General features: G+C 57.8%; 83 protein-coding genes and 1 tRNA gene (1 of these 84 running past the window's edge). 57 read left to right on the plus strand and 27 right to left on the minus strand.

Features of this window, described 5'->3' with window-relative positions:
- A partial coding sequence (locus VFQ24_17345; protein HET9180123.1) for a hypothetical protein occupies window positions 1–335 on the plus strand: 335 nt, incomplete at its 5' end.
- 312 nt (window positions 336–647) lie between these two features.
- Window positions 648–2219, plus strand: a complete 1572-nt coding sequence (locus VFQ24_17350; GenBank protein HET9180124.1) for an amidase — start codon at window positions 648–650, stop codon at window positions 2217–2219.
- A 44-nt stretch (window positions 2220–2263) separates the two neighbouring features.
- On the opposite strand, the gene VFQ24_17355 is transcribed toward VFQ24_17350, so the two are convergent.
- A complete protein-coding gene (locus VFQ24_17355; GenBank protein ID HET9180125.1) occupies window positions 2264–3667 on the minus strand; it encodes a M56 family metallopeptidase in 1404 nt (467 codons plus the stop codon).
- Window positions 3664–4041 (minus strand): BlaI/MecI/CopY family transcriptional regulator, encoded by a 378-nt coding sequence (locus VFQ24_17360; protein HET9180126.1) that lies wholly within the window; start codon window positions 4039–4041, stop codon window positions 3664–3666. The genes VFQ24_17355 and VFQ24_17360 overlap by 4 nt, the downstream gene beginning before the upstream one ends.
- A 118-nt stretch (window positions 4042–4159) precedes the next feature.
- On the opposite strand from VFQ24_17360, the gene VFQ24_17365 reads away from it, so the two are divergent.
- From VFQ24_17365 to mazF, 4 genes are read left to right on the plus strand one after another with little or no spacing between them, the layout of a single operon-like run.
- A complete protein-coding gene (locus tag VFQ24_17365) occupies window positions 4160–4396 on the plus strand; it encodes a DUF3311 domain-containing protein (GenBank protein HET9180127.1) in 237 nt (78 codons plus the stop codon).
- A complete protein-coding gene (locus tag VFQ24_17370) occupies window positions 4393–5859 on the plus strand; it encodes a sodium:solute symporter family protein (GenBank protein ID HET9180128.1) in 1467 nt (488 codons plus the stop codon). The genes VFQ24_17365 and VFQ24_17370 overlap by 4 nt, the downstream gene beginning before the upstream one ends.
- A gap of 40 nt (window positions 5860–5899) precedes the next feature.
- Window positions 5900–6154: an AbrB/MazE/SpoVT family DNA-binding domain-containing protein gene (locus VFQ24_17375; protein HET9180129.1), complete on the plus strand. Its 255-nt coding sequence runs from the start codon at window positions 5900–5902 to the stop codon at window positions 6152–6154.
- Window positions 6148–6492: an endoribonuclease MazF gene (mazF, locus tag VFQ24_17380; GenBank protein ID HET9180130.1), complete on the plus strand. Its 345-nt coding sequence runs from the start codon at window positions 6148–6150 to the stop codon at window positions 6490–6492. Before VFQ24_17375 ends, mazF begins: the two co-directional genes overlap by 7 nt.
- Window positions 6493–6675: 183 nt before the next feature.
- Here the strand turns inward: mazF and VFQ24_17385 are convergent, their stop codons facing one another.
- From VFQ24_17385 to VFQ24_17425, 9 genes are all read right to left on the minus strand, one after another.
- Window positions 6676–7518, minus strand: a complete 843-nt coding sequence (locus VFQ24_17385; GenBank protein ID HET9180131.1) for a methylated-DNA--[protein]-cysteine S-methyltransferase — start codon at window positions 7516–7518, stop codon at window positions 6676–6678.
- A gap of 145 nt (window positions 7519–7663) precedes the next feature.
- The gene (locus VFQ24_17390; GenBank protein HET9180132.1) at window positions 7664–8686 is read right to left on the minus strand and encodes a Gfo/Idh/MocA family oxidoreductase; all 1023 of its coding nucleotides are present in this window, start codon (window positions 8684–8686) and stop codon (window positions 7664–7666) included.
- Window positions 8687–9022: 336 nt separating this feature from the next.
- Window positions 9023–9436 carry a response regulator transcription factor gene (locus tag VFQ24_17395; protein HET9180133.1) on the minus strand — a complete coding sequence of 138 codons (414 nt, stop codon included), beginning with the start codon at window positions 9434–9436 and terminating at the stop codon, window positions 9023–9025.
- A 336-nt stretch (window positions 9437–9772) separates the two neighbouring features.
- Window positions 9773–10405 carry a response regulator transcription factor gene (locus VFQ24_17400; GenBank protein ID HET9180134.1) on the minus strand — a complete coding sequence of 211 codons (633 nt, stop codon included), beginning with the start codon at window positions 10403–10405 and terminating at the stop codon, window positions 9773–9775.
- Window positions 10377–11708, minus strand: a complete 1332-nt coding sequence (locus VFQ24_17405) for a PAS domain S-box protein (GenBank protein HET9180135.1) — start codon at window positions 11706–11708, stop codon at window positions 10377–10379. The genes VFQ24_17400 and VFQ24_17405 overlap by 29 nt, the downstream gene beginning before the upstream one ends.
- Complete coding sequence (locus tag VFQ24_17410) at window positions 11705–12322, minus strand: SpoIIE family protein phosphatase (protein ID HET9180136.1); 618 nt, start codon at window positions 12320–12322, stop codon at window positions 11705–11707. The genes VFQ24_17405 and VFQ24_17410 overlap by 4 nt, the downstream gene beginning before the upstream one ends.
- Complete coding sequence (locus VFQ24_17415; GenBank protein HET9180137.1) at window positions 12310–12720, minus strand: anti-sigma regulatory factor; 411 nt, start codon at window positions 12718–12720, stop codon at window positions 12310–12312. The genes VFQ24_17410 and VFQ24_17415 overlap by 13 nt, the downstream gene beginning before the upstream one ends.
- Window positions 12701–13081 (minus strand): STAS domain-containing protein, encoded by a 381-nt coding sequence (locus VFQ24_17420; protein ID HET9180138.1) that lies wholly within the window; start codon window positions 13079–13081, stop codon window positions 12701–12703. The genes VFQ24_17415 and VFQ24_17420 overlap by 20 nt, the downstream gene beginning before the upstream one ends.
- 3 nt (window positions 13082–13084) lie before the next feature.
- Complete coding sequence (locus VFQ24_17425) at window positions 13085–13996, minus strand: STAS domain-containing protein (GenBank protein ID HET9180139.1); 912 nt, start codon at window positions 13994–13996, stop codon at window positions 13085–13087.
- A gap of 674 nt (window positions 13997–14670) precedes the next feature.
- Here VFQ24_17425 and VFQ24_17430 point away from each other — a divergent pair.
- From VFQ24_17430 to VFQ24_17590, 33 genes are all read left to right on the plus strand, one after another.
- Window positions 14671–15726, plus strand: a complete 1056-nt coding sequence (locus VFQ24_17430) for a sigma 54-interacting transcriptional regulator (protein HET9180140.1) — start codon at window positions 14671–14673, stop codon at window positions 15724–15726.
- On the plus strand, window positions 15710–16111 hold the full coding sequence (locus VFQ24_17435) for a hypothetical protein (GenBank protein HET9180141.1): 402 nt from the start codon (window positions 15710–15712) through the stop codon (window positions 16109–16111). The genes VFQ24_17430 and VFQ24_17435 overlap by 17 nt, the downstream gene beginning before the upstream one ends.
- 666 nt (window positions 16112–16777) lie before the next feature.
- The gene (locus VFQ24_17440) at window positions 16778–17845 is read left to right on the plus strand and encodes a sigma 54-interacting transcriptional regulator (protein HET9180142.1); all 1068 of its coding nucleotides are present in this window, start codon (window positions 16778–16780) and stop codon (window positions 17843–17845) included.
- Window positions 17846–17859: 14 nt separating this feature from the next.
- Entirely contained in the window at window positions 17860–18501 is a 642-nt protein-coding gene (locus VFQ24_17445; protein HET9180143.1) for a UpxY family transcription antiterminator, read from the plus strand.
- A gap of 68 nt (window positions 18502–18569) precedes the next feature.
- Window positions 18570–19691 carry a polysaccharide biosynthesis/export family protein gene (locus VFQ24_17450; protein ID HET9180144.1) on the plus strand — a complete coding sequence of 374 codons (1122 nt, stop codon included), beginning with the start codon at window positions 18570–18572 and terminating at the stop codon, window positions 19689–19691.
- 40 nt (window positions 19692–19731) lie between these two features.
- Complete coding sequence (locus tag VFQ24_17455; GenBank protein ID HET9180145.1) at window positions 19732–22173, plus strand: polysaccharide biosynthesis tyrosine autokinase; 2442 nt, start codon at window positions 19732–19734, stop codon at window positions 22171–22173.
- Between the two features lie 260 nt (window positions 22174–22433).
- Window positions 22434–23576, plus strand: coding sequence for a sugar transferase (locus VFQ24_17460; protein HET9180146.1), 1143 nt, complete (start codon window positions 22434–22436; stop codon window positions 23574–23576).
- A gap of 189 nt (window positions 23577–23765) precedes the next feature.
- Window positions 23766–24767 carry a Gfo/Idh/MocA family oxidoreductase gene (locus VFQ24_17465; protein ID HET9180147.1) on the plus strand — a complete coding sequence of 334 codons (1002 nt, stop codon included), beginning with the start codon at window positions 23766–23768 and terminating at the stop codon, window positions 24765–24767.
- Window positions 24764–25267: an acyltransferase gene (locus VFQ24_17470; protein HET9180148.1), complete on the plus strand. Its 504-nt coding sequence runs from the start codon at window positions 24764–24766 to the stop codon at window positions 25265–25267. The genes VFQ24_17465 and VFQ24_17470 overlap by 4 nt, the downstream gene beginning before the upstream one ends.
- A complete protein-coding gene (locus VFQ24_17475) occupies window positions 25251–26477 on the plus strand; it encodes a DegT/DnrJ/EryC1/StrS family aminotransferase (GenBank protein HET9180149.1) in 1227 nt (408 codons plus the stop codon). Before VFQ24_17470 ends, VFQ24_17475 begins: the two co-directional genes overlap by 17 nt.
- Window positions 26478–26711: 234 nt before the next feature.
- Window positions 26712–27554, plus strand: coding sequence for a ChbG/HpnK family deacetylase (locus VFQ24_17480; GenBank protein HET9180150.1), 843 nt, complete (start codon window positions 26712–26714; stop codon window positions 27552–27554).
- A gap of 296 nt (window positions 27555–27850) precedes the next feature.
- The gene (locus VFQ24_17485; protein HET9180151.1) at window positions 27851–28744 is read left to right on the plus strand and encodes a hypothetical protein; all 894 of its coding nucleotides are present in this window, start codon (window positions 27851–27853) and stop codon (window positions 28742–28744) included.
- Window positions 28745–28818: 74 nt separating this feature from the next.
- Window positions 28819–30642 (plus strand): asparagine synthase-related protein, encoded by a 1824-nt coding sequence (locus VFQ24_17490; protein ID HET9180152.1) that lies wholly within the window; start codon window positions 28819–28821, stop codon window positions 30640–30642.
- Between the two features lie 132 nt (window positions 30643–30774).
- Window positions 30775–32172, plus strand: coding sequence for an O-antigen ligase family protein (locus VFQ24_17495; GenBank protein HET9180153.1), 1398 nt, complete (start codon window positions 30775–30777; stop codon window positions 32170–32172).
- Window positions 32169–33791, plus strand: a complete 1623-nt coding sequence (locus VFQ24_17500; protein HET9180154.1) for a lipopolysaccharide biosynthesis protein — start codon at window positions 32169–32171, stop codon at window positions 33789–33791. Before VFQ24_17495 ends, VFQ24_17500 begins: the two co-directional genes overlap by 4 nt.
- An 11-nt stretch (window positions 33792–33802) precedes the next feature.
- Window positions 33803–35059, plus strand: coding sequence for a glycosyltransferase family 4 protein (locus VFQ24_17505; GenBank protein ID HET9180155.1), 1257 nt, complete (start codon window positions 33803–33805; stop codon window positions 35057–35059).
- A 237-nt stretch (window positions 35060–35296) separates the two neighbouring features.
- The gene (locus VFQ24_17510; protein HET9180156.1) at window positions 35297–37138 is read left to right on the plus strand and encodes a hypothetical protein; all 1842 of its coding nucleotides are present in this window, start codon (window positions 35297–35299) and stop codon (window positions 37136–37138) included.
- Between the two features lie 84 nt (window positions 37139–37222).
- Window positions 37223–38260 carry a GNAT family N-acetyltransferase gene (locus VFQ24_17515; protein ID HET9180157.1) on the plus strand — a complete coding sequence of 346 codons (1038 nt, stop codon included), beginning with the start codon at window positions 37223–37225 and terminating at the stop codon, window positions 38258–38260.
- Window positions 38261–38417: 157 nt separating this feature from the next.
- Window positions 38418–40106 (plus strand): hypothetical protein, encoded by a 1689-nt coding sequence (locus VFQ24_17520; protein HET9180158.1) that lies wholly within the window; start codon window positions 38418–38420, stop codon window positions 40104–40106.
- Window positions 40039–41043, plus strand: a complete 1005-nt coding sequence (gene hemB / locus VFQ24_17525) for a porphobilinogen synthase (protein HET9180159.1) — start codon at window positions 40039–40041, stop codon at window positions 41041–41043. Before VFQ24_17520 ends, hemB begins: the two co-directional genes overlap by 68 nt.
- Window positions 41044–41272: 229 nt before the next feature.
- Window positions 41273–42553: a glutamyl-tRNA reductase gene (gene hemA, locus VFQ24_17530; GenBank protein HET9180160.1), complete on the plus strand. Its 1281-nt coding sequence runs from the start codon at window positions 41273–41275 to the stop codon at window positions 42551–42553.
- Window positions 42550–43749 (plus strand): UbiD family decarboxylase, encoded by a 1200-nt coding sequence (locus VFQ24_17535; GenBank protein ID HET9180161.1) that lies wholly within the window; start codon window positions 42550–42552, stop codon window positions 43747–43749. The genes hemA and VFQ24_17535 overlap by 4 nt, the downstream gene beginning before the upstream one ends.
- Window positions 43750–43906: 157 nt before the next feature.
- Window positions 43907–44707, plus strand: coding sequence for a phosphosulfolactate synthase (locus VFQ24_17540; GenBank protein HET9180162.1), 801 nt, complete (start codon window positions 43907–43909; stop codon window positions 44705–44707).
- Window positions 44708–44711: 4 nt separating this feature from the next.
- Window positions 44712–45428 (plus strand): 2-phosphosulfolactate phosphatase, encoded by a 717-nt coding sequence (locus VFQ24_17545; protein ID HET9180163.1) that lies wholly within the window; start codon window positions 44712–44714, stop codon window positions 45426–45428.
- Window positions 45425–46699 (plus strand): hypothetical protein, encoded by a 1275-nt coding sequence (locus tag VFQ24_17550; protein HET9180164.1) that lies wholly within the window; start codon window positions 45425–45427, stop codon window positions 46697–46699. Before VFQ24_17545 ends, VFQ24_17550 begins: the two co-directional genes overlap by 4 nt.
- A gap of 118 nt (window positions 46700–46817) precedes the next feature.
- On the plus strand, window positions 46818–47708 hold the full coding sequence (locus VFQ24_17555; GenBank protein ID HET9180165.1) for a methyltransferase domain-containing protein: 891 nt from the start codon (window positions 46818–46820) through the stop codon (window positions 47706–47708).
- A gap of 33 nt (window positions 47709–47741) precedes the next feature.
- The gene (locus tag VFQ24_17560) at window positions 47742–49148 is read left to right on the plus strand and encodes a lactate racemase domain-containing protein (GenBank protein HET9180166.1); all 1407 of its coding nucleotides are present in this window, start codon (window positions 47742–47744) and stop codon (window positions 49146–49148) included.
- 268 nt (window positions 49149–49416) lie between these two features.
- The gene (locus VFQ24_17565; protein ID HET9180167.1) at window positions 49417–50238 is read left to right on the plus strand and encodes a hypothetical protein; all 822 of its coding nucleotides are present in this window, start codon (window positions 49417–49419) and stop codon (window positions 50236–50238) included.
- A complete protein-coding gene (locus tag VFQ24_17570; GenBank protein HET9180168.1) occupies window positions 50235–51638 on the plus strand; it encodes a glycosyltransferase family 4 protein in 1404 nt (467 codons plus the stop codon). The genes VFQ24_17565 and VFQ24_17570 overlap by 4 nt, the downstream gene beginning before the upstream one ends.
- 103 nt (window positions 51639–51741) lie before the next feature.
- Window positions 51742–53337 carry a hypothetical protein gene (locus tag VFQ24_17575; protein ID HET9180169.1) on the plus strand — a complete coding sequence of 532 codons (1596 nt, stop codon included), beginning with the start codon at window positions 51742–51744 and terminating at the stop codon, window positions 53335–53337.
- Window positions 53338–53486: 149 nt separating this feature from the next.
- Window positions 53487–54368 (plus strand): glycosyltransferase family A protein, encoded by an 882-nt coding sequence (locus tag VFQ24_17580; GenBank protein HET9180170.1) that lies wholly within the window; start codon window positions 53487–53489, stop codon window positions 54366–54368.
- Between the two features lie 279 nt (window positions 54369–54647).
- Entirely contained in the window at window positions 54648–55976 is a 1329-nt protein-coding gene (locus tag VFQ24_17585) for a hypothetical protein (protein ID HET9180171.1), read from the plus strand.
- Window positions 55977–56183: 207 nt separating this feature from the next.
- Window positions 56184–57602: a nucleotide sugar dehydrogenase gene (locus tag VFQ24_17590; GenBank protein ID HET9180172.1), complete on the plus strand. Its 1419-nt coding sequence runs from the start codon at window positions 56184–56186 to the stop codon at window positions 57600–57602.
- 139 nt (window positions 57603–57741) lie between these two features.
- Here the strand turns inward: VFQ24_17590 and VFQ24_17595 are convergent, their stop codons facing one another.
- Window positions 57742–59172: an IPT/TIG domain-containing protein gene (locus VFQ24_17595; GenBank protein HET9180173.1), complete on the minus strand. Its 1431-nt coding sequence runs from the start codon at window positions 59170–59172 to the stop codon at window positions 57742–57744.
- A gap of 183 nt (window positions 59173–59355) precedes the next feature.
- The gene (locus VFQ24_17600; protein HET9180174.1) at window positions 59356–60579 is read right to left on the minus strand and encodes an IPT/TIG domain-containing protein; all 1224 of its coding nucleotides are present in this window, start codon (window positions 60577–60579) and stop codon (window positions 59356–59358) included.
- A 1004-nt stretch (window positions 60580–61583) separates the two neighbouring features.
- Here VFQ24_17600 and VFQ24_17605 point away from each other — a divergent pair.
- Together VFQ24_17605 and VFQ24_17610 are read left to right on the plus strand one after the other, a co-directional pair.
- Complete coding sequence (locus tag VFQ24_17605) at window positions 61584–63776, plus strand: SUMF1/EgtB/PvdO family nonheme iron enzyme (GenBank protein HET9180175.1); 2193 nt, start codon at window positions 61584–61586, stop codon at window positions 63774–63776.
- Between the two features lie 27 nt (window positions 63777–63803).
- Complete coding sequence (locus tag VFQ24_17610) at window positions 63804–64796, plus strand: GRP family sugar transporter (protein ID HET9180176.1); 993 nt, start codon at window positions 63804–63806, stop codon at window positions 64794–64796.
- 294 nt (window positions 64797–65090) lie between these two features.
- On the opposite strand, the gene VFQ24_17615 is transcribed toward VFQ24_17610, so the two are convergent.
- The gene (locus tag VFQ24_17615) at window positions 65091–66317 is read right to left on the minus strand and encodes a D-galactonate dehydratase family protein (protein ID HET9180177.1); all 1227 of its coding nucleotides are present in this window, start codon (window positions 66315–66317) and stop codon (window positions 65091–65093) included.
- Window positions 66318–66628: 311 nt separating this feature from the next.
- Window positions 66629–67366, minus strand: coding sequence for a hypothetical protein (locus VFQ24_17620; protein ID HET9180178.1), 738 nt, complete (start codon window positions 67364–67366; stop codon window positions 66629–66631).
- A gap of 420 nt (window positions 67367–67786) precedes the next feature.
- On the opposite strand from VFQ24_17620, the gene VFQ24_17625 reads away from it, so the two are divergent.
- From VFQ24_17625 to VFQ24_17635, 3 genes are all read left to right on the plus strand, one after another.
- Window positions 67787–71287, plus strand: coding sequence for a carboxypeptidase regulatory-like domain-containing protein (locus VFQ24_17625; GenBank protein HET9180179.1), 3501 nt, complete (start codon window positions 67787–67789; stop codon window positions 71285–71287).
- Between the two features lie 128 nt (window positions 71288–71415).
- Window positions 71416–73728: a VWA domain-containing protein gene (locus tag VFQ24_17630; GenBank protein ID HET9180180.1), complete on the plus strand. Its 2313-nt coding sequence runs from the start codon at window positions 71416–71418 to the stop codon at window positions 73726–73728.
- A gap of 421 nt (window positions 73729–74149) precedes the next feature.
- Window positions 74150–74449 carry an HU family DNA-binding protein gene (locus VFQ24_17635; GenBank protein ID HET9180181.1) on the plus strand — a complete coding sequence of 100 codons (300 nt, stop codon included), beginning with the start codon at window positions 74150–74152 and terminating at the stop codon, window positions 74447–74449.
- 181 nt (window positions 74450–74630) lie between these two features.
- On the opposite strand, the gene VFQ24_17640 is transcribed toward VFQ24_17635, so the two are convergent.
- A complete protein-coding gene (locus VFQ24_17640; GenBank protein HET9180182.1) occupies window positions 74631–76499 on the minus strand; it encodes a glycoside hydrolase family 15 protein in 1869 nt (622 codons plus the stop codon).
- Window positions 76500–76938: 439 nt separating this feature from the next.
- Here VFQ24_17640 and VFQ24_17645 point away from each other — a divergent pair, with 439 nt between their 5' ends.
- From VFQ24_17645 to VFQ24_17655, 3 genes are all read left to right on the plus strand, one after another.
- Entirely contained in the window at window positions 76939–78642 is a 1704-nt protein-coding gene (locus VFQ24_17645) for a ribulokinase (GenBank protein HET9180183.1), read from the plus strand.
- A gap of 57 nt (window positions 78643–78699) precedes the next feature.
- Complete coding sequence (locus tag VFQ24_17650; protein HET9180184.1) at window positions 78700–79362, plus strand: L-ribulose-5-phosphate 4-epimerase; 663 nt, start codon at window positions 78700–78702, stop codon at window positions 79360–79362.
- A gap of 79 nt (window positions 79363–79441) precedes the next feature.
- Complete coding sequence (locus tag VFQ24_17655; protein HET9180185.1) at window positions 79442–80860, plus strand: L-fucose/L-arabinose isomerase family protein; 1419 nt, start codon at window positions 79442–79444, stop codon at window positions 80858–80860.
- Between the two features lie 49 nt (window positions 80861–80909).
- On the opposite strand, the gene VFQ24_17660 is transcribed toward VFQ24_17655, so the two are convergent.
- Complete coding sequence (locus VFQ24_17660) at window positions 80910–81992, minus strand: polysaccharide deacetylase family protein (protein HET9180186.1); 1083 nt, start codon at window positions 81990–81992, stop codon at window positions 80910–80912.
- Between the two features lie 317 nt (window positions 81993–82309).
- Here VFQ24_17660 and bioD point away from each other — a divergent pair, with 317 nt between their 5' ends.
- Together bioD and bioA are read left to right on the plus strand one after the other, a co-directional pair.
- Window positions 82310–82942, plus strand: coding sequence for a dethiobiotin synthase (gene bioD / locus VFQ24_17665; protein ID HET9180187.1), 633 nt, complete (start codon window positions 82310–82312; stop codon window positions 82940–82942).
- On the plus strand, window positions 82943–84250 hold the full coding sequence (bioA, locus tag VFQ24_17670; protein ID HET9180188.1) for an adenosylmethionine--8-amino-7-oxononanoate transaminase: 1308 nt from the start codon (window positions 82943–82945) through the stop codon (window positions 84248–84250).
- Between the two features lie 62 nt (window positions 84251–84312).
- On the opposite strand, the gene VFQ24_17675 is transcribed toward bioA, so the two are convergent.
- Together VFQ24_17675 and cax are read right to left on the minus strand one after the other, a co-directional pair.
- Window positions 84313–84582 carry a hypothetical protein gene (locus VFQ24_17675; protein ID HET9180189.1) on the minus strand — a complete coding sequence of 90 codons (270 nt, stop codon included), beginning with the start codon at window positions 84580–84582 and terminating at the stop codon, window positions 84313–84315.
- A 406-nt stretch (window positions 84583–84988) separates the two neighbouring features.
- A complete protein-coding gene (gene cax, locus VFQ24_17680; GenBank protein ID HET9180190.1) occupies window positions 84989–86092 on the minus strand; it encodes a calcium/proton exchanger in 1104 nt (367 codons plus the stop codon).
- A 422-nt stretch (window positions 86093–86514) separates the two neighbouring features.
- Between cax and VFQ24_17685 the strand changes: the two genes are divergently transcribed.
- From VFQ24_17685 to VFQ24_17700, 4 genes are all read left to right on the plus strand, one after another.
- Window positions 86515–88104, plus strand: coding sequence for a tetratricopeptide repeat protein (locus VFQ24_17685; protein HET9180191.1), 1590 nt, complete (start codon window positions 86515–86517; stop codon window positions 88102–88104).
- A 733-nt stretch (window positions 88105–88837) separates the two neighbouring features.
- Entirely contained in the window at window positions 88838–92233 is a 3396-nt protein-coding gene (locus tag VFQ24_17690; protein ID HET9180192.1) for a TonB-dependent receptor, read from the plus strand.
- A 210-nt stretch (window positions 92234–92443) separates the two neighbouring features.
- The gene (locus tag VFQ24_17695) at window positions 92444–94780 is read left to right on the plus strand and encodes a beta-N-acetylhexosaminidase (protein ID HET9180193.1); all 2337 of its coding nucleotides are present in this window, start codon (window positions 92444–92446) and stop codon (window positions 94778–94780) included.
- Between the two features lie 69 nt (window positions 94781–94849).
- Window positions 94850–97186 carry a beta-N-acetylhexosaminidase gene (locus tag VFQ24_17700; GenBank protein ID HET9180194.1) on the plus strand — a complete coding sequence of 779 codons (2337 nt, stop codon included), beginning with the start codon at window positions 94850–94852 and terminating at the stop codon, window positions 97184–97186.
- Window positions 97187–97330: 144 nt separating this feature from the next.
- Here VFQ24_17700 and VFQ24_17705 read toward each other — a convergent pair whose 3' ends face one another.
- Window positions 97331–100981: an acetylxylan esterase gene (locus VFQ24_17705; protein HET9180195.1), complete on the minus strand. Its 3651-nt coding sequence runs from the start codon at window positions 100979–100981 to the stop codon at window positions 97331–97333.
- A gap of 411 nt (window positions 100982–101392) precedes the next feature.
- On the opposite strand from VFQ24_17705, the gene VFQ24_17710 reads away from it, so the two are divergent.
- Complete coding sequence (locus VFQ24_17710) at window positions 101393–101665, plus strand: hypothetical protein (GenBank protein ID HET9180196.1); 273 nt, start codon at window positions 101393–101395, stop codon at window positions 101663–101665.
- A 147-nt stretch (window positions 101666–101812) separates the two neighbouring features.
- Here the strand turns inward: VFQ24_17710 and VFQ24_17715 are convergent, their stop codons facing one another.
- The 3 genes from VFQ24_17715 to VFQ24_17725 all read right to left on the minus strand — a co-directional run bounded on the left by VFQ24_17715 (window position 101813) and on the right by VFQ24_17725 (window position 107563).
- The gene (locus VFQ24_17715; GenBank protein HET9180197.1) at window positions 101813–102133 is read right to left on the minus strand and encodes a hypothetical protein; all 321 of its coding nucleotides are present in this window, start codon (window positions 102131–102133) and stop codon (window positions 101813–101815) included.
- Between the two features lie 276 nt (window positions 102134–102409).
- Window positions 102410–105481: a TonB-dependent receptor gene (locus tag VFQ24_17720; protein HET9180198.1), complete on the minus strand. Its 3072-nt coding sequence runs from the start codon at window positions 105479–105481 to the stop codon at window positions 102410–102412.
- A gap of 156 nt (window positions 105482–105637) precedes the next feature.
- Entirely contained in the window at window positions 105638–107563 is a 1926-nt protein-coding gene (locus VFQ24_17725) for a winged helix-turn-helix domain-containing protein (protein ID HET9180199.1), read from the minus strand.
- 235 nt (window positions 107564–107798) lie between these two features.
- On the opposite strand from VFQ24_17725, the gene VFQ24_17730 reads away from it, so the two are divergent.
- Complete coding sequence (locus tag VFQ24_17730) at window positions 107799–109523, plus strand: kelch repeat-containing protein (protein HET9180200.1); 1725 nt, start codon at window positions 107799–107801, stop codon at window positions 109521–109523.
- A 475-nt stretch (window positions 109524–109998) separates the two neighbouring features.
- Window positions 109999–110490, plus strand: coding sequence for a hypothetical protein (locus VFQ24_17735; protein HET9180201.1), 492 nt, complete (start codon window positions 109999–110001; stop codon window positions 110488–110490).
- Window positions 110491–110717: 227 nt separating this feature from the next.
- On the opposite strand, the gene VFQ24_17740 is transcribed toward VFQ24_17735, so the two are convergent.
- The 3 genes from VFQ24_17740 to recG all read right to left on the minus strand — a co-directional run bounded on the left by VFQ24_17740 (window position 110718) and on the right by recG (window position 113690).
- A tRNA-Met gene (locus VFQ24_17740) sits at window positions 110718–110792 on the minus strand.
- Between the two features lie 101 nt (window positions 110793–110893).
- The gene (gene rsmD / locus VFQ24_17745) at window positions 110894–111484 is read right to left on the minus strand and encodes a 16S rRNA (guanine(966)-N(2))-methyltransferase RsmD (GenBank protein ID HET9180202.1); all 591 of its coding nucleotides are present in this window, start codon (window positions 111482–111484) and stop codon (window positions 110894–110896) included.
- Window positions 111485–111551: 67 nt separating this feature from the next.
- Window positions 111552–113690 (minus strand): ATP-dependent DNA helicase RecG, encoded by a 2139-nt coding sequence (gene recG, locus VFQ24_17750; protein HET9180203.1) that lies wholly within the window; start codon window positions 113688–113690, stop codon window positions 111552–111554.
- Between the two features lie 395 nt (window positions 113691–114085).
- Here recG and VFQ24_17755 point away from each other — a divergent pair, with 395 nt between their 5' ends.
- Window positions 114086–114307, plus strand: coding sequence for a hypothetical protein (locus VFQ24_17755; protein ID HET9180204.1), 222 nt, complete (start codon window positions 114086–114088; stop codon window positions 114305–114307).
- A 216-nt stretch (window positions 114308–114523) separates the two neighbouring features.
- On the opposite strand, the gene VFQ24_17760 is transcribed toward VFQ24_17755, so the two are convergent.
- On the minus strand, window positions 114524–115343 hold the 3' portion of the coding sequence (locus tag VFQ24_17760) for a cellulose synthase family protein (GenBank protein HET9180205.1). It continues 818 nt past the right edge of the window; the window shows 820 of its 1638 coding nt (coding positions 819–1638); its start codon lies off the right edge, out of view; its stop codon occupies window positions 114524–114526.

Here is a 115343-nt window from a genome sequence, read left to right on the forward strand (position 1 = left end):
TTTGCAGTCCTCAAAAAGCCATTTTTCGCGCTGGTTTTGAGGCAAATGGGACAAAAAACACGTTTTTTGAAAAACGAACCGGAGAGGTTGTTGAAAACAAAGGGAAATTGCCAAAAAACGAACCGGAAACGAACCTAAAACAAAGCGGAGAAGTTGTTGAAAACACGTGCCTGTGGAAAAAACGAACCGGAACGAAGCTAAAAACGAACCGGGCTATCTTGTTGAAAATAGGGAAGAGCTTGAAAAAACGAACCGGACACGCACCCCGAGATTCTTGCCGGCCTGTGGCGCACTCTTGCTGGCCTACATCCTTGCTCGGCAGACGGCTTCAATGACGTATGAAGTGCGAAGCATGAAGGATGAAAGCGACGGATCAACTGAGTGGTGCTTGTGACGAGTGATGAGTCCTGAGTGACGGGTCCTCAGTTTACTGGCGGAAGCCGGTACAACCTCAAAACCTGAAACCGCCCCACTTCATAATTCATCCTTCACACTTCATACTTTATTGGGTTGGAGTATGATGGGCGGGCAATTCCAACGCAGCAAAGGACACAACCATCGTGAACCCGAAAAAGTCATCAAACTCGGGAGCGCCACAAATTGACCGCAGGCGGTTTTTGAAGCTTGGCGTTGCGGGCGGCGCCACAATGGCCGTGCCACCTTCCACTCCCGCTGCAGAATCGTCAGCTTCGCCTGGCCAGGGCGTCCGCAAATTCGACCTGCAAGAAACCACCATTGCCGCGCTCCAGCAGGCGATGAAATCCGGCAGGCTGACGGCGCACTCGATTACGGAAAAGTACCTGACGCGAATCGAGCAACTCGACCGGCGCGGGCCGTCCTTGCATTCCGTTATTGAAGTCAACCCCGATGCCCTTGCCATCGCCCGCGACCTTGACCGCGAGCGCAAGGCCAAGGGTCCTCGAGGTTCCCTGCACGGCATTCCCGTGCTGGTGAAGGACAACATCGGGACGGCGGACCGCATGACCACTACGGCCGGCTCGTACGCTCTTGAGGGTTCGATTCCGCTGCGTGATTCCTTTGTGGCGGCGCAGCTTCGCAAGGCCGGAGCCATCATCGTGGGCAAGGCCAACTTGAGCGAGTGGGCCAACGCCCGCTCGTCGCACTCCACCAGCGGGTGGAGCGGGCGCGGCGGCTTGGCGCGCAATCCCTATGCGCTTGACCGCAATCCCTGTGGATCGAGTTCCGGTTCCGGCGTGGCCGCCTCCGCCAATCTGTGTCCGGTGGCCGTGGGCACCGAAACCAACGGATCGATTGTGTGCCCGTCATCCATCAACGGCCTTGTGGGCATTAAGCCGACGGTGGGGCTGGTGAGCCGCAGCGGAGTGGTTCCCATTTCGCACACCCAGGATACCGCCGGCCCCATGGCGCGAACTGTGGCCGACGCGGCAATTCTGCTGGGCGCGATGAGCGGCGTCGATTCGCTTGACAAGGCGACACTCGGGAGCCGCGGCAAGTCTCTGACGGACTACACAAAGTTCCTGGACGCGCGCGGGCTGCGCGGAGCCCGCATCGGCGTGGTGCGGCACTTGTTTGGTTACAGCGACTTTGTCGATAAGCTGGCGAACGCCGCCATCGCTGTCATGAAGGAACATGGTGCGGTGATCGTAGACCCGGCGGAAATCGAGACGCTCAAGGAGATGGGCGATGGGGAATCTGACGTGTTGTCATACGAATTCAAAGCTGACTTGAACGCCTACCTCGAATCGCTCGGGCCAAAAGCTCCCGTTCATACGCTGAGGGAGATCATCAAGTTCAACGACAAGCACGCTCGCGAAGAGATGCCTTATTTCGGCCAGGACATCTTCATCAAAGCGGAAGCCAAAGGGCCGCTCAGCGATCCCACGTACCAGAAAGCGCTCGAGAAATGCCGCACGCTCTCGCGCGACAAGGGCATCGACGCCACTATGGAAAAATACAAGCTGGATACGCTGGTGGCGCCCACCGCAGGGCCGGCCTTTACCACGGACCTGGTGAACGGCGACCACGATACGGGCGGAAGTTCCAGCCCCGCCGCCATCGCCGGCTATCCCCACGTGACGGTGCCCGCCGGGTTCGTCTTCGGGCTTCCCGTCGGCATTTCGTTCTTCGGCCGCGCCTGGAGCGAGCCTACGCTGATCAAGCTGGCATATTCTTTCGAGCAGGCTACAAAATTTCGCAAGCCGCCGAAGTTCCTGCCCACGGCGGATTTGAGGGTGTAGCTTTGGTTATCCGTGAATTTGGACGCACGCCACTGGGCCAACCATCAATTCTTCTCGCGCAGCCCGAGTTCTTCAGGAGTTGCAGGGCGCCATTTGCCCTTGTCGCAGCGCAAGTGTCCCTTTCCATCTACTGTGTAAACGATGGCCCCAAATCCAAACGTGCTCGGCCCCGAGTCCATTTCGCAGGCGCAATACTTTGGAGAAGGCGACGACGCGGGCTTACAAAATACAGGGGGCGGGCTGGGAACAATGATCACATGCTGGCTCCGCTGGCGGGCCTCTGTGTTGGTTCGAACCCATAAAGGGTGGCCGTTTGGGTCCTCGACGCACATTTGCTGGGCCAGAAACCCCCCGTTTCGGGTTTTTACTTGGATTACAGTGCCCATGGGATAATCCTTGCTCTCAGAAGTGCAAGTAATTGCCCGCCCTGAAATTGCCGTTCCAGAAAGTGGTTTGTGGGCATTAGTGTCCTGCGCATAGGCAACCGGCGTGGCCAAAAGCCCCATGCCCAGCGGGACAACTGTCACGGCCGAAAGCAGTGTGCCGAGCAGGAGCCGGGGCGCGTGCTGGTTAAGGTGGTTAAGTTTGAAAGACATGATTGCCTCCAATCGATTTTTCAGATTCGAACCGGCAAATCCACATGTGCTCGCTCCGCTTTCCAGGAGGTGGAACCGGCAAACCTTGAGAAGGCCCGCTGCGTACTCCTCGCTGGTCGGCCCATTGCGAAGCACGAATTCATCGCAGGCCAGTTCCTGCTCTGCGATTAGCCGCCGCTCTATCCACCACAAGAGCGGGTGAAACCAGAACAGGCAGACCAGAGTGTGGACAAAGCTCATGGTCAAATTGTCGCGGCGGCTGGCGTGCGCCAGCTCGTGGAGCAGTACAGATTCAAACTCCCGGAGTGCAAGTAATGTTGAAAGACCCTTTGGAAGGGTGATCGTCAGCCGCCAGACACCCCGGACGGCCGGCTCGGCATTCGATTCTATGGAGCGCAAAGCAACCTTCCTGCGCAGCCCGATCTGCTTTCGCATTCGGGCCAGCACTTCGGTTTCTGAATCCGGGGACGGCGCAGAATGGCCAATTGGGGCCAGGAAGCTGCGGAGCCAGAGCGCCAGCATCAATGTGGAGCCTCCGAACCATGCAGCCAGAATTAGACCGTCGATCCACCCCACCGTTCCGCTGCTGATTGGCGCCGGAGCCGCTGGAACGAGGACGCGTGGCAACACAGTGGAGCTTGCAAGGAACACCTCGTGAGCAGGGAAAAAAGACCGCAACTGAATGCCTGCCGCTGAAAACAATGCTACCGGGAGAGCAAACTTTGAAGCTGCAAGAAGCCATATGGTATGCCGGGCTGCAGCCCCGCGCTTTTTCATCAGGATTGGGAAAAGTGTCACGAGGGCTGCGAAGACGGTCGATTCAATCAAGTGCCGAACCAGCGCCGCGATCATTTTCTCCTCTCCTTTGCAGCCAGCTCTTCTTCAATGGCGCGAATATCAGCAAGGGTAAGCTTACCGGTGTCGATTAGATGCGACACCAAAAGAGCGGGAGAGCCATCCAGCAACTCCAGGAGATCATTGATGAAACGTCGATAGACCGCCCGTCGAGTAAGAGCAGCTTCAAAAATGTGTGCATTCCCGATCTTCTTTACTCGACGGACCGCCCCTTTTTCTTCCAAACGATAGATAATCGTCTGGACGGTTGTGTAGGCGGGGCGTTCTTCGTGGGGGAGGCTCTGCTGGACTTCACGAACGGAGGAGGGCCCCAGGTCCCAAAGCTTTTGGAGTAGTTGAAATTCGAATTTGGTGACTCGTGGGTTTGACATTTCCTAACCTCGTCGTCCAACCTACTACTCTTGTAGGAGGTTGTCAAGCCAAATTCGCAAATTTTCGATCCCTGGCTTCCTGTCGTATAATCCTGCGAGTTTCGCGGGAGAAACCTTGATGGTGCGAAAGCCAACCTGGCCTGCCTTGCTGCTGGGGCTGATTCCGTTTGTGGGTGTGTGCTTTACGGTTGCGCTCTGGGACCGCATTGACCCTTTTGTGCTGGGGCTTCCCTTCAACTTCTTCTGGCTAGTCTTGTGGATACTGTTGACGCCGCTCTGCCTTTGGGGCGCATATCATTTTGAAAAGCGCGCTGACCCCGAGCATTCCGGCGGGCCGCAGAGCGGAGCACGATGAATTCATCCGTCATCGCACTTTTGATTATTCTTGCCATTATCGGAATTGGCTCGTTTATTGGCTTTCGCGCGGGCTCTCGCCAGGCGATGAACCTTGAGCAGTGGGCAGTGGGCGGCCGGGGCTTTGGACTGGTGCTCGTCTGGCTGCTGATGGCGGGCGAGGCTTATACCACCTTCTCGTTTCTCGGGGCCAGCGGCTGGGCCTATTCACGCGGCGGTCCGGCGCTTTATATTCTCGCCTACATTTCGCTGGCTTACGTGGTGTCATTCTTTATTCTTCCGCCGCTGTGGGAGGTCGGCCGCGCGCGCGGATTGCAGACACAGTCTGATTTTTTCGAGAAGCGATATGACAGCAAGTTGCTGGCGGGCCTGGTGGCCGTCATCGGAGTGGTGTTCATCGTTCCCTATCTGCAACTGCAACTGAAGGGAATGGGCATCATCGTGGAAGTGGCCAGCTTTGGTGAAATCAATCGCACGGCGGCCATGGCGATTGCGGGCGCGCTGGTGGCCGGATTTGTGTTTACCAGCGGCATCCACGCCGTCGCGCGCGTAAGTATCCTGAAAGACCTGCTGCTGCTGGGGGCTGCGGTGGTGATTGGCATTGCTGTTCCATACCACTGGTTCGGCGGGATTGGCCAGATGTTCAAGGCGCTTGCCAGCGCTCATCCCGCGCACCTCACCATGCCGGGCGCCACCAGGAACATGGGACACGCGTGGTACCTTTCCACCGTCCTGCTGACCGGACTCGGCGCCTACATGTGGCCCCACCTCATCGGGAGTTGCTTCACCGCCAAGAGCGCCGACACGCTGCGGCGCAACGCCATCGTGATGCCGCTCTACACGCTGACATTGCCGTTCATTTTCTTTGCGGGCTTTGCGGCCGTGCTGATCGTTCCGGGGCTTCGAGACGGCGACCTTTCACTCCTGACGGTGGTGCAGAAGACGTTTCCGCCGTGGTTTCTCGGGATTGTGGGCGGCGCCGGAGCGCTGACGGCCATGGTGCCTTCCGCCATTCTCATCCTGACGGCAGCTACGTTGTTCGCCAAGAATTTCTACCGGCCGCTCATTGCGCCTTCGATGACTGACGACCATGTTGCCAGACTGGCCCGGTGGACTTCCGTGGCGCTGATGGCGGTAGCGCTGTTCTTTACGCTGACAAGCGGGAAGACGATTGTCGCGCTCCTTTTGATCGGGTATGCGGGAGTTTCGCAGTTCTTCCCCGGCATCGTTCTCGGGCTCTTCTGGAATCGCGCAAGCCGGGCGGGAGTGTTCTCGGGACTTGTCGTGGGAATCGTCGCCGTCGCGCTCCTCATCCTGAGTGGCCGCGACCCCTTCGTGGGATTGAACGCGGGCTTCGCCGCACTCATCCTCAATTTTGCCGTGACGGTTGTCGTCAGCCTGGCGAGCCGCTCGCCAGCGCGTGGCATCAATTCACCCTGGATGCCAGCCGCAGAGAGGCGCTAGACAACGGGCCTCGAGAGGTGTATATTCTTTGTAGATACACATGAAAACCGCAAGCGAAACACAGCTCGGTAAGTGGGGCAACAGCCTGGCAGTGAGAATCCCGAAGACGGTGGCGGAGAGCGCCCGGCTTGCAGAAGGTGATCCGCTGACCGTGAGTCTGGGCCGCGATGGAGCTATCGTGATTAAACCCAGTCGTCGCAGGCACAGCCTCGGCGAGCTGGTCGGCAGGATCACCGCCAAAAACCGCCACGGCAAAACGGAATGGGGCGGGCCGGTCGGGAAGGAGACATGGTAGCGCGTGGCTACGTTCCCGATGCTGGCGACCTAATCTGGCTGACCTTTGATCCGCAAGCAGGGCGCGAACAGGCAGGACGTCGGCCTGCCCTGGTTCTCTCGCCCCAGCTTTACAACGAAAGGAGCGGGCTGGCTCTGGTCTGCCCGGTTACCAGCCGCGTAAAAGGCTACCCCTTCGAAGTTGCTTTGCCAGAAAATATGCGCATTGGGGGAGTGATACTTGCCGACCACCTGAAGAGTGTGGATTGGAAAGAACGGCGAGCGGAAGTTGTCGGCCGCGTGCCACAAGAAGTCCTTGATGAAGTCCTCAGCCGCCTGTCGCCGTTGCTCGGGATTTGACCTGGAAGGCTGGTGCTGCCGCTCCGCCGGCTTGCCGATGAAGCACTCGATGAGCATCGCCAGGGAAAGACCCGTCCGCTGGACGATCTGCTTTGATCGAGTCCGGGACTGCGCGCTCGTTTTGAGATACAACTCTTCGGGCGCAAAGTGGCAGCGACACACAAGGCGCAGTCGTCGATTGCCTTATTCCTCGCCGTGAGTGCGCGCGGCTTCCCAGGCAAGCATGGCGCGTTTGCGATTGACTCCGCCGTGATAGCCGCCCAGTGCTCCCACGGTTCGAATGACTCGGTGGCAGGGAATGATGAAGGCAATGGGGTTTTGCCCGACGGCCCCGCCCACGGCACGGGACGCTTTGGGATTGCCCACGCGCACGGCCAGTTCTCGATAGGGTACGACGGCGCCGGGGGGAATCTCCAGCAGCGCCTGCCACACCTTGATCTGGAAATTGGTTCCGCGCAGGTCAATGGGTAGTTTTCCCGGACGGCCGTTTCGAGGGAAGATCCGGTCGAGGTATTGGCCCGTCGCTTTGGAGTCTTCGACGAAATCGGCTCCGGGCCAGCGGTGGCGCACCTCGTTCACCAGGTCGTCGCGCTTGCTGGTGACAAAGTACATGGCGCAGATTCCCCGATCGGTCACGGCCAGCAGGCATTCGCCGAACGGGCTGGGATGGAACCCGTAACTGATGCGAAGGCCTGCGCCCCGCTTCTTGAATTCGCCGGGAGTAACGGCTTCCACGCTGACGAACAGGTCGTGCAGCCGGCTGGGGCTTGAGAGGCCAGCGGCATACGTAGCGTCGAGAACATTTCCGGACTGGTCGAGTGCGTGCTTTGCGTAGTCCAGCATCAGGAACTGCAGAAAACGTTTGGGGCTGATGCCGGCCCACCGCCGGAAGAGCCGTTGAAAGTGAAAGGGACTGAGGTTGATGCTCTTCGCAACCTCAGCAAGGTCGGGCTGTGCAGGAAAGCGTTCATCGAGATAGTGGATTGCCTTCTCGATCCGCGAGTAATCGTTTTGCATTGTATGCATCTCTTTATTCTCCATGCATCCATCTTGCGGCGGATACGTTGCCGAGGCAATCCGATTCTTGCTATGAGAGGCTGAGTTGCGGAATGGTGGCCGGTATCGCAACGGACCGCCACCCGGACATGGATTTTCCGCGTAGATCTCTGTGTTACAGCGGCAGAGAGACGGGCCGGCGTTCGCGCGCTGAAATTTCTGAGGCGAAGCAGATTTCGTGGGTGAGCGCGGCGTCATCGAGATTGGCGTGCGATTCCCGATCTTCCAGGATGCAATCAATGAAATGACTGACCTCCTGCGGGAAGGGATGATGTGCCACGTCACCGCTGTCAGGAAGAACGGTGGGAATGGCCGCCCAGTTTTTCTGGCCGGGCCAGCGCTTGCTGAAGATCTCGTTGTTGCGGATGGCTCCCTGATCTCCCAGCAACTGGATGCGGAAAACATAGGGCATGATGGACTCCACTGAAGAGGCCACCTTGCCGATGGTGCCATCTTGAAAACGGACCAGCGTGACGCTGTTAGGCTCATACTCATAATGCAGAGGGTTGTCCGGGCTGGTGTTGGCGTAGGCAAAAACCTCCACGGCCTTGCTGCGTACAAACCAGCGGAGACCGTCGGCAGCGTGGCACCCTCCCGTCAGCAGGCTGCTGCCGGCCATGTCCTTTTTGATGTTCCAATAGTACTGGGCGTACCAGGGCCCAATGCCGTGCAGGTAATCAACTTCGGCGGCAAAGAGCTTTCCAATGAATCCGTCGGCCAGCATCGCTCGAATGGTCTCGAACAGCGGGTTCCAGCGCAGCACAAAACTGACCACGGTCTTGACTTTCGCGGCATGAACGGCGGCCTGAAGGTTCCTCATCCCTTCCAGGTCGAGGGCCACTGGCTTTTCAATCACCAGGTGCTTGCCTGCATTTGCTGCAGCGATGCCTTGCGGGACGTGCAGATGATGAGGCGTTGCCAGTACGACGATGTGGATTCCGGGGTCGTCGAGCATCCTTTCGAGATGTTCATAGGCCCGTGCGCTCCCCAGCTTGAATTCTTCCGTCTTTTCATGGGCGCGATCTTTGTCCCGGCTGACGATAGCGCGCACCTCCGTGCGAGGGTCGGCTTCAAACGACCGGATGTATTCGCCCGAAACCCATCCCGTTCCCACGATCGCCACACCCAGTTTGTCCATCTGAACCCTCCGTTCGATGCTTTATGGTGTCTTCCTCTTTGGCTGGCGGCTATTCTATCAAGGAGCGCGCGGAAATGGTCTTCTTTTGAAGACGCGCGGGCTTCAGAAGCCGCAGAGGCGGTTTGCCCAACTCGTTTGGCCTCCGAAGACCGCGGACGAATAAATATTCTGATCTTAATCACGCCTAACTGGAGGCATTCACCGGCGGCGATTCGGCGGGCAGTTTTTTGGACGCGGCGGCGTTGCCGCAGCAATGGCAGTTCCGTGCGGGGGTTCTATAGCGTTTGTCAGAAGAAACAGGAAAACCAAAGCGGCGTGCCGCTGAACCGAAGGTCCTTATACCTGCTGGGCGACCAGATGGGAAAGCGCGTCACTGACAAAGACTTTGCCCTCGGCGACCTGTCGAACTCCGCGGACCAGCTCTCCTACCGCACGATCTTTGAGAATGTAACCGTGGGCCCCAGCCTCCAGAGCTCGCCGAACGTAGTGGTAGTCGCGGTGGATGGTCAGGATGATGGTGCGCGCTTCAGGAATAGACTTCCGGATCCGGCGGGCAGCTTCGATGCCGTTCAGGTGCGGCATTGAAAGGTCAAGCAGAATGACGTCAGGCCGGTGCTGAAGGGCAAGGGAAACCGCCTGTTCTCCATCGGCAGCTTCAATAATGACGTTGAGACCAGCCCGTTCAAGCAGGTTCCGCAGACTTCGGCGGACAAGCTCGTTGTCGTCGGCGAGCATGAGTCGCAGCGTCATCGGCGATTTAAAGACTTCCCGATACTCCGGCCTGTTGGGGCGTTCTGATCGCAAGACCGTTCGATTCCCCCCTGGGGTAATGCGGACGCTACCACCGGCCTTCACCTGGCTTGGCTCAATCCTGTGGCTGATCGGCCTTGTCCGTCCCGGATGTCCCAAGGTCTCTAGCCTCGGCTTGACATGCCAGCCTCGCGGGCCCCGCAACTCTGGCGCGGAGAACGACTCCCGGCGAGTTGCATCGTATCCGTCCGAAGGGCTACGGTCAATCCGGTAAACACCTTAGGAAATTGCCACGACTGCCGTATTGGGCAGGGCCTGTAAGGCGGCGGCAGAGGTTCAGGGTTGGACCAGGCCGCGTCGGATAGCATAACGAACGAGGCTAGCGGTTTCATGGATGTCGAGTTTCTCCATGATCCGGGTCCGGTGCGATTCGGCGGTTTTCACGCTGATATTCAGAAGGGAAGCCACCTCTTTGGTTGTTTTTCCTTCGGCGACGAGCTGCAAAACCTGAAGTTCACGCGGGCTGAGACTGTCGCTTGGAACATCAACCTTGTTCAGGTAGGCGTCGACAACTGTATCTGAAATATCAGAACTCAGGAAAGTCGAACCTCGCGAAACTTCGCGAATGGCCTGGACCAGTTCGCCAGCGGCGCGGCTTTTCAGAACGTAGCCCCTGATTCCTGCGCGCAGAGCTTCCAGTACGTACTGGGCTTCTGTGTGCATGGTCAGGACGATCAATTTCGTCTGGGGACTTATCTGGCTGATGGCCTTGGCCGCGCCGATCCCGTTCATCAAAGGCATTGCAAGATCAAGGATGGCAATGTCAGGCAACAATTCCTGTGCCAGGCGGGTGGCCTGGTGGCCGTCGGCGGCTTCGCCGACGACCTTGAAGCCCTCCTGCTCAAGAAGGGCCTTCAGTCCCTGGCGCACCATCTGATGGTCATCTGCCAGAAGGATACGTATAGGCATCTTTTCCCTCCGATGGAACCTGAACCAAGATTTCCGTGCCTTTACCGGGACTGGAGTTGATTATACATTCCCCGCGCAAAGGAATCAGCCGTTCCCTGATTCCGATCAGTCCCAGGCCGGACCTTCCTTTCTGTCCCAGGACGGACTGGACGTCAAAGCCGGCGCCATCATCTGTAATGGTCAGATGGATTTTGTTCTGCTCCTTTTGGATCCGAATCGAAACATGAGCAGCCCTGGCGTGCTTATTGATATTACTGAGGGCTTCCTGAATGATGCGATAGAGCGCGACCTCCACCTGGGGTGAAATCCGCCCGGCGGTGTCTCCCTCGACGGTGATTGGAATTCCGAACCGCTTTGAGACGCCCTGAGTCAGGAACTCCACTGCAGGAACCAGTCCGAGGTCGTCCAGAATGGTAGGCCGCAGTTCATGGGAAAGCCGTCTTAACTCTGTTTCAATCCGCTCAATGAGCCGCTTGATTTCTCCGATGGTCTGCTGGCCGGAAGGTGGCAGGTTATTCATCATCCCGTCGATTGCGATGTGGACCGACACCAGGAGCTGGCTTGCCTCGTCATGAAGCTCGTGGGCGATATGTTTCGCTCGTTCTTCGAGGGCTTCATTCAGCCGGTGCAGGGCTTGTTCGGCGCGCTTACGTTCTGATACGTCGCGAGCAATGCCCTGGATTCCGACGACTTTCCCCCCATTCAGTATCGGTCGAGCGCTAACCTCGATGGTAAGGGAGTGCCCATCTTTCGTCAGAATCTCGAGCTCACGCGTCAAGGGATCGCCACCGGCCATCAGGTGCTGGAAAATCCTGGCAGCTTCCTCGATATGCTCCATCGCCAGCAGGTTGACGGGGATGGGAGGAGGCTCGTCCCGCCGATACCCAGTAAGCCTTTCGCCGGCCCTGTTGATGGACGTCAGCCTGCCTTCGGCATCAGCGGTGAAGACGATGTCATTTGCGTTTTCGAACAGCTCGCGGTAGCGTTCCTCGCTGGCCTGCAGGGCGGCGTTCGTTTCCCGATAGCCGCTGATCGTCATCTCATAGGGAGTGAGGGTTTCGATCAGAAACCTTTCGGACGCCTTCATAGCACCCGACTTATCCCCAGCCTCGGGCAATTTTGGAAGGGAGCAGTTGAAGGCATCGCTATGAAGCGTGACCATTTCGATCAGGCTGATCTCCAGCCGCAGAGCGCGGCGCCCCAGTTCATAGGCTTCTTCCAGGGCCATATCGTCCTTCTTCTCCAGATAGGTCCGCAGGGCGGACTCGTACTGGCGCATGAGTTCACGCTGGCTGGCTTTCATCGCGCCCTCCCCTGAAATTTGGCGACCAGCACCAAAGCGTCATCTGTGTCCAGTCCGTCACGCCTGAGAATGCTTTCTGCGGTCTTTTGAGGGCTCGCGGACAGGACCAGTCCGTCTTCAAATCCCTGCCGGATGCCATCCGTTGTAAGGACAACAGTGTCCCCGGAGGAGATCTTCAAGGCGGAGGCACGCAGCGGAGGCAGCTTTCCGCCGATGATCCCGCTGGACAACAACAGGCACTCCGTCACCGCTTTGCCGCCAGGCATCGAACGCACCAGAACTCCCTTAACATTGCCCACGCCGAGCCATTCCATGGAGTTGTCGAGCGCGTTGAGCATGGCCACGGTCATGACGACACCGCGCGTCTGGTGCAGTTTCTGATTGCAATTTTCGAGCACCTGGGCCAGCGGCTGGTGAGCACACGCTTCTACTGTCTCCAAAGCGAGCCGGGCAGCTTCCGCGGCCGCCGCGCCATGGCCCAGCCCGTCAGCGACGGCAAGCAGGACACTATCTCCTAGCGGCTTCACCACGTGCAAGTCACCCGACAGCGTTTCACCGGCCATACGCCTTTCCGCCACGCCCCATTCGACGAGGTTGGAATTCATGACTTCCATTTGATTGTGGTCACCGTCGTCCCGCGGCCCTTATGGGAGACGATGGCAAATTCATCCATCATTCGACGTACGCCCGGCAAGCCCAGGCCCAGTCCTCCCGAAGTGGAATACCCATCCTTCAGGACGGCCTCGACATCCGGAATGCCTGGACCCTCGTCTGTCGCCTGGATAACAATGCCTTTCTTCGGTTCCCTTTCGATTGCCCAACAGATGAGGCTTCCATTTCTTGCATAGAGCAGAAGGTTGCGCGCCAGTTCTGAGATAGCTGTGGCGATCATGGCCAGTTCTGACGGGCCGAAGCCGAGGCGGACGCCCAGTTCCCGCCCTTCCTGCCGGGCAGAGAGGATGTCCTCATCCGATTTGATCGACACTCGGACTTCATTTTCCGTGCTGGCCATGGTCCATCCGTTTCGTCCTTCGGCTCATATACTCGAGCCCTTCTTCCAGATCGAGAGCAGTTGCAACTCCTTCCAGTTTGAGACCGAGCTGGACCATCGAAAAAGCAACCTCCGGCTGGATACCGACGATGACCGTCCGCGCTCCCCGTAGCCTTATCATGGTGGCAATGTCGCTCAGTGTCCGGCAAGCGAATGAGTCGAGAACGTCCAGGGCGGTGACATCGACAATCACCCCTCGGGACCGGTATGTCCCGACTTTTTCTGTTAAAGAATCCCGCAAATTGATCAGGTCAGCGTCCCGCAAGGCCGCCTGCACAGAAGCGATCAGATACTGTCCCTGCTTCAGGATTGGAACCTGCATGGCTTAGTTTCCTTCCCCCTGCTCATCCTGTTCAGATAAGTCGTCCACCCGGATTACTCGATAACCCAACAACCGGTCAGCCTCCTCGATGCCGCCCCGCAGATCGCAGACCGTGTGCATTTTGTTCAAGTCAACACTGATGGTGACTAGCGTCTGGGCAATCTCAGGTGACAACCCCGTAACGATCGCCGTTGCCCCCAGCAGGCGGGCGGCTTCGACCGTGAGTACGAGATGGTTGGCCACGGTTGAGTTGATGGAGGGAACGCCCGTAACATCGATCACCACCACCTTGGCGCGGTTGGCGCGGATGCCACGCAGGAGTTGGCCGGTCAACTGGTGCGCTCGCTGCGGATCGATCACGCCGACGATGGGCAGGATGAGCAATCCCTCCCGGACCGGCAGGACCGGGGTTGAGAGCTCCCTGATGGCGGCCTGTTGCTGGTGGATGATTCTCTCGCGTTCGTGGACGAATCCTGCTGCCACCGTCACGGTTATGCGACGGGCCGCCGGCTCAAAGGCGTCCAGCATACGCGTGAGCAAATCCACACGGGATTGGTACGTTGCCAGGAGCGAACGCAGCAGGACGTCGCGGAGAAGAAGGACGATTCCTATCACTTCGTGAGTTTCCACGCCTCGCGGAATAATCCGTTCCGAGAGGTTGCGCGCATAGGCCTCCAGAGCTTCAACGGCGCCGGTTTCCAAAACATCAATGTAGTTATCGTAGATGGACGCCGTCTCAGTCAGTATCTCATCCTCGCTCATCGCCGTTAGAAGCTGCGCTTCGGTAATGCGGCGCGCCCATGCTGCGCGCAAGCCGGTTCTGTTTTTGCGGAGATGGTCAACGAGTTCAGTGAAGACGCCAGAGGGCCCATTTTGGGACCGGGGGCCTGATTTCCTTTTCCTGGACGCAGGCATGGGGGTTCTCCTCCTTGCTTTCGCCTAATTCCTTGTCCTGGCTCCCCATACGTTAGGCAATTGCCGTATGCGCCGCAACGCGGCAGAGAGTGCGAAAAGCCTGAGAAACAACATGCAAGGACTCACGGTCTCCCGCACAGTCTCGCTCCCTTGCAGGCGGGTAGCAGCTCTGACGGCCTGTTTCCAAGATCCGGGCGAAATGCGGACGCCTTTGAGGGGACCCCATCCGCTGCCGCTGCCGCTGCTTCAATTTTAAGAGTTTTGCCTTTTCCGGGGCAACGTGTCAAATCCTTTTGAATTGAAAGATTCAGCCATCATCCTCGCCCTCGGCGGAACAATTGTAACGATGCCGCAGCCGATTGAGGTGAAGGGAGGATGGAGTGCCTGTTCTTTTCAGGCAGGTGGGCTTGAGAGGGGCTGCTTTAGCCGGGGCGGCTCCATTCCGGTACTGCAAAACATTTCCGCAAACGGAACAAGTTTGCATGCGGTTGGGCCCTCAAGGGCCAGGCCGGACATCCTGGAACGATCTCTGTTCCTGCGTTGCAAGCCACACAATGCCCGCAGCTTATACAAGCATTGCCCATGCCGAACCCGACACCGTGTTCACGCGCCAGGCTTTTGGAAGGCGATGTGCTCTCGAAGTCGCCCGAAGTTGGCACACAGAGGGAGCGATAGTGGCCGAAGAAATCGCGGCTTTGACAACCAGTTACGGACTACTTCCTCCGGAGCCGGTGGTTCTTGGCGTATCAAGCGCGATGAAAGAGATCCGGGATAAGGTCGAAAAGATTGCTTATACCGATGTTCCCGTCCTTATCCGTGGAGAAGCCGGCAGCGGAAAAGAAGTTCTGGCCAGGCTCATTCATAAGAAATATCCCGGTGAATTTACTCCCTTCCACAAGATAAGCCCGGCGGGAAGTGCGGGATGGCGGAAGAGCGCCAGCTTTATGTTCTCCGAGGAACAAGTCAATGGCGACAATGGAAATGCTCAATCTCTCCCGGAGGGATCGGGAAGGCCGGGATGCATTGGCACGTTGTTCTTTGATGATGTGGCGGAGCTGAATGCTGCTTCCCAGCGCCATCTGACGCAGTTGCTACACGATGACCGGCCATCCGGCATGGGCCTTTCCGACTACTCTCCCGCGTTGTTCCGGGTGGTTTGCAGTACCGGGCATGATCTTGAACGGGAAATGAGTCTGGGAAATTTCCGCGAGGACCTCTTCTATTCCATCAATGTTGTCAGCCTGCCGCTTCCCTCCTTGCGGTCGCGGCGCGACGATATTCCTGGGTTGGCGTGGTATTTCTGGGAGACATATCGGCAGGAGCTGGGCTTAAACGCTCCCGCGCCTTCAACCCGTCTGGTCCATGTTCTTCAGGAGTACGACTGGCCGGAAAATATCAGCGAACTCGCGGGCGTCATGAGGCGCTACGTGCTTCTGGGTTCCGTGGACGAAATTGCCGAGGCCCTGGCTGCAAAGGTATCGCTGCCGGCGGGGTGCGAAGCCCCCTCGATGCGAGGCATTTCCCTGAAAAGACTGGCGAAGCAGGAGGCGCAGGAACTTGAGCGGAAGATCATTTTCAAAACACTCCGCGAAACCCAGTGGAACCGGAAGCAGGCGGCGCGAACGTTAAACATTAGCTACCGAACTCTGCTCTACAAGATCAAGGAGGCCGGAGTGCCGCCGAAAAGAATCGTGATGAAGCGGGAGAAAACAATTGAAGAACCTTACTGAGCCGAAACGCCCGACGACGGACCGGGGCCAACTGGATGCATCGGAGTTGAAAAGGCGTGCAGTAGAGGACGCTTTCAAGGATGCCGATTCTTATGCCGTCGCCGCAAGATCACACGCCAACACGACCTTTTCAGTTAAGCGAGTCAACCCGGTTTCTTATTTGATGAAGACGAAACAATCGCCGGTGTCTGTCGGTTCACAGGAAGGGATTGATGGTGTTCTGGTCCACGCGAATGACAGCCAAGCCACCCTGGTTCTTTCAGACGAGCTGTTGCAAGTCTCCCTCGCGGATGAGGCTGCCGCTCTGGTGGATGAGCCGATAAGGATATTCCGCGTTTGGGGTCCCTCGCCCTGGGTGGAACAGGTGCTAGCGGGCAAAGCGTGAGAGTGCGTGGCCCACAAGCGAGACCGTTGCTGGATCGCAGTATTGAGACCTCCTTATTTTACCTGAGTCCGTATCGGTTGATTTCCTTACGAGCGCTCACTACCCGATGATCAGTCGTTGAGTAGCATGAGCACGCCAGCAAGCGCCGGTCGAATGATCTGCAAGCAGATGCAAACTGTTTCACCCACTTTTACTTGCCATTCTCTTCTCGGATCAGAGGCAGAGTATTAGGCGCCATGAGCTTACAGCCGTCGATCATCTCGCGTGCCATGGACATGGAGTGCAATGCAATTCTCAGGCATGAATGAGTTTGCATGATGTGAAGTTCGCCTCCGGATTCGACCGGCGAGCTCCAGAGGCATTTGTCGATCGCAACCAGCGCCTAAGTTACCGCAACAGAGCGGGATAGAAGCGTGGCTCGCCCCAAGGTTTCGAGCGCGGTGCTTTTCGGAAGCTGGCCAAGGTTTGGCAAGTCATGTGCGAGTAGATAACTGCACACTTCTTATCGGGTTACCGAGACAGGAGTGGGGCGTTGGGTCTTCCTTCCGAAGAGTTCCCATCGAAGGTCGGGTTCCTTCAGGAATTCTAGGGCGGAAATCACCTGGCTAGATCGGAAAAAGTCCGACACTTGCTATGCGATCCGGAAGCGAAGAAGAGGAATCACGTATGGGAACTACGTTGAAGACTTTTGATGGCTGTCTAACTGCTGGTCAGCCGCTTCCGTCCAGAGGAACTATTGTTGGCCACAGCGAAGGAATGCGGCGGTTATGGCAGATTGCAGAAAAGGTCGCCGGCGCCAGCGTGCCAATCCTGATCGTGGGAGAAAAAGGAACCGGAAAAGAAGTCGTTGCGCGATTTATCCACAGTTGCAGCCCCGGCGCCAATGCCCCATTCCTTAAATGGAGTTTGCCGGCTCCGGATGGACCCGCCAGCGACGAAATTGCGTTTCGCCTGGAACCCGAGGGGCTTGGTGACCAGGAAGAGATGAGCGGGAACGGAAAGTCCCGCCGACGGTTGTGTACCCTCTTTGTTGATGAAGTTCCCGAGTTGGAACCCGAGCGGCAATCGGAGCTGTTGCAGTTGATTGAGGGATCCCGGCCCTTCATTTCCAGCGATGGCAGAAGCGTTCTGGTTTCGTTGCAGGTCATCGCCACAAGTGCCCGCGATTTGGAGCAGGAAGTGGCCGCCGGGAAGTTCCGTGCCGACCTTTTTTCCGCCCTCAGCGCGGTGACGTTGCGGTTGCCTCCGTTGCGGGAACGCCGAGAGGATATTCCGCAGCTTGCCGCTTATTTCTGGCGGATTTACAGCGAGAGGTTTGGCCGCCAGCCGGCGCCCCCGGACTCTCGCCTGGTCGAACGTCTTCAGCAGCACGCGTGGCCAGGAAATGTTCGCGAACTGGAAAACGTGATGAAGCGCTACGTGGTTCTGGGGGTCGACGGAATCGAGGGGGCCGGGTCGGCCGAGCCACAGAGGGCGTTTGCCTTCGCACCTTCTAACGGCCATTCCGTTTCTTTGAAGCAGGTAAGCCGTGAAGCGGCCCAGGCGCTGGAACGCAAGATCATTCTCCGGACCCTGCAGGAGACTCAATGGAACCGCCGGCGTACGGCGCGAGCGCTGAATATCAGCTATCGTGCGCTTCTTTACAAGATCAAGGCGGCTGGGCTGCTGCCGGAAGAGTCGAAGGTTGGCGCACGCAACAGGGAATTTCTGAAGACGAGTGACAAGGCAGCGTGACAGAGGATTGGGACATGGCCCTTTGCAACACTCCTTTTGACAGCAGTGCAGTTTCGGCGACGAGCAGCATGTGGTACGCGGTACACACTCGTCATCAGCACGAAAAACTGGTTGCCGATATGCTGGCCAACAAAGGGTTTGAGGTATTTCTCCCTCTTTACTCGGATGTCCGGCAATGGCGGGACCGGACGAAGATGGTGGAATTGCCGCTCTTTTCCTGCTACGTCTTCCTCCGCGGCGATCTTGACCGCAGGCTCCCCATCCTCACTACGCCCGGAGTTCACGGAATGTTGGTGACGGCGGGCAAGCTGGCAGGAATTCCTGAAGAAGAAATCCAGGCGGTGCGGAGCGTGGTCGAGAACCGCGTCAGCGTGGAGCCGCACCCATTTCTCAAATGTGGTGACCTCGTCCGGGTGAAGTATGGAGCGCTGCGAGGCATGGAGGGGTTCCTGGTGCGAAAAAAGGGGCAGACCCGGCTGATTATTTCGGTGGCTCTGCTGGAGAGGTCGGTTGCAGCGGAGGTCGACGCGAGTGCTGTTGAAGCAGTCGCAGGGCCGCAGGCCGGGACGACGGCCCGATTGGCCCCGGCACGGTTGGCCAGAGGTTGGGGATTCGGAAATGCCTTTCCGGAGCCAGCGCACACGGGCTCTTCGTAGCAGTCTGCAGGCCGCAATTGATGATTTCAATATTCAAGGGTTTTTCGATGCGCGAAGGGAGGCAGGATATGTCAAGGATATGGGTGTGCCTCGTGGCCCTCGTGGCTGCGGGGACCCTGAACGCTTCGGCCCAGTCACCCGGCCCTGCCAGCCAGGCGCTCCTAACGTCCGGCATCAGCAATACCAAAATGGAAACCACTGACGACTGGAACCGCCGCCTCGATAGCTTGGTCCATTCGGCCCTCTCCAGCGGTCAGAACAGCCCGTCACCGGGTGATTATCGGATCGGACCGGACGACCAGCTTCAAGTTACCGTATTTGGCGCGCCCGATCTCAGCCAGGCCGTCCGCGTCGCAGCAGACGGTGATATTTCACTGCCGCTGCTGGGGACGATCAAAGCCGCTGGACTGACGCCGCGCGAACTCGAGCTGGTCCTGCAGGCGCTGCTTCGCCGCACCTACATGAAGGACCCCCAGGTGACCGTCACAGTCACTGAAGTGCAAAGCCATAGCGTTTCTGTAATGGGGGCCGTCAAAGCGCCGGGGGTGTTTCAGATTCGCGGGACGAAGACGCTTCTCGAAATGCTCTCCATGGCGCAGGGACTCTCGCCAGACGCTGGAGACGCAGTGCTGGTAATGCGAGGTGCAGGACTTGACGGGGTTTCACGTCCCATGACTACGAATGCCGGGAGAAAAGCGGACTCCACGGGCGCGACTTCGGACGCCCCGCCCTCCGCCGAATCTGCGAAGGCTGGAATGGGGGACACCATTGAGGTCAGCCTTAAGCGCCTGCTTGATTCGGGAGACTCCAAGTACAACGTCGCAGTCTATCCCGGAGACATCGTCAAGGTCAAAGCCGCGGGAATCGTCTATGTCGTTGGCGACGTCATGCGGCCGGGTGGATTCCCCATACAGGCCAACGGACACATTACGGTGTTGCAGGCGATTGCCCTCGGCGAGGGGATCGGCCCCGATGCTGACAAAAAGAAGGCCAAGATCATTCGGATCGCAGAGAATGGACAGCAAATCGAACTGCCTGTCCGTCTGAACGAGATTCTTAGCGGAAAGACGCCCGATCCCGCGCTCCAGCCCAAGGATGTTTTGTATATCCCCAAGAATGGAGCAACGTCGGCCGGCAAGGCGGCACTCAGGACGTTCTCACAATGGATCGTTTGGCGCGCAGTTCCATGAGCGAGACGGTGAATTCCGGGCAGCACTTGGAGACTTTGATATGACCGAAGAGAATAAAATTCAACTCTACAGAGGCGGAGTCTTGTCAAAGGTCCGGAGGCTTTCGGCGACGGTCGTGAACTCAAGCTCGCCAAGCCCCGACGGGGACATTGACCTGAGCTACCTCTTGCGGGTGCTCCGTGACCACTACCGCACAGTCCTGGCTTCCGGCATTTCAGTAATGCTCTTGGCTCTGCTGATTTCGCTCTGCATGACGCCGGTCTATCGCTCTCAAGCGACCATTGAGGTCAAGGAAGCGACACCAGACATCGAGAGTCTGGACCAGTTGCAAAGCCGGAGTGCTGCTCCCAATAACGTCGTCGTGACCGAGGTTGAGACGGAGATCGGGATCCTCAAGAGCGATACTCTGGCCCGGCAGGTCATCAATCAGGTCCTGCTGGCGAAGGACCCCAACCAGAATTCTGCAGATATTTTCCGCAGCATCTGGCATGGGATCGTCCACTGGTATACGGGGTCTGATTCCGACGCTCCCTCCAATCAGGGCACCAGCCCTGCCGCTCAGGCCGGACCGCAGGTTGCTGATGCTGGTTCAGACGCCGCTTCACCCGCGTCTGCAATGGACCCGAAAGCCTACCAGCGCATCGTGGACCATTTTGAAGCTTCGCTTGCAGTTTCACGCATTGGGAGCAGCCGGCTGGTGACGATCACCTATGAGGGCAGCGACCCTCGCCTCACGGCCAGGGTCGTAAATGCCGTGGTCGCCGACTACATGCAGTTGCACGAACGCGCCACTGAGAAGTTCACCAAAATGCTGGCCCAGCAAGTCCAGGAAGCGAAGGACGAATTGGAACAGTCAGAGCAGAAGATGACGCTCTACGCGCGCCAACACGATCTGCTCTATCTGGAGACCAATACGGGCAATACACAGAATATCGTCAGTGAGCGCCTCCGGCAGATTCAGGACCAGTTGACCCAGGCGCAGTCAGACCGCTACCAGAAGGAGTCGCTCTACAACCTTGTGCAGAAGGGAGACTATGGCTCGCTTCCGGGTGTCTTTGACGACAAGCTCCTCGAGATCCTTACGGAGAAGGTGGCGGACCTCAAGACCCAATATGCCCAACTGTCGTCTACGTTCACGGACAGCTATCCCAAAGTCAAGGAACTCAAGAGCCAGCTCGCGGTGGCAGAGCAGACCCTGGCTCGTGAGCGCCAGCGCGCCGCTGGAACGATCACCAACGATTACCTGGCGTCCGTTCGGCGTGAAGCTCTTCTCGCCCATGCGTACCAGGGACAGAAGGATGCTGCCATTTCGGTGGCCGATCGGTCTACGCAATACAACATATTGAAGCGGAACGCGGATTCCGACAATGCGCTTTACGAGAGCATTCTGCAAAAGGTTAAAGAAGCCAGCCTGGTTGCCCGGATCAAATCGAACAATGTGAACGTCGTTGATCGTGCTGTGCCGCAATTCCTGCCCGTCAAGCCAAAAATTGTGTTCAATCTGGCACTGGGCCTCATCCTGGGGCTGGGGCTGGGTCTTGGAATTGCTTTCTTGCGGACGCATTTTGACACTACCTTGAAAACTGTGGAGGAAGTTGACCGCTTCCTGGGTCTGCCGGCCCTGGCGATGATTCCGGCGGTGGATTCGCTTTCCGAACTCGTTGTGGACGGCAACCATGATAACGGCCACGGTCTGGTGCTCCCTGGGATTCTCGATACGACGCAGATGTCAAAGGCCGAGGCTCCCTGGTACCGGATTGATAAACAGATTCAGCAGAAATACTCGCCCTTGGTGGAGGCTTTCCGGACCCTCGGAAGCTCCGTGATGTTGGAAGCCGCTGGACGCAAGAGAGTGCTCCGCAGCATCGTTGTCACCAGCTCCCAGCCAGGCGAGGGGAAAACCACGGTTTCGGTGAACCTGGCGATCGCGCTGGCCCAGCAGGGAAGCCGCGTCATCCTCGTTGACGCTGACCTCCGCCGCCCTGCGGTCCACCGGGCGCTTGGATTCAGGAACCTACGCGGGCTCTCGAGCTACCTTGGAGGAATGAGCGAGTGGGCTCCCTGCATTTTGCCGGGACTCTCGCCTGGACTTGACACCCTGCCTGCCGGGCGCTCGGCCAAGAACCCGATTGCTCTGCTTTCTTCGACGCGAATGAGGATCCTGATCAGTGAGCTGCTTGAGGAATACGACTATCTCGTCGTTGATTCTCCAGCGTTGATGCCTAACCTGATGGACGCCCGCATTCTGGCCGGCCTGGTTGACGGCGCCCTGATGGTGGTTCGAAGCGGCATGGCCCCTCGGGACTATGTCATCAGGGCGCGCAAGCAATTGAACAACATCATCGGTGTGGTCCTGAACAGCATGGATGTGCGGGCCATGGAGGACTACTACGGCTATGACTCCTACGGATATGGCAGCAGCAGCGGAGAAGGCGAGGAAGGTTCCGACCGCACTCCGTATGAGAAGCGCGTAGCCGGATAGGCGATTCGGTTTGGGCCGGCAGGCAAGCCTGCAACCCCATGCAAGGGGTTGCAGCAAGGCCCTCGCGGGTAAAAACAGGGTAAGGACCCAGGGCGCTTTATAGGGCCACAAGCGGTGTGGCTCAGAGGGCGGAGCTACGCGCCAGAGGCGCAAGAGCAATCTTTGAGTTCCAGGTCCACTGCCATCCGTGGCAGCAATCAGCCTGTGCCATTTTCTGCGGGGAGTAGGACGACCCAAGCTCTTTTTCCCAGGTGAGGCTTATGCCACTTCGTGCTATGCGCAATCAATGGAATCCCGGGGGTACGACTCCATCGTTGCCGGAGGTTCTCCCGGTTATCGGCGACGGACCTGTCCCCAGTGAAACACGATTCGGAGAACTTCTTTGCTTAGAGCGGAGAAGGGCGGAGCGGTCGCGAAAGCCTTTCCTGCTGATGCTCCTTGACCTGCGCAAGGTCTTGGTGAACGGCAACAGCGAAAAGGTTGTCGAGAATGTCTGGGCTTCGGCGTGTTCGGCCTCGCGCGAGTCGGACATCCGCGGATGGTATTTGCAGGGTGCTGTTCTCGGCATCATATTCATTGAAGTGAAGGCCGACGGACCCGTGCCGGTCAGCGACATCATCCATGCCAAAGTTGTCGCAGCCCTTTCCAGCCGCCTCGAAATCCATGACGTTGAGCGTATCGACATCCGGATGTACCTGCAGCCGGACAGCGCCTCCAACTGGGAAGATTGGTCGGGACTCTACCGTGACTTGCGTGAAAGGGATTCAGACAAGAAATTGCATCGCATCGTCAAGAGGGGTCTGGATATCATCGGAAGCGCGACAGCTCTCCTGGCGCTTGCCCTTCCCATGGCGGTCATTGCCCTGCTCATCAAGTTGACGTCCAAAGGGCCCATTCTGTTCCGGCAATCGCGGGTGGGTTACCGCGGTGTGCCGTTTACCTTTCTGAAGTTCCGGACCATGCGTCACAGCAATGACGGCGCCGTCCACAAGGAATTCATTCAGAGGTTCATTGCCGGCGAGATGAATTCAGCGGGTCAGGCGCCCGTTTACAAGATCACAGACGATCCCCGTATTACTCCGGTCGGAAAGCTTCTGAGGAAGACCAGTCTGGATGAATTGCCGCAGTTCTGGAATGTGCTGACGGGAGAAATGTCACTGGTGGGACCGCGGCCTCCAATTCCCTACGAGGTTGAATACTACGACATATGGCACAGGCGACGGGTTCTCGAGGTCAAACCCGGCCTGACGGGTTTGTGGCAGGTCAAGGGACGCAGCCGCACGACGTTCAACGAAATGGTTCGGCTTGACTTGCAGTATGCGAAACAATGGTCGGTATGGCTCGACCTGAAGATCCTGTTTGAGACGCCGATCGCCATGATCTCTGGCGACGGAGCTTATTGAAGATAAATCTTTCCAGTCGGCTGAATAAACCTGCAGGTTCCAAACGCACGTGCATCTGGTCCTGGCGTTGATGCAGGCAATGGCAAGCCTGTTTGGTGGCAGGAAGACTGAAGGACCCGCGAAATTGACGGAAGGCTCCCTTGAGTTTTCCCTCGGTTCAGCCGGTTCGGACAAAACGGGGGTGTAAACATGGTTGGCGTTGGAGTAATTGGTTACGGCTATTGGGGACCCAACATTGTCAGGAATTTGCTGACCCTCGCTGGAGCGAAGGTGGTTGGGATTTGCGACAAGAATCCCGCGGCCCTGCGGCGCGCGGCATCAATCAATCACGGCACACGGCTGCTGACGGACCCGCAGGAGCTTGTCAGTTCATCTGACGTAGACGCCGTTGCGGTGATTTCGCCGGTTTGGACGCATTATGCGCTGGCCAAGGCGGCCCTGGAGAATGGGAAGCATGTTTTCGTGGAAAAGCCCTTCACTCGCACGGTAGCTGAGGCTGAGGAACTCATCGAGATTGCTCAGAAGAAAAACCTGAGGATCATGGTGGACCACACGTTCCTGTTTACGGGCGCCGTCCGAAAAATCCGTGAGTTGATCGACCAGGGAACGCTGGGCACTCTTTACTATTACGACTCAATGAGAGTCAACCTGGGGCTGTTCCAGCACGATGTCAACGTCGTCTGGGACCTGGCTCCCCATGACCTCTCCATTCTGGATTACCTGATCAGGAAGAATCCCGATGCGATCATCGCTACGGGTGAGCAGCACCTCAACGGCTTTGAGGATGTTGCTTTTATTACGATCTATTTCCCGGGAAACGTGATCGCGCATGTCAACGTGAACTGGCTTTCACCCGTCAAGATCCGGACCACCCTGATCGGCGGAGAGAAGAGAATGCTGGTATGGAACGATCTGGAGGCGGATGAAAAGATCAAAGTTTACGACAAGGGAGTCGAGATGGGTAACCACGAGGGGGTTTACAACCTGCTTGTGAGCTACCGGTCGGGCGACATGTGGGCGCCCAAGCTTGAGCAGTGTGAGGCCCTTCGCTCGGAGCTGTCTTATTTCATCAACAGTATCGAGAGCGGCGAAACCCCCTTCAATGATGGAGAGGCCGGCCTGAGGGTTGTCAGGATGCTCGAGGCGGCAGAGACGTCGCTGAAAAACAAAGGAAAGGCCGTTTATCTATGAACGACTTTGTCTGTATTTCCCCTGATGTCAAGCTCGGATCGGGCGTCAAGCTTTCCAAATTTGTCAACCTGTACGGCTGTGAGATCGGCGACGAAACCAAAGTCGGCGCCTTTGTCGAAGTCCAGAAGAATGCCAGGATCGGCCGGCGCTGCAAGATTTCGAGCCACACCTTCATTTGTGAAGGCGTAACCATCGAAGACTGCGTGTTTGTCGGGCACGGAGTAACTTTCATCAACGATAGTTACCCACGGGCGGTCAATCCGGATGGAACGCTGCAGACAGAAAACGACTGGAGGGTTGAGCGAACGCTGATTAAGAGGGGCGCATCAATCGGTTCAGGCTCAACAATCCTCGCGAATGTGACGGTCGGCGAAAACGCCATCGTCGGGGCCGGGGCCGTCGTAACCAAAGACGTTCCCGCCAACACCATTGTGGTGGGCAGTCCCGCACGGTTTTTGAGATCAATAGCAATGGGAGGACATAATGGGCACGGCCAATAAGGTACCGTTTCTCGATTTGAATGGTTTGCACGCCGAACTTGAAGAAGAACTCGTGGCGGTTTTCAGACGGGCGCTGAAGGCTTCAGCGTTTGTGGGTGGTCCTGAAGTTGAACAGTTTGAAAACGAATTTGCGCAGTTTTGCGGCGCGGGCCATTGCGTAGGCGTCAACAGCGGCACGGATGCGTTGAGGTTTGCGCTGATCGCTAAGGGTGTCGGCCATGGTGATGCCGTCGTCACGGTACCCAACACCTTTATTGCTACTGCGGAGGCGATTTCGCAGGCAGGAGCGGTCCCCAGATTTGTTGACGTCGATCCACGGACTTACAACATGGATGCTGACCGGTTGCAAGATTATCTGGCGAACAAGTGTTTTGTGGACCGCGCGAGCGGACGGCTGTTTGACTGTGCGACCGGAAACGTGGTGAAGGCCATTATCCCGGTACATCTCTATGGCCAGCCCGCGGACATGGATCCTATTCTTGAGGCGGCAGAAAATTATCATCTGACGGTGATCGAAGATGCGTGCCAGGCCCACGGCGCGCAGTACTTCTCAAGAACCACCAAGCAGTGGAAAAGGGTAGGATCGATGGGGAGTGCCGCAGCATTCAGCTTTTACCCGGGCAAGAACCTGGGCGCCTGCGGTGAGGGCGGAGCTGTAACCACGAATGACTCTGAAGTGGCGCGTAAGGTCCGCATGTTGCGCGACCATGGTCAGCCCAGGAAATATTATCACGATATGGAAGGCTACAACGGCAGGTTGCATTCCATCCAGGCCGGAATCCTGCGCATCAAGCTGAGGCTGCTCTCCGGCTGGAATGAGAAACGCCGCGAGGCCGCCAGCCGCTATTGGGAGCTGATGGGCGACGCCAGTGAAGCGATTGTCATGCCTTATCAGCCGGAATGGGCCAGGGCTGTTTATCACCTCTTCGTCGTACGAGTGCCGGAACGCGATGACGCGATCGACTTCCTCTCCCAGGCGGGCATTGGGACCGGGATCCATTATCCCATTCCCCTGCACGTGCAAAAGGCCTACAGCCGTCTCGGCTATAAGGCCGGCGATTTCCCGGAGGCGGAAAGCGCAGCCGCGGAGATCCTTTCGCTTCCGCTCTTTCCGGGAATCACGATCGAGCAGCAGAAGCTGGTTGCCGCCGAGTTGCGAGAAGTCATCAGCAGGCTGTCCGGCGACGAGGCCCGCGAGGCTGCGGCCTAGAAATGCGCGCCGCTGGGCCAGCCCCATTCCCAATCGGCGGAACGCCTCGACGGCTCCGCCAGGGAAAAGCGTCCGGTCGCCATTCGCGCCAGGCGCTGTCGGGATCGAGTTTCTTCAGGAATTCCGCATCCCGGTGGAATCCCACGGGTAGGGAAGTTTTGCAGCCCGACATGGCCGGTGGAATCTTAAGCTGAAGAGCAGATTTGGGATCACATTTTGCGAGACGGATCGTTGGTGCGCAACCTGACAGCCTTTCCTGTGGCGAGCGAGCCGGTAGCGGACGAGTCGGCGGACCCGCAAGTCCTGCACGGCGCCAGCAGGCTTCTGATCATTAATGCGGACGACTGGGGACGCGACCACCTCACTACCAATCGGACGCTGGAGTGTGTTCTTCGCGGGGCCGTTTCGTCTGTCAGCGCGATGGTCTTTATGCAGGACTCAGAGCGGGCCGCCGGCGTCGCTCGTACCCGAAGGATTGATGCCGGTCTTCACCTTAACCTTACGACTCCATTTTCATCGCCGCGGTGCCCTGACGATCTTGCAGCGCGCCAGGAGAAAGTCGCCGCGTACCTGAGCAGGAACCGTTACGCTCAGGCGATCTTCAATCCCTGGCTTGCTGCATCGTTCGGCTACGTCGTGAAAGCACAGATAGAAGAATATTGTCGCCTCTATGGAACCCAGCCCGAACGGATTGACGGCCACCATCACATGCACCTTTGTGCCAATGTGCTCTGGAGTGGGTTGTTGCCGTATGGCATTACGGTGCGGCGGAGCTTCTCGTTTAAGATCGGCGAGAAGAGCCTATGGAACCGCGGCTACCGGCAGGCGACTGATCGCAGGCTAGCGCGGCGCCACCGTGTCACTGACTTCTTCTTCTCCCTCGCTCCACTCGAACCTCTGGACCGTTTGCAGCGGATCTTCTCGTTGGCTCGCCGGCACGTGGTGGAAGTGGAAACGCATCCGGTGAACGAGGAAGAATATCGCTTCCTGGCGGGCGGTGAGATCTTTCGCCACGCCGGGGACCAGCAGATTGCCTCCCGCTACCTGGCAAGGCTGAACGGGCATGCGAAGGGGTGACTTCCAGATTTTCGTCGCGGGAAAGTGTAAGTTTTACGCGATGCTCCAGAATTGAACGCATTTTCTTTTTTCGCATTTTCCAGAGGCCATAGGAATTTAATAAGTCTTTTATTTTAAGCAATTTATAAATCTGGAATTTTTGAGGCCTCAAAATCCCATACGTCCCACAGATGCCCGAAAACGGGGTTGAAGTAGCCTAGATTGCAAAGCTAGTCAGCGCGGCCGGCGCCCTTGCAGCGCCCCAGACGCCGCGCGGCGCCCCCCAAGGCGCCTCTCAGAAAAGGATTCTTGACCCAATGGAAGTTTGCGGCAAACAGATTGTATTTCGCGGAAGGCTGGTCCGCGTTGCCTACCTTGATGCTGAAGGTTACCAGTTTCTGGACGATCCGGAGGCGGCCCGGACGCTGCTGCTCAAGTCCCGGCCTCGCGCGGACCTGTTAACGTTCATCCAGAGGCTTTCCAGCCGCTCGCCCGTTTACAGTTATCCGATGGAATGGGACAACTTTGCCGTTCTCCCGGTTTCCACCTACGATGAATGGACCGCAAACCAGGTGAATAACAAGACGAGGAACATGATTCGGAAGGCTGAGAGGAAGGGCGTCACGCTACGGGAGATACCGTTTGACGAGGCCCTCATTCGCGGAATTCACGCCATCTACAATGAGTCGCCCATCCGTCAGGGCAGGCGGTTCCGGCATTACGGCAAGGACCTCGACACCGTGCGGAGGATGACGGCGACTTACCTGGACCAGAGCATCTTCATCGGGGCGTTTTTCCAGGATGAGATGATCGGCTTTATAAAGCTTGTGACCGACGAGAACCGGACGCAGGCGGGCCTGATGCATATTGTTTCCATGAGCGAACACCGGGACAAGGCTCCGACGAACGCGGTGATTGCGCAGGCTGTGCGGTCGTGCGCCGAGCGGGGCATCCCCCAACTATGGTACGCAAACTTCTCCTATGGCAGGCGGGAAGGCGACACTCTGGCCGACTTCAAGAAGCACAACGGGTTCCAGAAAGTCGAAGTTCCCAGATACTACGTTCCGCTGACGCTTGTGGGAAGCGCCGCCCTCCGGCTGGGCCTCCATCACAGCCTTCTGGAGCTGGTCCCCGCTCCGGTGGTCGTGCGATACCGCAAGATCCGGAGTCTCTGGTACGCAAGAAAATTTGCCGGCCAGGAAAACGCCTAGACGCGGGCCGCGGGCGGGGAACGCCGGCCCTGCGCAGCCGCATGCGAATTCGAAAGCCAAGGTCAGATACCGTTATGCCTGGAATAGTCGGTTTCATCACCAAAGCGCCGCGCCAAAGTGCCGGGCCGCATCTTCACCGGATGGTCGAGGCCATCAACCACGAGTCCTTTTACTCCACCGGAACCTGGATTGAAGAGTCTCTGGGCGTTTATGTGGGCTGGGCCGTGCAGAAGAATTCCTTTTCTGACGGACAACCTCTGATTAATGAGCGGCAGGACGTTGTTCTGGTGTTTTCGGGTGAAGAGTACCCCGAGCCGGGAACGGCCGGCCGCCTCATCAGCCGCGGACATCAGTTCGATGCCAAAGGCCCTTCCTACCTGGTCCACGTTTATGAAGACGATCCCAAGTTTCCGGCGGGTTTGAACGGCCGGTTCCACGGGCTCTTGATTGACCGGCGGCAGGGGAAGGCGCTGCTCTTCAACGATCGCTATGGAATGCACCGGCTCTATTTCCACGAAGCGCAGGACACCTTCTATTTTGCCGCGGAAGCCAAGGCAATCCTGGCCGTCCGCCCGGAGCTGCGCAAACTCGACCTGCAAGGGGTTGGAGAGTTTATCTCGTGCAGTTGCCCGCTTGACAACCGGACGATGTTCGAGGGCATCAGCCTCGTGCCGGGCGGGGCCGCCTGGGAATTCCGGAACGGGCCAGTTCCTCGAAAGCGCTCGTATTTTGATGTCCGTGAATGGGAAGAGCAGTCTCCTCTGAGCGCCGAGGAATACTATCAGCAACTGCGGGAAGCTTTTACCCGCAACCTGGGCCGCTACTTCAACGGCCGGCAGAAGGTAGGTGTTTCTCTCACTGGCGGCATGGACACGCGGGTGATCATGGCCTGGCGAAAGGCCGAAGCCGGCTCACTGCCCTGCTACACCTACGGCGGAATGTTCCGCGACTGCCGCGACGTGCAGGTGGCGCGGGAGGTGGCGGGCATCTGCCATCAGTCCCACAGCGTGGTGGAAGTGGGCAAGGATTTCCTTTCGCAGTTTCCGCGCTATGCGGAACGCAGCGTTTACCTGAGCGACGGCAGCGTGCACGTCAGCCGCGCCGCAGACCTTTACGTCAGTGAAAAGGTGCGCGACATAGCGCCCGTGCGGATTGCAGGCACTTACGGCAGCGAAGTGCTCACCCAGGCGCCCATGTTCAAGCCCGTTGACCCCATGCCCGGCCTGTTCCAGCCGGAACTGAGCGCCGGCATCGAGCAGGCAAAGGCGACTTATGCGAGGCTTCGCCGGCGGCATCCCGTCACCTTCGCCGCATTTCTGCAGTCGCCCTGGTGGCACTATGGAGTTCTGGCGCTCGAGCAGAGCCAACTGAGCGTCCGTTCGCCTTATCTTGACAATGATTTCGTGCGCGTTGTTTACCGCGGGCCGAAGGCGCTGGACATGACGCGCGACGTCCGCTGGCGGATGATCTCGGACGGTAATCCGGCGCTGGCCCGGGTGCCCAGCGACCGCGGCGTCAATGGTCTCAAAGGGCAGGTGACAACCATGCCCTCGCGCCGCTTCCACGAGTTCACCTTCAAGGCGGAATACGCTTACGACTACGGCATGCCCCAGTGGCTGGCAAAGCTCGATCATATCTTCTCGCCGCTGCACTTCGAGCGGCTTTTCCTTGGCCGGCACAAATTCGCGCACTACCGGGTCTGGTACCGGGACGGCCTCTCGAATTACCTCCGGGAAGTGCTGCTGGACCCGCGCAGCCTTGCCCGGCCCTATGTGAAAAAGAAAGCGCTGGAAGCCGTGGTCGACGGCCACCTCAAGGGAAACCGCAACTATACGCTTGAGCTGCACAGACTGCTGAGTCTGGAGCTTCTGCACCGCCAGTTTATTGACGTGCACTAGCAGCCGGTTTTGTTGCTTTGCGACACCCGCAAAGCATGGAAATGGCCCCTCACCCGCCCTTCTTCGTCGGTGGTCCCGCCTTGCGGGATAGCGAGCCAGGTGAGGGGTATTTATGGGAATTTTATGAGTTCCATGGCCACACTTGCTGTCGGGTTTGGGATTCTGGCGCTTTTCGCGCTTTACTGGGACCCCAAGTCGCGGACCTCGCCGGCCCTTTGGATTCCCACGGCCTGGATCCTGCTGGCAGGGTCGCGGATGGTCTCCCTGTGGTTCGAGAATCCCACCGACGAAATGATGCGGACCGCGAGCCAGGCTGGGGAAGGCAGCCCGCTCGACCGCCTGGTCCTTACCGGCCTGCTGATGCTGGGGATCATCGTGCTGATGTGCCGGGTGCACCGGGTGGCGCGGCTGCTGAAAATGAACTGGCCCCTGCTGGCCTTTTTCGGTTACTGCGCTCTCAGCGCCTTCTGGTCCGCCACTCCCGACCTGGCCCTGAAGAGATGGTTCAAAGCGATTGGCGACGTGGTGATGGTCGTCATTATTCTCACAGACCGGAACCGGACAGAAGCGATCAAGCGAATCATCACGCGGGTGGCCTTTATCCTGATGCCGCTCTCCGTGCTGCTGATCGAATTCTATCCCAGCATCGGGCGCGCCTACGACCTTGAAGACGGGTATGTCACCAACATCGGCGTCACCACCAACAAGAACATGCTGGGGGTCATCTGCCTGGTTGCCGGGCTTGGCTGCGTGTGGCTGTTCATCAAGGCGATGCGCGACAGCCGGCGAAGGAACCGCCAACTGCTGGCGCTCGGGGCGGCCCTGGCAGTCATCGCGTGGCTTTTTGCGGTAACCAATTCCATCACCCCGCTGTTCTGCTTTGTGACGGGAGCGATGCTGATTGTGATGGTGAACCTGCCCGGCACCCGCAAGCCGTCCAACGTGCACATCGCGGTTGCGGCAATGCTTTTCGCGGCCTGCCTGGTTTTCGTTTTTCCGGAAATATTCACGTCCATCATTCACCTGTTTGGACGCAACTCGACGCTGACCGGCAGGACCGATCTCTGGAAGGCCCTGACGGGCATGGATACCCACCCCTGGCTTGGCGCCGGATTCGAGAGTTTCTGGCTGGGGAACCGGCTGGAACAGCTTTGGAGCATTTTCTCCTGGCAGCCTAACGAGGCGCACAACGGTTATCTGGAAGTTTACCTCAACCTGGGATGGGTGGGAGTGCTGCTGCTCGCCAATCTGCTGGTGACGGGTTACCGGCACCTGATTGAGGTCTATCGGCGCGACCCGATGGCCGGCAGCCTCAGGCTGGCCTATTTTTCCGCCGCTGCCGCCTACAACCTGGCGGAAGCAGGCTTCAGGATGCTCGATCCCATGTGGATTTTTCTTCTGCTTGCCATCATGGCGGTGCCCGACACTACCACTCGTGAGGTATGGGAACTTCCGCTCGATGAATCACAGGTGCTGGTTCCCGTGGGCTATCCGGATGACGATGAACAGGTTTTTGCGAGGAGCTATTGAGGCCCTTCGACGCGCAGGGAATGTTCCATCCCGTGGCCGGCGGCCACGACGAACTGCGGCGCCTTGCCGTGCGCGGCGCCGGGGCCTCGATTTCTGCCCAGGGCCTGTCTCTGGGTGTCCAGGTGGTGGCCACCGTGGTGCTGGCCCGCCTGCTGGCACCAGCGGACTTCGGCATCGTGGCGATGGTCACCACCTTCAGCCTGCTGGTGATGAATTTCGGGCTGAACGGTTTCACCGAAGCGGTTGTCCAGACCGAGGAGATCAACCGGGCGCTGGCCAGCAATCTGTTCTGGATCAATCTGGGCGCCAGCCTTCTGCTGACCCTCGCGTTTGCGGGCGCAGGCTCGCTGCTGGCGTGGTTTTACGGCGACCCGCGCGTAACGGCCGTCAGCATCGGAGTTTCACTCACCATTTTTATTACCGGCGCCTCGGTGCTGCACCTGGCGCTGCTGAAGCGGGCCATGGAATTTCCGGCGATTGCCGTCCTCAACATTGCGGCCCGCGGCGTTTCAGTCGCCCTATCGATCGTGCTTGCCTGGATGGGGTGGGGATATTGGGCGCTGGTGGCCGGGACCGTGGCCCTGCCGCTCAGCACCACGGTTGGCGCATTTTTTCTTTGCCCGTGGGCGCCCGGGCTTCCGCGCCGCGCCGCCGGGACGGCCAGGCTGGTGCGCTACGCCATCAACGTTTACGGCCATTTCACCGTGAATTATTTCGCCCGCAACATGGACAACGTGCTGGTGGGATGGCGCTTCGGAGCGGGGCCGCTCGGCTTCTACAAGAAGGCTTATGACCTTTTCGCGCTCTCTTCCAACCAACTCGTCTCACCGCTGGCCGTGGTTGCCGTCGCGGCCTTGAGCCGGTTGAAGGACGACGTGCTGCAATACCGGCGGTACTTCCTGAGGTCGCTGGCGCTGCTGGCTTTTGTGGGAATGGGAATTGGCGCGGACCTCTGCCTGGTGGGCAAAGACCTCATCCGCGTGGTGCTGGGGCCGGGATGGGACGAAGCGGGCCAGATCTTTGTCTACTTCGGGCCGGGCATTGGCGTGATGCTGCTCTATTACACGCATGGCTGGATGCATCTTTCGATTGGAACGGCGAACCGCTGGTTTCGCTGGGGCTTGATCGAGTTTGGCGTCACCGCCCTGCTGTTTGTCCTCGGGCTCCGGTGGGGGCCGGTTGGAATTGCGATGGCGTGGACGGCCTCATTCTGGATCCTGATGCTCCCCTCGTTCTGGTATGCGGGCAAGCCCATCGGCTTCGGAATCAGGCCCGTGCTGGAAACCATCTGGCGGTACATCGCCGCCTCGGTGCTGGCGGGCTGCGCCTCCGGCTGGCTGGCGTGGCATTTCCATCCTTTCGGCACGGCTGAGGGCATTGGCGACGCGCTGGCGCGGATGACGACGGTTTCTCTTCTGTTCGGCGCTCTTTATCTCATGGCGGTGGTGGCCCTGTTCCGAAGCTTCGAGCCTCTGTATCAGTTGCTCAAGCTTTTGCCCGACCTGCTTCCTTCGCGCCGCTCTCCGAAGCCGGCTGCCGCTACCGCTTCCAGCGGGCTCCGCGAGGGTGGGGTGCTCAGGCCCGCCGGCGAAGAAATTCCAGAATTGAGCGGGAGGTAATAGAAGTGCGTATGTCAGTTCTGAAGGCCGCGCCAGATCGTAAGATAGAAAGCCCCGGCAGCCCCAGCCAGGCGGCCGGGCTTCGAACCAAACCAGTGGAGGCGGCCCTTCTTACCGGCGGCACCGACAGGCACTACGCCTATGGTCTGGCCATGTCGCTGGCCTCCTCGGGAGTATGCCTCGACGTGGTCGGCGGCGCCGACATTGACGGCCCGGAAATGCGCTCGACCTCCGGGTTGACCTATCTGAGCCTGCGGAAAGGATGGCCCCCCGGCGCCCGGCTGCCGGAGAAAATCGCGAGTTTGGCGGCTTATTACATCCGCCTGATCGCCTACGCCTGGACGGCGCGGCCAAAGATATTCCATATTTTGTGGAATAACAGGTTCGAACTCATCGATCGAACTCTGCTGATGCTTTATTACAAGTCTCTGGGGAAGAAGATTGCGTTCACGGCGCACAACGTTAATGCGGGCCGGAGAGACTCGAATGATTCGCTGCTCAACCGGCTCACCCTGCGGGTGCAATACCGCCTTGCCGACAAAATTTTTGTCCACACGGCGAGAATGAAGCACGAATTGATCGAAAGCTTTGGCGTGCGCGAACAGGCGGTAACCGTGATACCTTATGGGATCAATAATGCCGTCCCTTGCACAAGTCTCACCCCTGCCGAAGCAAAAGAGCAACTGGGAATCAGCAAGGATGAAAAAACAATCCTGTTCTTTGGAAATCTGCGGGCCTCCAAAGGGCTCGAGTTTCTGGTTCGCGCCTTCCAGAGAATCTCGAGCATCGACGCGCGCTACCGGCTGATCATCGCCGGCCGCCGGTTGAAAGGATATGAAGAATACTGGGCGCAGATCGAACCTGAAATCAGTTCTCTGGTCCGCCGGGGGCGGATCACGCTCAAGGCCGACTTCATCCCGGATGAAGAAGTGGAGTTGTATTTCAAAGCAGCGGACGTCCTGGCTCTTCCTTATACAGAAATTTTTCAAAGCGGCGTGCTCTTCCTGGGATTAAGTTTCGGCGTCCCCGTCATTGCGACGGACGTGGGATCGCTCAGGGAGGAGATCGTCGAAGGGCGAACGGGATACGTCTGCAAACCACGAGACGCGGTTGACCTGGCCAGGGCAATCGAGACTTATTTTGAGAGTAAGCTGTTCAAAAACCTGGATAGCCGGCGAAACGAAATACAGGATTATGCGAACGCTTCCCACTCGTGGGACTCGGTAGCGGAAATCACTCATCGGGCATATTCAAGCCTCGCAGGATAAAGCCCAGTTCGGGACCCCTTGAAACGACGTTTACGATCGAGGAAGCATTGACGGAACAAGCGGATGGCTACCCTGGCTTGCCGCCGGGAGCAGCCGAATATCCCTGACCTTTTTCTGGCCGCCTGTCCAGTAGATTGGATAGCTTGCGCGTCCATATACTGTTCATGCTGCGGGAACATCTGCGAAGACTCGCATTACGCGGGTGCCCCGGTAATTAACAGAAGAGGCATAGGGAAAATGGACCGTAAACTGTCCGTATTATTTTTTGTCATCGCGATTGGGTTTCCCGTTTATGTACGAGCTCAGAGCGCAAGCGGGATTATCGCACCCAGCAGAATGATCAACTGGAGCAACGCCGGCGTCGACGGAGGCATTCAGAATCGCACTTCCGTTTGCGCCACACTGAGCCCCGGCGCCAGCCCTTCCGAAATCAACAGCGCCATCGCCTCCTGCGCAAGCAATGGAGTGGTTTATTTGAACGCCGGCACTTATAACCTGTCTGCAGGGATAGATTTTGGGGGTCAAAGTAACGTGACCCTTCGCGGCGCCGGTTCCGACAAAACCTTTCTCGTGTTCACGGGCGATACCGGATGCAACGGACTTGGCGCTGACATCTGTATTTCCGGCAGCAATAGCTGGCAGGGTGGGCCGCAAAATGCCGCCAGTTGGACCGCCGGATACTCCCAGGGAACAACGCAAATCACCCTGAGCAACACCAGCAACCTTCATCCCGGCTCGAGCGTTATCGTCCTGGATCAAGCGGATGACTCTTCCGATAATGGGAATCTATTTGTGTGCAGCGCCCAGGGCGTGTGCTCGACGGAGGGACCGGGAGGAGCCGGCCGTTCCAACCGCTCCCAGCAGCAGCTCGTAACGGTTACGGCGGTCAGCGGAAGTACGGTGACGATCTCCCCTGGACTCTATATGCCGAACTGGCGGGGGTCACAGAGCCCGGGAGCGTGGTGGGCGAGCCAGATCGCCTCGGGAGACGGCATCGAGGACCTTTCCATGGACCACACGAATAGCAACGACACGGCCGGGATCGGGTTCAACAATGCCTCTAATTCCTGGGTCAGCAACGTCAGATCGATTACTCCCAACCGGAACCACGTCTGGATGTACATCGCAAGCCACATTTCGATTCAGAACAGTTATTTCTACGGAACGAAGAACGGCTCAACCGAAAGCTACGGTGTCGAGGCCTATCAATCTTCCGATTGTCTGGTCGAAAATAACATTTTCCAGCACATCGCGAGTCCGCTGCTTCCCACCGGACCGGATGCCGGAAACGTCTATGCGTATAACTATACGATTGACGACTATTACCCCGTGTCTTCCAATTGGATGATGGATGGATATCAGCCCCATGGCGCGGGTGAAAACATGACTCTGTTTGAGGGCAATACGGTTGATGGAGTTCGATCCGATGCCATTCACGGCACCCGTGATTTTCTCACACTGTTCAGAAATCGTATTCTGGGATGGCAGTCCGGCTCATCGAATAACACAAAGGTAATCGGCATCGAATCGTTTAGCCGCTATTTCAACGTCATCGGCAACGTGCTCGGGAATCCGGGGAGTCACACCCAGTACCAGGACCTCGCTCCGAGCGGCTCCAATCCCAATCAAACCATCTATGTATTGGGATGGGGAGGCAATGATGGAACGTCAGCAAATATCCCCAACGATCCTCTGGTTGCCGCTACCCTGATGCGCTGGGGCAATTATGACGTCGCCACCGGCAACGTGCACTGGGACACGTCAGAAGTGCCGAGCAGCATTTCGCAGTTTGCCAGCGCCGTGCCCACCAGCCAGTCGCTGCCCGACTCCTTTTTCCTGTCGGGGAAGCCGGGCTGGTGGTCAACTCCCTGGGGATCTCCTCCTTGGCCTGCCATCGGCCCTGATGTAACGGGCGGCCCTGGCCCGGGCGGGCACGCGTATGCCATTCCCGCCGAGCTTTGTTACAACAACACTTCGAAGGGCACCAACGGAGTGCTGAATTTCAGCGCCAAAAGTTGCTACTCGGCGAGTTCCGCGGCGCCCACAGCGCCCGTCAACCTCGGCGCAGTCGCTCACTGATGTTTTCGCAATATTAGGTCATGGCGCTGCTGAATGCTCTGAAGATTTGGGGCATTCGGCGGCGCCGCTCGCAACCAGCCTCGAATGATTTACCAGATCAATCCTATTCAAGACCGGCGATGGGAAACCCTTGTCGAGAGGCATCCGTATTCCTCGATCTTCCACCGATCGGAATGGCTGGAAGCCCTTCGGCGGACGTACGGTTATACGCCGGTGGTCTATACCACCTCGGCGCCACACGAAGAATTGAGGAACAGCCTGACGTTCTGCGGTGTAAGGAGCTGGCTGACGGGCAAACGGCTGGTTTCGCTTCCATTCTCCGACCACTGTGATCCTCTGCTGGACGAGGACGGCATGGCTCCTGCTCTGCTGGATGAGTTGTCGCGAGAGCAGAAGAGCGGCAAATTCAGCCAGGTTGAATTTCGCCCGCGCCGTGATTTTCCGGGTCTCCGTTCCGGACGGGAGCCGGGCGAGAGCTACTGCTTTCACGCCATTGATCTGGCGCGGGATGAGAAGGCCATCTACTCAGGCTTTCACAAAGACTGCGTTCAACGAAAGATCAAGCGGGCTGACAAGGAAGGGCTGAAGTACGTGGAAGGCCGGTCAATCCCGGTGCTGAGGCTGTTCTACGACCTGTTTGTGCAGTCGCGGCAGCGGCAGCGGGTCCCTCCCCAGCCGTTCCGATGGTTTCAGAACCTGGCCGAGTGCCTGGGCCCGGCGATGCAGGTGCGGGTGGCGCTGCAGGGTGAACAGGTGGCGGCAGGGATCATCACACTTCAACATCAGAAAACCATGGTCTACAAGTACGGATGTTCCGACACCCGGCTTAACAATCTGGGCGGGATGCCGTGGCTTTTCTGGAAAGCCATCCGGGAGGCCAGGGACCGCGGGCTTACCGAACTCGACCTTGGCCGCTCGGGCTGGGACAACGAAGGGCTCATCGCCTTCAAAGACCGGCTCGGCGGAAAGCGAGTTCTGCTGAACTACTGGAAATTTCCGCAGCCGGCATCGCGCCCTGGCATTCTGGGGTTGCTAAAGCGGCCGGCCGGATGGGTCCTGGGGCATACGCCGCAGCCGGTCTTTATCGCCGCAGGGCGTGTTTTGTATCGGCATTTTGGCTGATCGTTTCTCATAAATTCTCTCACCAGGCTTTTTGGTTCCCATTCAAATCTTCCCGAATCAATTGGCTGGCAATGTCGCCGGCCCGCCGAAATCTTTTGTGAATTACCTCAAGCGGCGGGAACAAGCCCAGGCCGGAGTTCCAGCGGCAGGAGTAAGAATGCGAAAGTACATCCGATTCATCGACGGGTTCAGAAGGTTCCATAAGGTCCGCATGGGACCCGAGGAGGCGATCGCGCTTGCGCGAACGTCCCTTCAGCAACGGGTTGCAGCGCGTGAAGAGAATTTCCTGAAATTCATTGAGAAGGGGATTTTCCGGTATCCCGCCAGCCCTTACCGGCACTTGCTGGGACCGAGGAAGATCACCTTTGACGACCTTCGCGCTTGGGTCGGAAGAGACGGACTTGAAGCGGCCCTTCGCCGGCTCGAAGCGGAAGGCGTTTACTTCACCGTCGATGAATTCAAGGGCCGAGTGCCGGTCCGCCGCAACGGGGTCTCGTTCCAATGCAATGAAAGGATGTTTGACAACCCGTTTGTCGCGGAGTCTTACGAAGTGCGGAGCGGCGCAACCCGCAGCGCCGGCACGAGGGTCCGGATTGACTTTGACTACCTTCACCAGCGGTCGCTTTACGACGCCCTTTTGCTGGACGTTCATGGCTGCCTGACGGCCCCGGTGGCCAACTGGTTTCCGGTTTTTCCCGGCGCGCCCGGCATCAATTCCAGCCTGAGGTATGCGCACATCGGGAACCCAGTCCGGAAATGGTTTTCGCAGGTTGATGAAGACAAGTTACAGCTGAGCTGGGAACGGAGCTGGGGCAAGAAGATGATTTACCTGCTCAGCCGCATCTACGGAAACCCGCTGGCCCCTGCCGTCTATGTTGACCTTCATCACGCCGAGACAGTGGCACGATGGGCGTCACGCATGCTCGAGGAACATCCGCGCTGCGTTGTCTATACGTTTGCGGCCTCGGCGGCGCGGATTTGCATGGCAGCCTCCGACTTGAACTTGAACCTCAAGGGCGCCAGGTTCCTCGTCACGGGCGAGCCTCTCACACCGCACAAGAAGAAGGAAATCGAGGCCATGGGGGCGCATGCGGTGCCAGTTTACGGAATTTCAGAAGCCGGCGTGATTGCCGCGGGATGCAACGAATCGTATCAGGCAAGCGATCACTGCCATCTCTACGAGGACACCACGGCCATCATTCCTCACCAGTGCCGCGTTCCGTACTCGGACTCGACGGTGGACTCGTATCTTTTCACCAACATCCTCTATGAGTCGCCGAAGATGCTGCTGAACGTGGATATGGGAGACTACGGGGACGTTGACACCGGGCCGTGCGCCTGTGGATTTGGCCAGCTCGGCTTCAGGACGCACCTGTCGAACATCCGAAGCTATGAAAAGCTTACGGGAGAGGGAGTGACGTTCGTCAACACGGATTTCGTATGGATCATCGAAAGCAAACTGCCCGAAGCTTTTGGCGGGAAGAGCACGGACTACCAGTTAGTTGAGGGCGAAAACCAAAACGGAATCCCCCATCTGCGCCTGCTGATCAGCCCCCGCGTCGGAACCATCAATGAAAGCGAGGTGGTAAAGACTTTCCTTCGGTTTCTGCGGCACGCCGAGGACCGTCTCTGGGCGCAGTCCGGCACCCAGATGTGGTCTCAGTCTGGAATGATTCGGGTGACTCGTCAAATTCCAATGCCTACGGCGAGTGGAAAAATCCTGCCTTTCTATTCTCTAAAACCTGCACAGAAGACGCACAACGCAACAGGAGGAGTGTATGGCATTTCCAGCAACCAGAATGAGGAGACTCCGGCAGAACGGGACGTTCAGGCGGCTCGTTCGTGAAGCGACGCTGGCGGTCGACGATCTGCTTCAGCCGTTTTTCGTGGTGCCAGGCCACGGAATCAAGCAGGAGATCAGTTCGCTGCCGGGAAACTATCATCTCTCCATCGATTGCCTGGTGGAGGAAGCCCGGAGAGCGCAGGCCCTGGGCGTGCCCGCGCTTCTGCTCTTCGGCGTTCCCGACGCGGCCGATAAGGACCTGAACGCCACCGGGGCATACTCTCCCCGTGGCATTGTCCAGGAAGCTGTCAGGGCCGTGAAGCGGAGCGTTCCGGACATCCTGGTGACCACCGACGTGTGCCTGTGCGAATACACGCCGCACAGCCACTGCGGAATTCTTGAGAACGGCTATCTGGTGAACGACAAGTCGCTGGAACTGCTGGCCAAAACGGCCGTTTCGCATGCCGAGGCGGGTTCGGACATGGTTGCGCCCGCCGCCATGCTCGATGGCCAGATCGGCGCCATGCGCCAGGCCCTCGATGCCAACGGCTTCGAGAATCTGCCCATCATGGCCTATTCGGCAAAGTTTGCGTCCAAGCTCTACGACCCGTTCTTCAAAGAGGGAACGCAATCCGCGCTGGCCAAAGGCGACAAGAAGACGCACCAGATGCCCGTCTTCAACTCCAACGAAGCCATGCGTGAAATCGCCCTGGACATCGAGGAAGGCGCGGACATCATTATGGTGAAGCCGGCGCTCTTTTATCTCGACGTTGTTTATCGCGCCAAGCAGCAGTTCCAGATGCCGCTGGCCGTTTACAACGTGAGCGGCGAGTGCGCCATGATCGACGCCGCAGCGCGGATGGGACGCCTCGACCGGAACAGGATCATGTTCGAGGCCCTGGCCTGCATGAAGCGCGCCGGCGCCGACGTCATCATCACCTACGCTGCCGTGCAGGTGGCGCAATGCCTGAATGGCAGGCAGCTTTGCATCGCCGCTTAATGAGGATTGCATAATCGAGTGAAGGACTTCCGTAGCGCCGGCCCCGCCAAGCGGGACCGGCCCTGAAAATTGCCGCCGGGACGGCGGCGCTACAATCGAGCTTGTGTCTGACCGGCCCCGCCGGATGCTGCGCGGCGCTCCACACTCTCAGCCCAACAAGGATTTACCGCAGGACCCTTTGGGACCGGGGTGAAGATTCAGGTCCAAAAACCGGGAGGGCAATTCTGAGATGGAAATTGTCGTCGTTGGACTCAATCACAAAACAGCTAGCGTCCAATTGCGCGAGCGAATGTCCTTTAACCAGGAACAGGCGTGCGAAGTCTCGTCGCAAATCCTGTCACGCGGATTGCTGAACGAGACCCTCGTGCTTTCCACCTGCAATCGCACGGAAGTGTATGGCGTTCCCAGCCGATGGACCGGGAGCCGGACCGACCTGTTGGAAAGCTTCCTGATGGACTACCGCAAGCTGCCGCCTGGCGAGGTGAAAGGCGCCCTTTACCGGCACACCGACCGGGCTGCCGTGCGGCACATCTATCGCGTTGCTTCAGGTCTGGACTCGATGATGCTGGGGGAATCTGAAATTCTGGGTCAGGTGCGCTCGGCCTACGCCAGCGCCCACGAGCTGGGCGCCACGGGCCGCGTCCTCAACCGCCTGTTCCAGTCCGCTATCGAAGTGGGCAGGCGCGTTCGCACCGGTACGGGGATTGGCGTGCATCCCATGTCGGTGGCGTTTGCCGGAGTGAAGCTTGCCGAGAAAACGCTGTCGTCGCTCAAGGACCGGCGAGCCATGATTCTGGGGGCCGGTATCACCAGCGAAAAGGTCCTTCGGCACCTGTGCGACCGCGGAATGCAGCAGATACGAGTCCTGAATCGCAGGGCCGAACGCGCCGAGGTCCTGGTGGCCCGTTATGGAGGCGAGGTGGCGCCATGGGAGGACCTCCAGCAGAACCTGTCCTGGCCGGACCTGGTGGTGGCATCCGTAGCCAGTTCTGCGCCCGTGCTGACGCTGGAAATCCTCGAACAGGCCATGGCCAGACGGAAGCACCGGCCGCTGATGCTGATGGACCTGGGCGTCCCGCGCAACGTCGCGCCCGAGGTCGCCGGCCTGAAGAATGTTTCCCTCTACAACATCGACGACCTCAAAGAGATGGTTTTGCTGAACCTGAAGGCCCGTGAGCAGGAGATTCCGCGCGCTGAGGCGATTGTGGATGAGCAGATTGAAAATTTCACGCGCTGGCAGGCCGGGGTATCAGCGTGTTCCATTGTGCGGGACCTTCGCGCCGGCCCGCAAATTGACCGCGAAACATTCCTGCGGAAGCATCTGGACGCGATGTCTCATTACTCTGACCAGGAACGGGCTTATGTGATGGAACTGTTGAAGAAGTTTCTCGGCGGCGCCACTCCCGAAGATGGCGGCAATGGGCACGCAGACCTCGAGATGTGGAGCAAGGTCCGGGCGTTGAGCGCCTTCTGTACCCATTTTGATCAAGAGCTTCCGAGGCGAGGATGATGACAGTAATCTCCGCAGGCGCGAAACTTCCGGAGGCCGCAATCGACTCGGGCGCTGGCGCCCTGATGCCGCCCTTGCACGAGGTAAAGCCGGGCCGGCAGATGAATCTTCGCGCCTTTATCGACGTTCTGTCGGCGCGGGGCGAGTTGAAGCGCATCGACGACCCCGTCGATTGGCAGATTGAACTCGGAGACATTACCAGGAGCCATCAGCAGCCGCTGCTCTTCGAAAACATCAAGGGCTATCCGGGCATGCGCGTGTTCGCCAACGGGCTGAGCAATCCTTCGTCCCTCGCGCTGGCGCTCGGGCTCCAGCCGGAGAAACCCTGGAAAGAGATACTTGTTGAGGCACGGCGCAGAGCTGCAGCCCCTGTGAAGCCGGTGATGGTCGCGAGCGGGCCGGTGCTGGAAAACGTGATGGAGGGACCTGAGGTCAACCTGTTCGAATTTCCGGTACCCCAGTGGAGCCGATATGACGCCGGCCGATACATTGGGACCTGGCACGCGAATGTGACCCGCGACCCTGAAACCGGCCGCCGGAACCTCGGCGTCTACCGGATGCAGCTTCTCGGGCGCCATCAGACCACCGTCAGCACATCTTCCGCAAGCCATCTGGGCCGCCACTTTGCCAAAGCTGAGAAGCGTGGACAGTCGCTCGAAATGGCGGTTGTGATCGGCGCCCCTGAGGCGGTGGTCATGGCTGCCGGTTCCGGCTATCCGTCCGGCGGCGATGAGTACGAACTGGCCGGAGGATTCAGCGGCAGCGGAGTTCCGCTGGTCAGGTGCAGGACGGTAAATCTTGAAGTGCCGGCGGAAGCGGAAATCGTGCTCGAAGGTCTCATCCGGCCGGGAGCGCGGGTACACGATGGCCCCTACTTTGACTATGCCGGGGCGTCGACAGAAAATCCCGGCGCCTACCTGTTTGATGTGACGTGCGTGACGTTTCGCAGCCAGCCCATCTTTCGCGGAGCAGCAGTGGGACACCCTGCCGCCGAAGACCAGCAACTTTTTGCGCTGCTGGCGGACCTGGGACTTTTTGACTTTCACGATTCGCGCCCGCGGCACTGGGTCCAGACCGAACTGATCCAGTGGAGGCTTTTCAGCTTGTTTCAATCGGCCGGAAGGGCGCACGCGCCGTCATTCCTGCGCAGCATGTTGAAGCGCGTAAGACATCAGGGTCCATCGCAACTGATTTAACTTGATTTGGCAGATACGCACATCCCCGATCGGGGAGTGCAAATCGCACCGAGGCCGCGCACAGCGGCTGGATAATGGGAGGGACAACGAGACCATGGCAACAACCAATGCAAGACCCGTGAATGTAGTACCGATCAATTCAACACCCGCAGGCGTTATGCCCAGTACCAGCGGCTACCTGCGGTTGATAGGTGTATCGAGCCTGCCGCCGCTCACCACGCCGTTCGATCCCGGCTACGATCCGGGCACGCTCGAGAGCCATCTCGACCAGAGCGCCCACCTCATGGCAGGCCTGAAGATTTCGATGGCGTGCTGGATGATCGCCGACGAAAGAGCTACGCGCCGGAAGGTCGCAGCAGCGCGGGCCCATCGCGTGCCCACCTGCACGGGAGGCGGACCTTTTGAGGTTGCTGTGGCCCAGGGGCAACTCGAAGCATACCTGGACCTGTGCGCGGACATCGGCGTTTTGCGTATCGAGTGCGGCGAGGGATTCACCGAGCTGAATCGCAAGCCCCGCGAGATCTTTCGACTGGCGCAGGAGCGCGGACTGGAAGTCCAGTACGAAATGGGAAAGAAACACGAGGGGCCGTTCAGCGAGGAATCGCTTGAAGATACCATAGCGCGGGGACACGCCTGGCTGGACGCCGGGGCGATGGAGCTGATTGTCGAAGCGCGCGAAAGCGCTTCCGGCGTGGGCCTTTTCGGGACCGACGGGTCCCTCAACGCCGCGTTCGCAGACCGCTTCGCCGAGGAATTTGGCCTTGACATTGCGACTTTCGAGGCGCCCAACAAGCCCAGCCAATTCGCATTGCTGGAGCACTTCGGAAATCGTGTGCGCCTCAGCAATGTTCGCCTGGAAGAGTTGCTGCGCGTCGAGATCTATCGCCGCGGCCTGCACTCTGATGCGTTTGAAAAGCCGAACCTTCGCCCAGCATCTCCAGGGACCCGGGGAATATAAGGAAATGGCGCCAGCAGACGGCAAGGTGGTTGTGATTGACTGCTTCCCGGAGAGTGTCGAGTCCCATCAGGATGAAGACGCGATCATCGCAGTCGATGTCATCAGGGCAACGACGGTGGTTGTGACCGCTGTTGCCCGGGGTCGAAAGTGTTTTCCGGTGCCAACCCTCGAGGCCGCCGTGGCCCTCGCCGGCGAGCTTTCCAATCCGTTGCTCGTCGGCGAACTCGGCGGCAATATGCCGTTCGGCTTCCACTTGAACAACAGCCCGGCCGAGATCGATCTCAGGACCGATATCGACCGGCCCATGGTGCTTCTTTCGACGTCGGGTTCAAGGCTGATCTGCGCCGGAAACCAGTCGCAATCAATGTACGTAGCCTGCCTTCGCAACTGGAAGGCCGCCGCCGGCCAGTTGAGAAACCGACACCGGAAAATTGCGGTGATCGGCGCGGGGGCCAGAGGTGAGTTCCGAGAGGAGGACGAACTCTGTTGCGCATGGATTGCCGAGGAGCTTGTGGGCCTCGGGTTCGAAGCGCAGGACAAAAAGACGGCAGATATCATCAGTAAATGGAGCGGGGCGCCTCTCGAGGAGATAACCCGTGGCGCCAGCGCTGATTATCTGCGTCGCACTGACCAGACGAGAGATCTGGATTTCATCGTTACCCATGTTAATGATTTGGATCGGGTCTACAGGTTTGAAAGGGGAGGGGTGATCGAGGAATGAGAGAGCAAACGGTGCTTGTAGGGCCGGTACAGGAACCACGGCCCGCCGTGAAGGCGCTTCAGCCTTCGCGGGCAATGGATGCGTTGAATACTTCGGTTCCGGCCGTCGTGATTGCGCCAGGGTATCATGGCCATGCGATTGCGCGGAGCCTGGGCCGTCTCGGCATCAGCGTGTACGGGGTCCATGGCGACCCTCGGTCACCAGCCGCGCGATCGCGATATTGGAAAAAGAACATCTTCTGGGCGCTTTCCCAGCATCCCGCGAGTGCGTCGGTTGACCGACTGCTGGAACTCAGCCGCGAAATCGGCTGTCATCCGATTCTCCTGCCCACCGATGACGATAGCTGTCTTTTTGTGGCGGACCACGCGGAGAAACTGAAACAGGGGTTCCTGTTTCCCGATCAGCCGGCAGGGCTGGCCCGCGCCCTTTCCAGCAAGGAATCGATGTATGACCTGTGTGAGCAGTTTTCAATCCCGACGGCCCACACCACTTTTCCACATTCACGTGATGATGTCATGGAGTATCTGGAAACTGCGACCTTCCCGATCATGTTGAAGGGCATCAATACGGTCGCCCTGCTTCGCCACGCCGGCGCCAGGATGGCCCTTGTGCAAGACCAGGCGACGTTGTTGAAGCTTTACGATGAGTGGGAGACGCCTGAGTCGCGCAACCTGATGCTTCAGGAATACATTCCCGGCTCTTCGGAAATGATCTGGATGTTTAACGGATACTTTGACGATCGTTCGGAGTGTCTTTTTGCCGTCACGGGACAGAAAATCCGCCAATACCCTGCCTACAAGGGAGTAACCAGCCTGGGGATTTGCGTCACCAACGACGCGGTTATCAGGGCGACCCAGGACTTCATGAGGGCGGTTGGCTACAGAGGCGTCCTGGATATTGGATACAAGTACGATGCCCGGGACGGCCAGTACAAGCTCCTCGACGTCAACCCGCGTACGGGCGTCACCTTCCGCTTATTTGTTGACAGTGATGGGACTGACGTGGTGCGCGCCCTCTATCGTGATTTGACGGGCCAGCCGGTGCCGAGAGCGCTGCCCAAAGACGGCAGGAAGTGGATGGCAGAAAATTTTGACTTCATTTCTTCTGCCATCAGCCTGCGCGATGGCTCCCTGGGAGTGGCAGGATGGCTGCGGTCCTTGCGAAACCTGGAGGAAACCTCCTGGTTTGCTGCCGATGATCTTCGCCCCTTCCTCGCAATGGCCGGGCATTCCTTTCACTGGCTATTCAAGCGGAACTCAAATCATCGTTAAATCCATAGGGCCGGTTTCAGCGCCGGTCTGATTTCTGGCGCATGCTGTAAATGGCGCACGGTCGATCTTGATGGGTGAACGGCCGAATGACCAAAATCGTCTTCATGAGGGACATTCCATGGGCCCAGTTACCAAATTGTCGTCTGCAGCGGCGGGAAAGCGCACGCCGTCAGAAGCAGCCATTCCACTGGAAAATGAACAGAGGTCTGTTTCTGACTATTTCGACTCTGGATCATCTTACTGGCAGGGACTTTACAGCGGTAATGATGTTTTTGCGATTATTCATCAACAGCGCCGCTCGATGGCCCTGCAATACTTTGACGGGCTGTCGCTGCCCAAAACAACGCGCGTGCTGGAAGTTGGGTGTGGCGCCGGCTTGCTGACCGTGGACCTCGCCCGGCGTGGGTATACCCTGGAGGCGCTCGATCAAGCCAAATCAATGATTGACCTGACGCGCCGCAATGCGCTCCAGTGCGGTCTGGAAGACCGCGTGAAAGCTCATATCGGCGATATCTGCCGATTGCCCTTTGGCGATGCAACTTTCGGATGTCTGATCGCCCTGGGCGTTTTACCGTGGGTCGCGAACATCCATGCCGCATTGAAGGAGGTTTCCAGAGTCCTGGTTCCCGGTGGTTACGCAATCTTTAACGTAGACAATCGGCATCGTCTCAATCACCTCCTTGATCCCGCCGATATGCCTGCCCTGTCCTGGCTAAAAGCCAGATTGAAGAAGCCGCTTCACCGGTTCCAGTTGCGCAAGCCTCCAAGGGCGCCTGACGTGTATCGGTACACCCTTAAAGAATTCGACCAGCTTCTCACCTCGGCTGGATTGGTGCGGGTCAAATGCCGCATGATCGGCTTCGGCCCATTTTCCTTTTTCAAGTACGAACCCTTTTCCGGCGCGATCGGGGTAAAGCTGCACCATCGATTACAGCATTACTCAGACCGGGGATTGCCGCTGTTGCGGTCAACCGGGGCCCAAATCCTGGTTGCTGGCAGGAAGTCGTAAGGGACCCTCGCGATGTTGTCTGGGCCATCTGATATGAAATCAACAACAATCCTGCGGACAGCCGCGTGGTATGGAGACAGGGAGATCCGGTTGGACTTTCCTCCGTCCTGGGAGGTCAAGGTCCTGTCGCCAGATACTCCTCCGCCTCTGACCGAACAGGAAATCATTGAAAAACTCGAACACCCCGTGAACCAGCCGTCATTTCGCAAGATCTGCGAAGGCAAATCGCGGCCGGCCATTATTGTGGATGACCTGAACCGGCCTACGCCCGCGGGTCGCGTTGTGCCGCTATTGCTGCAGCGCTTTCGAGAAGCTGGCATCCCAGCGCAAAATGTCACGGTTGTGATGGCGACCGGCACTCACGGCCAACCCATGCCGGACGCGATGCTGAAGAAGATCGGGCCTGAAGCCGCATCGAGTTGCCGGCTTGTGGCCCACGACTGCTTCCGGGACGTGAAACGGATTGGCAGAACAACCCTGGGAACGCCGGTTTTTGTAAACCAGAACATCCTGGATTGTGACCTGGTCATCGGGGTGAGCGGAATTTATCCGAACCATACAGCCGGCTTCGGCGGCGGATCAAAGCTCGCGTTGGGCATCCTGGGTATCCGGTCCATCTACCATCTGCATTTTCGCCATCTGCCTGCCAGTTGGGGAGGCGACGCGGTTCGCCAACCTATTCGCCGGGAATTGGATGAAATTGCCGGCATGATCGGGATGAAAACGGTCATTTCGCTGATGATCGATTCCCACCGCGAAGTCATTCAAATATACTGTGGAGATCCGAGAGAGTATTTTCATGAAGCTGTGGCATACGGCCGCAACATCTTCCGCGCCTGTCATCCTCCCGATGCCGATGTCATCATTGCCAATACGTATCCAGACGATTTGTCGCTGACGATGGCGCGCATGAAGGGATTTGTCCCTCTGAGGCATCCCGGCAACGGCGCGTCAAAAGTTGCGATTGCTTCGTGCAGCGAGGGTCCCGGCCTTCACAACATCTTTCCCTTCGTGAATCTGCCGCCCCATTACCGTACGCGGCACATGCTAAGGCGCCTCTCGGTCATTTCCCTGGACGAATTGTCGGCGAAGGGCAGAAGCTATTTGAAACGAAAATTTTGGGACCGAACAGGAAAAATGCGAATTGCCGATGCCACTTCAAATGGCAACTCGCACCACACGAACCACCCGGTATGGTTGTACCGGCCTGGAAATCAAACGGAACGTCTGCCTTCCAGCGCGCCGGGAATCAATTTGGTCAACAATTGGTCCGCAGTTGTGGAGGCGGTCCAAAGAGAACAGGCCGGCAAAGATCGGCTGAAGGTCCTGCTGTACGCGTGCGCACCCCTTCAGGTGCCGGAATGCGTGGCCCAGCATGAGGCTGCGTTGCAGAGCCATTTTTGGAATTCGACTGAAACCATCGGCAGGGACGTCGCTTAATGAGGATTGCATAATAGAGTGACGGACTTCTGTAGCGCCGGTCCCGCCAAGCGGGACCGGCCCTGAAAATTGCCGCCGGGACGGCGGCGCTACAAACGATCTTGCCACCATATTTTGTAATCCTCAGTAAGCCATGACTCGGTGTGACGTTTTCGCAACGCAGCAGGTGTCGATCTCGACGGGGGCACAGAGGCCTGCGGGCTGTAGGGTCGTAGCACACAACAGATTGTTCACCGCACAGTTATCTTAAACAGGAGGACCAAGGTCCATGCAGAAACACAGTAGAGTTGTTGTTGTTGGACTCGGAGAGATAGGAAAACCACTTCTTGAGTTGATTTCCAAGAACCATGATGCCGTGGGTGTGGACATCTCTCCAGTTAAGGGGACCAAGCGGGTGGACATCATGCATGTGTGTTACCCCTACCAAATCAGTGATTTTGTCGGCGAGACAGCCCGGTACATCAAACTTTTCAGGCCCAGTCTGACCATTATCAATAGCACTGTGCCAGTTGGCACCACCCGATCGATCGCTGAGCGGAGCGGTGCTGCTGTCGTGAACAGCCCAGTGCGTGGCAAGCACATTCGTATGCTGGATGACCTTGGCGCCTACACCAAGTTCGTGGGTGCCATTGATTCCTCAGCCGCCGAGCGGGCAGCAAATCACTTTGCGTCCATAGGCTTGAAGACCAGGATCCTCTCATCGCCCGAGTCGACTGAGCTGGCAAAGCTGACGGAAACAACCTATTTCGGTGTTTTGATTGCCTGGGCCCAGGAAGTCGAAAGGTATTGTGACCAGTCGGGGGTGGATTACGACGAAGTCGCCGCGTTCTATGAAGAGATCAAGTTCTTGCCGCCGGTAAAATACTTTCCGGGCGTCATTGGGGGACATTGCGTGATGCCCAACATCAAGATTCTCCAGAAGTGGACCCAATCGGCGATGCTCGAAGCCATTCAGATCTCCAATCAGGTGAAGGTCGAACGAGACGCTCAGCAAATAACGATACGGACCAACCTGGCGGCAGGGGCTGCTCCCAACAGCCTTGAGAGCGCGAAGAACACTCTGCCACGTGTTTCCCGGAGGCAATCATGAACGCAACATTGGGGCATTTTCTCTCGACGCAGCCGCTGGGACACGGGCCCGGCACGACAGGGTCCAATCCTATGAATTTCACTGTTCCTTCCCCATCTGGCGGGAAGGCAGCGCCCTCGAACCTGGCAGGGAAAAGAGTGGCCATGGTAACGTTCTCGACCTTCCCAGGGGACCCGCGCCCGCGCAGGGCTGTGAATGCATTGCTTGGCCAGGGCATGACAGTGGACCTTATATGTCTTGGCAACGGAGATGCCCCGAGGCATGAAATCCTGAATGGAATGCGCATCCTCCGGTTTCCGCTCAAGAGCCGCCGTGGCAACAAATTCATGTATGTCTGGAATTATTGTGCATTCATCTTGTTCTCGGCCTGCGTGTTGGCGCGGCGGTCCTTTCAACGCCGCTACGACATGGTCCACATTCACAACATGCCTGATGTCCTTGTTCTGAGCGCCTTGGTGCCCAAGGCGCTGGGTTCAAAAGTCCTGCTTGACATGCACGATCCCATGCCCGAACTCATGAAGACCATTTACAACCTGGACGACAATTCGTTGAGCGTCCGCCTCATCCAGTGGCTCGAGAAGTGGAGCATCGGCCGGGCCGATTTCGTGCTGACGGTTAATGCTGCTTGCAAACGTATTTTCGCCTCGCGCAGCTGTCCGCAGAGCAAAATCGAGGTTGTGATGAATTCCCCCGACGAACAGGCCATTCCGATTCGGTCTCCTCACTCGTATAAGAAGGCTGGCCATGCGCCGCCCAAACCTTTTGTGATCATGTATCACGGATCATTGGTCGAAAGAAACGGCCTGGGCCTGGCAGTGGATGCTCTCGTTCAGGTTCGTCGAAAAGTTCCCGGCGCCGAAATTAAAATCTGCACGGTTGAAACTCCTTACCTCCATAAAGTAATGGACAAGGCACGCAGGCTTGGGTTGGAAGATCGTGTGCATTTTTTGGGATCGAAGCGGGCCGGAGAACTTGGCAAAGAAATTGAAAGCTGCGATCTTGGAATCGTTCCAAACCAGCGGAATGCCTTTACGGAGATTAATACACCAAACCGGATTTTTGAGTTCCTATCCATGGGTAAACCTGTTATTGCCCCGCGTACTCGAGGCGTCCAGGATTACTTCAGCCCAGACTCGCTGTTCTTCTTTGAAGCGGGGAACGCAGACGACCTTGCCCGAATGATTGAATACGTTGCATTTCACTCCAACGAGGCGATCGAGAGGGTTGAACGGGGTCAACAGGTTTACCTGAAACACACCTGGTCACGGGAAAGCGGAGTGTTTGTGGGCGTGGTCGAGAGGCTTTTGAACGGTCGGCGGCCACGGTTGCGCTCAGACACCGCCGTTCGTCCGGGCAACGCTTCTTTGGGAGAATCCTTACCGAACGATCGGTATTCGTAAGGCGGCCAGGGCTGGGATCCTGTCGATTCCGATGCCCCGCTTTCTGAAATCTATGGGTTCAGTGCGAAACCCATAACATCTTTCCCGCAGAATCTAATTAATTATGATTGGAGTCATTGCGAAATCGGCGGATTCCGAGGTAGTCTCCGAGTTTTTCCAACTATTTAAGACCCCCTGGGAGTGGTACCGGGACGGAGGCCGTTACGACGTTGTACTTTGTGCCGGGGACGGCGTCGTGCCCGATGGTCAGGCGGAATTAGTTCTGATTTACGGCGGCAGCACACTGCCTTTTGACGCTGAACAGGGGATCGAGACGGTTGCCCTAGGAAACCATGCAGGCGAGGTGCGCTTTAAAGATGGGCGGCTCCCAATTTATCGGGACTATATAACGTTTAAGAGTGGCGCCCGATTCCTGGTGGAACAAGAGACCGGCCATCCTTTGGTCCATATCAGCCGAGAGGGCACGAGGACGGTGGCGAGGATTGGTTACAACCTTTTCGAAGAAGCCCGGGCGCTGCTTACGGTCGGGCAGCCCGTTGCCAACGCGAGTAGCCCAGTACTGGAGTTGCATATCGGATTGTTGCGCGACCTGATCGTCAGCGCTGGCGTACCACTTGCCGAAATCCCTCCGGTCCCGGAAGGACATCGATTCATTGCCTGTTTGACTCATGACATTGACCACCCATCGATCCGGCGCCATAAATTTGACCATACCCTTCTGGGGTTTTTGTACCGCGCTGTTTTTGTCTCCCTCGGCAAGGCATGTCGAGGACACCTTCCTCTACGCAGCTTGCTGAGGAACTGGGCGGCGGCCGCAAAGCTGCCTTTTGTTTATCTGGGCCTTGCAAAGGACTTCTGGTATGAGTTTGATCGATATCTGCGAATGGAAGAAGGATTGCCCTCCACTTTCTTTGTCATTCCCTACAGTTGCCGTCCGGGACGGCTGGAGCATGGATCAGCTCCCAAATTTCGTGCCTCCCAATATGGTGCTGCCGATATTGCTGCGAAGATCCGGGAACTGACGTCCGCAGGTTGCGAGATCGGGGTCCATGGAATCGACGCGTGGCTTGATAGTTCCAGTGGTCGGACTGAACTGGAAGTGGTGCGCGGAATTACCGGGACGCAATGCACCGGCTCGCGGATGCACTGGCTCTATTTTGGAGAGGGATCGCCGGTTGTCCTCGAGGAGGCCGGGATTGATTACGATTCAACGATTGGCTATAACGCGACGGTTGGTTATCGCGCGGGAACCACCCAGGCCTATAAGCCCTTGGGGGCGAAACGGCTGCTTGAATTGCCCTTGCATATCATGGACACAGCCCTGTTCTTTCCTGCCCATTTGAATTTGTCTTCTGCCCAGGCGTCCCTTAGAGTCGGCCAGATCGTCGACAACGCCATTCAGTTTGGCGGCGTCATTACGGTCAACTGGCATGACCGCAGTATTTCACCTGAAAGATGTTGGGATGAATTTTATGTCGATCTGGTTCGAAATCTGAGGAGTCGCGGAGCATGGTTTGCAACCGCGGCAAACGCCGTATCGTGGTTTAGACAACGCAGGTTGGCAGTGTTCGAATTCGACGAAGACGAACCGGATGTCCCTCGCATCAGGACTGAGGACGGCGAAGCGGTGGATTTGCCCGGCCTGCAATTGCGAGTATACAACGCGCGCAAAACACAGCCGGGATTGTGCAATTCATGATGCCGTCCCCGCACGGTTCCACCTGGAGGCGGAGTGAAGCAACTCCGCGAGGTTCCGTTGGCGGAACTAAGGGTCCGCTCTCCGGAGCGGGAGGGCCCGGTAGAAATCCATACCCTGTTATCGATAGCACGGTGAGAGAAGAGATCAAGATGGCCGAAAACATGAATTGGCCTCCGAAGTATGTGGTAATAACTCCGGTGCGAGATGAAGAAGCGCACCTTGAGGCAACCATCAGGTCGGTTATCAACCAGACGATCAGGCCCGACGAATGGATCATTGTGGATGACGGATCAACGGACAAGACTCGGGACATCATTGGCAAGTATGCAGAACAACACCGATGGATGCGAGGCGTATACCGAATCAACCGGGGATTCAGGAAGTCGGGTGGAGGGGTCGTCGAGGCCTTCAACGATGGGTTTCACGAGCTCACTTGCCGTGACTGGGCGTTTGTCGTCAAGCTCGATGGAGACCTCAGCTTTGAGCCCGATTATTTCGAGAGGATCCTCAAGCGATTCAGGGACGAACCGGCCCTCGGAATCGCTGGTGGAACGCTTCACTGCGTTTCAAATGGCCATAAGATCGAGCGCAACCCGCATTTCCACGTGCGAGGTGCGACGAAAGTTTACCGCCGAAAGTGCTGGGAGGCCATCGGCGGGTTGTGGCCGGCTGCCGGATGGGACACGGTTGATGAAGTAAGCGCCAGCATGCGGGGCTGGACCACCTTAAGCATTCCCGACATTCACGCACTTCATCATCGACACCTGGGCGGCGCCGATGGCATGTGGTACGACAGTGTGAAGCATGGGCGGATCTGGTACACGGTTGGTTACCATCCACTCTTTGTCCTTGCCAGTTGTCTATATCGCGCGTTGCAAAAACCTTATTTGGTCCGGTCGATTGGAGGTCTATACGGTTTTTTGCAAGCGTATTTGAACCGTGCTCCCAGGGTGAATGATTACGCTCTCATTAAATTTATGCGGAACGAGCAAATGAAAAGGCTCATGGGACAGGCAACGATCTGGAAGTGAAAAACCGGGTGATTATCTTGTTCCTGCCGGAGACGGATGTCTACCGGAAGCGTGGCCCCTCCTTTTGATATTGTGCTCAATTGCTGATCGATGGGTGTTGCCTGGAGACAGAGTGCCGATCTTTTTTGTCTCGCAGCAGGCGTGACGATGGAGAGTTCCAACTAATCCGGTAAAGGATAGCCCTCCCGTGCAGCCCGCTTTATTAACGCGACCATGACGAACGCAGCAGGTACTTTCGACCGCACTAGCGAATCCGCGCTGAACTGCCCAGACCAAGTGATGGTTGACCACTTCCGGTGCCCGGAAGAGTTTGTGCGCCTTGACGTGCAGGGTGATTTGTCGGAGCTGGCCGGTTACTTCAAATTCGGTCCCGAATCGGTCTGCTACGCGAGGGCCTCCGCCTTTACTCCGGCTCATGGCGCCGGAGAGCCCTTGTATGATGCTCTGGCTTACGCCAGGGCCGGACGATGCGGTATAACCCTGCCGTTTGATATTGGAGAAACCGTTACCGCGCTCCGCTTTGAAAGGTATATGCGGAACGGAAACGCTCCAGGCGCTCGCAGCATCATCCAGAAATTCATCAGGGCAGTCTACTACGCCGTCCGGCCTGTCGCGCCGGTGGCGGTACGCAAGCACCTCCAGCGGCAGTCGCTGCGCGGCTGGGATAAAAGAGAGTTTCCGCGCTGGCCGGTAGACACCAGCGTTGAATCCGCTCTCGAAACGGCATTACGCCTGAACATGACGGCGCAGGGCTTGAAAGAGGTCCCTTTTATCTGGTTCTGGCCGGACGGCGGGCAGGCCTGCGCGGTGATGACTCATGACGTCGAGACCACCGCTGGACGGGATTTCTGCCTCCGGCTGATGGATATCAATGATTCGTGCGGCATCAAGGCGTCGTTCCAGGTTGTTCCCGAACGCCGCTACGACGTTCCGGAGTCCTACCTCCAGAGTATTCGCGCCCGCGGGTTCGAGGTGAATGTCCACGATCTCAACCACGACGGCCATCTATTCAAGCACTACAAGCAGTTCAGGCGGCGGGCAGCGAAAATCGAGAAGTACAGGCAGCAGTTCGGCGCGCGGGGCTTCAGGGCAGCGGTCCTTTACCGGAATATCGACTGGTTTGACCTGTTGCACTTTGAATATGACATGTCGGTCCCCAACGTCGCGCACCTTGACCCCCAGCACGGCGGCTGCTGCACCACGTTTCCTTACTTCATCGGAAACATTCTGGAAATTCCGGTGACGATGGTCCAGGACTATTCGCTTTTCAACATTTTGCATAGCTATGGGCTCGACCTTTGGCAAAAGCAGATGGATATTATTCGAAGAAAATATGGTGTGATGAACTTCATCGTCCACCCGGATTACATTATCAACGGGCGCGAGCAGGGCGTCTACAAAGGGCTTCTCAGCAAGCTTGCAGAGTTGCGAAAATTCGCCGGCCTCTGGACACCGTTGCCGGGCGAACTGAATGATTGGTGGCGCCAGCGGAGCCAGATGAAGCTGGTCAGGAGCGGGAGTGGCTGGGTAATCGAGGGAGACGGCAAGGAGCGCGCCAGAATTGCCTGCGCGCGCCTCGAAAACGGCAAGCTTGTCTATTCACTTTGAATGCACGGAATTTTTCGACCTTTCTTGTCCCCGCGGGCGCCGGATTTGAAATTCGTATCAATGAGGTTTGGGGCCCATCGCTGCTGATTACACAGTTCTGGGTTTTCAAAATCGAACCATCGGTTTCCTGGCCGAGGCGCAAGGCAACATGGTCCTGCCGGCGGTTGCCGGCGTTCGGGTAAGGGACCACCAGGAGGAATAAGAATTATGGTATCCACAGCGCTGTTGGCAAAGAGTCTCGACGAACAGAACGACGTCCTGACCCGGTTCCAGGGCCGGGTCAGGCAGAGAACCGCAAAGGTGGGAGTGGTCGGAATGGGCTACGTGGGACTCCCCATTGCGCTTCTCTTCGCCAGGAAGGGTTTCCAGACCACCGGGTTCGATATCGACCCGGCGAAAATCGAGTCCCTTCGCGAGGGCACCAGCTACATCAAACACATTCCCGACGCTGAGATTGCTCACGAGATCGAGAGAAATCAGTTCCAGGCGACGGCGGACTTTTCCCGGTTGAGCACGATGGACGCGATCATCATCTGCGTTCCGACCCCTCTTGATGACCACCGGGAGCCGGACCTCTCCTTCATCCGGGCGACCGCGGAATCCATCAGCAGCCACCTGCATCGCGGGCAGCTCGTGGTGCTTGAGAGCACCACTTATCCAGGTACCACGGAGGAAGTGGTCCTCCCCATCCTGGAAAAATCCGGCCTGCGCTGCCCGGTCTCCGATTATTCTGCGGAACCGCACGGCGACGCCGGCACAGGCGCAGCAGGAGTGGATTTCCTTCTGGCTTTTTCTCCGGAGCGGGAAGATCCGGGCAACCGGCAATTCAAGACGCACCAGGTGCCCAAGGTGATTGGCGGGGTCAACGCTCTCAGCGTGCTTGCAACGCGGGACCTGTACGAAACGGCCTTTGAGCGTACCGTCCTGGTGAGCTCGTCGCGGGCGGCGGAAATGACCAAGCTTCTGGAAAACATCTACCGGTGCGTGAACATCGCGCTGGTGAATGAGCTGAAGCTGCTCTGTCTGAGAATGGGGCTGGACATCTGGGAGATTATCGATGCGGCCAAGACCAAACCCTTTGGCTTTTCCGCGTTTTATCCGGGGCCAGGACTGGGCGGCCACTGCATCCCGATTGATCCCTTTTACCTGACGTGGAAGGCCCGTGAGTACGAATTCCCGACCCGATTCATCGAGCTGGCGGGAGAGATCAACGCGTCCATGCCGGAGCACGTGGTTGCAGCCACCGGAGAAGCGCTCAATCGCCGGAGGAAGTGCTTGAACAATGCGCGCATCCTCGTCCTCGGGATTTCCTACAAGAAGGACATTGACGACCTGAGGGAATCGCCCTCGATGGCGGTCATGGAGCTTCTTCAGGCCCGTGGCGTACGGGTTGACTACCACGACCCTTATTTCCCCCATCTGGGCCGGATGCGCCGATACAATTTCCAGATGGACTCGGCGCCCTTAAGCGCGGAAATGCTCTCTCGATACGATGCCGTGCTGATCGCCACCGACCATTCGTCATTCGATTACGAGTTTATAGCCCTTCATTCCCAGTTGGTGATAGACACCCGCAATGCAACCCGGGAAGTTACGGGGTACCCGGACAAAATTGTCCACTGCTAGCATTGCGGCTGGGTTAGTTTTATTCCCGTGGTCAGGCGGAGGGTGAGACCTTGTGCAAACTCGCAAGGGTTTGCGCAAGGTCTTGCCCAACCTATACGCCGTAGGGCGAAGAGGCCGGATCCCTCCTGCCAGGGAGCTCCTAAGGTGACGTCGTGGCCGGGACAGGGCCGGCGGGCGCGCTTTCAGTCCCGTCCGAGTCCACCGATTTGACCTCGTAGTAATACGTGGTGCTTCCTTCCACCGTAGTATCGTTAAACGATGTGTCTGACAGGGGCGTTGATCCATTGAGTTTGCCAAATGGTCCTGCCGACGAGTTCCCGCGGTAAATGTTGTAACCGGCGATGGTAACCGGGGAGGTAGACGGCGCGTCCCACAGCAAATCGATGCTATGGAATGTATAGTTCTTAGCCCATGAGGCGGACTGGCCACTGGTGTTTGTTATGGTGACGGTTGCCGTTCCGGAACTGTGCTGCGGCGTCACCGCCACGATGGTGGAGGCGTTGCTGAGCGTAACCGACGCAGCGGGAAGCCCTCCAAAGGTTACCGACACGCCGACTTGAAAGTTGGCTCCGCTGATGGTGACTTTTGTTCCGCCCGCCGCAGGCCCGGAAAAAGGAGACACGCTGCTGACGGCGAGGGACGACGACGCACCAAACGTGAATCCCCCTGGCAGCGCTGCGCTGGTGCTGTCCGGGTTGGTGACGGCGACGCTGACAGATCCTGAGGCGTGCGGCGGAGTTGTGGCCGTTAGCTGGTTCGCGCTCACGAAGGAAACGCCGGATGCGGCACTGCCGCCAAAGGAGACGGTGGCGCCACTCGCAAAATTCGATCCGGTTACGGTGACCACTGTTCCTCCCGCCGTGCCTCCGGAGTTTGGAGTCACGCTGCTGACAGCGAGGGACGACGCCGTGCCAAAATTGAATCCGCCCGCCAGCATCGCGCTGGTGCTGTCGGGATTGGTGATCACCACGTTGACGGAGCCGGCGGCGTGTGCCGGAGTAACGGCCGTAAGTTGAGTCGAACTGAGGAATGAAACGGAGGCGGGAGCGCCGCCAAAGGAGACCGTTGCGCCACTCGCAAAATTCGATCCGGTTACGGTGACCACTGTTCCTCCCGCCGTGCCCCCGGAAGTTGGGGAGACGCTGCGGACGGTGGGCGACGAGGCCGTGTAGGTAAAAGCTCCCGGAACAGATGACGACATGCCGTCGGCGGTCGTTACCTGCACGTTGACCTTCCCAGAGCTGTGTGGCGGGACCGTGGCTACCAGTTGCAAAGAACTGATCATCCTGACGTTTTTTGCCGCTACTCCGCCGAAACTGACCGAAGGCGGAGTGGCTTGGGCGCTGGATGAAAAATTGGACCCGTTAATGGTGACCGTCGCTCCTCCCGCGGGGGGAGCGATGTCGGGCACAATGGATTTGATGGTGGGCGCTGCCGCCTGTTGGGCCGTGCTCGGGTCAAGGGGTGAAGTAATATCGCTTCGGCATGCGGCAAAAAACAGCGGGACTACTGCCGCAAGCAAAGCAATGACGCACGCGGCAAGATTCCTTTCAGATACTTTTGACTTCATTACATTTCTCCCACGGGGTCGACACCCGCCCGGGGCGTGGAGCTGAGGGCCTGGCTGATCTGCATTCTGGCAGCGTACAGGCATGTTCCTTAGCGTCTGCTGGCCGCGCTGCGTGCTCGCGCTTCTGTCCCTCTTTCTAAACTTCGCGTTTTGCTCCGCTAGCGAAGGCCCGCGCGTGGCCTTTTACGGGGATGGAACGATTGCCTGCGCCTGGTTTGAGTACGAGCTCTCCACGTTGCTGGTGTTGACCGCCGTTGTTACATAAAAGTACGTGTCCCCGGCCTGCACCTTCGCATCGCTGAATGAGGTGCCGGAAATTAAATTGGAATTGAGCCGGATGTAAGGGCCGCCGGAGGTCGAACTCCGGTAGATGTTATAACCGGAAACCGACGTGGAACTGTCTGTCCACGCCAGGCCGACGGTGTGATAGTAAGTAAACGCTGAACCCAGCGTGGCACCCTGAGAATCCGAATTTGTCACGACGATGGTGACTGTTCCGGCCGGTGAAACAGGGCTGACAGCCTGGATCTGGGTGGAACTGACCAGCTTCACGGATGTCGCGGCAATTCCGCCAAAGCTCACGCTCGCTCCGCTCTGAAATCCGCTCCCCGATATCGTCACGGTGGTCCCGCCCGTCACCGGCCCTGTATTGGGCGAAATCGTGCTGAGGGACGGCCCCGAACTGTAAGTGAAGCCGGAAGGAAGCGAAGCCGACTGGCCATCGGGGTTGGTGACCGTGATCGCCGCGGTCCCCGAACTTTCCGGAGGCGAAATGGCATCGATCTCGGTGGAACTGGCTACCGTGACTGTGGGGGAACTTGAGGCGCCGAATGCAACGGAAGCGCCTGCCTGAAAACCTGTGCCAGTGATGGTGACGACCGTTCCACCAGTGGTTGGCCCGACCGTTGGCGAAGCGCCGGAAATACCCATGCTGGTTGAGCCGGTTGAACTGCCCGAACCGGTTGAGGTGTTTGAACCGCTCGATCCGGTTGAAGTGCTTGAACTGGCCGAAGCGGTGGTGTAGGTGAATCCGCCTGGCAGCATTGCCGACCGATTGTGGGGGTTTTCCGTGATCGCGATGCTGACCATCCCGCCCGCATGCGCCGGAGTGATGGCCTGCAACTGCGTTGGGCTCATAACGATCACGGACGCCGCCGCGACGCTCCCAAAGGCAACCGAAGCTGACTGATTGAACCCCGTGCCGAAGATGGTTACTAATGTTCCTCCGGCCGCGGGCCCGCTGCCCGGTCCAATGCCGTTAATTGCAAGCTGGAGGCTTGAATGGCCCCATCCGTTGCCTTGAAACCCCGCGGCAAAGTTTATCGTGATGGGCAATGCAAGGACGGAAAAAACGAAAAGAAGAAGATGAAGACGGCGCCTGCCTGAGTTCGACCCGAAAATACGCATCTTGACTTTCCCTTTCTTATGCAAGTTCGCAATCTGCGCATCGGGCCCCCCCTCGATCGACTCAATGCCTTGTTTGGCGTCCTCCGCTGCGGCGAGTCATAGGCTCGCCCAGAAGGCAGCAGAGGTCATTTGCCATCAGTCCTCCCCGTTTGGTACTCTCTCAACACCTGCAGGCTTTCAAATGAACCATTCCGCTCAGTAATTTTTTTTGCTGCTATCCGGCTTGAAAGTCTGCCTCTTTCAGCTCTCTTGGCTGCGGCACTAAGACTACTAACGCGGGACCTTTTCCAACAACTGTACGAAGGGCTAGAAGAGGTTCAGGTTCAATCAAGAACAGGCGGACAGGTGTCCTTCGAGGCGCGAGAGATGCCTATTATCAGGGCGCTTAACATGCCTTTTGTCAATAGTTTGAAGACTTGAAAGCCACGGCCGCCAGCAGGACGGCGAGGGACCTACTGAGGATTACAAAATATGGTGACAAGATGGTTTGTAGCGCCGCCGTCCCGGCGCTACGGAAGTCCGTCACTCTATTATGCAATCTTCATTAATTTGATGGTGAAACATCGGGTTGACCTGATTGGGCTGCAAGGCCGGGATGACCCGCTCAGACCTTTTCCGGCCGCAACGATTTCGCCTCGGCGGTGATGCAGGCGAGCTTGCCTGGCATTCCCCATGCTGGAACCGGCGTCTCTAAAGCCCGCAATTCCTCTGGCAAGCTAACACTCGCTGTCTGTCCTGCCACCCTCTAAAGAATTTCCCGCCTTCAGCGCTTTCCCCACTTCAATTCCAAACACAGTTTGACCTTTCCAACTGGGCCTTCGAGCCACAGAGGCCGCAGTGTGCCCGTCCGTGGTGGCCGCGAAGCCGAACTGTCCGCACATTCGTGCAGAAACGAGAATGAAAATAATGCTGGAAGTCGGGAAGGGTCTCAGGTTTAATTAGGCAGGCAAAAGATCACTTTCGGTCGCTACATTTGGAAACAGAAGGAAGGAGAACACCCGCCTATGGTTGGGAAGCGCGTGCTGCTGGTTATTGCTCTCGGTCTGATCATTGCGCCGGTCTTGTCTGCGCAGGACACCAAATACCCGCCCAAACACGAACAGATACCCGGTCCGCCCGGCTACCTCGAGCGCGGCAGCCATTGCTGCTTCAGCGCGGAGCAGCAGGAATATTCCGAAACAGCTTTTCAGGAATGGATTGCGGACATTCGGCACTTCCGCATGGAGCGGCTGATCCGTGCGGGCTATGACGGTTCCGAGTACTCACGCCCGGAACTGAAGTGGACCGAAAGCTCTTTTATCCAGCCGCAGATGATGATGCAGGACCGCTTTTTCTATGATCCCGTCGCGCATCGCTACACGGTGGAGCGTTACCTGGATGACCTGAAGAATCGCTATGGCGGCATCGACGCTGTCCTCATCTGGCATACCTACCCGAACATCGGCATCGATAATCGCAATCAGTACGATTGGCTGCGCGACATGCCCGGCGGTGTTGCAGGCGTCCGGCAGATGATCGGGGAGTTCCACCACCACGGAGTCAAGGTGCTGTTTCCGGTGATGCTGTGGGACCAGGGGACCCGCGATGAAGGCGTGCCTAACTGGACGGCGACGGCGCGGCTGCTTGCTGACGTCGGTGCGGACGGAGTGAACGGCGATACGCTGAGCGAAGTCCCGCTGGCGTTTCGGAAGGCTTCGGATGCCACCGGCCACCCGCTCGCATTTGAGCCGGAGGGCGCTCCTGAGAGCCCCGCCGAGGCCCTGGCCTGGAACAACATGAGCTGGGGGTACTGGGAGTATCCGTTTGAGCCGATGGTAAGCCTGTACAAATGGCTCGAGCCCCGCCACATGGTGAACGTCTGCAACCGCTGGGCGCGGGACAAGACCGACGATCTGCAGGCCGCATTCTTCAATGGCGTCGGCTATGAAAGCTGGGAAAATATCTGGGGCATCTGGAACCAGATTACTCCGCGCGACGCGGAAGCGTTGCGCCGCGTGGCCACCATCGAAAGGGCCTTCCCGGAACTGCTGACCAGCCGCGAGTGGACTCCGCACACGCCAACGCTCCGCTACGGCGTATTTGCCAGCATGTTTCCCGGCGGCAGCGAAACACTGTGGACTTTCGTCAACCGAAACCAGTACGACGTGGAAGGACGCCAGATCCGCGCGCCTTACCAGCCGGGGACGCGCTATTTCGATCTCTGGCACGGAGTCGAGCTCAAGCCGGCGGTCGAGGGCGGCACGGCCACTTTGAGCTTTGACATCGAGGCGGACGGGTTCGGTTCGGTGCTGGCCACGTCCGGCGGAACGGACCCGAAGCTCAATGATCTGCTCGCCACCATGCACCGTCTCTCGGAAAAGCCGCTCAGCTCCTTCTCGCACGAATGGCATTTTCTTCCGCAGCACGTCGTGGAAATTCAACCGACAAAAGCCGCAGCGTCGGCGCCGCCGGGCATGATCAGGGTCCCTGGCGGCGATTTCATGTTTGATGTACACGGAATTGAAATCGAGGGAGGCAACGACATCGGCGTAGACGTTCAGGAGCCGTGGGAAGACTCGCCGCGCCGTTATCATCATCACCGCATGGCTGTCCACGCGTTTTATATCGATCGCTACCCGGTGACGAACGCCGAGTTCAAGAAATTCCTGGAGGCTTCGAGCTATCATCCCCAGGACGATCACAATTTCCTGCGGGACTGGAAAAACAGAACGTATCCCGACGGCTGGGGCGCGAAGCCCGTCACCTGGGTCTCGCTTGAAGACGCCCGCGCCTACGCCGCCTGGGCCGGCAAGCGCCTGCCGCACGAATGGGAATGGCAGTACGCGGCGCAGGGTACGGACGGGCGGCTCTATCCCTGGGGCAACGATCGGGATGCGTCCGCCGTTCCGCCGCTCGACAAGGGGAGGGAACTTCCGCCGCCTTCCGCCGTTGACGCCCACCCGAAAGGCGCAAGCCCATTTGGAGTGATGGACATGGTGGGCAACGTCTGGCAGTGGACTGACGAATTTGAAGATCCGCACACGCGCGCGGCCATCCTGCGCGGCGGGAGCCACTATCACCCGCAGGGCACGCGCTGGTATTTTCCGGAAGCGTTCAAGCTGAATGAGCATGGCAAGTTTCTGTTGATGGCTCCCGGCACAGACCGTTCCGGCACGGTCGGTTTTCGTTGTGTTGTCGATGCGGAATCGAGCCGGTAAACATTTTCGATCTGAAAGGCGCTCGCGATGTTTGTTCCTTCCACTTACGCCGTTGCTCTCTTCATGATGATTCTCAGCATGGTCTGCTGGGGAAGCTGGGCGAACACCCAGAAGCTCACCAAAAACTGGCGCTTTGAGCTTTTCTACTGGGACTACCTTTGGGGGATCCTTCTGATGACCGTGATCATGGGCTTCACGCTCGGCAATACCCGGCCGGCAAGTCCCGACGGGTTTATGGCCAATCTCGGCCGGGCCGACGCCCACCACCTGTTGCTGGCGTTTGCGGGCGGCATCATTTTCAACGTTGCCAACATGCTCCTGGTTGCCGCGATTGCGATTGCCGGGCTGGCCGTGGCTTTCCCCATCGGCATCGGGCTGGCGCTGGTGATCGGGTCCATTCTGAATTACATCATCACGCCGGCCGGAAATCCGCTGCTGTTGTTCGGCGGCATCGCGCTCGTCTGCGTAGCCATCGTGCTGGACGCCATGGCCTACCGGAAAATTTCCAAAGACTTGACGCTGAGCACCAAGGGCATTGTGCTCAGCCTGTTCTGCGGCTTGGGCATGGGCCTGTTCTATCCCTTCGTTGCCAAGGCGCTGACCGGCGAGCGCCACCTGGGCCCTTACACTGTGGCTTACGTTTTTGGGCTCGGAGTACTGGCCTGCACCATCCCGCTGAATTACGTCTTCATGCGCAGGCCCGTTTCCGGCCCGCCAGTCCGCTTTGCGGATTATCTACGGGGAAACAAGCTGTTGCACTTCTGGGGAGTGGTAGGGGGAATGATCTGGGGCGTGGGGACCATTTCGAATTTTGTGGCTTCCTACGTGCAAATGGTCGGCCCCGCAGCTTCTTACGCGCTGGGCCAGGGAGCCACCATGGTGTCAGCCATCTGGGGAATTTTTGTGTGGAAAGAGTTCGCCCGCGCCGACCGCTCCGCCAAACGCCTGCTCGCCCTGATGTTTGCATTCTTCATCGCGGGCCTGGTTTGCGTCGCGCTCGCGCCAGTGATCAAGTTTTAGAAACGGTGTACCGTGTGGCGTGGACACTCGCGTTACAGCATCTGCGATCCCGCGAAGCGGGAACTGCCCGGAACCTGCAGAGATGCTCTCGTCTAAAAATCTCAGAGGCTGAACCTTGCCTCTGCGCCAGCCCCCTAGCCGATTATTTGCTCGACTTTAGTAGGCTAGTATCGCGGTCCCTGCTCTTTATGCCCGAGGGCGGGTGGCGAGGGTGGTCTTCATTGCCCGGACGATGTTTCATGGCGCAGCAGCGATTAGTCGAGTGGCAGGCAAAATCGGATGCTTTACGCATTCTCACCAGTCATGGACGCTGCCATCCTTGCGCCGAGCGAGGGGTAAATACGACCGCCGGTAGGGGTATTTTTTGGCCAGTTCCTCGTTGATGTCGGTTCCCAGGCCGGGGGTATTGTCAACGTCCATGTAACCCCCCTGGAACACCGGCCCGCCCGGCATCACCTCGCGCGCAATGTCGGAGAAAAAGATCATCTCCTGGATGCCGAAGTTTTGGATTGCGAGGTCAAGATGGACGCTCGCCGCATGGGCAGGTGGCGCCACATCGGCAGGCCCGTGCCAGGCGGTTTTCACCTGGTAGAATTCGGCCAGCGAGGCCAGCTTGCGAGCCGCGGTGATTCCCCCGATGTGCGTGACGGCGCAGCGAAGATAGTCGATCAGCCTCTCGGTGATGAGGGGAACAAAGTCGAGCGGCGAATGGATGATCTCTCCGAGGGCGATGGGCGTCGCAGACCGTTGCCGGACCAGCCGCAGGCCGTCTTTGGCTTCCGGCGGCACGAGATCTTCGAGAAAGAAGAGGCGGTAGGGCTCGAGATCGTGCGCCAAACGCGCGGCTTCGACAGGCCCAAGCTTCTGGTGGACGTCGTGCAGCAGTTCAACCTCATCGCCGAGCTTGAGCCGAAGATGCTCGAACAGTTTAGGAACGGTGCGTAGGTACGGGCCAGGCTCGAAAACTTCCGTGGACGGAAGGTCGGCTTGCTGGTCCACGCGGCCGGCAGTCTCTTCAGATGTTTTGTTCCGCGATGTTCCGTAGGTGCCTTCGAGGCCCGGGACCGCCACCTGGGCGCGCACGGCCTTAAAGCCGCGCTCCATGGCGCGCCGGACCGCGGCTTCAGTTTCGTCAAAGTTTTTTCCGCTTGCATGTGTGTACGCCAGCGCGCCGCGCCGCGTGCGTCCGCCGAGTAACTGATAGACGGGCATCCCGGCCAACTTGCCCTTGATGTCCCACAGCGCGAGGTCGATGCCAGCAAGCGCCGTCATCTGCACGGGCCCGGAGCGCCAGTAGGGGGCTCGGTAAAGGCACTGCCAGATATCTTCCACCTGCTCCGGGTCGCGCCCGATGAGCATCGGCGCAATGTGCTTATCGAGCAGGGTGGCCACGGCCAGTTCGCGGCCGTTCAGCGTGGCGTCGCCCACGCCGTAGAGCGCGGGCTCGCTGGTAAGAACTTTTACCAGAACGTAGTTGCGGTCCGGGCAGGTGACGATCACTCGCACCTCGGTGATCCTCAATCGCGTCCGGGGCCGCTGGGCCGTCCCGCTTTGAACTCCATCGCCGGCGCCCGACGTCTGCATCACCAGCAGGTTGTCCGTCGTCTTTGCGCGAGGTTTCACCGCGCGCCGGACAGGTTCAGGATTCCGAGATTTCATGGAAGTGATTGTCGGCTAAAGCCTGGCCCAATACAATACGTTGTTTTTGTGGGACTCGAGCAGCGAGAATTGAATGGGTGCGAGGCCGGAGTGGAGACGCGGGGCAAGCCCCTGAGCAGGCTCTGCACCGCTCGAAACGGTCTGATACTGGCTGGAGCTAGCCGGTGCAAATCTCAAGGGCGGACGACGACAACATGCGGGCTGGAAGGCAGGCTGAAGTTCGTCCCGCGCTCGCGGTTCAGTTCCAGCGTGCTGGGAACGTCCAGTTCGGCAATCGGGACCTTCTTTGTCCACGAACCGCTGTTCCAGTAATCGTTGCTGGTATAGATGTTGCCGCCGACGATGGTATAGCGGGAGATCTCTTCTTTGTGTCCGTCGCGAAACACCAGCACGGCGGGCGGGAGCTGAGCAGGCGGTTCAACGGCTGCGCCTTCCTGCGGCGTGATGACCCGCAGGTTCGCTGCTGTTTCGGACCCCTTTTGGCCGGGCTGCAGGTCGGTCACAGTCTGGCCGGCATCCGTTACCCGCACCCAGTGGTCGCCCTGGCGTTCCAGCATCAGCGATTTTGGAGGAGGCGCTGGCGCAACTGCGGCGGGTTGCTGGGAATTTTCAACCACCACCACGCGTTCCTGCTGGGGCTCAGTTGGAGCAGGCTCGGAATAGTAACCGGAATCGTAATAGGGAGGATAAAGATACGGATAAACGGCGGACCCGCCTCGCCCAAAACGGCCACGGCCTCTGGGCCCCGTGAGGATGGGCCCCTGACGCGGGTGTCCTAAGGGAGCGTGCGGCCGCGGCCGTACAAACTGGCCTCCCCCCATCAGATAACCTCTCTGCGCCCGGGAAGGCAACGGGAAGGCCATCGCGCTGAACATGGCAAGAATGAACGCTAAGGTAAGCTTGTTTCCCATGGCGGCCCCCGCCGAGTCTATTGACTGGCTACACCTCTCTCTATGTTGTTAGGTATAGCCCTGAAAACCGCGAAAGTCAAGCGGGGCAAGACCCGACGAACACCGCAGAATGACGCAACAACAGCGATATTTCTACGGCCCGCTCTGCGCAGGCGTGGAACACGTTCGGGAGCAGTGGCCCGCCACGACCTTTTACAGACAATTTGCAGTCCAGGAGCTTGGTTGGGGACATACTTGGAGATTGAGAATTATGGCGGGCGTCGGATGCCTTGGGGCTGCCGTGTAAACAGAAGGACAAGCCAGTGCCCGGCGATTTCGCCATGCGCAGTGAAACCTTTTTATCGCCAAATCCGTCCGGCATACTAGCACGGCGACGCCAGTTCTTATGGGCCGGCTTTGGAATTTGAGGGATCTGGGAGAATGAGGGCAAAAACGTTCTTGTACGGCGCCGGAATTCTGGCGGTGATGCTGGCGATAACGTTGTGCACAGGTCCGGCGGCGATGGCGCAGACGGCAGCCGGCGGCACAGTCGAGGGGCAGGTGCTAGGCCCCGGGGAAGTGCCGGTGCCGGGCGCGAGGGTTGTGCTGTTCAATCCACAAACGCGCGAGCGCAAGCAGACATGGTCCGACGAGGCGGGAAAGTACGTTTTCAGCAGCGTGGCGCCGGGCGAGTATCGGGTGATTGTGGTGATCCTGGGTTTCCGGCCATCCCTGTTGGGACCTGTGACAGTCACCGCCGGCAAGCCTTTGACCCTGAACGCGACCTTGACACTGGGCGTGCCCGGTGAGCAGGCCGGATTTGGCGGTTTCAGGCGGCAGGGCGCCGGGCAGGGCGGGGCGGGCCGAGGGAATTTTCCCGGGCGCGCAAGCGAGGCGGGATCTGGTGGACGCGCCGGAATCGGGCGCGGGTCAGGTCAGTTTCCGCAGCAGGGTCGCGGGAATGCCGGCGGCTCCTTTCCTGCGCAGGGAACGGCCGGCCCAGAAGACGCCGGTGACCTGAACAGCATTCTGGCAGAAGCGGGTGGGAATGATGCGACCGGCGGTTTGAGTTTCTCGGATGAGGGCGCCGGAACGGGCCAGACGAATCAGGCCGGCGGCATCGGGGGCGATCTTGCGGGCGCGGCGGGCGCCAGCAACTCCTTCCTGCTGGCCGGCAATGTTGTGAACGCCACCGCGCCCACTATGGCTGGCGGACGCCGTGGCCGAGGTTTCAGATTCGGCGGCGGACCGGGAGGTCCCGGAGGCCCTGGCGGCGAGGCAGGGATGCCGTTTGGCGGAGGAGGCGGCGGTGACCGTGTCTTTTTCTTCGGCGGTTTTCGGCGGCCCGGCTCCAATCAGATTCGCGGAAACATCAACGAGTCGTACACTAACTCGGCCTTCGACGCTCGTCCTTACCCCTTGAACACGCCCTCGCAGCCGCAGGTCCCGTACTACAGCGAGCTCTTCGGTTTTTCGCTTGGCGGCCCGCTGAACATCCCCAGGCTTTACAACGGTGGCAATAAAACTAGCTTCTTTTTCAATTTCAACATCATTCGCGGCACCAGCCCGCAGAATATTCTGGCATCGCTTCCGACTGCGGCGGAGCGGCAGGGCGATTTTTCAGCAACAACCATTGCATCCGGACCAGGCGCCGGTACGATGCCTGTCATTTATGAGCCGACCGCAGCGCTCGAACCGCGGACCGCTTTTCCGGGCAATGTGGTTCCGTCGTCGATGCTCAACTCGGCCTCTCTGGGGTTGCTGCAATACCTCCCGATGCCCAACCTGCCGGGGCAGGTGCAGAACTATCACGTGCAACTGTCGCTCCCAACGGCCAGCCAGATCTTCATGGCCAGGGTGGGCCGCGAAATTTCAAGCAAAGATAACCTGGCAGTGGTGTATTTCTACGATTCCTCACACGCTGACGGCCTCACCGGCTTCCCAAACATTCCTTCCACGACCACCACGCGAAGACAGAACGTCAGCGTGACCGAAACTCACAATTTCAGCACCAGGGCCGTTAATGACTTTGCTGTGAACTTCAACCGCGCGCGCACTCTGGTGACGAATCCCTTTTCCTACAACCGGAACATCACGGGGGAATTGGGCATCCAGGGCGTTTCACAGGACCCGAGGGATTGGGGCCTGCCCTCCATCGGCTTTACGAATTTCAGCGAGCTTAGTGACGCGTCTCCCTCGTTGACTCGCAACCAGACGCTGAGTTTCTCCGATTCACTCCTTTACACCGTGGGCAAACACAACTTCGAGTTCGGCGGAGAGGTTTCCAGAATTCAACTGAACTCGCTGACGAACCCGGAAGCGCAAGGAAGTTTCTCCTTCACCGGCTACAGCACCAGCGACTTTACGACGCAGGGAACGCCGGTCACGAATACGGGATATGATCTGGCTGATTTTCTACTGGGACTTCCGCAGACGACCTCGGAGCGCTACGGCATTCCCGCCAACTATCTGCGATCGTCCCGCTACGACGTTTACGGTCAGGATGACTGGCGGGTGTCGGACCATTTCACGCTGGACCTGGGCGCGCGTTGGGAATACGCCGCGCCCTTCACCGAGAAATACGGCCACCTGTCGGACCTGGCCCTGGGACCCAATTTTTCTACGGCGGACGTGGTGACGGGACAGAATCCGGGAAGTCTTCCGGCTTCACTGTTAAGCGGGCATCCGGAAAACGTGGCGCCGCGCGTGGGTATTGCCTATCGCCCGTGGATTTCACACTCGCTGGTGGTGCGCGCAGGCTACGGCATGTTTTACGACGAGTCAATTTACCAGAACCTGGTGAGCAACCTGGTGAATCAAGCCCCGTTTGCAACCACGAGCACGCTGGTGACCAGCCCGTCGCAGCTCCTGACGCTCCAGAACGGATTTCCCACCATCAATCCCGGAACGGTGAGCAACACGTATGCCGTTGACCCTGGGTTCCTTACCCCGTACGCGCAAACCTGGAATGCAACGGTGGAACAAAACCTCGGCCAGTCCTACGTCCTGTCGGCGGCTTATATCGGCACGCGCGGGACGCACCTGAACCTGCTGCTGGTGCCCGGTGTCGGGAGTGCCCTGGCGTCTATTACGCTTCCGTTTGAATACGACACTTCGGGAGCATCATCCCTCTACAACGGGCTGCGCGTGAGCCTGCGGCACTTTTCGCGCCGCGACTTCTCTTTCTTTTTGAATTACACCTATTCGAAGGCAGAGGACAACGCGTCCAGCGTCGGGGGAACTGCCACCACGCGCTTCTTCAGGATTGGCGGCCCTGGAGGGCTGGGAGGCGGTTCGGCCATCTCGGCGGCCGTGAGCCCGCTGGCTCCTGTGCAGAATCCCTCTGATCTGGGCGCGGAGTGGGCCCTTTCGGGATTCAATCCCACTCACAGCCTGCGCGGCTTTGTGCGCTATCAGTTGCCATTTGGCGAGCGCGGCCGGTTCCTGAAGAAGGGCGGTGTTCTGTCTGCTATTCTCAGCCGCTGGTCTCTGAGTGACATTATGACTGTCAGTTCCGGCCTGCCCTATACCGCCTATGTTGGCGGCAACGCCAGCAACAACGTGAATGGGCTTGCACCGTTCGGCGGATTGCGCGCCGACGCCACGGGAGTTCCGGTGACGCTGCCTTCCTCCCAGCGAACTACGCTCAACTACTTTAATACGGGGGCGTTTGCCTTGCCGGTGGCGGGAGCGTTCGGGAACGCCGGCCGGAATACCATTCCCGGGCCGCCAACCATCAATTTCGATGTGGGACTCGACCGGCTGATCACGATTTCGCGCGAGAAGAATATTACTGGGAACTTTCGCCTGGCGACGAGCAACACGTTCAACATCGTCAATTTTTCGGGCCTGTCAACGACGATCAACAGCAACACCTTCGGACGGGTAAATGCTGTGGGTGCGATGAGGACCATGACCCTTTCATTCAGGCTGCGGTTCTAACAGATTGCTGAGAAACGCTGAGCCGTCATGCTGAGCGAAGCGAAGCATCCCAGTATTCGCGTGAAATTAGATGCAGAGATCCTTCGCTGCGCTCAGGATGACATGTGGAATGGCGGTTTGAGGTAGGTATGAATCGAAACACAGTTCACCAACAACGCATTCGCCATGGTTCTGGCCGTGCCCTGATGTTGGCAGCCATTGGCGTGGGTGTGCTCATGGTTGCGATGGTGGTGCAGCTTGCCGTGGCTGCTCAGAACCAGGGACTGCCAGCCGCTCCGCCCTCCGGCCAGATCGGCTACCAGAACCTCTCGCAGGGTTTCACCTTGCAGGTTTCCACGAATGAAGTGCTGGTTGACGTTCGCGTAACGGACCGCAAGGGCGACCCTGTAACCAATCTCAAGCAGAGCGATTTCAAAGTATACGAAGACGGCGTGCTGCAAAAGATCGATTCGTTCGATCTCGAAGACATTCAGAAGCTGGTGCAGGAGACCGGCGAAAACGGCAAGCCGGCGGAGATTAATCTGGCCTCCCTGCCCAAAACGACGCCGCAGGACACTTACCGGCGGCTGGTGCAGAACCACCGACTGGTGGTCCTGTTCTTCGACCTGTCGTCGATGCAGATTCCGGACCTGCTGCGCGCGCTCGAATCGGCGCAGGATTTCCTGAAGACCGATATGACGCCCGCCGATCTGGTTGCTGTCGTCACCTATTCGAGCGACCTGAAGGTGCTCCAGGACTTTACCAACGACCGGGATGTGCTGTCGAAAGCCATTAAGAGCATCCAGATTGGCCAGTCATCCACGCTGGCGTCAAACGGGAGTGTAGGCGAGGCTGGCGGCACAGACTCATTCGGGAACGAAGTGGTGACGCAGGATACCGGCAACGCTTTCACTCCTGACGAAACCGAGTTCAATATTTTCAATACCGACGAGAAACTCTCGGCTCTCGAGTCACTGGCCAACCTGTTGCAGGCTGTGCCGGGGCGCAAGTCGGTCATCCACTTTTCAAGCGGCATCGAGCAGACAGGCGTGGACAACGAAGCGCAGCTCCAGGCAACAATTGACGCGGCAAACCGGGCCAACGTTTCCTTTTACACGCTGGATGCGCGTGGTCTGATGGCCATGCCGCCCGGCGGCGGCGCCTCGGCGCCCAGCCCCGCCGGGACCGCGATTTACACTGCCAGCGGCGTGTCTTCGCAGATCACTTCAATGCACAACAGCCGCGAGACGCTCTCCACGCTGGCAACGGACACCGGCGGAAAGATGTTTACAGACTTGAACAATTTCGCGCCTGCGTTCGAGTATGTGCAGAAGGCGAACAATAGCTACTACCTGATCGGATATACCCCGTCGAACACCAAAGCGGACGGAAAGTTCCGCCGCATCCGGGTGGAAGTGGTGGAGGGTCGCGGCTTGAAGGTTGAAGCCCGCCCAGGCTATTACGCTCCCGTCAGTTTCGGGCGCTCTTCGGGCCAGCAGAAGGAACTTCAGCTTGCCGACGCACTCAATTCCGACGTGCCTTTTCTCGACCTTCCGCTGGCGGTAGAGACTGCGTATTTCCTGCAATCCGACGGGCACTATTATGTGGTGCTGGCGGCCAAAATTCCCGGTTCCTCGATTCCCTTTCATCAGCGCTCGGCAGACCACCGGACGCAGTTCGATTTCGCCTGGCGGGCGACGGATTCCAACGGGAAGGTGGCGGGTGCGCTGCGCGACACGCTGCCGGTGAAACTGGACGCGTCAACCTTCCAGGCCGTGCTCAAAGGCAACATCCTCTATGAAGGCGGACTGGTGCTGCCGCCCGGCACTTACAAGCTCAAGGTGGTGGCGCGCGAAAACCTGACGGGAAAGATGGGCACCTTTGAGAAGCAACTGGCGCTTCCGCCCGTAAACAAGAACGGTCTGGCGCTGAGTTCCGTGATTGTCTCGAACGAGCTTACAAAGAAACTCACCACCCGGCCCGGGCGCGGCCAGTGGGCCACAGGCGCGGAGGACAATCCGCTCGACTCCGGTTCCCAGGCAATCCTGCCGAGCGTCACCAGGGTGTTCTATGCCGACCAGAACCTTTATGTTTACCTGCAGTCGTATGCCGGCAGCCCGGCATCCTCCGGCAAGGCCGACAGGCGCTCTGGAACTTCGAGCCCTCCGTCAATGGCGCTCATCTTCTTCCGGAATGGCGTGCAGATTTCTCAAGCCGGACCTTACGCAGCCAAGTCAGGGAAGTCAGGCGAAGGGACGGCCTCGTACTTCACTGAGGTCCCGCTGGCAAGGTTTCCTCCGGGCAGATACTGGATGCAGGTGAATGTGATGGATATCTCTGCCAATCAGGTGGCATTCGCGCGCATCCCAATGGCCATCCTCCCGGCTCCCGATAAGACAATAATCCACACGGGGAGCAGCCGGAGTGAATCGAGTGCCGCTCACGGAACTGGCGGCAATTAGCAGCAATTCCTGCCCTTGCGGCTTTTACTTGCCGCGAGTGTTGATATGGACCATGCGAGCGGCCCGTCGCGTGCTACAGGCGGCGTAAAAGAGCGATCTTCTCGTGCTCGCAAATGGTTGCCGATGGCTTGCCCACTCTCTTAGCTGGTGAATCAAGAGACCAGTTCGATGGCCTGTTCGGTGTCTTAGAAAATGTTTTTGGCGCAAAACTCAAAAGCTGTGTATAAATGTACGTGCCGCTGTACACGCATGCTGCACGAACGTGCGCAATATCGCTTGACAGAGCAGGCAAACTAATGCATGTACAGCGCAGGCGCGGCTCATCATAAGCCTTGACAGTTCGAGGGTTATTGCTTACAGTTTCGCATTTCAGTCAACGAAAGGGACTCCCAACATCTAAAAATCAGGAGAGGAGCAGTACATGGCAAAAGTAATGTCCAAATCCCAGGTGGTATCCCATCTGGCTGACAAAGTCGGGCTGCAGAAAAAAGCCACGGCCGCAGTGCTTGATGAACTTGCGGCCTTGGCCACCAAGGAGTGCAAGAGCGGTGGGCAGTTTGTGATTCCGGGCCTCGGCAAGGCTGTCAAAGCTCACCGCAAAGAACGCACGGGTCGAAACCCCCAAACCGGCGCACCCATTAAGATTCCTGCCAAGACAGTCGTCAAGTTCCGCTTGGCGAAATCATTCAAGGACGCCGTAGTCCCACCCAAAAAGAAGTAGTTGATAGCTGGATCAGCAGGGTCTTCATGGACTGTCCCAGTTGGCAACGGGAATGGCGTCTTGCCAGCATCTCACAGGCGGGTCTCACCGGTATCGAGTTCGTGACTCCCCAGGAACGGCGTCCCCTTCCTGGGGAGTCTGTGTCTCGCCCCGGGCGGGAAATAATACCGGCGAATCCTCACTAGGATGGGCCTGCGAGTCCTGGCCATTGATTGCCGCTTGAACTCAGGGCCCGGTCCAGGTTAAAAGCAGCGCTGATCAGGGCGACATGAGTAAAAGCCTGTGGGAAGTTTCCCAGACCCTCGCCGCGGGGGCCTGTTTCTTCCGAGTAAAGTCCCAGATGGTTTGCGTAGCTTAACATTTTTTCAAACTTCAAGACAGCCTGGTCCAGCCGGCGCTTATCAACCCGTCCGGCGCGCGTCAACGCCTCAACCAGCCAGAACGTGCACATGTTGAAGGTGCCTTCGGTACCGTGCAGCCCGTCAATTCCAGCCTCAGGATTGTAACGATATGCAAGACTGTCTGATACCAGCCCGCCCTTGTCCGGAGGACGGTTGATAGCGTCGATGGTTTTCAACATGCGAGGGTCAGTAGGCGACATGAAGAAGACCAGTGGCATGATCAGGTTGGAGGCGTCAAGGCAGTCGCAGCCGTAATATTGCACGAAGGACTGACGGCTTCCGCTCCAGCCCATTTCCAGAATTTCCACGTAGATGGCGTCGCGGTTTTTCAGCCAGCGTTCCCGGTCCGCCGGGAATGAACGTTTATCCGCAAGGCGCAGACCTCGGTCGAGCGCAACCCAGCACATAACTTTGGAGTACACAAAGTGCTGGCGGCCACCTCTTACTTCCCAAATGCCGTTGTCGGCCTGGCGCCAGTTGTTGCAGACCCAGTTGAGCAGTCCGCGAAGCTCCATCCAGAGTTCGTAAGAGATCGGACTGCCATATTTGTTGTATAGATAGACGGAATCCATCAACTCGCCATAGATGTCCAACTGTAAATGTTTTGCGGCACCGTTCCCAACACGGACGGGCCGGGACCCCTTGTAGCCCTCGAGGTGGTCTAGGGTGGACTCCTCCAGTTCGTGCCGTCCGTCGATGCCGTACATAATCTGGAGAGACCCATCCTTTTCCCGCTCGTGGCATCGGGCGTCCAGCCAATGCATGAATTTTGCCGCTTCCTCCGTGAAGCCAAGCCGCATCAGGGCATAGAGAGTGAACGCTGCATCACGAATCCACGTGTAGCGATAATCCCAGTTGCGCTCACCGCCAATGTGTTCGGGCAGGCTGCAGGTGGGCGCCGCAACGATCGCCCCAGTGGGGTGGTAAGTGAGCAGCTTGAGGACCAGTGCCGAGCGATACACCATTTCACGCCAGCGGCCCCGGTATCTGCAGCCCGAGAGCCAACCCCGCCAGTAGTCCACCGTTTCCTGGAACAATTCCGCTTCGCGAGATTCTGAAACAGCCGAGCCGCAGCCGGCGCCTGGCGGCACCATCTGCAACAGGAAAATGGCGCTTTGGTCTTCTCCCAGCGTGAATTCCGCGCTCACGCCGCCCCTGCCGTCGCTCTTGAGCGGAACTTCTGTGGCGAGACCGAGATGCAAGTCTTTCGACTGAAAGCAGACTCCCTCCGAAGTGGTTTGCATCTTGTGCGTGTCGCGCGCGTAATTGAAAGCCGGCTGACACACCATGCGGAACGGCATTGATCCGCGGACCACCCGCGCTCGCCGCACCAGTTGGTGTCTGCCTTCCACTCGGCCCTTGCCGCCGACCGGCATATAGTCAGTGATTTCGCCCACTCCCGCCGTTGAAAGAAAGCGGGTGACCAGCACGTTTGATTCGGGCCAATAAAGTTGTTTGAAAGTTACTTCTTCCACAGTTGGAGTTATCTGGAATCGGCCCCCCTTTTCATCGTCCAGCATCGCCCCAAAGACACTGGGCGAGTCGAAATTTGGGAAGCACAGCCAATCGATGGAGCCGTTCATGCCAACCAGGGCAACAGTGTGCAGATCGCCGATGATTCCATAATTCTCAATTGGTTGGTAGCCCATGCAGAGTTGTCTCCTGATTGACATTATGCGAAATCAGAACGCAGACGACAATCTTATATCACCCACATAGAAATCTTTGCGCCTTTGCGCCCCTGCGTGCCAGTACTTTTGTCCTGTCAGATTGCGCCGACAATCGCCAGGCGATTTGCTTGTGTCAAAGAAAAGCCTGCTCACGCAAAGGCGCCGAGGCGCCAAGTTAAGGCCGCCATTTAAGGTTTCGGTGCGCGCCCGATGCGGTTTCAAGTACTGCGAGTTTTTTCTCTTGCTACTGCGTGTACCCATCGGTTTGCGGGTTTGCCCTTTCCCTAGTAACATTGTCTGGCTCAAAAAATGTGACCTGTAGAGAAGGTCTTCTTTCGCGGAGGCCGGGTCCTCTTATCCCCGGTTGTGATTGCGTCGAGACAGGTCGCGAGGTCAGATCGAGGTGGCAGCCTGAGCAATGAGACGGCAAACCTCTACTTCCAAACGCAGAGATAAGTTTGCGCTGGGGATCGACTACGGGACCGAGTCGGGCCGGGTGGCGGTGGTCCGAGTTGGGAATGGGGAACTGGTGTCGAGCGTTATTGTGCCTTATCCGGACGGGGTGATCGACGCAAGGGTTCCCGGAGGTCCAAAACTCGAACACGACTGGGCGTTGCAGAACCCGCGCGATTATCTTTTGGTGGCGGAAAAGGGGGTCCGGAAAGCGCTGAAAGCAGCAGGCGTTAAGCCCGAGCAGGTGGTCGGCCTTGGCACTGATTTTACGGCATCAAGCCCGCTTCCGGTGAAGGGCGATGGGACGCCGCTCTGCTCCCTGCCGAAATTCCGCAAACATCCCCATGCATGGGTCAAGCTGTGGAAGCACCACGCGGCGCAGCCAGAAGCCGACCGCATTAATGAAATCGGGAGGGAGCGGAATGAAGATTTCGTTCGTATTTACGGCGGGAAGTACTCCTCGGAGTGGTTCTTCTCAAAGTTGCTGCAAATCGCGAACGAGGCGCCTGGGATCTATGAGTCCACGGAGCGCTTTATCGAGTCAGCCGATTGGATCGTGTGGCAACTGACTGGAGAAGAGAAGCGAGGCGCCTGTACCGCGGGATACAAGGCCATGTGGGTGAAGGGGAAGGGATTTCCCTCGCCGGAATTTTACCGGGCCTTGCATCCTTCGCTCAAAAACGTGATCGGGACAAAGGTGACCGAGGACTATTACCCACTGGGTGCGCGGGCCGGCGGGCTGACGGCCGAATGGGCGCGCAAGACAGGTCTCCGCGAAGGCACGCCGGTTTCGGTCGGCAACGTAGACGCGCATGTTTCCGTGCCAGCCTGCGCGGTGACGGAGCCCGGCTCGCTGGTGATGATTATGGGTACCTCGATCTGCCATATCCTGCTGGGAAGAGAGAGGCAGGCGGTGGAAGGGATGTGCGGGGTGGTTGAGGACGGTGTGGTGCCGGGCCTGTGGGGCTATGAGGCCGGACAGTCAGCGGTGGGAGACATCTTTGCCTGGTTCTTTGAGAACGGCGTACACGAGTCGGTGTCTCGGGAGGCGCGCCGGAGCAGGGTGCCCGTCACGGCAGTCCTGGAAAAGCGGGCGGCGGCCCTCGCGCCCGGAGAATCAGGATTGCTGGCCCTCGACTGGTGGAATGGCAACCGCTCGGTGTTGGTGGATGCCGGATTGACGGGCGTGCTGCTGGGGTTGCGTCTGGCAACGAGGCCTGAGGAGATCTATCGCGCTCTGATTGAAGCGACGGCATTTGGGACGCGCCAGATTATCGAAGCCTTCGAGTCCAGAGGTGTAGAGGTTCGAAACCTTGTGGCCTGTGGCGGGCTGCCAGAAAAGAACAGGCTGCTGATGCAGATCTTTGCGGACGTCACCGGTCGCGAGATCAGAATTGCTCGGTATTTGCTCACCTGCCCGGCATTGGGTTCGGCAATGCATGGGGCGGTTGCGGCGGGAAGGGAAGCCGGGGGCTACGATACAATTTTTGAGGCTGCGCAAAACATGGCGCAACTCCAGAAAGATTCCTGTCGGCCTCGGAAGCAGGCGCACGATGTTTACAACCGGCTATTCAAGGAGTACCAGACGCTTCACGATTATTTTGGCCGCGGCACAAATGACGTGATGAAGAGGCTCAAGACGCTGCAGGCGGAGCAGGTCTCAAGATAGGCCGCGGTGATTCAGCCCAGTCGCCAGCGGCAGCGAAGTACACGGGAGGTTTGAAGGATGAAGGCTTCGGAACAACTCCGCCGGGAGGTCTGGGAAGCCAATCTCGGAATCTATCGGGCGGGGCTGGTGACGGTGCACGCCGGCAACGCAAGCGGAGTTGACCGTAAGCGCGGCCTGGTGGTCATCAAACCGAGCGGCATGGATTACGGCAAGCTGCAACCGAAGGACATGGTCGTAACCGATCTTGACGGGCGAAAAGTCAGCGGCCGGTGGAACCCCTCGGTTGATCTGCCGCACCACCTCTACCTTTACAAACATCGGCCTGAGATCGGCGGCATCATCCACACGCATTCGAATTACGCCACAAGCTTTGCGCTGCTGGGGCTGCCGATTCCCGTTTACCTGACGGCCTTTGCCGACGAATTCGGCGCTGAAGTTCCTTGTGTGCCATACATCGACAACCAGGGCGACAACCTCGGAAAGGGAATCCTGAAGCACATGGGCAAAGCTCCGGCAGTCCTGCTGGCGCAGCACGGCGTCTTCGCCTTCGGACCCACGCCCCGCGCGGCACTGAAGTCCGCCGTGATGCTTGAAGACGTGGCGAAGACCTGCCATCTTGCGCTGTTGCTTGGAAAACCGAAGGCGCTGCCGGAAAAGGAAGTTCGCAAGTGGTACGATCGTTATCACACGACTTACGGGCAGCCGGGTAAGAAGACCTAGAAACGGGAGGATTTTGGCTTCAGCGGATCCGATTTTTTTGCAGTGCTCTGCGCTGTGAGTCGTTGAGGAGGATCACCAGATGAGCGCAACAACTCTGGGAGTGATTATTGGCAACCGCGGATTCTTTCCCGATGTTCTGGCCCGCGACGGACGGGAAGAAATCCTGCGACGCCTGAAAGCCGCGGGCTACGGGGCCATCTGCCTGACGCCGGAGGAAACGAAGCACGGGGCGGTGGAAACCTTGCAGGAGGCGCGAAGATGCGCGGACCTGTTCAGGCAGCATGCCGACGAGATTGACGGTATTCTCGTATCTCTGCCTAATTTTGGAGACGAACGCGGCGTCGCCAATGCCCTGCGCCTGAGCGGCCTGGACGTTCCGGTGCTGATCCAGGCGTTTCCGGACGAGCCCAACAAGATGCTGATGGGCGGCCGGCGCGACAGTTTCTGCGGCAAGATGTCGGTGTGCAACAACCTGTGGCAGTACGGAATCCGCTACACTTTGACCACGCTTCACACTGAGGCGCCCGCCTCGCAGCCCTTCAAGGATGACCTCGATTCTTTCGCCGCCACTTGCCGGATTGTAAGGGGGCTGAAGAACCTGCGCGTGGGTGTCATTGGCGCTCGCCCGGCGGCGTTCAATACTGTCCGCTTCAGCGAGAAGCTTCTGGAACATGCCGGAATCTCGGTGGAACCGCTGGATCTATCGGAGGTGTTCGGCCGCATCCAGCGCCTCGCGGATGGCGAGGCGAGGGTGAAGGAGAAACTCGGGAGTATTGGAACTTATGTCGCGACGGGCGGGATACCGCAGGCATCACTCATGAAGATGGCCAAGTTCGGTGTGGTGGTCGATGAATGGATGGCGGCGAATGGCTTGGCCGGAACTTCTATCCAGTGCTGGACGGCCATGGAAGAGTTCTTCGGCGTCGTTCCCTGTACGCTGATGAGCATGATGTCCAACAACCTGCTTCCGAGCGCCTGCGAAACGGACATGACGGGCATGGTTGGCATGTATGTGCTTCAGTTAGCATCCGGCACACCCAGCGCGATTGTGGACTGGAACAATAACTACGGCGACGACCCGGACAAGTGTGTCATCTTCCATTGCTCGAACCTGCCGAAGCATTTCTTTGAGAATTTCAAGATGGACTTTCAGGAGATCATTGCCGGCTCGGTGGGGAAAGATAACACTTTCGGGACGGTCGTTGGCCAACTGAAGACCGGTCCGATCACCTTCTGTCGCGTATCGACGGATGATCTGAAAGGCGGAATCCGCGCTTATATTGGGGAAGGCGAGACGACGGACGACCGGCCAGCCAGCTTTGGGGGATATGGCGTGCTGAAAGTGCCCAGGTTGCAAAATCTGTTGCAATATATCTGCAGGAACGGCTACGAGCACCACGTGGCCGTCAACCGCAGCCATTATGCAAGAGCAGTTGCTGAAGCTTTGGGTAATTACAAACGATGGGATGTTTACACCCACAGCGCTGATGGGAGTTAATGGCGCGGGGCGGCGCCGGACACGAAAGATTCTTCGCCGCTTGAAGCCTCTATTTTTTCACAAACTCGAGGGTCTTTTTCTGCGCGGGAACCTCCACCAACGCCGTCTTTGCTCCCGCGCTCGCGGTAACGGAGCAGTTCATTTCCTGACCGTCCGCGCGCGCCGTGCACGAGTTCCACGACGATGGAAGCTTCCACTTGAGCGTGAGCGGCACGTCGTAAACTCTGGCATCCAGCGGCCAGGAGAGCGAAAACCTGGCGCTTTGTTCCGAAGATTCCCCGGCTTCGACCTTGAGCGCTTTAGTCTCCTGAATGTACCGGACGACATCGCCAAACGTGGCGGTCCAGATCTCGCTGTGCTGCGCCAGAAAGCCGGCCAACTCGTCCAGGGCCTGGTTCGTAATTGAAAGCCACTGGCCGCCGACGCCATGAAAAACGTATACGCCCCAGTTGTGGCCCTGGCGAACGGGTTCCAGTTGGGCCAGCAGGCTGGGGAAATCTTTTCCAATCGTCCAGCCGAGGACCGGCACCGTGAGCGGATTGATGTCTTCAGCCACGACAGGCGCCCAGGCGTTGTAGCCGCGCGCGGCAAAATAAAATTGCGCCACGTAATCCATGTAGCGCGCCTGGTTGCGGGCCAGGTCAGCCTGGCCACCAAAAGTCATGTCACCGCAGGGATAGGCAAACGTGAGGCCGCGGCGGACGCCCAGCCGTGAGATGATGGACTCGGAGCTATCGCGAATTTCCCTCAGCATCATTTCCGGCGTGTATGTTTGTGAATGGATCTCAATCGACTTCAACATGCAGGGATGGTTCACGGTGTGGCTGGCGATTTCATTACCTTCCGCCGCCAGGCGTGCCCAGTCGTCCGGTCGCTTGCGCCATGAGTTCAGGTTGCCGGTGATCACAAAAAAGGTGCCTTTCAGGCCGTGTTTCTTCAGGATCGGTCCTGCGTTGTCGAGCTGTGTCTGCATGCCATCATCAAAGGTCAGGCTGATGGCGGAGCTGCGATCTCCTGGCCAAATCGTCGGAGCCGGCGCCGCCGTTTCTAGTCCAGCGCTGCCGATCGACGGCAATGCCGCTGCGGCTGCCGCGGCTCCCAGAAATCGACGCCGGCTGATTGAAGTGTTCATGCGTTTCGGCTCCTCATGCGAGTAACTTAGAGATGGATTCCAACCGGCTGCTGCTCGGGCCGGGGCGCGCGCATTCACCTCTCCCAGCAGCCTTGCGCGACGGCAGGCGGCACACGATGCGGTCAAACCGTTCCTCTTTATACGCCTAAACTTGCTGCAAATCAAAGACACTGGAAGGAAACGACATTCCGTCACAGCCGTTCTACGCCTGGGCGGCCGTCATTGCAAAGCAGGCTTAAAGACGGTGAACGTAAGCACGGCCCTGTGGCACAAATCCGGTGCCGTGGTTCCACGATCGCGCTATAGTAGCAAACATCATGGGCGCGGACCTCTTTGTTACCGGAACGGACACCGGCGTTGGCAAGACTCTGGTTTCGGCACTACTATGCGCGGCGCTCGACGGTGTTTACTGGAAGCCGATCCAGACGGGCGCATCTGAGGACAGCGACAGACGCACCGTGATGGAGCTGGCTGGACTCGATGCGGAGCGCACGGTCCCGGAGTGCTACATCTTTGATCCGCCGGTCTCTCCGCATCTGGCCGCCGAGTGGGCTGGCGCAAGGATTGATCTGGGCGCGATTCACCGCCCGGAAGAAAAACTCTCCGGTCCGCTGATTGTTGAAGGCGCCGGCGGTGTGATGGTGCCGGTGAACGGTCGAGAGTTTATGCTGGACCTGATGCGCCGGCTCGGATTGCCCGTCGTAGTGGTGGCGCGCAGCGGGCTGGGGACCATTAACCACTCGCTGCTGACGCTCGGCGCGCTTGGGCGATCGGGACTTGCGGTGAAGGGCGTCGTCGTCGTCGGCACACCGAGCCGCGACAACGAGCGCGCCATTGAGCGCTACGGCTGTGCCCCTATCCTCGGCCGCGTGCCGCTGCTCGAAGTCATCAACCGGGCGGCGCTGCTGGAAGTTTTCAATCGAGAATTCGACAGGGATAAGTTCGACTGAATGTCTCAGAAGCCCTTTTCCATCTGGCACCCCTTCACCCAGGACGCCCTTGATCCTGGGCCTGTCTTCATTGAGCGCGCCGAAGGTGTTTATCTCTACACGAGGGACGGCCGCCGTCTGGTGGATGCGATCTCGTCCTGGTGGGTGACCCTTCACGGACATGCGCATCCGCTGATTGCCGAGGCCATCGCGGAGCAGGCGCGAAAGCTCGAGCAGGTGATTTTCGCAGGCTTCACCCACGGGCCCGCCGAAGAACTGGCAGCACACCTGCGGATGGTGCTGCCGCCGCCGCTCGAACACATCTTCTTTTCGGACGATGGATCAACCGCCGTGGAAGTTGCACTGAAGATGGCGATGCAGTACTGGTGGAACCAGGGCAACCGCAACAAGCGCAAGTTTGTGGCCCTCCAGCACGCCTATCACGGCGACACGGCGGGCGCGATGTCCGTGGGAGAGGATTCGTCATTTGTTGCGGCATTTGAGGGCCTGCGATTTCCCGTTTATCGCGTACCATCGGCATACTGCTACCGGTGCCCTGTGGGCAAGACACGAGCCTCGTGTGATATCGACTGCATCCAGCCGCTCGAACAGTTGCTGGAAGAGAAAAATGAGGAGATTGCGGCGGTGATTGTTGAGCCGCTGTTGCAGGCCGCCGGCGGGATGATTGTCCATCCAGCAGAATTTCTGGAGCGTATTCGCCGGCTCACCACCCGGCACAATGTGCTGCTGATCGCCGATGAGGTGCTTACGGGTTTCGGGCGCACAGGCCGCATGTTCGCCTGCGAGCACGCCAACGTTGTGCCGGACATCATGTGCCTCTCAAAGGGTATCACGGGTGGCTTTCTTCCGCTTGGGGCGACGGTGTGCTCCACTCCCGTTCGGGAGGTGTTCCGCTCCCCTGACCGCATGCGGACTTTCTTCCACGGTCACTCCTATACCGGAAGCCCGTTGGCATGCGCCGCGGCAATCGCCAGCCTCAGGATCTTTGAATCAGAACCCGTTTTTGAGCGCATCGCCGCCATTGAAAGTGTCCACGCAGAGCGCCTGCCAGCGTTCAAGTCGCATCGCGTGGTCGGGGATGCGCGGGCCATTGGCACTGTCGCGGCCATCGAAATCGAGGCGGAGGACGCGGGATACCTCTCAAAGTTGCGGCCGTTTCTCTATGACTTTTTTCTGGAAAGGGGCGTCCTGCTCCGTCCGCTGGGGAATGTCGTTTACATCCTGCCGCCTTACGCCATCACGCGGGATGAATTGCACTTTGTTTACGACGTGATCGCGGAGGCACTGGACGGAGTATCCGGTTTGTGAGGCGGGCGGGCAAGGACCGGGGGCGGTTCGCCAGAAAGCGTCCCGCGGGTCCAACAGGCGCTCTAACGCTTAACCTGCTGGCTGACTTTCGCTGGGTCCGAGTCTGGGTTGGCAGGGGCCTGACCGGCATAGCCAGTAGTCGCACCCATCAACGCTGAGTTGCTGGCCGTCGTCATATGCACGGAAGCGGCGAAACAGATTTTGTTGACTTTAGTTGCCACACCGCCCATGGTCGAAAGCGCGGTTAATGTGACCAGAAACAAGAGCAAGGCATATTCAGGTATATTCTCGGCCTTGTCTTCCGTCCAGATTGTCTTCAGAATCCTTTTCATCCTGCAGCCTCCCTCAGCGAGGTTCACTCAGCATTTTTTGCAGGTACCGGAAGAACCGGGAGAAGCAATCGCGATCAGCGAACGTTCCTGCACCGTAAACTCACCGGCCCAACCTGTTGCTACCATCGGTTCTCCGCTTCTACATAATTCCCAAGGAGGGTTTTTGTTCGGAATTCGTAAGAACTCTCCTTAAGACGCCTTAAGCATAAGGCCGACACCGTGCTGGCAACAATTCGGCGAATCCAGCAATACGGACGATCAAAATCCTGTTAGTCGGGTGGGCAAACACCTGAATATCAATTCATTATTGCCAAGTCTTTAACTGTAGAGGGCAGCATTGGGTTGTTATCGGAAGAAAGCAAACAGCAGCCTTAATCTTGCGGGACTTTTGCTTCCCGCTGGGACCTTAAGTAGAAGCAGGCAACAGATAGAAGAAGATCGCCATGATCAGGTACACACCAACAAGCTGCAGCCCTTCAAACCAGTTGGTTTCACCATCAAGGCAAACCACTATGACGACAGCAACGGAAAAAACTACGGCGACAATTTCGGGCGGCGGAAAGGCCAGTGACATCGGGGCGGTGAAGATTTCTGATACAACCACAAGGCATGGCGCCACGAACAGTGCGATCTGCGCGCTGCTTCCCATACTGATGCTCAAGGCGAGGTCCATTTTCTTTTTATACGCCATCATCACCGCGGTGGAATGCTCAGCGGCATTGCCGACCACCGCGATCACCACGATGCCCACAAAGCGGTCCGTCCATCCAAGAGCGTGGGCCGTCAATTCAACCTGCGTCGCCAGAAATTCGCTCTCCAGCCCGATTAGTGCAGCGGCGCAGATCAGGATGGCCAGGGCAGCCGCCATGCCTATTTTGGGAGGGGCCGCAGGTTCAACCCCAAAGAGGTTGCGGTGGGTCCGGAAAGTGAAGATGAGACTGCCGAGATAGCAGACCAACAGAATAAGCGCCGTCCACAGGCTGAGTTGTTCAACGGTCGGGCCGGTGTGCCCAACGGACCCGAAGACTGCCAGATCGTATACCGCGGGCATCACCAGTGCGACGACGGCAACCAGCAGCATGGTAGTGTTTGATCCCGCTGCGAAACGATTGAAAGTTTGCCTTTCCTGGCGCAATCCGCCCAAAAAAGCGGCCAGGCCCAGCACCAGCAACAGGTTGCCGATGATGCTGCCCGCGAGCGATGCCTTCACCACTTCCGTATGGCCGTGCCAAAGCAGAATGAGCCCAAGTATCAACTCGGTCAGGTTCCCCATGGTGGCGTTCAGGATTCCACCGACGGATGGCCCGACGTGCCCCGCCAACTCTTCGGTTGCAAAACCCAACAGAGCGGCGAGTGGAATAAGGGCCAGGGCCGTCGCGGCAAAAATCACGATGGACGAGAAGCCGAAGACTTGGAGCAATACAGAGGCGGGAACCAGAATTGCAATCGATGCCCACCACCGTAGCGGCACGAATCGCCAAATCTGTATCCAGACAGACCGTTCAGACATAACTTACCTCGTTCGTGGAGGTCCTGCATTTCCCGCGGTGTGGCAAGGCTTCGCCTCCGCCGGGGCTGCGACTGTGCGACGATAGCCTGCTGGCTCCCTTTGGTCCGCAATACTTCCTGTCCCTGCGGCCGCCTACGGACTTTCCGATTGTATCCCGAGAGAGACCTCGCCCCGGCACTGCTGCCCGGTGAACCTATGCGCCTGACAAGGGCCTTTGATTAGACAACCTGATGATATCAACTGGTCCGCCCCATCACAATCGGTGACAGGCAAGGCATGCGGGGTTGCTTCTGCGAATCGATCATGCGGGCGCGGCATTTCGGTGGATGAGCGACAAAGGATAAACCAGTATTGATTGTAGTTATCAACCACGGTAAGTTAAACCTCATAGGAAGATGGTCGATCAACTAAATTCAGGAGCCATGCCTGTATTTGCTGAACCTGTTGGCAGAGTGCGCCAATTCTGCATTCTTGTATTCGCCGCCTTAACCGTTGCTCTTGTGTTACCTCCGAGAGTTGCTTTTGGATCAGATTCGGAGGCAGTTCAACACTTTAATCTCGGAAATAAGGCTTTTCAGACTGGAGATCTGACGCAAGCGGAAGGCGAATATCGGGCGGCACTTAAAATCGATTCAGCAATGATCGACGCGCGTCAGAACCTGGCCATTACGCTGGCCCAGGAAGGTCACCTGGAGGCGGCTGCGGAAGAGTTGCGGATCGTGTTGGCAGCCCGGCCGAATTCCGCCGAGGCACATTACAATCTTGGACAGGTTCTCTTACAGCAAAAGAACGACAAGGCGGCGTTGGCTGAACTCCAGAAGGCTGTCAAATTGAAGCCAAATTACCCCGAAGCAATGAACAATGTTGCACTACTTCTCGAACGGGCCGGTGATAAAGAAGCAGCATTTGGAGAATTTCGGTCCCTCCTCGCTGCCAACCCGCGTTATGCGGAGGCGAGGAATAACTTCGGCCAGGCGCTGGCAAACGAGGGAAAACTCGACGAAGCGATTGCACAATTTCGGGCAGCAATCAAACTGCGCCCGGGATTTCCCCAGGCGCATGAAAATCTGGGCCTGGCGCTGTTGAATAAAAAGGATAAAGAAGGTGCAAGATCTGAGTTTCAGAAAGCCGCCGACCTTGGGAGTGCTGACGCTTACCTGAGCTTAGGCGTACTTCTGGGAGAGAATGGAGAGCTTGACGCCGCAGTTAGAAGCCATCAGGAAGCCGTCCGGCTGATGCCGGATGATCCTATGGCGCACTTTCTACTGGGTGGGGGTCTCCAGCAAAAAGGTGACCTCGATGGGGCAATCTCCGAGTATCGCCGGGTGCTAAGGCTCGATCCTCAATTTTCCTCAGCGGATTTGAACCTCGGTGTTGCATTGCGTGAGAAGGGTGACCTCAGCGAGGCTGCGTCGGCGCTGGAAGCCGCAGGTCGAATATCGCCCGAGAATCCAGAAGTCCATTACCAGCTCGGCGTCACATTAGGCCGGAGTGGCGATCTGCCGCGCGCTATCGACGAGATGCGCCGAGCCGTTTCCCTGAAGCCCAATTACTCCCAGGCTTTCTATGGTCTCGGCCAGACACTCCGGCGTATGGGAAAACTGGAAGAAGCCCAGGAGGCATTCAGCAGAGTTGAGCAACTGCACCGGGCCGATGCGGAATTTGCGCAGGCCAATACCCAGTACAACCTTGGTTTGGCTGCGTTGGCAAAAGGCAACCTCGACGCGGCGCAGAAAGCTTTTGAGATGGCTCTGGCCATCAAGCCGGATTTTGCGGAAGCCCACACCAACCTGGGCGCAATCCTGCTCGATCGAGGCGAAACCCGGAATGCGATCGGGCAGTTCCGTGCAGCCATCGATGCGAACCCCGATGACGCCCGGGCTTATTACAATCTTGGGCTCGCTCTCGAAAAGGCCGGCGATTCTGAGGCTGCTCACGCTGCTTTCCAGCATGCGCTGAAACTGGATCCACAGCTCAAAACTTCTGCGCCAGCTCGTCAGAAGTGGAAATAATGACGAGTCAGCGTAGAGGCACGACACATCTTACCCGAGGCGTTGTAGATCAGGACGACCATTTTGGAGGACTATGGGAACCAGGCTCTTGCGGCAATTTAGCCAACTATGCTGACGTAATTTTGATTGATTCAGCCAGCATGCCTGAAGCCGCGTGGAGGACGCGATCAAGGGTAAGAAGTCGTACAGGGTCTAGATAGATAGGCAGAACAAAAGGTTAGACAGCACGGCCCGAGGCTCGATTGAAGTTTGTTCCATGACCATCTCTATGAATATTTTCGATCATATCGTGGATAGCTTTTCGGGTTTTAGCAAAATTATCTTGACAACTTAGCCTGAATACATGAGACTATGCTCATCGAACTTGTTACTTACTGATTATGAAGCCATTTTGGACGGTATTTAGAGACAGTCTTGGAGCCGGAGCAATTATTATTCAGACGATTTTCTGAAGATTTATGCTACGGGGCGGGCTGGTACCGAAACCAGGCGGCCTTAACCTGAAATCGCAGATTAGAGACTGTGGCAGGTGCGGGTCTGAAGTGGCAAGTTCAACAAAACCCGTTCAATACTGGCTATCAGGGAGCCACGATTCCCATCTCAGCCGCTGTTGGCAGTCGCTGCCGCCTCGCGGAGAGCATCAGGTAAACACACGCCGCCAGTCTTAGCATCCGGACATTCAGTCTGATTTTTTGTGTAAATGCGTTGGGTCAAGTGCGAGACGGAGGAGACCATGCCAAATAAAATTTCGGCCCGCTTGCTTGCCTGGTCGGAAATGATCATTGTTTGCCTGTTGATTGGCCTGCCGATGAGTTTGCAGGCCCAGGTGACCGGTTCCATCAGCGGTTCTGTAAAAGATCCCAGTGGCGCCGCGGTACCTGGAGCGAAGGTAACAGCCACCTTGGTGACACAGAATTTTTCCACCAGCGCCGACTCAAACAGTGAGGGCTTCTACCAATTCACGGCCTTGCAGCCGGGAGCGTACACTCTGACGGTCGAAAAATCCGGTTTTCGCCGCACGACCCACACGGGATTGACCCTAACCGTGAATGAATCGCTGCGCGTGGATCTGACATTGGAATTGGGCCAAGTCACGCAAAGCGTTGAGGTATCTGCGGCGGGTAGCCTGGTCAATACTTCTTCGGCAACGGTCTCGGGCTTGGTGGACGATCGGCGGATTGTCGATCTGCCCCTCAATGGCCGGAATGTGATTGGTTTGGCGGTCATTCTGCCGGGAGTAACCAACGTTAAAGCCCCGCAGAATCTGACCAACGCCCGCGGCGGACCCGAGATGGACGTCAATGGCGGGCGGCCCAATATGAATCTCTTCACGTTTGATGGAGCCTATTTCAACAATCCTTCCAGAAATACGGGAATGAACTATCCACCTCCGGACTCCGTTCAGGAGTTTCGCATACAGACCGCGAACTTCGACGCCGAATACGGGCGCAACCCCGGTGGCCAAGTAACGGTTGTGTCCAAAACCGGGACCAACCAGTTTCACGGATCGGCATGGGATTTCTTGCGAAATAATGTCCTTAACGCCCGAAACTTCTTCTCAGACACTGTGCCGAGTTTAAAGGAGAACCAGTTTGGTGCAGCGGCTGGAGGGCCGATCAAGAAGGATAAACTTTTCTTCTTCGGGTCCTACCAGGGCCTTCGCAGCCGCCCTCAATCTGTCGCCAGGCAGGCAACCGTTCCCTCGACGGCAGAGAGGAATGGCGACTTTAGCAGTCTTCCGCCGGGCACGCTGACCGATCCCATTGACCCGCTCACAAACCAGGGTTTCACAGATTCCTCCGGTGCCCCATGCGTCTCCAACAACATCGTCAACCCGAACTGTTTCAGCCCTTCGGCGCAGAAGTTCCTGAGTTTCGTGCCCACATCCTCTTCTGGTAAAGTCACAGCGCTGGCCAGCAGCCCGGTTAACGACGATACGTACTTCGGGAGAATCGATCTGAACTTGAGTTCAAAACACACCTTGTTCGGGCACTTCTGGATCGACAAGAATACCCGCACCAGCACACTGGGCGCAGGCAACATCCTTGGCTATGTTGGGCGAGCGGACAACGCGGAAACAGACCAAATCACTCTCAATGACACTTACACGGCCAGCCCCATACTTCTCAACCAGGCTGTTATCTCTTATTTGCGAACCACATCAGCCGTTATCGCAACGACGAATCTGACCAATGCGGACCTGGGTGTCGGCATGCCGCAGTACGTCAGCACCGGAGGGATCAATCTCAGTGTCGGAGGCCAATTCAGTCTTGGTACTCCGGGCATCAATCAATTTAAGAACAACAACTATCAGGTCCGGGATGTCGTTACCTGGATGAAGGGTAATCATAACATCAAGTTTGGCGGCGAAGCTCTCTGGCTGCACTTCCTGCAGCGATTCATTGGATCACCGGGCTTCTCTTTCAGTGGTCAGCGGTCAGGAAATTCGGTGGCCGACCTATTGCTCGGAGCCTACAGCACTGCCAGCGTGAATTTTGGCGTTCGGGACAACGACGATGAAAATTTTTCGCCGAGTTTCTTTATTCAGGACACCTATAAAGTCACGAAGCGGTTGACGCTCAACTACGGTGTGCGTTATGAACCCTATTTCTTCTGGATTGACAGGCATAACCGCATTGACACGGTCTCGCCCGGCGCCCAATCCAAAGTGGTTCCGGATGCCCCTCCAGGAATTCTGTTTCCAAACGATCCCGGAATTCCGCGTGCCTTAGTGCCATCCGATCTCAACAATTTCGCGCCTCGCCTTGGGTTTGCCTGGGACGTCTTTGGCGATGGCAAGACCAGCGTCCGCGGTGCCTATGGCGTCTTTTATGAATCTGTCAATGCCGACTCGCTTGCTCAGGAGAACGCGCCTTTTGCCGGTTTTACAACGGTCTCCAACGGGCTTCTTGATAATCCGTTCGGCTCTATCGGCCAGGCTGCTCCTCCCAACGTACTCACCGGTAAATTCGGGTGCACACCTATTTCCACGGCGCCGGGGATCGATTGCCCGCTCTTCCCACTCCCTGTGGGCGGCGTCCTGACCGACTTGTCTCTTCGCACGCCTTACACTCAGACTTGGAACTTATTTGTCCAACGCCAACTGAGCAACAGTACGATGCTGCAGGTGGGCTATGTGGGCAAGATTGGAACCAAAATAGAGGCGTTGCGCACCTACAATCCGGCAGCATTTATTCCCGGAACCACTTATGATCCCGCGACAGGGGTGGAGAATACGATTTCGACGCCTGATAACACCAACATCAACAGCCGTACAATCTACGAGCCGGGAATTCTGTCGCCGCAAGGCTTTCTGCTGGGTAACGACTTTCGGAGCTGGTATCACAGTCTTCAGGTCCAGCTCATTAAACGGTACAGTAATGGTTTCTCCGTCATGGGTTCGTACACACTGGCCAAGTCAATCGACAGCAGCTCAACAGACAATCTGGGCGCAACGGTTTCCAATCCTTTCAACCTGCGCACGGAACGCGGCCGCTCGGATTGGGACCGACGCCATGCTTTCGTCGCCTCCTACCTCTGGTCGCCGCCCCTCAAATTCCAAAACCACTGGATGAACACAGCCTTTGGCGGCTGGACATTTGCAGGGATTACCTCGCTTCAAAGCGGCGATCCACTCACCTTCTACTACGGCACCGACGTGGCCTTGGACGGCACAGGGTCGGGGGAGCAGCATTCATTCCTCACAGGGCAGCCAATCGCTATGAGCCATTCCAACCGGGGAGCCATGATCGATCAGTTCTTTAACGGCAACGCCTTTGTCAATCCAACCTGTGGGTTTGTTCCGCAAACTGGCAACCCGTTGGCTATTGAACAGCAGAACTGCGCCCCGTCCGACATCATCTACTCGTTACTGGGCCGCTACGGCCAGTCCGGGCGGGGCATTCTAAGTGGCCCCGCATTCAGCAACACGGACTTTTCAATCATGAAGGACTTTGCTTTGAAGGAGCGGTACAAACTCCAGTTTAGGGCCGAAATGTTCAACGCGTTTAACCAGGTGAACTTTAATGACCCAGATACGACCGTTGAGGATGGGCCTGGGACGTTCGGAGCGATTCAGGGGGCGGATTCTGGCCGCGTTATCCAGTTTGCACTAAAGCTTATCTGGTAGACCAGAATACGGATTACCCGTGGAGTATCCTTTGGTGGGCTGGAGAACCCACCCATCATTGTACTCCTCATGCGACTGCTCATAAGCAATCAGGGTTTGGGAATTGCCCAACTGGGGCGTTGTTTTGCGACTCCCGGTCCTAGTCAGCATCCACAGAAAAAGCTGTTATTTAATTTTGCGACCCGCGAAAAGCGCTTCATAAGAATGAACATGCCTAAAAAAATCGGCCCATGTGTGTGCCTGCTGATATTAATCGTAGGAGTTGCGCAACCCAGCCATGGCGCAGCCACGTCAGACCTATTTATGCGCGGCTACAGTGTGATTCCCATTCCGCAGAAGGTGGAATTCAAGGGCGGGGATTTTGAAATCGGCAGCGGATGGCGGTTGCAACTGGGCCAGGGTGTGAAACCTGACGACGTGGCCGTTGAGAGCCTTAAAGAAGGCTTGGCCACGCGCCATGGGATTACACTCGAAACGCGTGGACGGGGCAATGCAATCGATTTGGTTGTCCAGCCAGGATCAGTCGAGATCGGGCAAGCGGCGGACAAGAACAAACAGGCGCTGGAAGAACAGACCTACAGGCTGGAGCTTGCCGGCAGCGGAATCAAGATCACGGCCAATGCGCCGACGGGATTGTTCTATGGTGTTGAAACACTGGTTCAACTAGTGAAGCATGCGGATGGAAAGCTCTGGCTGCCACAGGCAACCATCACCGACTGGCCCGATCTCGAGCAGCGCAATATCTACTGGGACGATAACCATCATCTGGACCGAATGGAAGTCTTAAAGGAGGCGCTGAAGCAGGCGGCGTTTTACAAAATCAATGGATTTGTGATCAAGCTGAACGATCATTTCGAGTGGAAGAGCGCGCCGGCGCTCGTAAATCCTTACGCGCTGACGCCGGCCCAGTTGCAGGAGTTGACAGACTACGGGCTGAAGTACCACGTGCAGTTGATTCCATACCTGGACGGCCCCGCCCACATTGACTTCATTCTGAAGCATCCGGAATACGCGAACTTGCGGGAGTTCCCAGACAGTAACTATGAGCTGTGCACGACGAACCCGAATTCGTACAAGCTGCTAGAAGGCATGTACCAGGACCTGCTGGACGCCAATAAGGGTGTGAACTACTTCTACCTTTCCACGGACGAGCCCTACTTTGTAGGGATGGCAGACAATGATCAGTGCCATTCCAAACAGCGTGCCGATGAACTTGGCAGCCGCGGCAAGCTGCTGGCCGAATTTGTGACCAAAACGGCGAACTACCTGCACGCCCGGGGAAGGAATGTCGTCTTCTGGGGGGAATTTCCTCTGGTCCCAGATGACATCCCTTCACTGCCTGCTTACCTGATTAATGGCGAAGTTTATGGCAAGACGTTCGACGAAGCCTTTAAGGCACATGGGATTAAACAGATGATTTTCACATCCACCGTCGGGTGGAAGGAACTCTTGTTCCCCAGCTATTACGTCCGTCCCGCGACGGAAATGCTCCCTGGCCCATCGGGCGGCGCCTTTGAGCCAGTCCCTCCTGGTCCCGGAGTTATACCGGAAATGTTTAACCTGATTTCTTACGCGCCTGACCGAGATTTTGCGGAAATCATTGGGGCGAACGTTTGCGGTTGGGGGGACGCAGGTTTGCCTCCGGAGACGATGTGGCTGGGGTACGCCACCGGGATGGCTTCAGCATGGCATCCCGGCGCTGAGGGTCCGCGGCAACTGATGGCGTCATTTTACAAATTATTCTACGGAGCCGGCACGGAGAATATGGGCCAAATCTACCAGATGATGAGTGAGCAGGGCCAATTTTATAAGGATAGCTGGAATGTCGTCGCCTCGAACGCTCGGAAGGGCATCTGGGGAGATTATGCCCCGGTTATATACAAGCCGCGAATGCCCGCGGAAGACCAAACACTGCCGCTCCCGCCTCCGCCTTCCGACGCACTCCTGAACAGAGATCCTGGATGGGCGCAAACGAATGCCAGAAGGATCCAGTTGGCTTCGTCCTTTTTTTCGCAGAGCGACACGCTGATGGATGTCCTGAACAGGAACGTGCAAACGGTGCAGTTTAACAATTACAATTTGCAAGTTTACATTTCCATCGCCGACTTATATCGGCAGAACCTGGAAATGTTGATGGATCTCGAACGCATCGATTCGCTCCTCGATTCTGCGAAAGAAGCTGCCTCAAAGGCTCAGGCCGAGGAAGCGGTGGCAGACGTTGACCAGGTGCTGGACGTTGCCCGGAATATTCGCGACCGCCGTAACGCGGCCTATGCAAACGCCGTACAAACCTGGGAAGAGAGCTGGTATCCGAGAGTCGGAGAAGCGAACGGACGGAAGTACCTGGACGAGGTTGACGATGTGAAGGACCATCTGCCGGTGCGGACCGTGGATCTGAGCTATCTGATCTACCGCGAATTGCTGTTGCCCCTGGGTCAATGGTATGACCAGGTGGAGGCGGCGCGGAATCTATACGCGAAAGACTACGGCCTTCCCGCTCGCAACGATAAACTCAACTGGAAAGACTACAAGACGCTGTCTCATTGAGGATTTTCGAGGCGCGTGCTTTCAGCCTCGAATCAGTCCTCATAGAAATTTCGCCGGGAGAGCAATCGCATGGTCGAAGAAATCGCACGACGGGCTTGTCTGCTGGTGATGATTGCATGTTCAGCTCAAACCGTAATCGGGGCCGCTCCCTCGGAGCTCTACTCGCGGGGCTACACCTTGATTCCGCAGCCGCAGCGGGTTGAATTGAAAGGGCAGAATATTGAGATCGATGGCAGTTGGAAGCTGCAGGCTGCCCGCAGTGTGAAACCTGACGACGTGGCAGTGGAAATTTTGAAAGATGGCCTGAAGGACCGTGATGGCATTACACTCGCCACTCGCGGGCCGGGCAAAGCAATTGACCTTGAGATTCAGCCGGGTTCGGTTGAAATTGGGCAGGCAATCGACAGTCAGAAGCAATCGCTCGAAGAACAAGCGTACAGACTGGAAGTCAACGGCGGCGGTATCAGGATTATCGCGAATGCGCCTGCTGGTTTGTTCTACGGCGCTGTGACGCTGGTGCAACTGGTAAAGCGGTCGGATGGAAAGTTATGGCTTCCGGCGGTGGCCATCACTGACTGGCCGGACGTGCGTCTGCGCGAGATTTTCTGGGACGAGCAGATGCACATGGACCATTTTGATGTATTGAAACAGGCCATCCGCCGCGCGGCGTTCTTCAAGATTAACGGTTTTGCGCTCCGGCTGAATGAACATTTTGAATATGCCAGCGCGCCAGCCCTGGTGGATCCATACGCATTTTCTCCCGCCCAGCTTCAAGAATTGACCGATTACGGATTGCATTATCACGTTCAGGTAATCCCATACCTGGATGGCCCCGCGCACGTCAATTGGATTCTCCAACGCAGCGAATACACGAAGCTTCGCGAATTTCCCGAAAACGCCTTCCAGATGTGTTCAAGCAATCCGGACACCTACAAGCTGCTCGAGGGACTTTTTCAGGATTTAATAAACGCCAACAAAGGCGTCGACTATTTTCATCTTTCAACGGACGAGGCATGGTTTATTGGAAAGGCCGACAATGACCAATGCCATTCAGCAGAAGCGGCAAAGCAGGCTGGAAGTCCCAGCAAGCTTCTCGTGGACTTCACTAAAAAGGCCGGCGGCTACCTTCACGACCATGGCCGCCAGGTGATCTTCTGGGGGGAAGACCCTTTGCAGGCCGAGGATATTCCTCTTCTGCCATCTTGGTTGATCAATGGCGAAATCTATTCACCTGCTTACAACCAAGCCTTCCGGGCACACGGCATCCAGCAAATGATCTATACAAATTCGCTCCCCGATGCGCCACTGTTTCCCAGCTATTTTGTCCTCTCACCCAAAGAGCAGGTGCATCCTCATACGGAGAGCGAAGATCAGGCCACGCAGGTTTTTAACGAGATTTCCTATACGTCGGGGCGGCAGGAAGCGGACCTGATTGGAGTGGATATTTATGCCTGGGGTGATCTGGGGCCACACCCGGAAACTTATTGGCTGGGATATGCGGTTGGAGCTTCCGCCGCATGGCATCCGGGATCACCTGCCCCGCGGGAGCTGGAGCAAAATTTCTACCGATTGTTCTACGGAGAAGGCTCGGGGCAGATGGACCGCCTTTATCAGCTATTGAGCAGGCAGGCGCAGTTTTTCGCCAGCAGTTGGGACAGCAAACCGTCCGGTGAACTGCCATTGATATTCGGATACTCGTACGGCATCGGGCCGTTTGTGCCTCACATTGAGACGCTTCCGCTTCCATCCGTGCCGTCCGCCGATTATCTGCACCTCCAGAACGATTGGCGGCAGGAAAATGCGCATCGCATGGAACTGGCATGGAAGTTTCTCGGCGAAAATGATGAGTTGATGAACCTGCTTTACACCAAACTATCGTCGGTTGAGTTCAATCGATACAATCTTGAAGTTTATCTCTCACTGGCTGAAATCTGCCGCCATAATCTGAAGCTGCTGCAAAGATTGGAGGCCATCAGCAATGATCTTGAAAGCGCCCAGAACGAGGCGGGAAAACTGCATTACGCGGACGCGGTCAGTGCGCTCGACCATGCTCTGGACACCGCCAGCTTAATTCGCGACGATCGTAACCAGGCGCTCTATGATGCCACCGAGATATGGTACAAGAGTATTTTTCCGCGTGTACGGGAAGCGAATGGACGGCACGTGGCGCGTGATCCGCAGGACTTTGTGTCGGTTGCAACCAGTGAATCGGCCCGTCGAAGCCAGATCGGTTTGCTCTATCTGATTGACCGGGAGTTCTCGCTGCCGTTTGGCGAGTGGGTCAATCAGTTGCAGGACGTGAGAAACCGCTACGCGACTGCGCACAAGCTTGCCAGCCGGGACGGGAAATTCGACTGGCAGGACACATCCACCCTGCACAGCCAGGGAGTCAATCGCGAGCTTTAGTTCGATAGCGGGGACTTCGAACACAGGCCGCACACGACACGAGCCTCAATCGAGAACAACTTCATCGTTACAGCCATGACGGCGCAGCATGAATTCTGGAACGCCGGAGGAAGGTTCCGCGCCCACGCCCATTTTCTCACGTTCTTAGTGCCAATGCTTCAGAAACCAGTTGGCGATGTCAGGTTGATTTGCGCCAGCCCTGATCGAAAGCGCGCCTGAAGGTGCGTTTCGGTAGGAATTGGAGACCGGCTCCAACTCCCGTTCCAGGTCACTTTGTGGAACCAACCGGTCGAGGCCATCAACCATAAGGGCCAGCAGCAGCGGACGAGGCGCAAGAGCCGCTTCGACATCCGGAATGTCCCCCGCCTCGAGGATTCCCGGCACCACGACATCCTGCGGCACATAGCCGAAATTGTTTTCCAGCATCGAAGAAAAGCTCACAAGCCCGCCTTGGATGGCGATTGTACGCACGTCGTCCTCATAAAGCCCGCCCAGGATTGCCAGCAGCCCACCCAGAGGCTCGACATGCTGCTCGATTTCCGGTCCTATCTGCCATTGGGGCGATTCATTGAGGAGGAGGTGTTCCGGATTTGCAGGATAGAATGAGTCTCCCCACAAACCGAATCGGCCTGAATCGATATCCTGCAGGCTTCTGAGATAGACCAGAACGGTCCGCAGGTCCCTCAAGCGCATACCAAGCATGGTTTCGCCCATCATCAGGACCGTATTGGCCTGCGTGTTTTCGTCACCGTCCGGATCTCGCCGTCCATCTGGCGTCGCCTCTCCTGTAGCTCGCACGTCAGCAAGGCACACGGCAGTGCCGGCATTGAGAAGCGCCTCTATCTCTGTCGCGCGCTTCGCCAGGAAGAGTTCTTTTCCCCCCTCCGAAACCGCAACTACCGCAGGGACTCGGGCCGCTTGCCGAGGCCGAGGCATAAGAAGAAGCATTGGAACAACCAGCCCCGGCTCAACCTCAAGGGAAATGGCCTCGACCCGACTGTTCGGCATCTCCTTGCTCCATTCAACCGTGGCCTTGGGATGAGGAGTTGGTTCAATATTCCCGAGTTTTTTGGCCCACCGTGCCTGGAGCGATTTCAACCTTGCCTGTTGGGTCATATTGCTGAATTCTGCTCTGGCAGCGGCTACCTCCTTTTTGCCCACTTCAGCCGCAATTTCGTGTGGCGTTCTACGGTGTAGCCGGGAAGAAACCTCCGGGGTCAAAACTGTGAGATCGGTGACGGGTTGCCGCTCAACATCGGGGCGCGGGGCCAGGTTTTCCAGAGGCGAACTCTTATCATTCTCGAACGGTGAAGGGATTCCGAACCAGTGCTCAAGAGTAGGGTAAAGCGACCGGCGCTGTGCAGGGCCGATATTCCAGGCTTCACCGGGGCCAGGAAAGGGCCCGAACCCGTGCGCGTCCGCCAGATTGTCCAGAGCATCATAGAAGCTATAGACCTTGCGGTAGCGCGCCCAGGCCGGCAGGTCCTCGACATGCCAACCCAGTTCATACGAATACACAAATTTGCGGGGTGCGACTGATGCACAGATGAACCATTGCATGAATTGATCGGCAATGCCTCGGCGAATCACTCGTGTGGTGTCCCAGTCCATCAGGCCGGGATCAGCCAGATCAAGCGGCCATTGATTCCTGGTGGGGATGAACCGCGGAACTTCAGGAGTCGATTCTCCGAAGTTGAAAGGGACAACCGCTGCAACCCGTTGGTCGAGAGCCGCCGTTACGGCAGCAGGGTCGCCGCCACCGGCCACGGCGCCCAGCACAATGATGGCCTTCTTGTTGATGTCGGGGCGGGCGTATAGCAGGTCAATGGCACGTTCCGTGTCCCATACCATCCAGGTTATCAGGCTGCTGCCGATCAGATACAGTTGCTCACCCTCGACATATCGAGAATTGTAATTTGATCGGTCCCAGGGATAAGTTGTAATCCTTTCGCCGTAGCCCACCTGGTCCATCACGAGCACAGCGCAACCTGCACGAGCCCAGATAATCCCCATATCCTGGAGTTCAAATTGAGTTTTGGGCGCGTGCAGGCTGTGAAGGATAACGATCCCGGGCATGTCACGGCGAGACTTGTCAGGAAGATATAGGTTCGCCGCAACCCAGACTCCCGGCTGGCTCTGAAATACAATGTTTTGCCTCTGATAGCCCTTGCCGTGGAATTCAGAGATCAAACGAATGTCGAGTGGGCACTTGTCTGGAAACCTGCCCAGTGCCGCCTTCAGCGCTTGCAATCTGCGATCGCGAAAGAGTTCCCAATCGGACCGGGAGCGTACCTGATTCCATTCATCACGATCCTTGTCGAGCATTTCAAGGATTCGGTTGTGGAGATAAGAGTCGAACATGCTCGAGAGGTCCATCTGCTTCCGTTGCGCGGATGAAAAGACCCGGCTTGGAAGAAAGCTCAGGTCACCAGTCCGTTGCCGGGCCTCAGGTCCAGGCAACTGCGATGGATCTTGGCTAACGAGTTTCAGGCGGCGGTACCGCGCCGGGCAGAAAGGCGTCGCGCTCTCGGTGACAGGAAGAACGCTGGCCTCACCGGCTTCCTCATCACGCCCTGGCCGGTGACGCCACAACAGGATGCGCCAAACCGTTGGAATCTGGATTTCACCGAGTACAGCGCTGACCTGATCGAGTGGAATATCCAGCCGTGCGAACCAGGCGTCCGGCTCCTTCCAGGCCGACCCTCGAACTGAGCTGTTCCATTCCGTGTGAGGCGATGAGAGCCGAGGGCTTCCCTGGTGCCCGGAGGCGTCGAGCAAAGTCCCACGCGGGTTGATGGCATACTGCGCGTAATAGGAACCGGAAGTGGCCAGATAGACCTGGAAATTGTCGTCGCCGAGCACGCCACCGTCACGCTCATTGGCACGGGCAATGACATGATATGGTTCAATACATCGAGCCAGAACCGCTAGTGTGTGCCCGTCTTGAACAAGCTTGACCTCGGTCGGAAATTCCGGGACCCTCTCTGCGGGTTCATTGCGCAGCAAAGCCCAAACAGGAACGTTGCGCCATCCTGCACCGGTCCAGCTCTCGTGGAGATCAGGGAGATTCCTTCGATAACCCACGAGGACTGGTGGTTGGTTGTTGCCAAGCAGAGGCGGCCGGAAGGAAGGATCAGGTAAGTTTTCGCTGCCGGTTGGGAGGCTGGTTACTCCGGCGGTAGGTTGATCGCCGGGCCACGACCACCATTCCTCCGGTGTGCCCGGGCGCTCGGCGCGATTCCGCTCAACAGCAAGTTGGATGTAACCTGGGCGAGGAGAACCGAGTTCCGCGAGAGGAATGGCGGCCTCAACACTCCAGCCGCCTTTTCCGATCTTTGATGCGATCATAAAACCAGAGCATTTTTTAGGGTCGCTTGTGTACCATTCGTGCTCTCCAGTCCATCGCCATCGAATCGAATAGGCGCCCAGAGGTCCCACCTGCACCATCCAGTCGTTCTCGTTGTAGACGCGAAGAATGAACCGAACGAAGTCCTCTCCCTCGGGTTCTCCGTAAGTAATGCGCCGCGCCTCCTTCATGTGGCGGGCCTCACCGCCGCCCTCCCAAACTGGATTCACTCCGATCGACCGCGCCGTGACGTTTCCACCCGGCTCCGGAAGAACGGCACTAAGATACAGGTATCTTCCGGCAACTGCCGCCCGCACCTCCCCGCCCATCTCCGCTGGAACGCCCGCCCCTTCCGGCACGAGCTTTGCTGGACGGACAGTATGCCAGAAACTATCATCTGCCCCGCCGTCAATCACTACCGCCTGAGCATGAACTCGGACACCCGCCATTAGGAGTACGCCTAGCAGGGCAAAACTCCGAATCGCTGTTCTGTCAGTACGAATTGGTGTTGGGAGAATGTTCATCGCACCAAAAAAAGTTTTACCCTGCAATGCCTTACAAGCATGACCCACCGCATCTTATACCATGGATATGCCCGAAGGTAACGTAAACAGCCGGTGAGACCCCGGCTACAATGCCCGATGGGAAGGACCGTTTGGCCGAGGCTAGGGTAAACTGCCTCCCGTCTTTTGGTGTCAGATCTCCGGCAGCTCGTTGGCAACTCAAGAGCCATTTCGTTGGGTGCGTGACTAAGCCTGGGCGCCTGCGTCGGATTGAGCTGCATCGCCTGTGACCACCGTCACAGTAGACGAATTCAGCGGATGATACACTGGGAGGGAAGATTAGGGGAGGCGGGGACTATGCTCTGGACCATACTTCTGGGGACGGCGAAGCTCTTCGCTATTGGAGTGATCCTTCTCTATGCGTTAATGGTAGCAGTTACTTTGCGAACCCAGGGGACACACTATCAGGCGCAGCATAATTGGCATGATCCGACCCATACTGCGGAAAATTTCCTCGTCTGGGTGGGGGTCAAAATCGCGAGCCAGATTCTGCGCTTGCTTAAGGCCAGTCTAGATTTGCTCGAAGAAGCCTCTGCGGATGTCGGAGAATGGATACTTCATCATCGCTGATACAGCCCTGGCGCATTCGTACCGTACTCATCCGTCACGCGACATTAAAGAGGATCCTTCGATTCAAGACCATGGCATGATGCGAAGGACAGGCCATCCCGGCCACGCGCACTCGCGGCGATGGACACGCAGGAGAGTGTTCTACGTCTAACGCGTTTTGATCTCGTCGTGGACGATGATGGAAAGCACGACAAGAATCCAGACAGGAAAGACTCCCACCCCAGGAATCGCTTCGCCCACTAGTCCTGGCAAGAGTGCCCATCGTCGGCCAAGAATCAGGAATAGGATGCCTGCGGTTCCCAGGTCAAGCAGCCACTGAAGCGGCAAAGCAAAGTCAACCCAGATTGAAAGAAAATCAGAGAGTGCAGCCACTCCAAAGGCCACGGCAAATCCCGCTCGAGAGGTACGCCTGGACGGAACAAGCTCCTGCCCGGCGTTGACGGCCAGAGATTGGTTGTGGGTATTCATCAGCTCTCCAATTGGCCTGCAAACAGCATACCGCGTCCGAAGCCCGTCGCGCAAAAACGGGCATCTCACTTGCCAGCATTGGGAGATTGGGAATTCCGCCAGTCAGCCACTTTCCGGGAAGCCGGCTATACATCCAAGTGGAAACCCGCTTTGTTTCCCATTGGCCAACGGCGCACTCGGAGCTGACTAACGGCACTACTGCGCATATATTGTTTTCGAGCCAGGTAGATTACTTTTTAGACATGCGTCAACTGAAACGTCCGCTTGTATTGACTGCTAAAAAGTCAACCGGACCGCCAGTTGCATGATTCTTGCCGGAAGATAAGCGAGAGGAACTCCAAAGTCCTTTACGGGAACCAGGCAGGGGGTCCTGGCGATGCCACAAGCTACCGGATCAGAGGAATACGAATGCTGTGTTCCTTGAACGTCGGCGACATTGGTGTGATTGAATACGTTAAAAGCTTCACAGATCAACTGAAGCTGGATGTGTTCCTTCAATGGCACATCGCGGGCGAGCCTCGCATCCAAAGTAACGCCGCCCGGAAGGTAGAAGGTGTTGCGGCCCAGCCCAGGCGTTCGGTCGGTTGCGGCGTTGCCGTCGTTGTTAAGGTCGAAATCCACATAGCCTGAGTAGGGTTGTCCGGTCTGTGCTACCAGGACCCCACTGGTCTCCCAGCCACCGAAAATCATCCTCGATGCTCTGGGCAGGCGGTTCGCATACGCGAGTTGCCAGATGCCGCTCAGGGCGAAGCGGTGCCGCTGGTCGTTTACGCCCGCCGAACGATCCGCGAGCGGATTCGATGAGTCCGAGAGAAACTCCGGGTCTGCCCCGCCCGGTTGCACGGCGTATTGGTTCGGGTTATCGTCAATCACCTTGCTCCAGGTGTAGGACCCCAGCAGTTGGAAATTATGTGAGAATCGCTTGTTCAACTGAATCGCCAATCCATGATAGATCGAGTTGGCGCTGCTTTCGTAGAGGAGGACTCGGTCAAAACCTGCGATTGGCCTCGGGCGAGTGAACTCACGAAAGGTGAGCACGGTCGTCGTACCCGCAATTCCGATCCTTTCTGTAGTTTCAGGTATTGTCAGGTTGATGTCCCTGCTGCGAAGCAAGTGCGTGCCCTTCACCCCCAAATAACTTGCCGATAGGGCCATGTTTTGTGCCAGCCGGATCTCGAACCCCAGACTCCATTGCTGCGCGTATCCTTCCCGGTGGTCCGGCGAGAACAATGCAATGGCAGGAGTGGTGGCGCCAACCGGTGGAGGGGCGCAACTCGGAGGTGTGCCGGAAGGGTCGGGCGGCCCACAGATGGTATTGGGATATGACGGGATCAATTCTGCGCCGGGCGAGCCTCCGAAAAAGGCGCGAGACTGCACCGTGATTCCATTCAGGTAATCGGCGCGTGAAGTCACGATCGACGGAGTCATTGCGTAATAAATCCCGTAGCCGCCACGAATTACAAGGTGGTCGCTGCCCCGCGGCGCCCAGGCAAAGCCAATACGCGGTGCGATATTGTTGTTGTCGGTTCGGAGCGAACTGGTATCTAGCCCGGCAGAGGTCAGCGCCGGCGAGGGATTCTTCACAGGCGGCTTGGTGATCGATTCCACATCATATCGAAGTCCGAGATTCAGAGTCAGGTTACGCCGGACTCTCCATTCATCCTGGGCGAAACCGGCAAACTGAAAAACGTTCGGATGCGTTGAGACGCCCGGCACGCCGAAGCCGGAGAATGCCTGCAGATACTCGTCGCCCACCAGCGGCATGGGTGTTCCGGCGAGGCTGCGGCCGAAGCTCTCGAGGCTGCGAAAGACATAGAAGCCGGAAAATCTTGTGGCCTGAAAATACCGGATCCAATCCTGCATCGCATCAGCACCGAGGCGCAGGGCGTGATTGCGGTGAATATAGGAAACCGTATCCGACCATTGGCCTCGATAGTTCGACCATTCTTGTGGCGCACACTCGCAGCGGCCAAGATCGAGTACCAGTTGGCCCCCTTCCAGGACGAAGGCCTCGGGGTTAATGCTGGCCGCCTGGAAAGCATACCAACCCCGCCAAAAGCTCGCATGGGCAGAATTGACGAGTGAAGGATGGAATGTTGAACTCAGCGACAAGGTCAGGAGGTCCGTGTTGCCTGGCGAAGGCACGCTGCCCTCCGACGCCAGTTGAGGCCCTCCAAATCCGAGAACGGAATACCTCGAATGGTTCCAGCGCGCACTGAGCAAGTGGGAAGAAGATGCGGACCAATCGATCTTGGCCATGAAATTGTTCTGGATTAGAGGGAGGTCCCATGATGAAGCACGCGGGACAAGATAATCGAGCGCCCTTTGCTGATACGCCGCGACCACCGGATCACTCGACTTGTTGAAGTCCGGGGGCAGGCCGAGAATGACAGTGTTTGTGGAATTACTCCGCAAAGCATCGTAGCTCACCAGGAAGAACAGACGGTCCTTTCGGATTGGACCACTCAGTACCCCGCCGGCCTGATTGAAATGGTAGGGGTCTTTCGGCAGCCCATTGGCATTATTCAGAAAATTGTTAGCGTTGAGGGACTTGTCACGATAGAACCAGAACCCCGAACCGTGGAACTGGTTGCCGCCTGATTTTGTGACTACGTTGATTACACCACCCGCGGCGCGACCAAACTCGGCCGAATATGCGTTCGAGTTAACCTGATACTCTTGCACCGTTTCGAGGCTCACGGCGTAGAGTCCCTGCGTTCCAGGCGATGCAAACCCTTCGCCGCCTATTGCCTGGTTCCAGAACGGATCGTCGTAGTTTGCTCCGTCCAGGAGAACCGAATTCATGGCTCGTTGTCCGGCAAAACTCAGCCCGCCGCGAACATCCTGCGTAACGCCAGGAGTCAGCAACGTGAAACTGATGAAGTCTCGGCCATTCACCGGTAACTCGGTGAGCGTGCGGTTGTCCAGGACACTGCTAACCTCGCTGCGCGCCCGATCGAAGGGCTGGGGTTCGGCCTGGACAGTAATCGATTGAACGTCCCCTGCCAGATGGAGTGAAACTGGCACCGTGACGTGTTCGCCCACCCTGACCTCGATCTGGTTGACTACCAGCGTAGCGAAGCCTGCGTGTTTGGTCTCAAGCCGATATGTGCCCACAGGGACCGCAGGAAACCAGAAGTAGCCTGCAGCGTTTGATTGAGTGGAGAAACGGGCAGAGGTTTGGAACTGAGTAATCTGCAACGTCGCTTCAGGAACTACTGCGCCGGTCGGGTCCGTGACGACGCCCTCAACAGAACCTTCATTTCCGGACTGGCCCAGTGCCGAAAGCGCCATCGCTAGAAGAAGTATGGAAGCTAAGAGGATCCTTAAGACCCAGTTGGACGCCATATGCCACCGACCTTCCGGATGAAAGCCTCATCGTCCGCTATCGCTGATGTGTCCTCGCCCAATCTCTCTGAACCAAGAATCGGTGAAAAGCCACAGTATTCACTCGTTCGAGGCTCTAGCGCCGAGGGCGCCGATCCAGCAGCAGGCCTTTCAAAGCTAAAACGCTGGACAAGAAGCATTGGGTTTAAGCCGCCGCTCCAGGGCGATGAATCGTGCATCTGGACGGAGGTTGTCAAAACCGGGATCAGATATAGTCGTGTCCCCGCCAGGCTCTGCCTTCCCGAGCCATTGGAAAGCCTGATTGGTTTCTCCAAGACGCGCGTATATTCTTGCGATAAGCATCGCAGAAACATAGCGGTGCTTTGACATCTGCTTCAATTCGTCGATTACTTTCTGAGCTTCCTGCCTTTTACCCCAGCGGGCGTAGACGTCACCAAGTTCTCCCAGTCTGCCAGGCGCTCGTCCTATGGCTAACGCTTTCTTATACTCTACGACGGCTCTATCGTACTGCTGTTTGTTGGCATACACCCACCCGAGCCGGACATGAGCGGGAGCATAGTTTGGGTCGAGTTCTGATGTCTTCTTGAGCTGTTCGACAGCTTCATCATTTCGCCCCGCCAATCCGAAATAAAGCCCCAATTCAGCATTGGCGATCAGCGAGAGTGGGTCGTTTTCCAAGACTCTCTTCTTCTCTGCGATCGCTTCGTCTGTTCGGCCAACTTCCAGGAGGTAATAAGAATGGTAGTCGAGAGCGAGCATATTTTGCGGGTTTAGGGCCATCGCCCGGTTCATCTCTTTCTCCGCACCGGAGCGGTCGCATCGAAGCTGCAGTTTATTCAATCCCAACACCGTATGAGCCTCAGCCAGGGTATCGTCGATTTCTAAGGCTTTCTTTGCAAAATTTTCAGCCTTCAGGCCCCCTTCGAGTGAAGGCGACCGACCCGTGATCGTCATTGCGCCGTAAGTTTCCGCCAACCCAAGATAGGCCAGCGCGTAACCCGGGTCCAGGCCGATGGACTGCTGGAAGTACTGCTGGGCCTGTCTAAAACCGGCGTCTGACCATTGATTGAGAAAAAATCGGCCTTTCAGGTAGTCGTCATAAGCCGCGGGGTTGACCGGCCGGGCAGCTTGCAGCCGCATCTGCTCCTCCGGTGAGACCTTTGCCTGCACCTGCCCGGCAATGGCGCGCGCAACCTCATCCTGCAATCCAAGCACGTCCTGGAGGTCGCGCTCGTAGCTTTCAGCCCACACGTGGCGCTCGTTCGCCACCTGGATCAATTGGGCGGTGATGCGGACCCGGTTTGCAGACCGTGCCACCGAGCCTTCGACCACCCCATCGACATTTAGTTCGTGCGCAATCTCCGCAAGCGGCTTGTGGGATTCCTTATACCGCATCACCGAGGTGCGGGAAATGACCCGCAACATCTGGATTTTCGCCAAGTCAGTGATCAGGGCATCGGTCATGCCGTCCGAAAAATATTCCTGGGCGGGGTCGCCAGTGAGGTTTTCGAGTGGCAACACGGCAACAGACCGGATGCGTGGCGGTCCAGACCAGTAAATGAGCCTCTGCCGTAAGCCTCCGGTATCCAGTCCCAGCATCACCGCAATGACTCCCACGAACACGAACGCGCTGGCCCAGAGTTTTGGGACCAGGCCTTTTCCTTCTGCGCTTTGTTGAACGGGAGTCCTCTCAATCGGTGGGATTTGCGGTCCCGCTTCCAGGACCGGCGGAGGGGCCAATGGAGCGTCATTTTCGACCGGGAAGATAAATCGGTAGCCTCTGCGCGGCAACGTTTCAATGTAACGCGGCACTCCGGCCTTTTCGTTGAGCGCGTCGCGCAATTTCTTGATTGCCGTGTTCAACCCCACATCGAAATCTACAAACGTGTCCTGGGGCCAAAGCCTGCTGCGCAGCTCATCACGGGTGATTAAGTCGCCCGGCCGCTCCAGCAGGATTGCCAGCACCTGGAACGGCTGGTCTTGCAGTCTGATTTTGGTCCCGTGTTTGCGCAGTTCCCGTGAACGAAGGTCAACCTCAAAGTGGCCGAACCGGATTCGTCGGGCCTGGAAAGAGGTTTGCATAGACAAGAACAGATTTTGTCCCTACTGTAACACCGAAGCAAACAGATTTCAAGCACTCCCAGCAAGACGCTGCCTCGACCCAAGCCTCGACATTTCAGTAGTTTAGGCGATCAGATTTCTTCCAGTTACTGAACAGACGCAGTCCATTGACCAATTTCTCAGCAATCCCTATTGTCAGCCGTGTTGAGGGCACTAAACCCAAAATGAAATTGTCCTCGGGGAGGAGATCCCTCTTATGAACCACGAAAAACTAACCAGGTGGCCCAATCTGAAACCAGGGCATACTAATTCCTCGCTGGCGGCACCCTTCCCTGTGTCGCGACTGGCCTTGGTTGCGCTCTTCCTGCTCATCCTCCTCTCTTGCGGCGGAGCTGGAAATCCTCCAGCCTCCGATCAATTACAGGTTGCCGTTTACCCCAGTGCCGTGAACCTGGATCAAGGCGGTACAAAGACGTTTACGGTGACCGTAACTGGGTCAAGTAACAAAGCGGTCAACTGGAGTGTTCGAGAAGGGTCAAGCGGCGGCAATATCACAAGTGCGGGGGTCTATGCTGCTCCTGCCGCTGCTGGTACCTTCCACGTCATTGCTACCAGCCAGGCCGACAGCACGAAAACTGCGTTCGCGACGATCGTCGTCCCCGCAGTTTCTGTTACCCTCTCGCCGCCGGAGGCGACCCTTCGGCCGAACGGGACGCAGGGATTTACCGCAACAGTGAGAGGATCAATCGACACAAAAGTAACCTGGGAGATTCAAGAAGGTGTGTCAGGAGGGGCGGTAACCAGCACCGGCCTATATACCGCCCCTGCAAACACCGGGTTCTACCATGTCACCGCAACCAGCTCGGCGGATGCCACGCAAAGCGCAACAGCACAAATCACAGTGACAACCTCGTCTGGTCTTTTCAGCCCAGTCGGTGACTTACAAGTTCCGCGCGTTTACCACACAGCAACATTGCTTCCCAATGGGAAAGTGTTGGTTGCCGGGGGTGCCAAGAAAAAACCTCTCTACTTCTCCGGTTTGGCAACCGCCGAAATTTTTGATCCGACGACAGGATTATTCACAGCGACTTCCAATATGGGCAGTCCTCGCTTCGCGCATACGGCAACACTACTACCCAATGGAAAGGTGCTGGTGACAGGCGGCGAAGGTGCAAGCGGACTGGATGGCCAGATGGACCCGACCCCGCCTCCGGCCCTCGATTCCGCAGAGATCTACGACCCCGCCACAGGAACTTTCATGCCCACCGGCAAGATGAGCGTCGCCCGAGCCGGACACACGGCCACATTGCTTCCAAACGGCAAAGTACTGATCGTGGGCGGTGGATCAAACGATTCCACCGCGCTCGCTACCGCTGAAATTTATGACCCAGCCACCGGCGCCTTCGTGGCCACAGGGCCCCTGGGTACGGCCCGGGCTTATCATACTGCCACCCTACTAACAGACGGAAATGTCCTGGTTGCAGGCGGGTCCAGTCCTACCGAGACCCTGGCCTCCGCTGAGATCTATAACACGGCCACAGGATCTTTCGCGCCAACTGCCAATATGGGAACGCCTCGGACCGGTCACATCGCGACACGCTTGTCCGATGGAAGGGTGCTGGTAGCCGGAGGGTACGATGGTACAACTGACACTGCAACAGCAGAGTTCTACGATCCATCCACAGGGTCCTTCACGCCCACGGGGACCATGGGTACCGCGCGGGAAAGGCACACCGCTACCCTGCTGTCAGACGGGAATGTCCTGATTGCAGGTGGGTCAAGCTCTGCCGAGATCCTCGCTTCCGCTGAGATCTACAATCCGGCCACAGGTTCTTTCGCGCCCACCGGTAATATGGCGACGCCACGCACGGGTCACACGGCAACGCTCTTACAAGATGGGAGAGTGTTGGTCGCCGCCGGTCTCAATTACCCGGCTGGCGGAGGGATCAGTTTCCTAACAAGTGCAGAGACGTATGAATAATGCCGCGGCAACTGGGGTTTCTCGGTAGCTCCCGGCAAGGAGGCAATGCGCGACTGCGGAGGTTCTGGTCGAACCCGTCTCTGTAGAGGTCACTCCGAGTGCAACGACCACCGGGCCAGGCAGAAGCGTGCAATTCATGGCAGTCGTGTCGGGGACGAGCGATGCGGCGGTGACCTGGAGTGTATAGGAAAGTGCAGCCGGAGGAGCATCACACACGGCTCACACGGCAACGCTGCTTGTGAGCGGGGAGGTCCTCGTCGCGGGTGGGGACGGTCAAGATAGGAACGGCCCTACGGCAGTCGCAGAAAAGTATGAGCCTTAGCCTTGGAAATATACGGGTGAGTGGCCTTGGAATCATTACCAGGCCTAATTGTTAATGGGCGACCCATCAACAGGGGCTGCTGCAAAGCGAAAGATAAAACGCGGAATTCGAACATGAGGACAGTCTGCAGCAATGTGGATTCGGAGGTGTAAGATGAAAACGATTCGGAGCTTGATGACCTGGACGGGAATTTATCTTGTTCTTTTCACCCTGGGCGCGACTGGGGGGAAGGCACAGGTCCACTTTTCAACCCATTTCAAGGGCGCGTTCACTCTTCCTTTTGAGGCCCAGTGGGGATCGCTGACGTTGCCCGCGGGGGATTACACGCTGCAATACGGTATCCAGCTCGAAGGGGCTGGCCTTGTGGTTGTGCGGGGTACGGCGAAAGGAAGTCCTTACGGCATGATCCTCGCGGGGTCCGTCGGCGACACTTCTACAACCAGGAACGAGATCGTCTGCATTCGTGAGGGCAAGGCTCTTATTGTGCGCGGCCTCGAGATTCCTGCGATCGGCGAATCTGTTCGATTCGGACCGCCACCCGGTACGAGGGTCGTAGCCAATCGGCGGAACCACAATGGTTACAATCAAATTGCCGAAGGGCCCGCGCTCATCCAACGGATACCAATCGTGTTGAATAGGAACTAAATTTGCGGGGCCGCTCTGCTCTATGCTGGGGTGGGCCTGATTGAGAGTCGTGCAATCAGCCCCACCCCCAAGTCCTCCAGGGACATACGGTCAGATGGTCCCGAGTGTGGGAAAACGACACGTGGATAAGGCTTGGATGAGAAAAAAAGTCCACAGCAATCCGCAACCCAGCCGAAACCTGAAGGGACAGGCGAAGACCAGGAACCGATGCAAACTGTTGAAATGCCTGGTAGCGGGGGGGAGGATCGAACTCCCGACCTAGGGATTATGAGACCCTCGCTCTACCACTGAGCTACCCCGCCCTGGTTAGGAAACCTTCAAACGCCCGGATACCGGGTCGCTCCACCAAGTTTAGGGGATGGTCCGGTTCGCGGTCAAGAAACGGATTGAGGGCGTGCACACATCACGAGTTCGTCTCGCCGCTGCCCGCGACGGCTGCCTGACCCAGCCGGTAAAACGTCAGTTCAGCGTCACCATGGCGTATGCTGCGCGTTCGTTCCAGGCGATTGTATCGTTCTTCAAGAAAATAGTGACGCGAATGTTCGGCAATGACGAATGAGGCAGGTGTCACGAGGCGGGAGCGGCCCAGGTGCCGCAACACCTGATGGTACTCACGCGTTTCGCTGTAGGGCGGATCGAGAAAGATGAAATCAAAAACGGCGCCTTCTTCGTTGAGCCTTTCCAAGGCACGCACGACACGGGTGTTCATCAGATAGAACCCATCTTTCATCTTCAGCGCCGCCAGGTTCCTGCGGATCAGATCAACCGCCGCCCGGTGATATTCCACAAAGACCACTTCCTTCGCGCCTCTGCTCAGCGCTTCCAGCCCTACCGCTCCGGAACCTGCGTAGGCGTCGAGAAACGTCGAATCCTGAATTCCCAGGCCCAGGACATCGAACAGCGTTTCGCGCATCTGGTCTGAGGTTGGCCGAAGCTGCATGCCTTTCAGCGTCTGAATACGTTGTCCGCGATTTTGGCCGGAAATAATGCGCATGTGGGCCCCTGTCGGTAGAAGAGTCAGAAAAGCCACTCTCTATTAGATCACATTCCCAGCGCTGCCCTCAGGCCACCCCCGCCAGGCCGTATCGCCGGGACCATTCGTTCCGCAAAAAGCCGACATAGGCCTCGAACTCCTCCGGGGATTCCGGACGGTCAACGAATGCCGTCGCTTCGCGCTTGGCCCACTCCAGAATTTCCTGGTCGCGCAGCAGGTTGGCAATGCGAAAGGCAGGGATGCCCCATTGCCGTGTTCCGAAAAATTCTCCCGGCCCGCGCAGCTTGAGGTCGATTTCGGCAATCTTGAACCCGTCGTTGGTCGTTGTTATTGTCCGCAGCCGTTCATCGGCTTCAGGCGTTCGCGGCTCGGCCGCAAGCAGCAGGCAGGATGATTCCTTCCGCCCCCGCCCGATGCGGCCGCGCAGTTGATGGAGCTGGGAAAGCCCGAACCGCTCGGCGTGCTCGATCAGCATGACGGTGGCGTTCGGCACATCCACGCCCACCTCGACCACCGTAGTCGAGACGAGGATCCGGATGTCGCCCTTCTTGAAGCGGTCCATAATTTCATCCTTTTCGCTGCTCGAAAGCCGCCCGTGAAGCAGCCCCACCTGGAATTCCGGGAAGACATTGGCCGAAAGGTGCTGAAACATTTTCAGCGCAGGCCGCAAATCCAGCTTGGCGGACTCCTCGATCACGGGGTATACGACGTAGGCCTGGTCACCCGCGCGCACTTTGTTGCGAACGAAGTCGAAGGCCTGGCGCCTGTCCCTTTCCTCGATCAGCTTCGTCACAATCGGGGAACGATTGGGCGGCAGTTCATTGATGACCGAGAAGTCGAGATCGCCGTAGAGCGTCAGCGCCAGGGTCCGCGGGATCGGCGTTGCGGTCATAACCAGAACGTCCGGCATCTGGCCCTTGCGGATCAACCGGTAGCGCTGCAGGACACCGAAGCGGTGCTGCTCATCAACAATCACCAGGCCCAATTGGGCAAAGTCCACGTCACGCTCAATCAGGGCGTGGGTCCCCACCAGCATGTGGACTTCGCCGCGCTTCAGATCGTCTTTCAATTCCTTTTTCGCGCGCGTGGTTCGGCCGCTGGTTAAGAGCTCCACTTTGTAGGGCAGCGGTCCCAGCAATTTGCGGATGGAGAGATAGTGCTGGGTGGCAAGAATCTCGGTTGGAGCCATCAGGGCCACCTGGCAGCCGTTGGACAATGCCAGCAGGGCCGCCTGGACTGCTACGATCGTCTTGCCAGAGCCCACATCGCCCTGCAGCAGGCGGTTCATCGGCCGTGGCGAGCACATGTCATCAGCAATCTCTTTCAGGACCTTCTTTTGCGCGGACGTGGGATGAAAAGGAAGGACCTTCTTGATGTCTCGCCGCAGGCCGTCCGTGACCTGGAACTGGATGCCTGGAACAGATTTGGCCTTTCGGTGCTTCAAGGCCAGCCCGGCGCTGACGTTGAACAGCTCTTCAAAAATCAGCCGGACTTGGGGAGGCGTTCGAAATCGCGCCAGTTCATCAAAAGGATGTTTGCCATCAGGGAAATGGGTAAGGCGGAAAGCCGAAGCGCGATCGAGCAACTTGTTTTTCTTCCTCACCGAGCCGGGCAGAAGTTCCGGGAACTGGTCACCCACCGAGTCCAAACCCGTTCGAATCAGCCGCCGCAGAATGCGCGGCCCCAGGTTGCCTATCGATTCGTAGATCGGCACCATGCGCCCCACCTCCAGCGATTCTCCCTCGGCGGCTTCGCTTTCAGGAATGATCTCATGCTGTGGCTGAACGATCTGCAGATTGCCGGTGCCGTAGAAGTCAGGCTCCGCCTTGCCGTAAAAGAAAACCTGCTGCCCCGAGTGGAAAATTTTGTTTCGCTCCAGATACCGCGCATTGAACCATATGCACCGGACCATCCGAGGGTGCGGAGCGCCGCTGGCGTCTATGGCGGCGAGGTCGTAGATGTAGGTCCCCTTGCGCGTGCGTGTCAGGCCGCAGGTGAGCACCTTGACCAGGATGGTGGCAGTCTGCCCGGGAACCAGGTCGCCCACTGCGGTAAGGCGCGTCCGGTCCTCATAGCGAAACGGCGTGTAATACAGCAGGTCTTCAACCGTGCGAATGCCGCGGGCATCGAGCAATTCGGCGCGGGCCGGGCCCACACCCTTCAGGTATTTAACCTCTGACGTCAGCTTAAGATGAGGACTTGACATGGCAATCCGACGCTTATCTTACAACGAGGGGAGGCTACCGAAGGTTGCATAATCTAGTGACACGTTGTTTTTGTAGCGCCGCCGTCTCGGCGGCATTTATCGAGGCCGGTCCCGCTTGGCGGGACCGGCGCTACGCGAAAACGTCACTATATTTTGCAATCCTCAATAAGTCGCGCGGGGTCCTGAAGCGGCGCCGGACGCAAACAGGTTTTCCAGCCGAATCGCCTCCACGCAAAAAGTCCTGCGGTCCGCTGTGCCCGTCGATCTCCGGGTCACCCCGCAGCCGGTATCCGGCGCTGATTTCCTCTTTCAACAGGGAGTGCTACACTTACGGGCCAGTGATAAGCATCGCCCGTGCGCTGTTCGGTGGATGGTGACGAACTTTAACGCATCCCATGATTGATTTCAGCCCAACAGCAAAACGTTGGATCAAGTACCTGATTGCCATCGTGGCAGGCAATCTCATTTACTTCATTGTTGCGCCTCACCTTCCGCCAGCCGCGCGACATCGCCCTTACCGTGCCGACATCGGTTTGTTTGTGGACCTGTGGTTTTGTGTGATGGCCTACGGGCTGATCGAACTCCTGGCGTTCCTGGGGCGCCGCAGCGGGCGCTGACCGCCAGGGTTTTCCAGCCTTGCAACTTGGGAACCGCGGCGGCCAGCCTCTTACGGTGCATCTCGACCGGGCGGCATCAGGTCAGGATTGGGCGACGGCCCTTCACCAAAGCGATCAGGCTTCCGGGCCCAAACTTTGGCTTGAAAACAGAATCCTCCGGAACAGAAACCCGGGAGATGAAGTTTGTGTCAGGAGAAAGTGACCGGACCGCTGATCTCAGCTTTCGGAAGGGGCCGGCGAGATGTCGCTGGCGCGGACCCGAATGAAAGCAGGAAGGCTGAACCACAGTCGCCTCAGCGGGGTCTGCAGCAGCGACATGGTTCCCATGTAGGCGTAACCCACCAGGAACAGCATCAGAAATGGGGTGGTGAGATAATTCTGGACTGAAAAGGAATAGGCCGTGGCACAGAGGAAGTAGCCCGCCAAAGCCAGCTCGGCAGCAGGGACCCAGCCGATGCGCCGCCGCACATATTTCTTGCGTTCCCATCCCTCTTCGTTCCGTTCCACGCGGTACTTGGGCGTGCGCACGAAGCCGGACTCTATTCCAGCAAGCGCTTCGATAACGGCCTTGCCATTGGTCACAGCCAGCCCGATGCCGGTAGCCATCAGAAACGGAAGGTAGAGGAGCCGGCGCAGCCATCCCCTGGGATAGAGCGCACGCTGGGAAACCACGTAGAAGCCCGACACTGTGCACGTTGAGAGAATGAACAGGGGAAGGTCCAGGTACATCATCTGGAACCAGCCCTGGTAAAAACGCACGATCATGGCCGGCAGCAGGACCAGCGAAAACAGGATCATCAGCGGATAAGCGATGTTGGCCGTCAGGTGGAAAGTGGCTTCCACTTTGATGTAAAGTGGCTGGTCGCTGCGCCAGACAATCGGGAGTATTTTCTTGCCAACCTGGATCAGGCCCTTGGCCCAGCGCGCCTGCTGGGTCTTAAAGCTGTTCATTTCGACGGGCAGTTCGGAAGGGCACACGATGTCAGGATCGTAAATAAACTTCCATCCCTTCAGTTGTGCGCGGTAGCTGAGGTCC

It is taken from the genome of Terriglobia bacterium, from assembly GCA_035712365.1.
Classification (GTDB): Bacteria; Acidobacteriota; Terriglobia; order UBA7540; family UBA7540; genus SCRD01.

Excerpts from the sequence above, each read along its gene's own strand:
- VFQ24_17350 (HET9180124.1), top strand. The coding sequence starts at position 648 with ATGGCCGTGCCACCTTCCACTCCCGCTGCAGAATCGTCAGCTTCGCCT.
- VFQ24_17355 (HET9180125.1), bottom strand. The coding sequence starts at position 3,667 with ATGATCGCGGCGCTGGTTCGGCACTTGATTGAATCGACCGTCTTCGCA.
- VFQ24_17360 (HET9180126.1), bottom strand. The coding sequence starts at position 4,041 with ATGTCAAACCCACGAGTCACCAAATTCGAATTTCAACTACTCCAAAAG.
- VFQ24_17365 (HET9180127.1), top strand. The coding sequence starts at position 4,160 with ATGGTGCGAAAGCCAACCTGGCCTGCCTTGCTGCTGGGGCTGATTCCG.
- VFQ24_17370 (HET9180128.1), top strand. The coding sequence starts at position 4,393 with ATGAATTCATCCGTCATCGCACTTTTGATTATTCTTGCCATTATCGGA.
- VFQ24_17375 (HET9180129.1), top strand. The coding sequence starts at position 5,900 with ATGAAAACCGCAAGCGAAACACAGCTCGGTAAGTGGGGCAACAGCCTG.
- mazF (HET9180130.1), top strand. The coding sequence starts at position 6,148 with ATGGTAGCGCGTGGCTACGTTCCCGATGCTGGCGACCTAATCTGGCTG.
- VFQ24_17385 (HET9180131.1), bottom strand. The coding sequence starts at position 7,518 with ATGCATACAATGCAAAACGATTACTCGCGGATCGAGAAGGCAATCCAC.
- VFQ24_17390 (HET9180132.1), bottom strand. The coding sequence starts at position 8,686 with ATGGACAAACTGGGTGTGGCGATCGTGGGAACGGGATGGGTTTCGGGC.
- VFQ24_17395 (HET9180133.1), bottom strand. The coding sequence starts at position 9,436 with ATGACGCTGCGACTCATGCTCGCCGACGACAACGAGCTTGTCCGCCGA.
- VFQ24_17400 (HET9180134.1), bottom strand. The coding sequence starts at position 10,405 with ATGCCTATACGTATCCTTCTGGCAGATGACCATCAGATGGTGCGCCAG.
- VFQ24_17405 (HET9180135.1), bottom strand. The coding sequence starts at position 11,708 with ATGAAAGCCAGCCAGCGTGAACTCATGCGCCAGTACGAGTCCGCCCTG.
- VFQ24_17410 (HET9180136.1), bottom strand. The coding sequence starts at position 12,322 with ATGGAAGTCATGAATTCCAACCTCGTCGAATGGGGCGTGGCGGAAAGG.
- VFQ24_17415 (HET9180137.1), bottom strand. The coding sequence starts at position 12,720 with ATGGCCAGCACGGAAAATGAAGTCCGAGTGTCGATCAAATCGGATGAG.
- VFQ24_17420 (HET9180138.1), bottom strand. The coding sequence starts at position 13,081 with ATGCAGGTTCCAATCCTGAAGCAGGGACAGTATCTGATCGCTTCTGTG.
- VFQ24_17425 (HET9180139.1), bottom strand. The coding sequence starts at position 13,996 with ATGCCTGCGTCCAGGAAAAGGAAATCAGGCCCCCGGTCCCAAAATGGG.
- VFQ24_17440 (HET9180142.1), top strand. The coding sequence starts at position 16,778 with ATGGGAACTACGTTGAAGACTTTTGATGGCTGTCTAACTGCTGGTCAG.
- VFQ24_17445 (HET9180143.1), top strand. The coding sequence starts at position 17,860 with ATGGCCCTTTGCAACACTCCTTTTGACAGCAGTGCAGTTTCGGCGACG.
- VFQ24_17450 (HET9180144.1), top strand. The coding sequence starts at position 18,570 with ATGTCAAGGATATGGGTGTGCCTCGTGGCCCTCGTGGCTGCGGGGACC.
- VFQ24_17455 (HET9180145.1), top strand. The coding sequence starts at position 19,732 with ATGACCGAAGAGAATAAAATTCAACTCTACAGAGGCGGAGTCTTGTCA.
- VFQ24_17460 (HET9180146.1), top strand. The coding sequence starts at position 22,434 with ATGCCACTTCGTGCTATGCGCAATCAATGGAATCCCGGGGGTACGACT.
- VFQ24_17465 (HET9180147.1), top strand. The coding sequence starts at position 23,766 with ATGGTTGGCGTTGGAGTAATTGGTTACGGCTATTGGGGACCCAACATT.
- VFQ24_17470 (HET9180148.1), top strand. The coding sequence starts at position 24,764 with ATGAACGACTTTGTCTGTATTTCCCCTGATGTCAAGCTCGGATCGGGC.
- VFQ24_17475 (HET9180149.1), top strand. The coding sequence starts at position 25,251 with ATGGGCACGGCCAATAAGGTACCGTTTCTCGATTTGAATGGTTTGCAC.
- VFQ24_17485 (HET9180151.1), top strand. The coding sequence starts at position 27,851 with ATGGAAGTTTGCGGCAAACAGATTGTATTTCGCGGAAGGCTGGTCCGC.
- VFQ24_17490 (HET9180152.1), top strand. The coding sequence starts at position 28,819 with ATGCCTGGAATAGTCGGTTTCATCACCAAAGCGCCGCGCCAAAGTGCC.
- VFQ24_17495 (HET9180153.1), top strand. The coding sequence starts at position 30,775 with ATGGCCACACTTGCTGTCGGGTTTGGGATTCTGGCGCTTTTCGCGCTT.
- VFQ24_17505 (HET9180155.1), top strand. The coding sequence starts at position 33,803 with ATGTCAGTTCTGAAGGCCGCGCCAGATCGTAAGATAGAAAGCCCCGGC.
- VFQ24_17510 (HET9180156.1), top strand. The coding sequence starts at position 35,297 with ATGGACCGTAAACTGTCCGTATTATTTTTTGTCATCGCGATTGGGTTT.
- VFQ24_17515 (HET9180157.1), top strand. The coding sequence starts at position 37,223 with ATGATTTACCAGATCAATCCTATTCAAGACCGGCGATGGGAAACCCTT.
- VFQ24_17520 (HET9180158.1), top strand. The coding sequence starts at position 38,418 with ATGCGAAAGTACATCCGATTCATCGACGGGTTCAGAAGGTTCCATAAG.
- hemB (HET9180159.1), top strand. The coding sequence starts at position 40,039 with ATGGCATTTCCAGCAACCAGAATGAGGAGACTCCGGCAGAACGGGACG.
- hemA (HET9180160.1), top strand. The coding sequence starts at position 41,273 with ATGGAAATTGTCGTCGTTGGACTCAATCACAAAACAGCTAGCGTCCAA.
- VFQ24_17535 (HET9180161.1), top strand. The coding sequence starts at position 42,550 with ATGATGACAGTAATCTCCGCAGGCGCGAAACTTCCGGAGGCCGCAATC.
- VFQ24_17540 (HET9180162.1), top strand. The coding sequence starts at position 43,907 with ATGCCCAGTACCAGCGGCTACCTGCGGTTGATAGGTGTATCGAGCCTG.
- VFQ24_17545 (HET9180163.1), top strand. The coding sequence starts at position 44,712 with ATGGCGCCAGCAGACGGCAAGGTGGTTGTGATTGACTGCTTCCCGGAG.
- VFQ24_17550 (HET9180164.1), top strand. The coding sequence starts at position 45,425 with ATGAGAGAGCAAACGGTGCTTGTAGGGCCGGTACAGGAACCACGGCCC.
- VFQ24_17555 (HET9180165.1), top strand. The coding sequence starts at position 46,818 with ATGGGCCCAGTTACCAAATTGTCGTCTGCAGCGGCGGGAAAGCGCACG.
- VFQ24_17560 (HET9180166.1), top strand. The coding sequence starts at position 47,742 with ATGAAATCAACAACAATCCTGCGGACAGCCGCGTGGTATGGAGACAGG.
- VFQ24_17565 (HET9180167.1), top strand. The coding sequence starts at position 49,417 with ATGCAGAAACACAGTAGAGTTGTTGTTGTTGGACTCGGAGAGATAGGA.
- VFQ24_17570 (HET9180168.1), top strand. The coding sequence starts at position 50,235 with ATGAACGCAACATTGGGGCATTTTCTCTCGACGCAGCCGCTGGGACAC.
- VFQ24_17575 (HET9180169.1), top strand. The coding sequence starts at position 51,742 with ATGATTGGAGTCATTGCGAAATCGGCGGATTCCGAGGTAGTCTCCGAG.
- VFQ24_17580 (HET9180170.1), top strand. The coding sequence starts at position 53,487 with ATGGCCGAAAACATGAATTGGCCTCCGAAGTATGTGGTAATAACTCCG.
- VFQ24_17585 (HET9180171.1), top strand. The coding sequence starts at position 54,648 with ATGGTTGACCACTTCCGGTGCCCGGAAGAGTTTGTGCGCCTTGACGTG.
- VFQ24_17590 (HET9180172.1), top strand. The coding sequence starts at position 56,184 with ATGGTATCCACAGCGCTGTTGGCAAAGAGTCTCGACGAACAGAACGAC.
- VFQ24_17595 (HET9180173.1), bottom strand. The coding sequence starts at position 59,172 with ATGAAGTCAAAAGTATCTGAAAGGAATCTTGCCGCGTGCGTCATTGCT.
- VFQ24_17600 (HET9180174.1), bottom strand. The coding sequence starts at position 60,579 with ATGCGTATTTTCGGGTCGAACTCAGGCAGGCGCCGTCTTCATCTTCTT.
- VFQ24_17605 (HET9180175.1), top strand. The coding sequence starts at position 61,584 with ATGGTTGGGAAGCGCGTGCTGCTGGTTATTGCTCTCGGTCTGATCATT.
- VFQ24_17610 (HET9180176.1), top strand. The coding sequence starts at position 63,804 with ATGTTTGTTCCTTCCACTTACGCCGTTGCTCTCTTCATGATGATTCTC.
- VFQ24_17620 (HET9180178.1), bottom strand. The coding sequence starts at position 67,366 with ATGGGAAACAAGCTTACCTTAGCGTTCATTCTTGCCATGTTCAGCGCG.
- VFQ24_17625 (HET9180179.1), top strand. The coding sequence starts at position 67,787 with ATGAGGGCAAAAACGTTCTTGTACGGCGCCGGAATTCTGGCGGTGATG.
- VFQ24_17630 (HET9180180.1), top strand. The coding sequence starts at position 71,416 with ATGAATCGAAACACAGTTCACCAACAACGCATTCGCCATGGTTCTGGC.
- VFQ24_17635 (HET9180181.1), top strand. The coding sequence starts at position 74,150 with ATGGCAAAAGTAATGTCCAAATCCCAGGTGGTATCCCATCTGGCTGAC.
- VFQ24_17640 (HET9180182.1), bottom strand. The coding sequence starts at position 76,499 with ATGGGCTACCAACCAATTGAGAATTATGGAATCATCGGCGATCTGCAC.
- VFQ24_17645 (HET9180183.1), top strand. The coding sequence starts at position 76,939 with ATGAGACGGCAAACCTCTACTTCCAAACGCAGAGATAAGTTTGCGCTG.
- VFQ24_17650 (HET9180184.1), top strand. The coding sequence starts at position 78,700 with ATGAAGGCTTCGGAACAACTCCGCCGGGAGGTCTGGGAAGCCAATCTC.
- VFQ24_17655 (HET9180185.1), top strand. The coding sequence starts at position 79,442 with ATGAGCGCAACAACTCTGGGAGTGATTATTGGCAACCGCGGATTCTTT.
- VFQ24_17660 (HET9180186.1), bottom strand. The coding sequence starts at position 81,992 with ATGAACACTTCAATCAGCCGGCGTCGATTTCTGGGAGCCGCGGCAGCC.
- bioD (HET9180187.1), top strand. The coding sequence starts at position 82,310 with ATGGGCGCGGACCTCTTTGTTACCGGAACGGACACCGGCGTTGGCAAG.
- bioA (HET9180188.1), top strand. The coding sequence starts at position 82,943 with ATGTCTCAGAAGCCCTTTTCCATCTGGCACCCCTTCACCCAGGACGCC.
- VFQ24_17675 (HET9180189.1), bottom strand. The coding sequence starts at position 84,582 with ATGAAAAGGATTCTGAAGACAATCTGGACGGAAGACAAGGCCGAGAAT.
- cax (HET9180190.1), bottom strand. The coding sequence starts at position 86,092 with ATGTCTGAACGGTCTGTCTGGATACAGATTTGGCGATTCGTGCCGCTA.
- VFQ24_17685 (HET9180191.1), top strand. The coding sequence starts at position 86,515 with ATGCCTGTATTTGCTGAACCTGTTGGCAGAGTGCGCCAATTCTGCATT.
- VFQ24_17690 (HET9180192.1), top strand. The coding sequence starts at position 88,838 with ATGCCAAATAAAATTTCGGCCCGCTTGCTTGCCTGGTCGGAAATGATC.
- VFQ24_17695 (HET9180193.1), top strand. The coding sequence starts at position 92,444 with ATGCCTAAAAAAATCGGCCCATGTGTGTGCCTGCTGATATTAATCGTA.
- VFQ24_17700 (HET9180194.1), top strand. The coding sequence starts at position 94,850 with ATGGTCGAAGAAATCGCACGACGGGCTTGTCTGCTGGTGATGATTGCA.
- VFQ24_17705 (HET9180195.1), bottom strand. The coding sequence starts at position 100,981 with ATGGCGGGTGTCCGAGTTCATGCTCAGGCGGTAGTGATTGACGGCGGG.
- VFQ24_17710 (HET9180196.1), top strand. The coding sequence starts at position 101,393 with ATGCTCTGGACCATACTTCTGGGGACGGCGAAGCTCTTCGCTATTGGA.
- VFQ24_17715 (HET9180197.1), bottom strand. The coding sequence starts at position 102,133 with ATGAATACCCACAACCAATCTCTGGCCGTCAACGCCGGGCAGGAGCTT.
- VFQ24_17720 (HET9180198.1), bottom strand. The coding sequence starts at position 105,481 with ATGGCGTCCAACTGGGTCTTAAGGATCCTCTTAGCTTCCATACTTCTT.
- VFQ24_17725 (HET9180199.1), bottom strand. The coding sequence starts at position 107,563 with ATGCAAACCTCTTTCCAGGCCCGACGAATCCGGTTCGGCCACTTTGAG.
- VFQ24_17730 (HET9180200.1), top strand. The coding sequence starts at position 107,799 with ATGAACCACGAAAAACTAACCAGGTGGCCCAATCTGAAACCAGGGCAT.
- VFQ24_17735 (HET9180201.1), top strand. The coding sequence starts at position 109,999 with ATGAAAACGATTCGGAGCTTGATGACCTGGACGGGAATTTATCTTGTT.
- rsmD (HET9180202.1), bottom strand. The coding sequence starts at position 111,484 with ATGCGCATTATTTCCGGCCAAAATCGCGGACAACGTATTCAGACGCTG.
- recG (HET9180203.1), bottom strand. The coding sequence starts at position 113,690 with ATGTCAAGTCCTCATCTTAAGCTGACGTCAGAGGTTAAATACCTGAAG.
- VFQ24_17755 (HET9180204.1), top strand. The coding sequence starts at position 114,086 with ATGATTGATTTCAGCCCAACAGCAAAACGTTGGATCAAGTACCTGATT.